Genomic DNA, 95,036 nt, shown 5'->3' on the forward strand with positions numbered 1-95,036 from the left:
ATGATGACGGCGCCGTCGACGATCAGACCGAAGTCCAAAGCCCCAAGGCTCATCAGATTGGCCGAGACCCCAGCGCGCAGCATACCAAAGCCTGTCAGCATCATGGTGATCGGGATGACCAACGCCGCGATCAGGGCCGCACGGAAGTTGCCGAGCAGCAGGAAGAGCACGACGATGACCAGCACCGCGCCTTCGGACAGGTTTTTCGCGACCGTCTTGATCGTCGAATTGACCAGCTCGGTGCGGTTAAGCACCGGCTGAATTACGACGTCAGGAGGCAGCGAAGCGTTGATCGTCTTCAGTTTCTCAGCGACCGCGGTCGACACGATGCGGCTGTTCTCGCCGATCCGCATGATCGCCGTGCCGACGACGACTTCGGTACCGTTCTCCGATGCCGAACCCATGCGGATCGCCTGACCCGTCTTCACAGTCGCAACTTGTTCGACCGTGATCGGCACGCCGTTACGTGTCGCGATCACGGTCCTGGCCAACTCGCTGGCATTGCGAACGAGCGCATCCGAGCGAACAGCCAGACCTTCGCCATTGCGATTGACGAAGCCACCGCCGACGCTGGTGTTATTGCGCTCCAGCGCATTTCCCAGGTCCGTCAGCGTGATGCCGAGCGAGGCCAGCTTCTGCACGTCGGGCACGACGAGGAACTGCTTGGCGTAACCGCCAATCGAGTCGACACCGGCGAGGCCCGGTGTGGTCTTCAGAAGCGGCGTCACGATCCAGTCCTGCGCGGTGCGCAGGTAGGTCGCCTTGTCCTCTTCGGTCGTCAGTCGCTCGCCCTCTGGCGTGATGTAGCTGCCATCGGGCTGTTGGCCCGGTTCACCGGGCTTGTGCTTGTCGTCCTCGCGATGATCGAGACGAACGGTGTACATGTACACCTCGCCCAGGCCTGTCGCGATCGGACCCATTTCAGGGTTCACGCCGTCGGGCAGATTCTCTTGCACGCCCCGCAGACGCTCGCCCACCTGCTGGCGGGCGAAATAGATGTCCGTCGCGTCCGAAAAGACCGCCGTGATCTGCGCGAAGCCGTTGCGGCTCAACGAGCGCGTATATTCCAGGCCGGGGGTGCCGGCGAGCGCGGTTTCGATTGGAAACGACACCTGCTTCTCGACCAGCTCGGGCGAGAGGGCAGGCGCGCGGACGTTGATCTGGACCTGATTGTTGGTGATGTCCGGCACCGCGTCGATCGGTAGCCGGTAGAGGGAAAAGGCGCCGATGGCGGCGACGATGACGGTGAGGAGCAGGACTAGCCAGCGCTTCTCGACCGCCCAGGTTACGATACGGGCGATCATGGCTTAATCCTCGTGGCTCGCTTCGCCCTTGCCGATCTCGGCCTTGAGCGTGAAACTTCCGGTGGTGGCGATCTGTTCGTTGCCGGTCAGGCCCGACCGGACGATCACCGTGTCGCCCGACGCATCGCCGAGCTGGACCGGGGTCGCCTTGAAGCCGGTGGGCGTGCGCACGAACACGACCGACTTGCCCTCGAAACTCTGGACCGCCGTCGTCGGCACGCGGACCGCCCCGCTCCCGCCGCTGCCCGTGAGCTGCACGGCTGCCGTCACAGGCTCGCCGACCCGCCATTCGCCACCGCGATTGTCGAGGGTGGCGAGCGCAGGCACGAGCCGCGTCTGCGGATCAAGCGCCGGCGACACGAAGGTCACGCGGGCGGTCGCCTGACGGCCTGCCGCCTTCACCAGCACCGTATTGCCGGGACGCACCCGGCCCGCATCCTCGGGCTTGAGATTAAGCGCGATCGACACCTGGCTCAGGTTGGCGATGCGATAGAGTTCGGCATCCGCCGCGACCGTTTGTCCCAGCGTCACGGGGCGCGCAATGATCTGGCCCGAGATCGGCGCGGCAATGCCGAGCCGGTTGAGCCCGCCGCCGCCGACACCCGCCGCCGAAACCATGCTCTGCGCCTGCGTCAGGGCGATCCGCGCCTCCGTCGCCGCTGTGCGGGCGGCGATCAGATCCTGTTCAGGGGAGACTCTCTGCGCGAACAGCCGCTGTTCGCGCGCGAGGTTCGAATTAGCGAGCTGAAGCCGCGCCCGCGCCGCCTCGACCTCGCCCTTGATCTGCGCCGCCTCGCGGCTTTCGATGACCGCAATGGTCTGGCCGCGTCCGACCGATTGGCCGAGGTTACGGGTGAGCGCGACCACGCGTCCCGCAATTGCGGCCGAGACGACCTGCGTTCCCTGTGGGTCGCCCTCGATGATCGCGGGCAGCTCGATCGTCCCGGCCCCGCCGATGATCGGCCGTCCGACCTGGACGCCCGCTGTGGCGATCTGGTCGGCACCCAATGTGACGACGCCTTCACCGGCATGACCGCCTTCAGCACCGCCCTTTTCCGTGCCCGCTGCCGTCTCATTGGCAGCTGCGCCTTCGGCAGTTGCCTCGTTTCCGCCATCCTTGCCGCCGCAGGCAGCCAAGAGCAGGGCGAGCGACGCCGCGCCCGCGAGATAAAAGCTCTTCATCACTGATTCCCCCCATTGGGCGCACGAGCGGTCAGTCGCTCCACTTGCGCGCGGGCATTCTGGTAATTGGCAAGCGCGTCGATCGCGGCGACCCGCGTTTCGGCGAGCGTGCGTTCAGCATCGAGCAATTCGAGCTGGCCGAACTTGCCCTCGCGATAGCCGATCCGCGCGATGCGGGCGGCCTCCTGTGCAGCCGCCAGCGCCGGCCCCGACGCCGCACGAGCCGTCGTTGCGGCATTGGCCGCCTGCGCCTGCGCGTCCGTGATCGCCTGTTCGATGTCGAGCGCGGTCACGCGGCGCTGCGCATCCGCCTGGGTCCGCTGCGCGGTCGCCTGCGCAATCGCGGCGCGACCATTGTTGAACACCGGGATCGGGATCGACACGCTGAACACCGCCGCCATGTCGTTGGTCGCTTCCAGGCGGCGGATCGACGGCCCGACGTTCAGGTCAGGCACGCGATTGGCGCGCGCGAGCCGCACGCCGGCTTCGGCAATGGAGAAATCCGCGTTGGCTGCCGCCAGCGCGAGTGTGCCGGTCGTGTTGACCGGTGCCAACGGCCCATAGACGTTCACACCGGGAAGGCGATCGAGCAGCGTGTCATCGAGCAGGCCGTCGATCGGCCGTCCGATCCGACGCGCCAGATTGGCGCGGGCCGCCTCGGCCAAGCGAAGCTGCCGCTCCACATTGGCGTCGGCATTGATACGCGCGACATCCGCGCGCTGTTGCTCGAGTGGCGATGCCCGCCCTGCCTGCACGCGAACGCTCGCGGCCCGCAGCGCATCGCTGGCGATCCGGGCCTGATCGCGGGCTGTCATTACCCGGCGATCGGCCGCGACCGCTTCGACATAGAGCTGCGTTACCTGAAGCCGGACATCCGCCGCGATGATCGCGGCCTGGATCTCGGCCCGGGACAATTGCGCATTGGCGACCGCGACGCGGGCGCCGCGCTTGCCGCCTAGCTCGATCGGGATCGCAAAGCCGACCGTGGTTTCCGCGCTGCGGACCCCCCGATACGGCCCGGAGCCGATGACATTCTCGACTTGGCCTTGAACCACCGGATTGGGCCGCAAGCCGGCGACTGTGCGACCTGCACGGGCCGCGTCGATTCCAGCTGTCGCCGCTTCCGCAGCAGGGGCCGAACCGCCCGCTGCACTGACCGCTTGGTCAAGCGTGTAGACCGGCGCATCCTGCGCAACAGGCGCGGACGGTCCGACCTGCGCCTGCGCCATCGTGGCGCAAGACGCTGCGGCCAGCATGGCCGCGAGGATACGATTCATGAAAATAGGACTCCTGACGATGATCGACAGGGGCGCGCCAACGCACGCCCAAATCGGACGTCAGGCTTGGGGGGGCCTCAAATGGACCATGCCGGTGCGGCCGTCGAGCGACGCAGAGGCGGAGATTGTCGGCTTGGGCACTGTGAGGACGGGGGTATATTCCATCGTCGTGCGCGCAGGCGCGCCGACGTCGTGTCCGTGACAATAATTGTGATGATGCGGGACATTCTTGTCCGAGTCCGATGGCACCTGATCGATGTCACCGGCGGTATGGACCGTGAACTCAACGCCCGCGATGCTTCCCCCCGCCAGATCGGCGGCATGGGCCATGCCGGAGAAGCTGGTCAGGACCAGCATCAGGCATGTCAGGAAAGGCAAAAAGGCTCGCACTAGCTTGCCTCTATCACGGAAGGGTTTTCATGTCATTGCACTAATTCGAACCAAGGGTCACTGAGCCGGAACCCGAGCGGGATCGGTCGCGCCCGTTCCAGGCGAACCCGACCGCAATGGCGACCGCCATCAGGAGTTGCGCCAGCACCGATTGCCAAGTGGGAAACACGCCGAGCATCGACAGCCGTGGCACGTCCGCGAGCGGTGCGATGTTGATAAGGCCGGCTTCCTGGAGCGCGGCGACGCCTTTACCCGCCAGCACGACGGTCAGGACCGCCATGAGCCAGGAGCTATAGCGGAAGAACTGCGCGATCGGCAGCTTGCGACTGTAGCGAAGCATGGCCCAAGCGATCAGGCTGAGCAGTCCAATCGCCGACCCGGCCCCCGCGAGAAGCATCCCGTTGTCACCTTGCGCCGAAAGCGCGGCATAGAACAGGATCGTCTCGAAGACCTCGCGATAAACTACGACGAACGCCAGCCCGAACAGGAACCAGCCCGACCCGCCCGAGAGCGCCCGCGACATCTTCTCGCGAATATAGCGCTGCCACTGATCGGCCTGCGCCTTGCCGTGCATCCAAATCCCGACCGAGAGCAGCACGACCGCGGCGAACAGCGAGCCAAACCCTTCCGTCAGCTCCCGGCTCGCACCGCTGATCCCGATCGCATAGGTGGCGACCGCCCAGGTGATCCCGCCCGCGATGATCGCGCTGACCCAGCCGCCATGCACGTACCGCAGCGCCTCGCCGCGCTCGGCTTTACGCAGGAACGCGATCATGGCGACAACGATGAGCAGGGCTTCGAGCCCTTCACGCAGCAGGATCGTGAACGCGCCCAGGAACGTGGACGCTTCGGTGGCGGCATCAGGCGCGAGCGCCGCTTCCGCATCGTCGAAAAGGCCGCCCAGTACTGCGACCTTCTCCGCGAGATCATCGGGCGACGCGCCCCGGTCGATCGAGGCGCGGAACTCCCCCATCGCGCCCTCGATTCGACCCATCAGCGTCGCGTCGCGCGCGGTGAGTGTTGGCTCGATCGGCTCGAACCCATCGAGATAGGCCGACAGCGCCAGCTCTTTCGCCATGCGCGCATCGCCGCGCCGCGCAGCCGCCACGCTTTCGGCGAGTTTGGCGCGGGCGACCGCGAGCGAGCCGGGAGCCTGTTGTATCACCTGTTCGGGATGACGACGCAGGAACGCGAGCACTGGGTCAGCCTTGGCGTCGCCGATCGCCGCGCCGAGCGCGGCCGGGGTGAGCGCGACCAGGGTTTTCAGGTCCGGAATGCGCCGGCGAAGGGTCGGGTCGGATTTCCAAAGCCGCTCGCCTTCGCGCGCCTGCGCATCCGTGAAGGCGAAGCTCCCGGCTCGGAATGCTAACGCCCAGCGCTGATCGTTGGGCAGATCGGCGAAGCTCTGCATCGCGGTCCCGTCGATGCCTTGCGTCACCACCTGATAGAGCGCGAACACGCTGCGCTGGCGCGCGCGCTCGGCATCGGTGAAAGCAATCGGGGGCGTAGCGAGCTTGGCGGCGTCAGGGCCACGGCCGTTGCCCGTCATCCCGTGGCAGGACGCGCAGGATTGTCGGAACAGGGCATCGCTGGAGACGAGGTTCGGAGCCTTATCGGGCGCGAGCGGCACCGGGTAGGCGCGCAACAGATCGGCCGCGAGCCCGTGCGCCAATGTTGCCACCTGTTCAGTCGGTCCCTTTTCCGCGATCACCGCCTGGAGGTTGGCAGCCCGCTGGATGAGGGCTTGACGCTCCGGCTTCGCCGGCAGGCCCTGAAGCCGTGTCGAGACCGACGCGGCGAACTCCGTCATCTCGGCATATTCCGACGTGCTCTTGATCCGACCGTTGGCGACCGCGCCGCCATAATCGACGGCCATATAGTCGAGCAGCCGCCATGCGGTTTGCACGTCGCCGGGTTCGGCGATTGCCGCAGCAGGGATCAGCAGCGCCGCGAGCGCGGAGAGCAGCCGCAACGAGAGCATTGCCCGGATCAACGCGAGCAGACGCACTACCGCTCTCCCAATTCGCGCCGAGCGCCAGTGACGATTTCATAAGCGGAGTGGAGGAACAGGAGGGCGATGAGGCCGGCGACGGCGAGGTCCGGCCAGGCGCTTCCTGTCCACGCCACCAGACCGGCTGCGGCGATCACCGCCACGTTGGCGAGCGCGTCGTTGCGGCTGAACAGCCAGATCGCGCGAACATTGGCGTCCCCTTCCCGGAAACGCGCAAGCACCAAGGCGGACACGACATTGATCGCGAGCGCGACAACGCCGATTGTGCCCATCAGTTCGGCATCGGGCGCGGTTGCGTTCAGGGCGCGCCAAATCGCGAAACCGATTACGCCCACGCCAAGCGCACCGAGAAACAACCCCTGCGTCAGCGCGACCTTTGCCCTCGCCCGTGCGGACCAGGCAAGCGCGAGAAGACCGATAAGGCTGATCGACCCGTCCCCGAGAAAATCGAGGGAATCCGCTTTCAGCGCTTGGCTATCGGCGATGAACCCGCCGAACAGCTCGGCGACTCCGAAGCCGAGGTTGAGCACCACGACGGTCAGCAGCGCACGGCGATAGGCCGGATCGGTTTGCGCGCGCGCGGGCTCCCCGTGGCACCCGCAGCTTTCGGTAGAAGCATTCATGCGGCCTTCCTTACCACCTCCAGTCGCTGTAGAAGCAAGCGAAATGTGCGACACGTTCGCATAAGCAAGGATGGCATGATGAAGCCGGTGATGATTGGGCAGCTCGCCAGCGAGACCTCGACGAAGGTGACGACGATCCGCTTTTATGAGTCGATCGGGTTGCTCCGATCCGCCCCTCGCACGGCGTCGGGTCGCAGAACCTACGATGCCAGTGACATTGAGCGTTTGCACTTCATCCGCAACGGTCGCCGGCTTGGCTTCTCCGTCGACGAGATCCGTTCGTTGATGGGGCTGGCGCAGAACCCGGACCAGGATTGTGGTGCCGCCTCAGCTATCGCTGCTCAGCACCTCAAGGATGTGGAGGAGAGACTGGCGCAACTCGCGGTGTTGCGGGATGAGTTGGCAATGCTCAGCCAGAGCTGCACCAAGGCGCGCATGGCCGATTGTCGGATCATGAAGGCGATCGGCAAAGGCCACCCTCAAGCCGATCAATAATAATCGGCCAGCCTGAGCTCGCGCACATCACCCGAGGCCATCGTCAGCTTTACGAGGGTGCCAGCAGGCCGGGAGCGCACTTGCCAGAGCTCCCCACGCGTATAGTTCGCATCGATCGAATGGCCGTTCACCGCCACGATCCGGTCGCCGACCGCCCAGCCAGCCTTTTCCGCGGGACTGTTCGCCGCCACATGAACAACGGTGAGCGCCGTTGGTGAGGCTGCGAGGCCAAGGCCGCTACGGTCCTTCAGCATCGGCAGGCGACGACGAGGACCGAGTGGCCGGAGCCACACGAATCCGGCGGTCACGTCGAACACCACGTCGAATTGAGCGATCAGCGGTAGGCCGACATTGCCAACCGTGCTGGTGGAGAGCCAAGCTCTCATCCCGAGTGTGGGGACGTTCGAGACGCCAAGCCCTTCGATGTTGATGTTCTGGATCGTGAAAGCATCGTTGATACGCACACCATCGACGCCGCCGATCGCCGCGGTCGAGACGAGCTTCCCGTTCAACAGCCCTTGATCGCGGGCATAGGCCGACGAGAGCATCAGCGCGGCCGAGCTGCCAAGATCGATCATCAAGGGCACGGGAGGCAAACCCGAGACGGAAGCTCGAATGAACAGCTCCTGCTTGGCACCGCGCCCGAGCGCGACAGCGCGCCAGTCGGGACCGGCGAGAAACGTGCCTGACTTGACGACCGCCATACGCCTTTTCGCGAAATCGAGCGCGATGCAGCTACCCGTGAACATATCGGCACCGAGGAGGATATCGATCGGTCGTCCGAAGGCCGCCGACACTGAACTCAGATCACCAACGACGGCAAAGGGTAAGCGACGGGTTTCGCGGGCGAGCTGTACGTCGATGTCGCGGACCAGCAGCACCGGGGCCTTGGCGCTCAGCCCGCTAATCATGCGCCGCTCACCATCGTTCAAGCCGAGCTTCGCCGCGAGCGCCGTGCTCATGATCGACGCGCCGCTGCCACTGTCGAGCACCGCCCGCACCGGCACTCCGCGCACTTGTGCCGAAACAAGGAGGGTATCACCCGTGCCGACTTCCAGCGGCTCCCATTCGAGGTGAGCCGCACCGAAGTTCCACGAGCCCGCAGACCGGGAAGTCTGTCGCGCGAGCGTTGGAGAACCGAGCACCAAGCCGGTTCCACAGGCCACCAGCCGCGCCACTAATGAGCGTCGAGACATACCGATTGCTTCAACACGGGCCGTCAAAAAGCCACCTCCAGCCCCCCGTCCGCAGGAGAGCAAATTGCGGTTACATGCTCCAGCCACTGGAGGAGCAAGTGCTTTTGGTGCGCCCGAAAATCCTCAGAAGCGCTTGGAGAACTTTAGATGAAGGATGGTGCAGACCGCTTAGATGCCTTCCCGATAACGAACGGTTCCGGGGGACGCTGGGCCGATCGGGACCGCAAACGGTGTAAACGCTCGCGCTAAGTGGCGGCATTCTGATCGCGCTATTTGTCGGCGAGCGTCGCTACGCGGCTACCGGCTTGGTCTCGGCCGATCGCACATAGGCGTAGAGTTTTGGCTTGGAGATGCCGAGCATCGAGCAAATCTTGGCGATCGGCATCGTGTTCTCGTGGTAGAGCCTGACGGGCAGGTCGCGCTTTTCCTTGCCGAGTGCGGCCGGCCGGCCACCCTTCTTGCCGCGAGCGCGGGCTGCGGTGAGACCGGCCTGGGTCCGCTCGCGGATCAGGTTGCGCTCGAACTCCGCCAATGCCCCGAACAGGTGGAAGGTAAGCTTGCCCGACGTGGTGGTCGTGTCGATCGCCTCGTGCAGGCTCAGCAGCCCGACCTTTTCCTCGTCGAGGTAGGTCATCCATCCGATCAGATCACGGAGCGAGCGGCCGAGCCTGTCGAGGCGCCAGACCACCAGTGTGTCGCCGGCGCGAAGCAGCTCCTTCACCTTTTCCAATCCAGGGCGAGCGGCAGTCGCCCCGGAGGCCTTGTCGGTGATGACCTTCTCGCAGCCGGCAGCCTTCAGCGCATCACGCTGGAGGTCCAGGTTCTGCTCGGCGGTCGATACGCGGGCGTAACCGATTTTCATGCGTAGGGCCGGTGGCGCCCCGATCGGGCGCGGTTTGGGAAGAAAGTCGTCATCGGCAGGTCTATGTTGCCCTAGTTTTCTTTACCGGGTAGATTTACGTCGAACAGGCCGGTTTGGCAACGCGAGCGGACTCGCATGGCGATGGGCAGGCAAATCTCCGTTTTCCTTACCTGCGACACGGACCGTCGGCGGTGACGCATCCGGCGCTTGTCCCGCCGCTGGCGATCGAGCGCTACCGCGTCCTTGAACCGCACCTCGCCGATGGCATCCCGCTCGCGGACCTCGCCCGCACCGGCACGCTGAGCGAGCGGACGTTGCAGCGCTGGCTCGGGCGCTACCGTGCCGAAGGACTTGCCGGTCTCGCGCGTCTGCCGCGCAACGATCGGGGCAGGCTGCACCTGCCGGAACATCTGGTCGAACTGACCCGCACTCTCGCCACCAAGCGCCCGCGACCCCCGGTCGCCGCCATTCACCGAAAGGTGCAGGAACTCGCCATCGCGCATGGACACCGAACCCCCAGCTATGCGGCCGTCGCGCGTGTCGTCAGGGCGATACCGGCAAGCCAGATCGCCGCAGCCTCCGATCCGGCCGTCTACCGCGACCAGCACGAGCTAGTGCATCGGCGCGAAGCCGCGACCTCGAACGAGATGTGGCAGGCCGATCATACCGTTCTCGACATTCTCGTGCTCGATGATGCCGGAACCCGGTGCGTCCTTGGCTGACCGTCATCGTTGACGATCACAGCCGAGCCATCGCCGGTTACTTCCTCAGCCTCGATGCCCCCAGTGCCCTCAACACGGCGCTCGCCTTGCGGCAGGCGATCTGGCGCAAGCCCAATCCCGAATGGATCGTCAGCGGCATTCCCGAACAGCTTTACGTCGACAACGGCTCGGATTTCATCTCCGAGCATATCGAGCAGGCGTGCATCGCCCTCAAAATCCGCCTCATCCATTCGCTGCCGGGGCGTCCTCGCGGGCGCGGCAAGATCGAGCGGCTGTTCCGCACCATCAACGACATGTTCCTGCCCGACCTGCCCGGCCACCTGATCGCGGGCAAGCCGCTGTCGGCGCCAGTGCTCACGCTCGACGAGCTGCGCGCCCGCTTCGAGGCGTTCGTGTGCGGCGTCTATCATCGTCGCCCGCATGGCAGCACCGGCGAACCGCCGATCACGCGCTGGCAGAAGGGCGGGTTCCTGCCCGCAATGCCCGACAGCCTTGAACAGCTCGACATGCTGCTCGTGCACGTGCCCAAGCCCCGTAAAGTGCTGCGCGACGGCATCCGTCTGATGGGCAGGCGCTATGTCGAACCCACGCTCGCGGCCTTCGTCGGCGAGCAGGTCGAGGCGGTCTATGACCCCCGCGACCTGACCGAGATCCACGTCTACCACCAGGGCCGGTTCGTCTGCCGTGCGCTCAGCTCCGAGCACGCTGGGCACCCGTCGTTGCGCGCGATCCAGCGCGCCCGGCGCGGCGCGAAGGAGCGCGACAAGCAGGTGCCTGCCCCCACGGAGACCTTCGATGGCGACCAAGAGGATACGGCTTCCCGGCCCACCACCTACCGAGGGCTCCGGCTCTACGCCGCTGACGATTGAGTTCCTGGTCGAGCAGCCGTTCCTGGCGACCCGCGAACATGCCCGGTTCGTCGAGTTTGCCGAAGCCTGCGCGCACTACCGCTATATCGGCGTGTGTCATGGCCGGCCGGGCGTCGGAAAGACGCGATCGGCGCGCGAGTTTTCCAGCTTCCCCGACCTGGGGGAATATGCCGCGCTCCGTCCCATTGCCGCGCTCCTTGGCGAAAAGGTCGCTCGCTGCCGCGCCGTCTTCTACACCGTGTCGGTCAGCAACACGCCCAAGACGATCGACGCGGTGTTGGGCCTCAACCTCATTAAGCTGGGCTATGCCCGGCTGACGGTCGCGGGCGGCTCGCAGGACGAAATCACCCATGACGCCGCCCGCATCGCCTGCCCCCTCGTCATCGTCGACGAGGCCGACCGCCTGACCATAAAGTCGCTCGAACATCTCCGCGACATGGCCGATCGCCACGGCTTCGGGCTGATCCTGATGGGTATGCCGGGCTTGGAGAAGCGCCTCGCCCGCTATGCCCAGCTCTACTCGCGGATCGGCTTCGTCCACGAGTTCAAACCGCTTACCGAGACCGAAATGCGGCTGCTGCTCGCGACCCACGCCGGCGATTTCGGGATCAGCTTCGACCCGGCCCAACTCGACGCGATCGAAGCGCAGGCAGCCGTGATCCGCATCACGCGCGGCAACTTCCGGCTCATGGAGCGCCTGTTCGCGCAGATGCGGCGGATCATGACCCTCAACCGCGTCGAGGAGGTCACCGCTGACATCGTTCAGGCCGCGCGCGATTGCCTCGTCATCGGACCCGGCAACTGACAAATAGCGCGATCAGAACGCCGCCATTTAGCGCGAGCGTTTACACAGGATAAGATCCATACCGTTTCCGGAACCACTTTCTTGTTTCCTCTTCGAAATTGGACTGTGCTGATGAGTTTGAGCGATGGTGGCTTCGCTCATACACTACGCGCTACCAGGCCCCTGCCCGTTTCTTAGGCTTAACGTTGTAGCTCAAGACCCCGGGGGCTCAGCCTCCCTTCTCCGGTTCTTGCCGCTGCGCAAATCCCTCGATCTACCTGCCGCCGTCGTGTGGTCGCACGGCATCATCCAAAGACCTATTTAGGCCGTCATGACTAGCCAATCTTCGCCATAAGGCGCCCCGCCGCCCCCTGCTCTGCCGCGAGATTGCGATTATAAGCGAGCGGCATCCGCGGCGACTTCCACCGCAGCGCGTCCATGATGCCGGCCAAATCCTCCCCGCTGGCGAACAGGTCCTGATTGAGCCCGATCCGCGTCGAGTGCGCACTGATCCCCTTCAGCAACCGCGCCAGATCGTCCGCCGTCAAATCGGGCAGCGCGCCACGGTCGAACGCGCGGCCGATGATCGACCGAAAGATTGGTCCGATCGAGCCCGGGTGCAGCGCCACGGCGCCGATGTCATACTCGACCCGCGCCTTCACAGCGGGCTTGGACAGCGTCTTGCGCAGATCCCAGGTCTCCCGGCCCGAGATGCTGTCGATCGAACGACCCTTCACAGCCGCCCGCGCTTTGTAGCGCCGTACCTGCACCCGCCGGAACAACGGCCCCGCGTCGATCCCAGCGGCCTCTCTCCACGCCGCGACAGCCCGCACAGAGCGGGGCGACAAATAGGCTGTGGCTCCCTCGCCCTCCTGATCGCCTTTGCTTCGCGCGATGGCGAGGAGGCGCGCTTCGGGATCAAGCGCCTCGAGAATGTCATTGATGCTGATTGCGACGAGCTCCGATGCACGGAGCCCCGTGTCATAGGCCACCGACAACAGGGCTCGGTCCCGCAAGCCTGGCAGATCGCCCGCGCACGCCTCCAGCAAAGCTCGCACATTCAGTCCGCGAGGACTGTCGCGCTCCACGTCTCGCACTGGCCCCTTGAAGCGCAAGGGACGCGCCTGAGCCTGCGCGGTGCCCTTCTCGCGCCGGATCGCGCGTAGCCGCAGCTTCACGAGATCAGCCTGGGTGGGATCCTTGAGATCAAGCAGCTGATGGATCTTGGCGATCGACGCCTTGTAGCGGCCAAGCGAGGCGGGCTTGGCCCCCTGCCCTGCCCGCGCGTCGAGATAGTCGGCGACGATCTCGGGCGTGGCCGGCAGTGCAATCCGGTTGTTGCGCCGACACCACGCATCGAACGCCTCGACGTCGGACTTGAGCGCACGGATGCTGTGGGGCGATGAAGCGGCCTGATAGGCGGCGATCAGGCCCTCGTTGACGGTGATGCGCTCGCCGGCGCGCATCTGCACGATCGTCCACGCAAGGTCGGCCGGCGCCCTGATGTCGGCTGCCAAAATTGACGTCATCGACGCCTTCCGTGACAGGGTTCGCGTGCCATAATTGATGGCAATGCGGCACGCGCATTTACACGCCGCTGAATTGAACTACCTTCCCTGTCATGTCCGCGGTCCCTTCCTGGCGTGCTGGCTTCGAATTGGAGGTCATCCTCGGTGACCTAGGCGATCCCCGTTTCGAACGAGAACTACGTGAGGGTGAGGCCATGGACGAGGCTTCGCCGACCTTCTGCCGGGCCTTCGCGTCAAAATTGCGCGAGCTGACAGGACGATCTTGGTCAGCCCCCTCCAAATCCCCGAAGCGCCCCGGCTTCTACGTTGTCCCGGAATATGGGCTGGACCCATTGAATTGGCCGGAATGCCGCCTCGCCGGCGTGGAACTGTTGACTCCTCCGTTGCCCCTCGACGAAGCTGAGGCGGTCAGAACCGAACTCTACGAGGCAATCTACGAGATCGACGGCGATTTCAATTTCTTCGCCAGTGAACACACCGATGGCTGCGGTTGGCACATCAACATTGATGCCGGTGATGGCTACCGGCTCGATCCGGACCGCTTCATCCTCGGCGTCGATGAACTGCTGCTGCTCGCGAACAACGATCGGCTGTTCAGCCGCTACACTGGCCTGCAACGCCATGCTGTAGGCGTTCCGCTGCTGCGCCATCTGGCGCAAGATCCGGAAGGCAAGTTCCTACTCGGAACGGCCCTCGGCAATCTGCTCGATGCGAGTGCCGGACGCGACAAAGGCTACGCCGCCAACTTCGGCAAGCTCTTGAAGGGCTATCTCGAATTGCGCCATTTCAGCGCAGAGTCGTTCTTCAACGGCCCCCATCTCATCGAGCAACTCGAGCGCATACCCGCGGCCTTCGAGGTTTGGCCCGCCCACAGCCATCCCTTCGAGCAGGCCTTCCGCCACAAGTTCCTGCTGCTTTCGCGCTGGCTTGCCCGCATTCGCGCCAAGCTGGAGTGGAATCTGACCCACGGCCTGGTCGCCGCCGCGGGTCGCGTCCATTTCGCCGGCGAGCCGCTCGGCCACCTGATGGCCAATGGCCTGGTCGAGCTCAATCTCTACGGGCGCGGCGAACATGAGTATGTCGCCACCATCCGCGACATCGTCCTCGCCGATATTCCCGAAGCGGTCGCCTTGCTCGCGCTCGATCTTGCCGAGCTCTACAATCTCGGCGTCCGGCAGCGTGCCAGCAGCAACAAAGCGTTTCAGCGGGCAGTGCTCCAGCTGGCCGGACAACTGAGAAAGGCGCCTGGCCTTTCGAGTTCAGCGCAGCTGGACGAGCTGGCGAAGGTCGAGACGCTGCGACGGGCGATGCATCCGCAATTCTATGCGGCAACCAAGCCATAGAGCTACCCGCCCTCCCCTGTAGGCAAGTGTCCTACGCGGCCGTTCCTCCGTCGCTGTCGCGCAAGCGTCCCAGCACCCGTGCCGCCGCATTGTTACCCACGGCCAGTTCGCGCGCATAGCGTAGCGCGGTGGTTGGCGACGACCAGCGCAGGGCGAGGGCAATTCCAGACCCATCCTCACCCGCCGCGAACAGATCCTGGGTCAGCCCGACCCGGAACGAATGGGCGCTCAAGGCCCGAACGGTGTCGCCTTCCATCCCGGGCTCAAGCTCGACATGGCCGAGATCGATCGCCTCGAGCACCCGGCGGCGCAGGATCGCGACCACACCCTGGCGGGTGAGCGGCTTGGCGCCAATGTAGTGCCGCACGACCCGCTGTCCGGCAGGATCTGGCGGACTGGTCAGCACATTGATCCGACGAAACACCGGGCCTTCGCTGAGGCCACTTGCCAGCAACCAGGCCGACAGACGCGCCATGGTGTCACCCGACAGCCAGGCCAGAGCCCCCTCCCCCAGCTGGTCTGTCTTGGAATGCCCGATCTCGAGCCGGCCGCTGCTGTCACCCGCCTGCCGCAGATCGGCAACCTCGGTGCCCACCAATTCCGAGACCCTGAGACCCGCGTCATAGGCCAGGCTGATCAGCGCCGCATCCCGCAGACCAATGATGTCGGTGCCGCAGGACGCGAGCAGCGCTTTTACCGTCACCCCCTCGGGAGCCCCCTGCCCTTCGGCCATGGCTTCGCCAAGCCGCAGCGGCGCGGCCTGACGCTGGCGTTGCCGCTTGTCACGGCGGATCCCTTTCAGGGTATCGCGCACCATCCCGGCCTGCGTTGCCAGCGGCTCTTTCTCGCCAAACCCCAGCATGCGATGAACTCGGGCAATGCTGGCGATCCGCCGCGCGAGCGTCGCGGGCCTGGCAGGAGCGCGCGTGTCCGAACCCTTCGCCAGCCAGCGCAGGTAGTGGACGAGCGTTTCCGGCTCGGCGGGAACCGCAGTGGCAACCGGCCGGCGCGACTTGCACCAGGCGAGGAAGCACTTGAGGTCTGCGGTGATCGCGGCCTTGGTCGCTGGCGCCATCGCCGTGACCGCCGCCTCGAAGGCGACCGAACGGGCGCCGCGTGCGTCGATCAGCGGCGCGTAGCGGCGCAAGACCAGCTCGACCGAAGACGGGAACGGTTGATCAGCTGCGGCGAGCATCGTTGTTTCCGGCGGATTTCACCGAACCTTTTTGGGCAAAATCGGTCCTTTCGGCAACACCGATTTTACCATAATATCAGATTATGGAAATTCCGCGATTCTGACAGTCGGACAGATAGGATACCAAACTGCACATTAGGTAAACTTTGTGATTGACCCAGATTCCCGGCGCAGGTAGCCAGTTCGGAACAGCAGGCAGGAGGGTCATTCGCTTGAACAGCGCGATCGACGCCGGTCCCATCGCCTTCCGTATCGGCCAGATCGATGCGCTGGCCAAGTGCCTGCTCGCCTCGCATGCCTTCTATTCCCCGGAAATGCGCGCTTCGCTGGCGCTCCACTGGCTCTCGCGCGCCTGGGAGCAATACCGCCAGGACCGGGGGATCACCCTCGGGACCTCGCTGATCGGCGCCGAATGCGCCGCCGAGCGCAATGCATTCCTCACCCTGCTCGAACGCGCCCTGTGCCCCCGCGAAAAGCCGCTCACCCAAGCGATCCGGACGGTGCGCAAAATCGCCATCCGACCGATGGCCAGCGAGGCCGCCGACGCCGAGGCCATCGCCGCCGCGAGCACGGACGACCTCGATGCGGTGCTCGAAGCGCTCGGTCAAACCAAGCTGCCGCAGGCCCCGCTTGAACGGCTGCTCGCGCTCGTCGACCGGTTCCGCTATTCGAGCGGCGATGAGCGCGATGCCCTGTCGGCCACCGCCCGCACGCCGTGCTGGGCGATCAACCTGGCGGCTGTGGCGCTTGGGTCAGCCTTCCGGCTGAGCGAAAGCCCCCTGCCCTTCGTCGGCGTCGTCCAGCGCCGGCTGTTCCGCGCCGATCGTGACGCTGGCGAACGGCGCAGCGACGGCCGCGAAAGCCTGCTTGCCGCGCTCCACGGCACCGCCTGTGATGTGGCCCGCCCGCCGCGTGCGGCCGAGATTTTCGCGCGCGAGTTTCCGAGCCAGCGTTCGAACTCACGGCTTTACCTCGCCTGGATGCTGCTGTTCGGGCTTGGCGGACTGACCCCCGCGCAGCTCGCCCGTGCGCTCCCCGCCACCAAGGCGGGCGCCGCCAAGCTGCTGCGGCACCTCGAAGCCCGGCATCTGGCCCAAGCCCAGGGTCCCTTTGCGCCCTTTGTCTGCGCCATCACGATTCCCATGGCCCTGCCCGATTGGCGGCATGAGACGGTCTCCTAGGCGGCCTGGAGCACCTCTTCCCGACCTTGCCGGGCCCGCAGCGCACCATAGGCGCAGAGCAGGCTCAGCAAGTCAGGAGCGATCCAGTGCGAGCGCGGCGTGGCTTTGAAGGGGGCCTGCAGGCGATATGGCGGTTTCTGATCGGCCAGCCTGCCGCCGCCGGGCGTGGGCCGCTCGGGCAGAGCTTGCGACATCAGGGCCTCGAAACGCCGCGCGGCGGCATCGCGCCGACCATGCGCCAGGGCCAGCATGGCGATGCGAGCCGCTGAGAAATGGTACACATTCGCGGCGAACCGGTCCCGGTAGGCAGGGTCGATGGCCCGGTGCCTCTGCCATTCCGACTGCCGGACCAACTGGGCAAGAGCCGCGGAATTGCGCCGGATTGTCTTCTGCGATGGCCTCGCCACCGCAAGCGAGCGTTCGGCCAGAACCACCAAGCGCACCAATTGCGCCAACGCTAGCCGACCGCCCGGTTCGCCTGGCACTTTGCCCATATCGCTCAGTGGCAGGCCGTGCTCCTGGCACCGCCAGCTCGCCCGCAGGATCCATTCGCGCCGGATGAATTCGGGCTTTCCCGCCCGCCGCGCCTCGTACCAGCACCGTGCACAGGCATAGTGGCGCAATCCGCGCGGCAGCAGAGCGCTTGCCTCGCAAGCCAGAAATGTCGCCGAAATCCGCTCCTTCTCGCATTGCACCGCCCAAGCAAGCCGCTCGACCAGGCCATCAAAGGCCTCGTGCCACGCCGCGTCGAGGCCGCGGCTGCCGCGTGCCAGGTCCTGTCCGGCCAGCGCCGGTTCAATGCCGAGATGGCGGAAAAGCACGCTTCGGCTCAATTCATGCGCACTTCCGACCCGATCGATCCACGAATCGAAGCACTCGTCCGCGAGCGGGCGCACGCGGAATGCGAGCGGTTCCGGCTCGAGCCCGAGGGCGATCACCGCGACGGATGGTTCGGCAGCAGACCCGCCGCCTCGCGGATATCGGCGAACTCCACGCGTTCGCGGCCATGGCGGCGGGCGACCTTCTGCCCCCAATGCAGCAACCGCTTGAAATTGCCGGTAACCCCGAGGCTGTGACGCCAGAGAAATTCGGCGATTTCGGGCTCGGCGAGCCGCTCAGGCTCGATCAGCTGCATCCCCTGCCCCAGAACCCGGATCAGGCGCTGCGACGGCTCTCCCGGCGGCCAGGGATTGAGCCGCACGATGATCGAGCGATAAGCCAGTTCGACATCCTCGGCAAAGATGTCCGCCGCGACGTCGAGCCCCGCCACCACCATCGGCACATTGCCTTCGCTCATCAGGAAGCGGAAGGCGTCGAGCGTATCGCGCCGCGCCCTTCCGCCAGCGGTGAGGATCGCATGGACATTGTCGATCCCCACAAGCCGCGTCCTTTGGCGGCGCAACAGCTCGACGACCTTGAGATCGGCGATCCGGTGCGTCTTGCCGGTAATCGGCCAGCCCTGCTTCCACAGCAGCGTCAGGTTGATCTTGAGCGCGGTCGAACCCGAAGGGATCACCGTGCGCAGCATCGGTTCGTAACGCGCCTCGCCCCATTCCTCGGGTTCGGGAAAGTCGAGCGCAATCCGGCGCTGGGTCTCACGCAGGATCGAGGTCTTGCCCATACCCGACTGGCCGACCAGCAGGACGCAGGGTGGCCGCTCGTCGGGCTCGTCATGCGCCAGCTCGACAAGCGTCTCGACCGCGCGGCGCGCTTCCTCGAAATCGATCCAGAAGGCCGAATGTACGCTCATTTGCGCCACTTGAGCCAGTCATCCTGCGGCAGATCGGCTGCCGGGACCCAGCGAACCTCGGACCACTCGATCCGGCCTTTCGCTTGGGGCGAGTGCGATACCCCTTCCCGCTCCCGGCGCTTGCGTTCCTGCCGACTGCTGGCCGTGCGATGGCGGGCCGCGAGAACTTCGCGCCGCGCAGCCTCGATATAGCGCGCGGTCGCCGCCTGCGCGCCGTCAGCCTGGAACGCTGCCCCTTCGCGCCGCAGGCGTTGTCGTTCGGCTTCCCATTCGGGCTCGCTGACGTCGGGATAGTGGCCAACTGCCGGAAGGGTGACGAACTGGCCGTCGATCTCAGCGTAGACCTCCTGCAAGGTGCGCTCGTCGTGGTGCACGGCGATCTGCTGACCGATCCAGGGCGCAAGCACCGGATGCCAATAGCGGCGATGTAGGATCTGCACGCCATAAGCCTGCACTGTCCGCTGCCGCGCAGGCAGGAATTGACGGGTGAGATGCTCGACATCGAGGCAGGCCGGAAGTAGCGGAAGATGGCCCGAAACCGCCATTTTCCAGGCCTGCGCGGGGCATTGTCCCCCCAGCCCCTTGTGCGGCGCGTTGTGATAGATGGCGATCTGCAACAGCAGCCAGCGCTCGAACTCCGCCAGGGTCATCGCCGCCGCCATGCCGGCATCGTAGCCGTCACGCTGGGTCACATTTCCGCCGGTCGCACCCGGCAGCAGCCGCATCCTGCCAACCAATGTGCCGATCAGCCGCTCGATGTGCCCGCCAAAGTGCGCCGGACCACGCGGCCGGATATCGGGATCGATGCCATTGGCTAGGCAGGCACGCCTGAAGCTATCCGCCCGGTGCGGAGCGGCATGGTCGGCATGTAGACGGCGAAATTGCCCGTGCATCGGGTAGGAAACATCGACGCCCAGTTCCTCAAGCAGCGGTTCCTTGGGTAACAAGGCATTGGCCACCGCCCGGCCGCAGCGGAAGATTGAAGGGTCCCCAAAACTCACATAAAAGCCCAGAATACTGCGGGTCCAGACCTCCACCAACAGCGTAATCCACGGGCGGGCGAGTTCCTCGCGATGCGTGCTATCGACCAGAATCACGTCGGCGCGGGTGTGATCCATCTGGACCAGATCGAGCAGGCCGTCGCTGCGGTATTCTCCCGGATGCGGTTCGTGGGCGCTGCGTTGCTTCGAGCCCATGCTCGATTTTGCCCGCTGCGGCTCCGAAATCTCCCCGATCAGGCGGATCAGGGTGCGCTCGCTCGGGACCTCGTCCGGTGAGAAGCGGAACTCCCCATCCTCCGCAAGCAGCAATCCGTGGATTTCGCGGGCCGCCAAGGCCGCCGTTGGCGGCGGCTTTGCCAGGAATATCTCATGGGTGAGCCGCTCGATTGCCGCTTTTACCGGCGCGGCGATGCGGTGGCTGCCAATCTGGGGGCCGCGCGGTGTCGGAGCGAGGCTAGCGGCCACCGGGTTTGCGCGGAATCTTGCCGCCAACCGGCGTACCTGGCGCGCGCTGAGGCCTGTCGCAGCTGAAACTTCGGCTATGACCCGTGCGGATATCGATCCATCGAGTGGAACATGGTGCCTGAAGATCGGATATAGCTCGGCACCGGTCGCCAGCGCCTCGGTTGAGATGGCCTTCGCCGGCTGCGGCTTCCGCTCGATCACCCGCCCTCCCCTGGCCGGAAATCGACCCGTTCGATGACATCAATTCTGGCAGAGCGCCCGACATGGTTTTCCGGCCTGCCAGAATTAATGCTCCCGGAGTCGCACTAATGCATTGATATTGAGTGCATAAATTCGGTTGCCAGAAACTTTGGCAGCCGACATTCGCCGGCCTGCTCCCGCTGGTCGATCCCGCCGATCGCCCGACCGCGGACTTGCGCCCACCCCGCGCCATGGTCGCCGCTCTGCTCCGCGCACTCGGCCACAGCAGCTGGGCACCGCTGGCCTCGCTGGCCGTTGAAATGGGGCCGGCCCTTATGGCCTGGGCCGATGAGCAGGGAGAGGAGGATCACGGTTCACCCGGTCTCCTGTTGGAGGACGCCCGGGATCTTCTGGCAGCCTTGCCTGCACCAGCGAGCGCCCTCCCCTTCGACCTCTTGAGCGCTGTCCACCGCGCTGTCGCGTCAAGCCCGCTGTTCGCGCCCGGGGAGTTTGTGCCGACGCCGCTGCGCATCGGCGACTGGCGCGTGACCGTCGAACGGCCACCCTCCCCTTCCCCGCGCTGGGCGGTCGAAGTCCTGCTCGGCGAGCCCTTCCGCCGGGCTGGCTATTTGCCGCACGCGCTCCCGCTGACCGGGCTGCTGCGCCTCGACGCCCTGGACGGTGACAGCGAGGAATCGCGCGCAGGTCGGGCTGAAGCGCTCCTGCGCCTCGCCGAGGGGCTGGGAAAGGACGTTGGCGAGGCGCGGGCGCTGGCGGAGGACGCGATGCGGCTCGGCACCGACCGGCGCAGCACCTCGCGGGTGCCAGCGCTGTATGCGCTTCTGGCCGGGTTCGGGGCGATGCGCTCGGCGCAGGTGGAACGGCTGCTCGGCGTCTCCCGCCTCGGCCTGCGCAAGATGCTGTCCACGCTGGAGGAGGACGGGTGTGTCTCACGCACCACGATCGGTGGGGTTCACCTTTACAGTGCCGCGAGGCCGAGGTCCGGAATCGAGGCCCCTCCCCTGCCCGCCTCCCCGTTCACGCCCGACGCGCTGGTGGAATTTGATGCGGCCATGGATGAGGTGGATGCCTTACTCTCACGACTGAGGCCGAACGATCCATGAGAACTGCCCCAATTGGCGTTAGCGTACCATGTCCAGCGTATCCCAGTCATTGAGCGTCTGCCTGATGTATCGCCTCAGGTTGCCACGAAAATTGCGTTGCGAAACGGGGATCCAAAGCAAGTCTACTTTGGTGGAGGTGCGGGTCGAGGTTGAATGGACAGCGCCCTCCCTTTCTCTCTCATAAAATAGACATTTTCAGAATCCGCCGCAGGCGCATGCGTTAGAGGGGTTAAGCCTTATAGTTAGAATGTTACTGGGTTTGAGGCTCGCAGAAACTGCCGGAATTTGGGCGATTCGCTGCCTGTGGATAGAATCCAATAACACGACGATTAAAGCCTGATAACACGATGGCGAGATTCTAATAACACGACGCTGGGGATCTGATAACACGACGGGTAGATCGGGAGGTGTGGATAAGTCTCTGCCGGTGAGTGTGAGAACTACCCCATAGCGCAGAGGTTAGTGTTCCGATTCGCTTTTGGCCTGCAGACCCCAAACCTATAACTACCTCCGCCGGGCCGGTTGTCGGTTCGAGCGTGTTATCGGGAATGTGACGTACCCGGTCCATCGTGTTATCGGGAATGGATATTCTCCTTCGCCACTCTGCTGTCAATTTTGCAGGCTGATCTATAGAATATCGAGGGGCCTTCTGTCCTTGCTCTGGTTTGAAGTTGTTTGCTTGGCGAGTGTGGAAATTGGCCAGGTTGGGGTAGTTTTCCGGATTGATTGCCTGGCTATCGGACGTGTTTTTAGAATCGTGGAGCCGACGTTCTGAAGCGTTCAGGTCGTCAGATTGTGGGGGATTCCCGTAGGCGTTGGCCTTCGTGCTGGTCCGTCTGAGCGATTCCCGAAAACACGATGCGGTGCACGCCGATGGCGGTACAGTGCAGACGATGCCAATCGACATCTGGCACCGGGACCGCATGGTAGTTTGTGTTGTAGTCCCTGCCCTGCTCGTAGCTGATACCGACAGAGACCTGATGCTTTGACCTATCTCGAGCGGTGGGTGGAAGAGGTGTCAGAACCCAGGCAGTGTGTGCTTGTTACGCTCGTGGTGTTTCTTCATGAAGCCGTAGAACCGCTTGGAATAGTTCCGCGGCATCTCGTTAGGATTGCTGTTCAGGAACGCGTCGAACTGCTTGATTAGGACGTCCAGATCCCAGCCAGGGCATTCGGTTTTGATCGCGATATAGGTCTCGGGGTCGAGCACCTCATGCGCCCGTCCACCGCGCCGGCGTGGCGTGGTAGCGGCTTTTGCCGCGTAGGCTGGGTCATGCGGGTCTTGGCTCGGGTTCGGATCGGCGACTTTGAGGTTCGAGATGGCGCGTTGCACCAAGGCATGCGTGAGGCTCGGGTCAACGAGGTCGTCTGCCGCTTGGATGGCTGACGGCTGAAGCGGTTTGTCCGCGTCGGGATGCTTTGGATTGGTCGTGCGACGGGCAGGGGAGGGGGTATCTCCACGCTTCACCGATGACACTTCGCGATGCCCATCCATGTACCGGCGCATCACCATCTTGAGTTTCGGGCGTGGCGTCTCTGCGCCGATCACTTCCAGGTTGATCTCAGGCAGGCTGTTCGCGCGCGCCAACTCGAGGATTTTGTTCTTGAACGAAGGAAGGGAGCTCTCGCTTCCGCTCTTCTGGTGCAGCGTCTCGAAGCCGATGGTGAAGCCTTCGGCACCATTGCCGCCCGCATGTTTGCGGCTCGCGCGATAAAGCCATTTGCCGAGACCGCTCGTGATCTCGAAATAGAGCGGCGAGATCGCAAGGACATTGCGCTTGTCCATCACACCGTCGAAGAACCACTTCGACAACGTAATCTCCATGCCGAGTGAACGCTGCGTGCGCTCGTCTACTAGATGAGTGTAACTGTCGATCCATGAGAACGTGGTCTCACGGGTTTTGGAGTTGGCCCGGATGTTCGTTTTTATCGTTGTGGCCTGAAGTCGATCTAGCGCTCCAATAAGGCGCTCGTAAGCGCGCCCGCTAACACCCCAGCAAATCCGTTTCAGCAGATCCCCGGGCTGAAGACGAATTGTCGGCGACAGGTCATTCTCACCCCGTTCACGCAGCTCGTTCAGATGAGATGCGAGATAGATCATGATATCAGCATCCCAGATCGTCGCCATGCCGTATTCCGGGTTTGCCGACACATGGACGGTGACCTGCTTGTCTGGACTCACGTACTCAATGGGTTTGATCCGCTTCTTCTTCGATAGGCTGAAGAAGGGGCGTTGCATCGTCTCCTGATAATCGCGCAGCGAAACATCGCTGAAGTCAGGCAGCGTGAAGAACATTTCGAATTGGACGCGCCGACCACCCGGTACTGCGGCCTGGGTCTTCGCCTTCCGGTCGCTCATGGCTTGTCCCACGCGTGGGACAAGGAGGGTAAAGCTTTGAAAATAGGGAGAAAAACCCCATTTCTTAGAGTGGGAAATCTCGTGCTATTCCTGACGGCAACAAGTCCCATCAGCGACCGGCTCTTTTCAAGATCTTGGCCCTCTCTATGAGTGGGCGAATAGCCTCAAGGATATCATCCGCGGACAGATCAGTCGGGTTGATGGTGATGGTCAGGCCTCGCGCTCGGTCACGGTCGACCTGACCAATCGTGGAGCCTTTGGCTTCGATGGTAGCCTTCTGGTGGCGAGTTCCCCGGCTTGTCGTAGTCGACTTGATCAGTCGCGCAACGACCTCGGCGCCGCCAATAGGCTCCTCATCCCCCGATTGCCGAAAGCTCTGTTCCGCAGCGATGTCTTTGGCCGCTGCCTCCATCTTCTCCCGCATTGCCGGAGTGCGAATGAGTGGAAGAAGCTTATCGCCATGGCGCACTTGGAGGTCCATTGGCGAATTGAACGCGCTGACAATCGATTGCGGGATTTCCGTGAGGCCGATGTATCTCGACAACATGGATCTCGACAGCTTCACCCGATCGGCCAAACGGGCCTGCACGCCATCATAATAGGCGTCGACCGCAGCTTTGTAATTCGCCCCACGTTCAAGATCGGAAATGTCTTCACGCTCCCGGTTCTCGATGTCCGCAAGCCTGAAGGCCGCCTCGTCGTCGAGATCCTCGATGATCGCGACAAGCTCGATATCAGGGTAGTGGTTCGCGTTGAGCCAGGAGATGGCCCAATGGCGACGCGTCCCGATTACAAGCTCATATTCGAGCGCAGCATTCTTCACGCGCCGAACGACGACCGGTATCCGGTTGCCATTCTCGGCCTGGATCGAATCGATTAGGCTTCGGACGCGATCTTCAGTCAGCAGGGCATAGTCCCGGGCATTTCCCGGCCAGATTGAACATTCTGATGGCTTCAGCCGGATGGTGGGGCGTTTCACCATCCGGGCAGCTTCGGTGAACCCCTCCAACCGCCGCGCGGTGAAATTGCGGGCTGCTCCACTGTGGCCGGCATCCGTCTGCTCGACTGTAGGCTCGGTTGTGGGCGCTGGCGCTGCCAGAGCTTCGCTGATCGCTGAACGCCGGCTCATGCTGCTGCGCTCGTGACAGTGTCGCTCGCACGTCCGGAGATACTCTGCGACGGCCACTGCTCGCGAATCTGCTGGAGAACTTCTCCGAACACGGAGTCGAGATTATCACGGCACCGTTGATAGGTGGCGTGCGCAGCCGATGGCTTGCTCTCGTAAATCGACCTGAAAGCCTGGGTCGCGTTCTTGATCTCTTCCGATGCCAGAATAGGCTGGCTCAGTAGGAAGTTCGCATAAGTTGCCTGCATCATCTTCCACATGTCGGCTTCACCAGGCTTGCTTGGCGTGTAGGCAGAACAAACTACACGAATAAAGCCATAATCCACGGGCGTACCATTCTCTTCAAGGATCTCGATATTGTCAGCGATTGTATCCATGAAGTGAATGGTCGATAAATAATCGAGCTGCCGAGCTGGGACGGGGACAAGAAGCCCTGTCGCAGCGGCCATCACGTTCAGCCCCAGAAAGCCCATCGCTGGCGGTGGATCCAGCACGATGACATCGAAATCTTTGATGATATCCTGAATGCCGATGCGAAGTCTCTGCAAACCCTCGCGGACTGCCTGACCGCCCTCGCGCAACGTCGCTGTCAGATCCCATTCCGCGTCCTGAAGCCCAAGACTTGAAGGCACGATTTTGATCGTCGGCCAAGCCGTGTCGTGAATGGCTTGACGGAAATCGTCAAAGGTGCTGCGCGGCGAGAGGAAATTGCCGAGCGTCTTGTCTTCATCGAAAAGGGTTTCGGGCTGAATATCGAACATCGTCGTGGTCGAAGCCTGCGGGTCGCAGTCGATGACCAACACGCTATATCCATGAAGAGCCAAATAATCTGCGAAGTGCTTGGTTATCGTGCTCTTACCCACACCACCTTTGAAATTTTGCACGGCCACCACGACAGCATCTTCATCAGTGGCTTTGCCTGGATGAATGTGGAGAGCCTCGCGGATCTTAGTCAGATCCTCAAGCGTGTAATAGCGCCGGCCATTACCCAATTGCTTTGGCGGCGAGAGCCGACCTTCCTTCTCAGCCTTCGCCAAGGCTTCGGGGGTACGCCCGACCAGCTCCGCTGCTGCCGTAGGGCCGAATGTGAGGTCGAGAACCTTGCGGTCTTCCGGTTTGAACACGACCGATTTTACGCGGTCGCGCATCATCTCACACGAACGGGTCATCGTCCGAAGCGTGTTCACGGTATATGACATCTTCGGGTGCCTCCCTTCGAATCAAGACAATTTGATCCAGTTTGTGTTTCATGAGCAAAAATAAGCGCAAAAGTCAAACCAGCGCTTGGAGTGACGCATGATCCCCTAATCGGGACGAGTGGAGCTCGTCGATCGGGAACCGGCTATCCATTCAGATTGTACGACCCAATGACTGATGGAGCGCTTTTGGAGGTACTCTTGGGGCGAACCACTCAGGAGGCGAGGCCGGGAGGGACGCAGCGAACGTGAGGGGCAACGTTGCCGTTGTTCATTACTCATGATATCTGTACCTAGATAGCTACCTAGGAGTCGACGGTGACCGCAATCTTTAGCTCGCAGGAATTCAACCAAAATCCGGGTCGCATCAAAAAGGCAGCTGAAGATGGGCCGGTCATTGTCACCGAACGCGGCCAGCGCAAGCTTGTTATACTGAACTGGGCGGAATACGAGGCGCTGTCAGCCAGCGCGCCGAATATCGTCGATTTGTTCTACGATCCCGAAACCGCAGACATAGACTTCGAAGCCGTTCGCTTTAGTGGCTTCAGCAAGGCTTAAGTGTGGGATGAATAAATGTATCTGCTTGATACCAATGTGATTACCGAACTCCGCCGCGCTGGTAACGGAAAAGCTGATCCTAACGTAACATCTTGGCTACAAAAGCAAAACGCCGTCGAACTCCACATCTCCGTCATTAACCTCTTTGAGATGGAAATGGGTGTCTGTCGCCTTGAAAGGAAAGATCCTGTCCAAGCGGGTGCGTTGCGCCGCAGCCTCTCGAAGGTATTCTTACGAGCCTTTGGTAACCGCATCCTCGATATTACGCCGGATATCGCAACCAAAGCTGCGTCGCTACATGTTCCGGATCCGCGGGCCGAACGCGATACGTGGATAGCAGCGACGGCAATTATTCACGAGTTGACAGTGGTCACACGCAATGTCGCCGATTTTTCCCATGCCCCGGTCCAGATTCTCAACCCTTGGGATCAAGGGAAGGGGTGATTGTTCGTTAGGGAGGCGAGCCGGAACCCAGCGCCGCTTAGAGGGGAACCCAGCTCCGGCTGCTTGACGACTTCCAACTTTGGTTCTCCCGCAATCAAAGCTCGCCGCCGCATGCCAGGCCCTGCACGTATGAAACGAACGCAGTTCGCTTCAATGAGCGACTGGCGATCCACCATTTGGCGCTGGTTTGCGCGGTAAGGTGTTGCAGGAAATCCCTGCCGACCCCGGCCTTGTGCAATTCTATGAGCCGCTTCGTCCGAATTGTGGTGGCCCAGGCTATCTGCCGGAAACTCCCCGACAGATCAGGTAGCTGGCATCCGCCAAGTTCCGCGACCGCGGCTTGGAGTCTCTCCTCCCGGACCCGAGCTTCACATTCCGCGCATCTCTGTCGGGATAGTCTTGCGGCTTCCTGGTCAAGATCCGCGGCAAAATGGCCAAGCACGTCATGAACCTGTGCATGGCCGCAAGAATGTCTGACGCTTACACCCATATGGCATTTCCCCTGTCGAAGACCCGGGGCATGCTGAAAGGAGCCGGTCGTGTGAAACAAATACTTTGAATCAATGGCGCCTTATTGATTCAAATTCCCTCACTGTGACTTAGCTGGCGCAGTACGTACCCATGTCAAACGGGACGCTGCCACAATCAAGCAGCAATCTTTTGGAGGTCCGGCGGCAGACGGCCTTCCGCCAGATGAAGTTGCAACGACGGCCAATCGGAAAAGCCCCATAAATCCGGTTCCTCGACACCCATAATCTTGTCGCCATCGAGACTGTCCTTGATGGTGACGATTTCGGGCGGACAGTAGCATTTGTCGCGCGTGGAATAGAAAGCGCAAGCCCGCGGCCGCGAATTGCGGCGTGCGTTGTCGAGCACCATGCCAAGCCGGTTGCTGCGCAATCGGACCAGCATGCCGACAGGGAACACACCGATGCTTTGCATGAAGACGAACAGCAGCTCCCGGTCAAAATGACCTTCCCAGCTCCACATGGCGGCGAGCGCTTCGGCAGGCGACCACGCCTTCTTGTACGCCCGATCCGACGTCAACGCGTCATAGACGTCGCAGATCGCGCCCAGTCTCGCCGCAAGGCTGATTTCGTCGCAGGACAGACCGAAGGGGTAGCCCTTTCCGTTGACCTTCTCGTGATGGTGCAGACAGACGTCGAGGGCGGCTTCCGACATCTCCGTAACCGCGGCTAGAAGCTGATGGCCCTGCCGGGGGTGGTCCTTGACCAGCGCGAATTCCTCGTCGGTCAGCCCGCCTTCCTTGTTCAACACCGGTTCGGGCACGCACATTTTCCCGATGTCGTGCAGCAGGCCCGCAAGGCCGAGATCGCGCGCGGTGTCGGCATCAAGGCCCAGCTGATGCGCGGCGTTGACCATGAGGGTGCATACCGCGACCGAATGCAGGTAGGTGTATTCGTCCTTGTTCTTCAGGCGAATGACATTGAGCAGGGCGTTCCTGTTGCTGGTCACGGACCGACTGATGTCGTCGACGATATCGACGACCTGCGTCACGTGCGGCGCCCGACCCAGCCTCGCGGCATGGAACACGCCTACCATGACCTGCTTCGAGCGCGATACAAGGCGTTCCGCCTTCTTGCGATCGGAAGCTCTCGTGTCGCTCCGGGGAGTATCCCAGTCGGGCAGGGGGGCACTCCAGGCGACAGCGCGCGGGGTGGCGCGATTTTGCCTGGCGGGCGCCTTTGTCGTCACGCTCTGATCGCTATCCCCGCTTTCCGGCGAAACACCGCGTTCGTCATCGATCAGGACATGGGAAACGCCCGAAGCGTGGATCTTCTCCACGTCCGAGCCGGTCTCGATCAGGAATTTCGAGCGCCAGAACGGGTGGAGGAACCATGACCCCCCGAAACCACATATAAACATGCCGATACGAACCTGGTCTCGTTCGATACGACGGATCATGGCGTCTGATGTCCCCGGATATGGCTGCGTCCTTGAGGCGCTCCGTAATGGAGGAATTTACCGGGACAGGGATTAAGTGAATCTTACCTCCTGAACGGGAACGGGGTTCTCGTCCGGGCGCGCTCCGACACAGGGAAGCAGGAAAGGAAAGAGGGGAAGGAGATCGGCGGCCGAGAGAGGCCGCACAGAAAGGTCCGCATCCCATGCTTCACGCACTTTCGTCCCCATCACAGCACTCCATTCGCCTCATTGCTGCAGCCAGGCAGCTTGCCGATCGCCTTTGTCCATCCTCGCGCATCGGGCGGGATGACCTCAACGCCGCGATGGTCGATGCCTTCGGCTGCTCGGCCGCCAGCGGTGCATGGACACAACGCGACAGCTTTGTTGCCGCCGAGATCGCGACGATCCTACGTTCACGCGAAACGGCCCTGCCGGAAGAAGGCGCGGCGTGCCTGATGGCACTGGATGCATTGGCAAGCCTGCTGCCGATCCAGACCGTCCGCAGCGAAGAGCAGATCGCTCACCAGCATTTCTCGACCCCGCTCTCGCTGGCATGGCTCGCCGCGCGGATGGCAATGATCGGGCCAGACGATAGCGTCCTCGAACCCAGCGCCGGGACCGGCATGCTCGCGCATTGGGCAGGGGAGGGGAGGGCGCTCCACCTCAACGAGCTTGATCCGGTCCGTGCAGAGATCCTGCGCCAACTGTTCCTGACCGCTTCCGTCACAACCCATGATGCCGCCGCGATCCGGCAACTTGGCATTCGCCCAAGCGTCGTCCTGATGAACCCACCGTTCGCACGCAACGCCGCCGGCAAGGACGACCCGCTTGCCGCCGCGCGCCACATCGCTGCGGCGCTTGCCGCGCTGCGCCCCGGCGGGCGGCTCGTCGCGATCATGCCCGATGGCTTTTCCGGACAAGGGCGCAAGGCCGAAGTCTTTGCCCGCGCCCTGCAGGGCTCCACTGTCGCGGCGCATTTCCGTATCGAGGATGCCTTCCGCAGCCATGGCACGCGCGTTGCCATCCGCCTGCTGGCGATCGACAAGGTTCCGGGCAACCTCAACACGACTGTCGTCCAGCGTCCAAAACTCGGTGACCTGCTTGCCTTCGTGACCGCTATGCCGCCGCGCGCGGTTTGTCCCGCTGACGACGTTTGCGCGACAGCGTCTGTACCGATCCCTGAGCGCGGGGGGCAGGGCAAAAGCCTCTTCAAGGCCTTCGGCAGGCGGGCCTCGGCACCCGTTTCGGTGCCGGTGGCCGACCGCTGCCCATCGGCGGATGCGCCGAACTGGGTCGACGTACAATGGAAACCCGTGGCGGCCCATGGCCCTGACGTCGCCACGACGGATGTCTATGCCGCCTGGCGGCCCCAGCGGATCGCGTTCGAAGGCGCCGCAGACCATCCCGCCGCTCTTGTCGAAAGCGCGGCCATGGCCTCGGTCCTGCCGCCGCTGCCTGCCTATGTGCCCCGGCTTCCCCGGTCGGTCATGGAGAACCAGGTTCTTTCCGCGGCCCAGCTCGAGACGGTCACCCATGCGCTCGATGCCACGTCGCGCGATTTGCCCGGCCGCTATGCCGTGCCGGAAAAGGGGCTCGAACTTGTCCCGCATGCCGAAGGCCAGATCTACCGGCAGGGCTTCTTCCTCGGTGACGGCACCGGGGCGGGGAAGGGGCGTCAGCTTGCCGGTATCCTGATGGATCAATGGCTGCGCGGGAACCGCCGCCACATCTGGCTGTCCGAGAACGCCAGCCTGCAGGTCGATGCGATACGCGACTGGGAAGCGCTGGGAGGCATGGCCCTCGACATCCAGTCCATGGCGAAGTTCCGGCCCGACGCCCGGATCACGCTCAGCGAGGGTATCCTGTTCCTGAGCTATGCCACGCTGCGCAATGCATCGGGTGGCAAGACCCGGTTGCAGCAGCTGCTCGAATGGTGCGGACCCGACTTCGAGGGATGCATCCTGTTCGACGAGGCGCATGCCATGGGCGGCGTCGCCGGCGGGGAAGGGCGGTTTGGCGCCACCAAGGGATCGCTGCAGGGCCTCGCCGGCGTCGAACTGCAGAACCGCCTGCCCCGCGCCCGCGTGGTCTATGCCTCGGCGACCGGCGCCACGGACATCAACAACCTCGCCTACGCCGTCCGTCTCGGCCTGTGGGGGGAGGGGACGCAGTTTCCCGACCGGACATCGTTTACCGCGCGGATCCGCGAAGGCGGCATTGCCGCCATGGAACTGGTCGCACGAGAGCTGAAAGCGATGGGCGTCTATACCGCCCGCTCGTTGTCCTACGCCGGCGTCGAATACGATATCCTCGAACACGCGCTCACGCCCGTCCAGATCGCGGACTTCGATGCCTGGAGCGAAGCCTGGTCGGTGATCCACCGGAACATGGAATCGGCGCTCGCCGCCTCCGGCGTCACCGATCCGCTCGAGGGCAGGACGCTCAATGGCCCGGCGCTCGCCGCCGCGCGCAGCCGGTTCCAGTCCTCGGTCCAGCGCTTCTTCGGCCAGCTGCTGCTCGCCATGAAGCTGCCCACCCTGTTGCCGGCGATCCAGTCCGCGCTGGACAATGGCATGTCCGCGGTCGTCCAGTTGGTCTCGACCTCCGAAGCCCTGCTCGACCGGCGGCTTGCCGATCTCGATGCGCAAGAGCGGGCGGAGCTTGCCATCGATCTCAGTCCCAGGGAACTTTGCCTTTCCTACCTGCAGAACGCGTTCCCGACGCGGGCGATGGAAAGCTATGTTGACGAAGACGGCAATATGTTCTCGCGCCCCATATCGGATGCCGATGGCCATCCCGTTCATTGTGCCGATGCGCTGCGCCTGCGCGACGACATGATCGAGATGCTCGGCGCGCTCCCGCCGATCGCGCCGGCGCTCGACGCCATCATCACCCGCTTCGGCGCCGACGCTGTGGCCGAGGTGACCGGGCGGACCCGGCGCCTGCTGACGCTGCCCGACGGTTCCCAGAAGCTGCAGTCACGCTCGGCAGCCGCCGGCGTTGCCGATGCCAACCTGTTCATGGCCGGCAGCAAGCGCATCCTGGTCTTTTCCGATGCGGGCGGGACCGGGCGATCCTACCACGCGAGCCTGGCGGCGGCCAACCAGCAGCGCCGCGTCCATTTCCTGCTCGAGCCCGGATGGCGCGCCGACAAGGCGATCCAGGGCCTTGGCCGCACCAATCGCACCCACCAGGCCTCGGCGCCGATCTTCCGTCCGGTCACCACCGATTGCCGGGGCGAACGCCGCTTCATCTCGACGATCGCCCGCCGGCTCGACGCGCTCGGCGCCCTGACCCGCGGGCAGCGCCAGACCGGTGGGCAGAACCTGTTCGACCCGGCGGACAACCTCGAATCCGAGTACGCGAGGGAAGCCCTGCTGCAGTGGTATCGGCTGCTGCATGCCGGCAAGCTGACCTCCTGCCAGTTCGCGTCGTTCTGCGAGCGCACCGGGCTGCGTCTCGAACACGAAGGCAGCCTGGTCGACAACCTTCCTCCCATCCAGCGCTGGCTCAACCGCATCCTGGCGCTGCCGATCGCCCTGCAGAACGCCATCTTCGACGAGTTCCTCGGCCTGGTCGAAGCGCGGATCGAGGCGGCCCGCAAGGCGGGCACGTTCGATGCCGGCGTCGAGACGGTCGTGGCCGACCGGCTGACCGTCGCCGAGCGGCGCACGCTGCTCGAACGCGATGGCGCCGCGATCACCGAGCTGCTCACCATCGAGGCGCAATGGGCGGTGCGTTGTCCGGACATTGCCGGGATCATGGAGCGGGCAAGGAGGGCAGGGGGCTCGGCCCGCTTCCTGCGCAACGGCCGCTCGGGCAAGGTCGCCCTGCTGGTGCGAACCCGTTCCCGTCTTACGGATGACGGCCTCTCGATTAGCTGCTACGCGCTCCATCGTCCCGGTGGCCGCAGCGTGATCACCGATCCCGATCTTGCCGAAAGCCACTGGGACGACCTGTCGGCGGAGAGCTTCGCCCGGCTCTGGCAGGCCGAGTGTGCGGATCTCGAGGCCCGGCCCCAGACCGAGCGGTTCTTCCTCGCCACCGGTCGCCTGCTGCCGATCTGGAACCTGCTGGGCGACGAAGCGCAGGTGCGACGCCTGGTGACGCAGGACGGGCGCTCGCTGCTTGGCCGCATCGTTCCGGCCGGGACCGTCAATGCCTTGCTCGACAAGCTGGGCCTGGGCGGCGCCGTCCAGCTCACCACCCAGGAAATCGTCGAGGCCGCGCTGTCCGGAAAGGTCGTGCCGATCGATGCGCGGCAGGGCCTGTCGCTCAGGCGTTCGCGGGTCAACGGCGAGGCCCGTCTCGAGATCCTGGGCTTCGAGGCCCGGGCGCTCCCCGCCTTGAAGGCGAAAGGGTGCTTCACCGAGATCATTCAGTTCCGCACGCGCCTCTTCCTGCCGGTCAACGATGCCGACCGTATTGTCGGGGAGATCGCTGCATGAGTGGCTTTCGCTGCCAGGTCTGCGGCCGGCGCAAAGCCCTGCGCAAGGACGGCACCGTCGTGCATCATTGTGCCAGAGGACCGCGCTGTCCCGGCAGCGGCTATCCGCCGATCGAGCACGATGACGCGCGGCTCATCGCCTATGCCGCCGCAATCGAACGGGCGTTTCGCAAAGCCTGCGAGGCCGTGCGGCGTCTCGAGGAGCAGCGCGCCAACCGGATCGATCCCGCGCTCATCATCCGGCGCGGGCTGCTCGCCGGCCAGAGCGTGCGGATCGGCCGACGCCTGCGCCGGCATCGCGACTGGCCCGAACGCTACCGCCGCTCCATCGCCCGGCAGATGGAGCGCCATGGTTATGCCTGGGCCGATCCGCCGCCGGTGTACCTGGTGGAGCGGGGCGAGGCACTATGAGCGCCTGCTTGTACGCATCCGAGCCATGGTCGGAACCATTTGCATCGTGCATCGTTACGCGATACAGTTGCTCATGATCCTCAGCTTCCGCCACAAGGGAATCGAAGCCTTCTATCATTCGGGAACAACGCGGGGAATTCAGGCGGCGCATGCAAAGAAGCTCCGGAATATCCTGGCGATGCTCGATGTGGCGGCAAGACCCGAAGACATGAATCTGCCGTCTTTCAGGTTACACCCCCTGAAGGGGGATATGAAGGGCTTCTGGTCGATCTGGGTCAACGGCAACTGGCGCGTGACGTTTCGATTTGTGGGCGCCGATACGGAATTGGTCGATTATCAGGATTACCATTGAGGCAATGACGATGATGCACAATCCCCCGCACCCCGGCGAACTGTTGCGCGATGAAGTCATCGGAGCGCTGGATCTTTCGGTCACCGAGGCGGCAAGCCGTCTCGCCATGTCGCGCGTTGCACTATCGCGTGTTCTGAACGGCAAGGCCGGGATCAGCCCCGATCTTGCGGTCAGGCTCGAGCAGGCAGGCGCCAGCACCGCACGGGCATGGCTTGCCATGCAGGCGAATTATGACCTGTGGTGCGCGATGCAGCACAAGCAGCCGCCGGTACGCCGCCTGCAGGATACCACAGACGAAACAGGAACCGCCGACGCGTATGGACATGCATGACGATGTCGGCAGAGCCTATGTGCATGACTTCGTCACGCAGCTGCATCGCGTGCCGGCGGATGCCGATGCACTCTATGTCCTGATGCACCTGATGGAGGTTCTCCATAAGGCCGGCGATATTCTTCCCGACGATGCGCGCGATCACCTTCTGATTGCAGGCGCTGCGGCGATCGCGATCGCCAAGGACCTTGATTGAGGCAGTAGGGTAGGGCTGTTGCCGGCATATCCCGCGCCCGCCTGTGGCGGCCGCGACCAAGAGGAGGGGGAAGGCGAGGGGGGAGGCCCCCTGGGAGCGGAAAGAGCCCCTTGATCCGGGCCTCGCGAAGAAACGCGAGTACCTGCCATGATCACGACCACGATTCCCTTCGCCAAGCTGCGCGGCTCGGATGCCAATGTCCGCAAGAGCAGCACCTATGCCGCCGCCGGGATTGCAGCACTGGCCGCCTCGATCGAGGGCCACGGGTTGCTGCAGCCACTGATCGTCGCGCCGTCGCGCGGGCGCAAAGCCCTGTTCGACGTCCATGCCGGCGGCCGCCGCCTGGCGGCGCTCGCCCTGCTGGTCGAGGCCGGCAAGCTCGGGAAGGACCATCCCGTCGAGGTCCGGCTGTGCGAGGACGAGGACGCCGCCGCGCGCGAACTGAGCCTTGCCGAAAACCTGCTGCACGAGCCGATGACCGCGGCCGAGGAATGCACCGCCTATCGCGACATCATTGCCGAGGGCGCCAGCGCCGAGGATGTCGCGCGCCGCTTCGGCGTCACCGTGCGCCATGTCCACGGCCGGATGCGGCTTGCCGATCTCGCCGAGCCGATCTTCGCGGCGCTCGCCGAAGGGAGGATCACGCTCGATGTCGCCAAGGCCTATGGCGCCACCAGCGATCGTGTCGCGCAGTTGTCCGCGTGGGAGCGCTGTTCGGACAGCTGGGCCGCGGACAATCCGCAGGCGATCCGCCGCGCTATCGCGGAGACTGGCCTGTCGGGACGCGATCCGCTGGCGCTGCTGGTTGGAGAGAGCGAGTACCAGGCCGCTGGTGGGCGCATCGAGCGCGATCTCTTCGCGGCCGAAGGCGAGGGCACCTGGATCGATGCCGACATTGCCCGTGACCTCGCCATGAAGAAGCTGACCTTCGAGGCCGAGGTGGCGCGGCTCGCCACGAAACTCGCCTGGGTGAAGCCCGTCGTCGCGACCCGCGTGCCCTATGACGACACCCGCGACCTGCAGGGCTACTTCCCGGACCATGCCGAACCGTCGCCCGACGCGCAGGAGCGCATGGCGGAGATTCAGCGTCGGTTCGATGCGATCGGAGAGGGACTCGAACAGACCGAGGACGAAGACGCGGCGCAGACGCTGTACGACGAACAGGAGCGCCTCTCTGCGGAATACGATGCCCTGTGCAAGACCGAGGCCATCATCCCGGACGAGGATCGGGAGCATGTGGGCACCTTCCTCATCATCGGCGCTGACGGCACGCCGGAACTGGTGGACCGGTACTACACGGCCACCAAGCCTGCCCGGTCCGACAGCGCGCCGGCGGACACCGGGGAAGAGGACGGTGACAGCGCGAGCGATGCGATCGATCCCGACGAGGAACAGGCCGGCCTCCTCGACGCGTTGCCGCGCGGTCTCGAGGAACAGCTCGCTAAGGATCGCCGCGACATCCTCGCGCTCCACATCGCCCACGACCCCGCGCTGGCGCTCGACCTGGCGATCTTCAGCCTCGCGCGCGACCGGGCTGGGCATTTCGGGTACAGCGACACCGGCTGCTCGATCCGGATCACCGACCGGTTCGAGCCGGCGGGCCTCAAGGACATACCGCCGAGTGGCGCGCGCGAGCAGCTTGAGCAGGTCCGGGTCGGCCTGCCCAACGACTGGGCGCTGATCGAGGACAGCTTCGCCTCGTTCCTCGCCTTCCGCGCGCTCGACGAGGACACCCGCGCCAGTTGGCTCGCCTATGCGGTCAGCCAGAGCCTGCAGGCGAGCCTTGCGAGCGGCGAGCGGAACAAGCCCTTCCAGTCCGGTCTCGGCGCCCTGCTGGGCATCGATGTCGCGCAGCACTGGCGTCCGGGTGCGGAGAGCTTCTTCGACCGGCTGAAGAAGAGCCAGATCCTCGGCGTCCTCGGCGAGATCGATCCGGCGATGCCCGGGCGCTACGCCCTGGCGAAGAAGGGTGAACTCGCCAGCGCCGCCACCAAGCTCTGCTCAGGCGAAGCCATTATCGAGCCGGTGATCCGCGAGCGGGCGTTGCGCTGGGTGCCGGAGCAGCTCGCGTTCTCGCCGACGGTGTCCGAGGACGATACGATCGTCGGGGACGGCGAGGGATCATCTGCCGACATCGCTGGTGAGGAGGCAAAGCCTGCCGGTGAAGACGAACAGGAGGACGACGAAGCGGAAGACGTCGTCGCGGACTTCGCCCGGGCCGCCTGATCGCTGCCATCATCCGTCCCACTGGAGCCCGGCTCTCGCTTCGGCGCGACGCCGGGCTTCGATCTTTCAGGAACGATGCCATGATCGATACGATGACCGATGCGCGCGCGGGCGCGCTTGTTGCGCTTGCACGCAGCGCCGGTGACGACGGCCTGTCGCCTGCAGACGAAATCCGCATCGACGCCCGCCGATGCCCTCTCCAGCTGCGATCGTGCCGAAGTTCTGTTTGTCCTGTCGCCCAAGGGCAAGCATCCGCTGGACGCGAGCATCACCAGCCACCGGCCATGGCCCGAATTTGCAGAACTCACTGTCACCGAAGATCTCGTCCATGCCCTGGCCGCGCTTGGCTACACCCTCGGAGACTATCGCAAGGCGAGCGGCAATGCTCATGCATCGGAGCGGCCCCGCGGCAAGACCCGTATCAGCAGGCCCGACTTCCCGCGCCGCCCGACACCGTTGTGCAGTCTCGAGGCCGTTCGCGAAATGGTCGACAATGCCTGCTCCACGAACTTTCTTTTCGTGCTCTACGCCATGGTTCCGATCGCGCAGCTGATCGATCTCGATCCCGCCAGGCCGGTCACCTTCAGCCGGGCGGCGATCGCGAGCTGGGATCCGTGGAACGGTACGTTCCACGACGCTGTCAGCGTGCCCGCGGTCACCGTCACGCCGGCCATGGGTACGCTGATGTCTCCGGCGCGCTGGTATTCACCGGACCACATCTGCGGGTTCGTGCATAGCTACTACACCGCCGATATCGGGCAGGGTGGGGGAGGGGGGGAGGGCAGAGCCTGACGGGAACGAACGCTGCATCGTGGTCGGCACAAGCCCCTCCCCTCGGCGGCGCGACAACGCTCGTGGGGGGCGCTTCGGGCTGGACGTCAGCGTTGCGATCCCAATTGGCAATGATAGCCCGCGCGATCGGCTTGCTAGGTTCAGCTGGCGACGGCGACGGCGCCAATAGGATCGGCAGCTCCCAGAATGGGCCGGCATGGGCGACAGCGTCAGAGTGCCTTTTTATAACCTTGATCGAAGAAGTCCGCATTGCTGGCCAGCGCCTTCAGCAGGGCAGTTTTCCAGTGGTTGGCGCCGAAGGTGCGTTGCTCGCTCGCTGAGTCGCCTTCGATGGAGAGCTGACGGGCCTCGGCGGTACATTCGTCCCGCTCCATGTCGCGCAGCTTCTCCGCTTGCTCGAAGATGACGTCGACGGCAGCGAGTTGGTATCGCGGGGCTAGCCGGAAGATGGACATCTGATAGACAAGCCGCTGGTACAGCGAGTCGTCGAGTGCCACGGAGAAGTCTATGATGAAGTTCGTCGCGATGTGCTTGGCTCCAACCGCGACCTGAGCGATCAGGAACGGGACGTCCCATGGCAGATCGTCGAGGTAAGCGTGCGTGAAGAACTGCTGCGCCACTGCTGAGCCCTTGGTACCCTTGTGTGTATTACAAACCCGGCACATCGGCGCGAGGTTCGGCGCGTAGCAGGCGAATACCCCGTTCGTGCTCTTGGGCAGAAAGTGATCGAGCGTGGTCGCGGTTTCAAGCCGACAGTAAGGGCAGATCCCATCGGCCATGCCAAGAATGTCTTTGCGCAGGCCCGCCAGCGGACGCCCCTTGTACGTTAGTGGATAGGACAGCCGGGCTGCATCGCGGACGGCGGCAGGGATGTCCGAGACGTCATACGGTGTGTTGGGATCCCACCCGCGATGCTGCAAGTATGCGTCGAAGGCCGCGAGGATGCCGGGGCGGGCGCCCGTGAACTGCGGCCTGATCGTCGGCAGCGAATTGTCGATGCAGGTCTGGAGGTCGGCTTCGGCATCGCGCCCCGGCGTAGGCAGAGTCCTCATCTGCGGACGGCCTTGCGCTGGCCGATCAACCTCAGGACCTGAGCCCTCGCGGGGCTACTGAGCCTTCGCTTGCCGAACAGCTGCTCTATCTCTTCAAAGCTACGGTCGTCATTCACCAATCTCGAGAGCACCCCGACGAAGTCGGCACGCTCCGCCGGCAACCCGAAGGCGTCGCGCGACAGCGCGGCGAGGTTCTCGCCGAAGCTCTGGCTTTCCAGGGCGTGCCAGACGGTCCGATTGTCGATCCGGCGGAAACGAAGGACATGGTCCCCGAGCGTCTCTTGGACAACTACGGGGGAGTGCGTGGCGGTTATGGCATTCGCTTCGAACGTGTCGAGGAGATCCCTCACGACACGCAGGAGTGTCGAGACGAGTGGTGGGTGCAGGTGCGCCTCGGGTTCGTCAAGAAGTACAAGGCCGTTCCTCCTCAGCCTAGCGCAGAGCGCCGCGACCACGTTCATCGCGGCCTTGTGGCCGGTGCTCAAGCCGGGGAAGACTTGCCTCAGGCGCTGGAATCGGTTTGCCTGCCTCATTCTTCGGGTCGTGCGTGTGATCGTCTCGAACGAAGGGTCTCCGAGAAGGACATCCATCGCACTGAGGAAGATGGACGCCCTCGTCTTGGCGACGGTACCGAATTCCAAAAGGTCGTCGCTGCGCTCGATGTCCCTGAGCGCGGCCACGAACTCATCGTCTATGCGCTCCGGCGACTTCAACTGGTAAGTGGAGCTTCCAGCGCTGAGTTCCCGCAGGCCTACATAAACGTAGCCGCGTTCGGCGAGGTCGGCGCGTGCATCGGCAGACGTCTCCTGTCCCGCTGGTATCTCGAAGTTGTCGTAGGCGGAGTAAGAGATGAACAGCACCTGGCTTGCGGAGCCCGATGTCGTTCGGATGGTGCCGCGGTCTCCGACCTCTGTCGCGCCGAAGAAGATCGCGAGCGCCAGTTCCGAGAGGAGAGTCGTCTTGCCGGTCCCGTTCGGTCCGACCAGGACTATCATCCGGCGCGGCAGTTCGGATGGTCCCTCGAAGTTGAACACCACGGGCGAAGGCGACATCTCCCGATTGCGCGAGGTCGGTGGCGTGAACTCCATCCGAAGCGCGCCATCGACCTCCGTGGCCGAGGAGACCGAGCGCAGATCGCCGATCGGATCGGACTCCATGGTAATCGGTTCGATCCCGGCTTCGACAACGACAGGTTGGACGACATCAGGGTCGGCCTCACTCGCTACCCGCGAGGTGGACAGAAGCGCGGACCTACGTCGGAAGGCGTCTCTTGCGGGCGCGAGCCTTAGGAGCGATGTCTTGAAAGAATCTTCATCCTCGAAGGCCTTCAGGCGGTCTCCATCGGTGGTGAGATCACGCATGGCGGTTAGGATCTGCTGTTCAAGCTCAGGACCGAGCAATCCCAGCTTGGTGTAGTAGCCGAGGTCCGCCCCCAGCGATCCGAACTCTTCCGGGAGTTGAGCACCGATCGGATCAGGGAGCCGCGGCGCTCCCCCTCGGAGACCAATCTCAGCTATCTTCACTTGGTGAAGCGTTTCCGAGTCGTCCTCGGTCCGCCAGAATGCTGCGTAGAACGTCGTTTTGAACCCGAAGTCGTCCCAGGCATCGTGCATAAGCGTTATGGCCGGAAAGGTTGGCGGCGGCGCGTTGCCGTCTTCAACGACGTAGATTTCCAACGGAGGACTCCTGCGCGACCGGCCCACGCGGGCGCCGGGAAGTTGAACGAGTTATACTATCGACAGTCACCGGAATGATAAAGATGACCTGTCGTCAGAAGAGGCCGCGATGTCGCCGATAGTCTCGGCCTCCAACTGCCTGCATCGCCAACTGCAATGAACGAGCGGCCGCTTTAGCGATCGGTGCAGGTGTCATCGAGTGACGATAGTGGATCCTTGCAGCCGGGCTTGTTCGCCGAACGTAAGTGCGCTTCCTTAGATCGCCAGCCGAAACTTGACTGCCAGCAACCGGCCCATCTCCGGTCACACTTCAAGGGCGATTGGGAAAGCGCTGGATGTCTGCTCCGGTCGTGTCCCGAAATAATGCGCCTCCCGACTATCGGCGAGCTTCCCGGCCGTGAACGGCCGAAGCCGGGACCCAGAGAGGGAAGGAGGGATGGGGAGGGCGAGCCTGCGGGCTCGCTTGCAGAGGAGAATCCCCATGGCATCGTCCCACCGCGCGCCGGCGCGTTCCGATATCTACGCCACCGTCACCGCCCAGCTTGTCGCCGCTATCGAGGCTGGCGCCGGGGAATGGCGAATGCCCTGGCACCATTCAGGCGCGCCCACCATGCGCCCCGCCAATGTGTCGGGAAGGCGCTACGCCGGGATCAACCGCCTGGTGCTGTGGGCCACGGCCGAGGCGCACGGCTATACTTCGGGTACGTTCGGCACCTACCAGCAGTGGAAAGGTATCGGTGGGCAAGTCCGCAAGGGTGAGAGCGGCGCCCATGTCGTGCTGTGGAAGCGGATCGAGTCCCGGAACGGCGATGTGCATGCCGGTTCCGATGCCGACACGGATACGGGCGACGAAGGCCGCGCCCGCGCCCGCTGCTTCGCCCGCTCGTTCGTGGTCTTCAACCGCGACCAGGTCGACCTCGAGGATGCAGGCGCGGTTCGCGAAGCGCCGCCGGTCGATACCAGCATCACCGAAGCCCTGGCCTTTCTGTCCCGCGCCGGCATTTCGATCGAATACGGCCTCCATGACGCCCACTACCGTGCCGATGTCGACAAGGTGTTCATGCCCGAACGCACCGCGTTCGGCAGCGACCTCGACCTGGTGTCGACGCTGGCGCACGAGATAGCCCACGGTTCGGGCCATGCCTCCCGTCTCGCCCGCGAAACCTTGCGCGACTACCACAAGGAACGCAGCATCCGCGCGCGAGAAGAACTCGTGGCGGAGATCTGCAGTGCCATGATCATGGCGGACCTCGGCTTTGCCTGTACGCCCAGGCCCGACCATGCCGCGTACCTCACCTCGTGGTTATCGATCCTTCGCCATGATGCCCGTGCGATCTTCACCGCCGCCGCGCAGGCGCAGGCCGCCGCCGACTGGATCCATGCCGCGGCCAGCGCCCGGCAGGGTGACGAGCTGGGTGGCGGGCACGACGATGTCCCACCTCTCGCCATCGCGGCCTGAGGAGACACCATCATGGGTTCGTCCCTTCGCTATCCCGCCGGTGCGTCTGTCGCCTATCATGCTCTCGATGCGGCCGACGCGGTCACATGGATGAGCGATCATGCCCGGCTCGTCGAGGACGTGCGTGTCAGCGCCCGCGCGGCATTCCCCTCGTTTGATCCGATCGATTGCTGGCGCGATTGCAACGCGCGGGTGATCCTGCGCAACGCCTTCGCCGATATCGGCGTGACCACCGACGATGGGCTTGTCGCCATCTGGATGGCGCGGCGCACCGATCGCGAATTCCGGCTCCGCTGCGAATGGGGCGATACGGGGGAGACGGCACGCGCCTGGCTCGCTCGGTCCGCCGTGACGTTCGCGACGATATTCGGTGCGCGTGATGCCGTCGATCCCGCCTCGCCCGCTTTGCCACTGGCGGCCTGACGCACCCCGTTCCCCGGAGACATCCCGATGACCATGATCACCCGCGGCGCGTGGCGCGCCGGCCCCATGCGTCCCGGTTCCGCCTCCTGGCCGTTCGACTGGGAGGCGGACATCACCACGACCGAGCCGGTATGCCGGCGACACCAGTATGTCGGTCGCTTCGTCCAGGCCGGCGGCCGCCCGATCGGCGAGGCGCAGGCCAACCTCAGCGCGGTTGCGCTGATCCCCGAGATGGTCCGCCTGCTGCAGGCCGTCGCCGGCGTGATCGCGATGAGCGATCCCGACGACGAGGCCTTCGCGGACAGCGCGGCCGACTGCCTCGACTCCCTGCTGGAGCATACCGAGGCCCTGCGGTCCGTGCTTCAGACGCTTGGGGGAGGGGCAGGACGGTGACCGCCGTAGTCTGGCTCCATCTCTGCCGCCATGAAGAGGGTCGCCGGACTTTACTATGCGGTTTGGGGCGGTCGAGCCGCACGCCGCGATTCCCCTCATTCTGAACACGAAACCGGATCGCCACCGATCCAGCACGAGGTATTGTCATGAACGGGATGTATCTGGCCTATCGCTGCCCGCATTGTGGCAGCGAGGAATGCGGCAACGACGCCAATGCCGGTTGGGATGTGGTCACGCAAGGCAGCGTGCTGCTCAGCGAGTTTGATCACCAATGGTGCAACGCCTGTGGAGACGTAAGGCTGGAAGAATTCACTATCACCGATCCCGTGCGGATCGCCGTCATCGACCAGCAGCGCGCCCGCCTTGTGGTCGAGGGGGCGGCTCACGATCTGCTTGCCGCGGCGCGTGACGCCCTTGCCGCGCTCTGCGACCAGAGCACTGCGCGGCGCAAGGGCTACGACGTCCTCGCTTACGACCGGCTGCTTGCCGCGATCGCGCTGGCCGAAGGCCGGAGCGCGTCATGATCGAGACCATGCTGGCGCTCTCCACCGCGCACTTGCGCGAGGAGACCTGCAACGACTGGCTGCATCGCGCGCCCTTCGCCGTCTTCGAGAAGGGGGCCTACGGGTGGTTCGTTTCCATATCTGAAGATGATCCTGCCGATCCGCCTGCGGACCTTGCCGAATGTATCGCCCAGGCACGGGGGCTTGGCTGTGACTGGCTGATGTTCGATCGCGACGCCGACACGCTCACCATCCTGCCAACCCACGATTGGTGAGGACGCCCGGCACCATGGTGCGGATAAAGCATTGGGGGAAGGGGAGTGACGAGCAATTCCGCTCGCCAGAAAGGTCCACCTCCCATGCTCAGCGACAGCGAACGCTTTGCCTTCATTCCCCGGCGCATCCACAGCTTCGCCAGTAACGGGAACGCCTATGACGCGACCCAGACCGACGAACGGATTGCCAGCGGCGACACCCTGCTAATCCTGCCCGAGGGCGTGGTCGGCATTGCCCATTGCTGGCCCTTTGCGGTTACGCAGGCGACAGGCAATCTCCACGGCGTTCAGCCCAGGGCGCACGAGACGCTGGGTGAATTCGCCGCCGCCTTCAACCTGACCGCTGACGATGTCGCGGCCGCCATCGCGCTCGCCCATGCGCTCGGGTTCGTCCTCGATCCGGCGCTGGCCGCGCTTGGCGTTCCCGCCGTCTGAAACCCTCTACCCGGAGAACCATCATGCTTGCCACCGTCCCGCCGGCGGGCGCGCCCACGCGCGTCGAACAGATCGCCAGGCTCAACGACCGCGCCCGGCTTGGCCTCGACCCCTCGGCGCGTATCGCCGTCACCCGCAATTGCCTCGCCACGCTGGGACCGATCGAGGGACCACTCGCAATCCTCAACCAGGCTCGCATCCTCGCCGCCATGCGCCGCTGCACCTTCAGCGCCGACAGTCCCGAGCGCGATCTCGGCGTGTTCGAGCTCGATGGGCACACCATCTGGGTGAAGGTGGATTATTTCGACAAGGCGCTCGCATACGGATCGGACGATCCCGCTGACGCCACCGTGACCACGCGGGTGGTCACGATCCTCCTGCCGGCGGACTGGTGATGGCCACCGCCGAAACCATGGGGCCTTTCGATCCGGGGAAGGCCGCGGCGTGGATCGCCCGGGGCAGACCGCCGGCGGAGGCGGCGCAGCTCGCCGCGATCTGGCGGCGGTATCCAGACTTGCCCGCTGGCGCCAGCGCCGACGCCAGGATGCGGCGCCTTCGGGAACGCGTCGGCGCGATGCGACCCTTGAACGATGCCATCGCGCGTCGGAACGCGCAGGACCGGGAGCACCGCAACTTCGCCTTCACCGCCACCAGGCTCGCCGCAGGGCAGGGTGACGATCGCGATCGGGCCATCCTCGCCGGGCGGGACATCCATGGCTTCGCCTGGATGGCGGCGGTCCGTTATGCCGATGGGCTCCAGGCCGCGCGGTCGGGATGGCCCTATGCTCCGCACGCGGTGGGGACAGAGCGCGACGCCTACGATCGCGGTTTCCGCGAAGGCGGTGGCGATCGCGACGACCTCTTCGACACTGCCCGGCGTGCGCTGCGCGTTGCCGAGCCGCAGAGGGAACCGGTGCCAGCCCTGTCGTCTCGCCCCTTGCCGAGCACATGGCCAAAGCCCGATGATGCGCGCCGGCCGGCGCCCTGGTCGCGTCGTCTCGTGATCTTCGGCGCGGCCGAAGCCGGGCTTGCCGCACGCACCAGCAACAGCGCTGTACTGCTACCGCCGTTGCTGGTGCGCGAGGGAGCAGACGCGGCGGCTGTCCTGGTCGTCGTCGGCGATGCCCTTTGCGCATTGGATGACGCGCGCGCAGCAGCAACCTGCCCACCGCCGCCGGCGGACCTGAATACCCTGTTTGCTGGCCGTGACTTCTCCGACATCCTTGTCGCGGCCCAGGGCGAGGACTTGGCGGTCATCGATGCCCACGCGCTTTTCCTCCCGCTTGCGCGCCATCAGGAGCGATTGCGCCATACCCTGCCGCTGCAGCGGGCGCAGTTCGCGCTCTGGCTCGAGCGGGGTCTCTGTCCCGGAGAGACCCGCGCCGCGGGACACATCCGCTGGGGGAAGACCATCCATGGGCTGGTGGCCCGCCTTGGCGAATTGACCGCCACCTGGTCCGGCAAGGATGCCCAAGGGCATCGGATCGTCATCACGGTGACCGCGACCGGTGAACCGGCACGGGGCTATGTCGCCGGCGACGGCGCCGCGCTCGAGCCCGTGTTCCATGTCAGCAACCGCAAGGCTGTTCGTGGCGCCATGACGCACGCGCTGCGACGCTTTGCGGGAGGCATTCGGCTTGCCCCCCATCACTCATACAAACGGGAGGAAGCTGATATGGAACTCAATTCGTCCACGCCGGCGCCGATCGGGCGGGTCCATCACCGACCCTTGGCCGGGGCAGGGGCAAATTCTCTTGCCAGCCAGGCGCGTGCGCGGCACGCAACGCCAAACGGGACGCGAACATGACAGGCAATCTTGCGACATTCAACAACGCCTGGCGCGTGGCCGCTTCCATGGCCGACGATCATGATCGCGATTACGCGCTGGTCCACACCGGCAATCCCGGCAGGCCCTATCTGGTCGAGGAACTGGCGGGGCAACCCGGCGTCGTGGCGATCCTCTGTTCCGATCCTGCCACAGCCCTGCGCTGGGTCAGCGAGGTGGAACAGACATGAAGCCCGCCCGGGACTCCGTGCTTGTGGTGCTGGTCCTGCTGACCGGCGGCTGTCACCGCGCTTCCATTGCCGGGGGCGAGCCTTGTGTGATCGTCATCGATCTGGCGAAACGCTCCGAGACACAGCAGTCTGGCCAACGACCGGGCTCCATGACTGTAGCCCGGCGATGCCAGCCATCCGGTTCCGGGACGAAAGAGTCAGGTTCTCATGCCGATCGGACGGGGGTGGCGATGGCGTGATCAGGGCTGGCGCGCGTGATTGGTGAAGGGCTGATTTCGGCGAGGTTGGCGGACTGACCGGAAGGGCCGCTCCAGGCGCGCAGATCAGCCTAAGCGGACCTTTATTAACGGAAGGTACGTCCGCCCGGGGAACGCAAGCAATCTGGCCTCTAATGCGCATCGGCGCCAGCGATGCTGGCAGGTGCAAGCAGGGTGCGCCCCCGCTGGATAACACGGTTTTGTTCAGCCAGGCGGTGGAGTACGCGGTTGACGTGCACCGGAGTCAGTCCGACGATATCGGCAATTTCCTGCTGGGTGAGGGGGATTTCCAACGGGCCGTCCGATTCCCCCAGCCGCATGCGCAGATCGATGAGCAACTCCACAATGCGCTCTGTGGCGTTTTTGCGACCGAGGCCCACGATCCACTGTGCCTGCCGTTCCAGCGTCTGCATCATGGCGCCAAGAACGTCCTTCACCCCGTTCTCGCGCCTGTGAATTTCCGAAAGCGGGAGCGGCGTTATGCTGAGCCGGGTCAGCGCCATGACCGGAAGTTCGGCGCGGCCTGAAAGCAGCCAGTGCGGCTCGCACAGTTCACCCGGCAGATAGAGCGCGGTGATCTGGCGCCGGCCATCGCGCAACGTTTTATAGCGGCAGCCCCAGCCTTGGTTCACGCGATAGATGCAATCGCATTTCTCGCCGGCTCTGACCACATGATCATACCGCCGCAATAGTCTGGGGCACGCGATTGTCTTGTGCATAGCCTTGCATCCGCATCCTGGCTGCCTCCGTCCCGCCTCCGCGAGTCCGGCTCGAAGCCTTGCAAATGTTTCATTCGAATAAAGTTTTCCGGATTGAGACGTACGGTGGATGCAGCGGGTCAATCGGTTCGGCGCACGGCGTCGCCATTTCGCCGGATCTCGATCAACTAGGTTAGACAGAAGGATCGAACGTCCGCGATCGACGCTTCCCTTCCTGCAGCCCGGCACATGACGCCGGCCGCGACGACAGGAGGAAAGCATCATGGCATCACAAAGTGGCACCAGGCCCAAAGGCGAGAGCTCGGGCAAGGGGCAGGCCAATGAGCAGAAATCCGGCGAGCAGACAGGGGTCACCGGTGCGGCGGACAAGGAAAGCAACGCCGGGGCCGGCGGCGGCGGGATTGCCAGCCTCAAGGCGGACCATCGCAAGGCCGAACAACTCTTCGCCCAGTTCGAGAAGGCGAAAGATGACGAGAAGCAAGCCCTGATTGAACAGGTTTGCAACGCGCTGACGCTGCACACCATGCTGGAAGAGGAGATCTTCTACCCGGTGTGCCGCGAGAAAATCCCGGAAGACGATTCCCTGAACGAGGCCCAGGTCGAGCATGACAGCGCCAAGCTGCTTATCGCCGATCTTCTGCTGCTGAGACAGGACGATCCCTTCCGCGATGCAAAGGTCAAGGTGCTGGCCGAACAGATCAAGCACCATGTCAGGGAGGAAGAGAGCGGCAAGGACGGCATTTTCGCCAAGGCCGAAGCAAAGGGGCTGGATACCCCCGAACTGGCACAGCGGCTGAAGCAGCGCCGTACCGAGCTTGAACAGTGCGATCGTCTGCCCGGTGGCGAGCCGGTGGCGATCAACCTTCAATCCATGAACAAGCAGAGAGAGGAATACGAGATGGCCAGCTATCAACACGGGCAGGAACGCGATGATCAGGGCCGCTTTACCGGCGGTGGCGCGGGTGGTCGCGGCAGGGGCGATTACGATGATGATCGCGGCTCCCGCCGCGGTGGAAGCGCGGGACGGGATCGCGACGAGGACGGCCGCTTTACCAGTTCGCGCGGCGGCGGCTCCGGACGCGGCCAGGACGACGACGACCGTGGCGGGCGCAACGGTCGCGGGCGCGATGACGACGACGGCCGGGGCTGGTACGGCGATTCGCGTGGGCATTCGGAAGCCTCCCGCCGCGGCTGGGAAGATCGGGGTTCCTCGCGCGGCAGCAGCGGCCGTTATGACGACGATGACGATCGCGGCGGACGGCGCGGCGGCGGCGACGGCCGGGGCTGGTACGGCGATTCACGCGGCCATTCCGAGGCGTCGCGCCGGGGCTGGGACAATCCCGACCATGGCGATAGCGGTTGGTATGGAGACTCGCGCGGCCATTCCGAAGCCTCGCGCCGGGGTTGGGACAATCCCGATCACGGACGCAGCGGATGGTTCGGCGATCCGGAAGGGCACTCCGAAGCCTCGCGCAAGGGCTGGGAAGATCGCGGTTCCTCACGCTCTTCTCAGGGGCGCTACGATGATGACGACGATCGTCGTGGCAGTTCGCGTTCCTCGCGCGGCCGCGATGACGATGACAATCGCGGCGGCGGACGTGGCTGGTCCGGGGATTCTCGCGGCCATGCCGAAGCGGCAAGGAGGGGTTGGGAAAACCGACACTAACCGAAATGCCGCCTGACGACTTCCAAGTATCAGTGATGGAGCTGGGCACGAAACCCAGCTCCATCCGCAATGGCCATCCCGCCGATCCCGATGCGCTTTGAGGAGTTCTATGATGACGAGGCATGACATGCCATCGCACGCCGGCCGCGCCATCGCCGGGCTGGCGACCGTTCTCGCCGTGGGAACCTGGCTCTATACCGGGTCTCGTCGGCGTGTGTCCCGCGCGGCGCAGGATTCCGCACCCGGCTTCACAACGCGGCGCGGATCAAGGGAGTTCGGCAAGTACGCCGTAAGCGGGCGCTGCGTCACGATCGGAAAGCCGCGGGCAGAACTGTTCGCCTTCTGGCGCGATTTCGCCAACCTGGCCCGGTTCATGGAGAACGTCGAGGCCGTCCGGCCGGCCGGCGATGATGGCCATTGCGTGTGGACGATCCGCGCGCCCGCCGGAAGAACTGTCGACGTTGAAACGGTGATAGCACGTGAGGAGCCGGGCGAACTGATCGCGTGGCGCTCTGTGGAAGGATCGGATATCGACACCGAAGGGCGAGTAACGTTTGAAGACGCACCGGGCGACCGAGGCACGCGCGTAAGCGTGCGGATTGCCTACAAGCCCCCTGCGGGCGAACTCGGGCGCCTTTTTGCCAAGCTGCAGGGGCGTGAGCCGGAGATCCAGGCCCGTCGTGACCTGCGCCGCTTCAAGATGCTGATGGAAACCGGCGAAATCGCCACCTCCGCGCGCCGCAAGGATCAGACGCGTGCAGCAAGGCAGGCACGCAAGCACGACACTTCCCCCAAGCAGCAGGAGAACGCGTAATGCGCGCGCTGACATTCCACGGCACACAGGATGTGCGCGTCGATACGGTCGACGATCCTGAGATCGTCAATCCGCGTGATGCGATCATCCGCGTCACCTCCACAGCCATCTGCGGATCGGACCTACACCTGTACGATGGCGTCATCCCGGGAGTGATGCCAGGAGACGTTCTGGGGCACGAATTCATGGGCGAGGTAGTGGAAACCGGACCGCTCAGCACGCTGCGTAAGGGCCAACGTGTGGTGGTACCCTTCACCATCAGCTGCGGACAGTGCTTCCATTGCAGTCGGCAGGCATTTTCCGCCTGCGACAATTCGAATCCGACGGAAAAGCAGGACATAGCCGAAAAAGTCTACGGACACGCCACATCGGGGATGTTCGGCTACTCGCATATGACCGGGGGCTATTCAGGGGGGCAGGCGGAATTTGTCCGCGTGCCATTTTCCGACGTCGGCCCGATCGCGGTGCCCGATCACCTTGACGACGAGCAGGTGCTGTTCCTTTCCGACATTCTTCCCACGGGGTGGATGGCGGCGGAAAACGCCCGCATCGAACAGGACGATACCGTGGCGGTCTGGGGTTGCGGTCCGGTAGGTTTGTTCGCCGTGCAATCAGCGCTGGCCATGGGCGCGGCACGAGTAATCGCGATCGACCACTATCCCCACCGGCTGGAACTGGCGCGCGGCCTTGGCGCGGAGGTGATCAATTTCCGCGAGTCCGATGTGCTAGACGCACTCATGGAAATGTCTGGCGGCCTTGGCGTCGACGCCGTGATCGATGCGGTGGGAATGGAAGCCCACGGCTACGCGATTGACAACTTGCTCGACATTGCAAAGCAGAAGATTGGTTTCGGCGCGGATCGGGCCAGCGCGCTCCGGCAGGCGCTGCTGGCCGTCCGCAAGGGCGGGCGCGTTTCGGTGCCAGGTGTCTATGGCGGGTTTGCCGATACGTTTCCGCTGGGCGCGTTGATGGAAAAGGGCCTGGAACTGCGCACCGGGCAGACCCATGTTCAGCGCTACATGAAGGATCTGCTCGCCCGGATCGAAGGCGGAACGCTCGATACGACGTTCCTGATCAGCCATCGCCTTCCGCTGGAGGAAGCCGCCACCGGCTATCGCAATTTCAAGGAGCAGCAGGACACCTGGACCAAGGTCGTGCTCCGGCCCGGGCAGATTGCCTCTCGCACTTGATCGTTGGCCGATCCGGCCTTTTTTGCCCGCCTGCAATCGGATCAGGGGATCAGCCCCGACTGCATTTGGAACGCACACCCGTCCGCCACCTTGTTCTGCAATACAGGAGAGCACCATGCCGAAAACCTCTGCGCACGAGCCGCTGGACCCAGACAGCCCCGATCGTGTCGAGAACGACAGGCTTCATGCGGCCACGTCCATCCAGAGCCCGGTGAAGCCGGAGCAGTATCCCCTCAAGGATCGTGAACTGCAGACCGCAGCGGCCACGGACGGCAAAACAGGCAAACGCAAGTCTGAGAAGCGGTGAGGAATGGCTCCGCAGGGCGGCCCTGCGGCTGGTCCCGGACGATGTTGTCGAGCCGGAATGCCGTCCGTCCGCGTTTACCGCGGCTGTCCGTTTCTTTCGTTGGCAATGGCCTTGGCACGGGCGAGGTCATGAATGAAAGAAGCACGCTCCTGCGCGTAGTCGCTCCGGCGGCGTCGCAGCAGCAAGGCGGGATGTATGGTCGGCAGGACCGGTATGCCTTGCACGTCGAGAATTTCGCCGCGAACCGGGCCAAGGGTGGCACGTCCGGCGACGACCCGAAGCGCCGTTGCCCCCAGCGTCACGACCACCGCCGGTGAGACCAGCGCGATTTCGCGGCCAACCCACCAGCGAGCATGGTGGATCTCGCCCGCATTGGGAGCTTCGTGCAGGCGGCGCTTGCCTGCCACCGAAAAGCGGAAGCGCTTGACGGCGTTCGTGAGAAATACGCAGGAACGGTCGAGGCCCGCTTCCTTCAGGCAGGCGTCAAGCATTTTCCCCGCGGGACCGACAAACGGATGCCCCTGTCGATCTTCCTGGTCACCCGGACGTTCGCCGATCAGCATGATGGGCGCGTGAAGAGGGCCTTCTCCGCGAACGAACGTCTTCGCGGATGTAAGCGGATTGCGGTCGTCCCCTTCCATCGCCTTGTACAACGCGGCGAGGGATTGTGTCGGCTCTGATTCAGGGGAGGTCATCGTCGTGCTCCACATGTGACCGGAATGCGTGGCGGTCGGAAAGCGGGATGCATCATGCCTGATCTGAACGATCCGGAACGGGTTGCGATCCTTTCTCCGCGTTGATGCTGGGGAACTTCCTTATTCTTCTCGTTTTGAGACCAGCATGAAACGGAATCTTGCCGATCGCGCCCCTCTTGCGCCGGCGCGGGATCAGTCCGGGAATGGGACGGCCCTGCTGCTCATCGATGTGGTCAACCCCTTTGAGTTCGAAGGAGGGGCAGACGCGCGCCGGCGTGTCGAGGCCATTGCCCGCCCATTGGCAAACCTGCGGGCCGGTGCTTATCGGCTCGGCGTCCCGGTCATCTACGTCAATGACAACTTCGGCGAATGGCATTCGGAACGCTCCCAACTGCTTGACCGCGCGCGCCCCATGCCAGGCGACGGACTGCTAGATCCGCGCCACGACGACTACTTTATCATCAAGCCCCAGTTCTCGGGGTTTTACGCGACAAATCTCGGGGTTCTCTTGCCCAAGCTTGGTATTCGGCGCCTCATTCTCACCGGGATCGCGACCGAGATATGCGTTCTGTTCACGGCCGCGGATGCGCATATGCGGGATTACGGCTTGTGGGTTCCCAGCGATGCGGTGGCGCCGCTGGACATGGCGCAAGGCGAAGGTGCCCTGGCGGTCATGCGCTCCGCCATGCAGGCCGAAACCGCGCCATGCTCCAGGCTTTCGCTGGCGGATTGGTTAGACCGATGATGCCTCGGCGAGATATTGATCTTTTACCATTGCCCCCGCGCCACGCATAAGACGGCTTTCTACCCGTTGGGTACGTTGCAGCGAGATGGTCGATCAATCCTCACCGGAGGCGAGCGAAAGAATATAGCGCGCGGGCATCGAAGAGGCCCACAATGGGACTATTGCAGGGGCGGATAGAATTTGCAGAGAGCGCCGAAAGGGCGTTTCGATATCAGGTATTGCTATTCTCTTCGCGAGGGGTGTCCGGAGCCGCACCGGCTCCCCCGGTGCCGGCCGTGTCCGCTCCAGGTTCCCGGAGCTCACGGTCAAGGTCATCCTGGAACGCGTGGTCATGCACACCGGACTGGCCCACCCGGTTCTTCATCGCTTTATCGGACCGTTGGGGCGACATGCCGGTTTTCTTCATGGCGTCGGCTTGACCTGAACAGCGGTTGGCCTCCTCGGGATGGTTATGGACGACGATCGGGCGGCTTTGCTGATCTTCGTCAGGCTGCCGGTCCTGACGCCTTCGGACGCTTTTCGCTTCTTCCATCATTGGTGGTCTCCAACGGAAACGGATGTGGTCACCGGGGATGCGTCGCTTGTACAAGCCATCCTCAGGGCGGAACGATCCGCGATCCATCCGGCTAGCCATCGCTAACGCATGTGTGTGTTCCTTTTCCGCGGCATCGGCGGATGGTGCGTTCTTCGCTTTTCCCGCATGGAGAATAGGGAACCGGTAGTGGCCGGGAGCATCGACGAAGCGGGCTTGGTCTACAGTGCCGATAGCGACGCCGGCCTTCCGCGCGAGAAGGTTCTTGCCACGGTGGTTTACCTGCTTGAAAAGACCATGATCCGGGTCGGCAATGCCGAATACGCCCGCGCCAACCGCAGTTTCGGGCTGACCGCGCTGGGCAGGCGTCATGTCCGGATCGACGGCGGGGAACTGCGGTTCCGCTTCCGGGGCAAGAGCGGCAGGCAGTGGAACCTGCGCCTGCAGGACCGGCGCGTCGCACGCATCGTCTGGCAGTGTCAGGACCTGCCGGGGCAGCACCTGTTCGAATACGAGGATGGAGAAGGGCAAATCCGCGCGGTAACGTCGGAGGACGTCAATCTTTACCTGCGGGAAATCGCCCGCATCGATGCACGCCACGCTCCTGTTCACATCACGAGAAAACCAGAAGCATATCTCCACCCGAGCCACCACGGGCTTTTCAAAAATGTCCAGCTTGCGGCGGGGCAGCTCGTTTCTTTCCTGCGGTTATTGTGGCGCCGCGACTGCCGTGGAGCTCGCTTCGACGTCCGCTGATCCCGCGTCGTCCGATTTTTGCTGTGATGCATGTTAGTGAACGGCGCTCACGCGCAACCCATCCCAGGTTGAGTGGTTCATGGGTGGTGCGCGATCCCGAACCGCATACCCGCGGCTGGCGCGACGCCGGAGGTCAACTGGCCTGCGTCTGCGGGCTCGCGATTGACACGTCTGCAAGGAGACATCGTATGCCGGACCAAACCTATACTGACGCTATCGCCTTGCTGAAGGCAGACCATCGCACGGTCGAAGACCTGTTCGCACAATATGAAGGGGCGAGCGGGGAAAGTGCGAAGAAGAAGCTTGCTCACCGGATCTGTGTCGAGCTCAAGATACACACCGCGCTCGAGGAGGAGATTTTCTATCCCGCCTTCCGGGGGAAGATCGAGGACGACACACTCGATGAAGCCTATGTCGAGCATGACGGCGCCAAGGTGCTGATCAACGACATCGAGGCCGGAGCGCCGGGCGACGACTTCTACGACGCGAAGGTCAAGGTGCTGTCGGAGGAAATCAAGCACCACGTGCACGAGGAGGAGATGCCGTCCGAAGGCATGTTCGCCCAGTGCCGCCAGGCCGATGTCGATCTGATGGCGCTGCGCGACGCGATGCTGGCGCGCAAGCAGGAACTGATGGCACAGGCGGACAGTGCCGGCCTGCCGCCTGCCGAGCCTCACGCGATCAATCTGCAACCGGCCTGAGGCCGATGCACGCCGTTCGCGAGAAGCGGGTACCTTCGGTTACCCGCGAAGGCGTGGTCACGCCTGGCGTGGCGTTGCTGCGCGAGGAACTGGGGGAAGGGACGATGCGGCCCCTGGCAGGCCTTGCCCTGGGCAGTCGCAAGATCGGGCTTTGCGCGGGCCACGACGCGATCTGGATGATCGTCCGCCGGGGGAACCGTGGCGGGATCGCCATGCGGACGGCGTTCCTGCCCGCGGGTTATCGCCAGGCGCGCACGGTGCGCGCCAGGCCGGGCGAGGCTGCCCGGATCGAGGTGGAAAGCGCGATCGGCACGCATCGTATTGCCATCAGCCTTCATGAAGGCGCTCTTCCGATCCTGCGGGTCACGACGACCGTCGAACCCGCCGCGGCGCTGCTCACGTCCTTTGTGCCGCGCGACCTCTATCTGCTTGACGCGCACGATGACCCGCTGGGCGCGCACGGCACGGTGGAAGCGGCCCAGCGCGGGCTCAACACCGGCGCGATCTATTTCCGCCTGACGGAGCCCGCGTTCGGCAGTGTCCTCTATTTTCAGGATCTCACGCGCCTCAACCCCTATTTTCTGGCGACCGGCACCAAGCCCGATGGTGCAGTCGGCGGTGTCTGGCCCGAGATCGGCTATCTGCTGCCGACCCCGCCGCAACAGGGAACACCTCCGGTCGCCCCGCTGCCCGCCGGCGAGGAAACGGTGCTGTCCGACGCGCTGATCGCGTTCCATGACGAGAGCGAGGGCGACGAACGTGCGGTTGCGAGGCGCTATCTCGCCCTTATGGGCGCGGTGCTGCCGCATCTGGCAACACCGGAGAGCGACTATCGCGACTGGGTGGCGCGCGCTGAACGGTCGCTCGACGACCTTTCGCACTCGTCCAAGGCGACGGTTCGGCATTACGGCCACCGGTATGTCCATCCCTACACGGCCGCCGAATATCCGGATTCGATGGTGCAGCTGAGCGTGCTGTCCTCACTTCGCGATTTCGAGACCTGGAGCGGAACCAAGGCCCCCATCGGCGCCGACCTCGCCGCGGGTCTTGGCAAGTTCTACGACCCCAGGCTCAAGGCGCTGCGGCGCTACCTTCCCAATGTGGGCAAGGACAAGAACAAGCACGCGGTCGACAGCTGGTATCTCTATCATCCGCTGTCGAAGCTCGGCCGGCTCGCGATCGACGGCGACAAGCAGGCCATGCGCCTCTTCCGGAAATCGATAGGCTACGGGATCAAGGCTGCCCGCCACTTCCACTATCGCTGGCCCATCCAGTTTGATGTGCGCGATTTCCACGTGCTGCAGGAAGCGCGCGACGATCAGGGGCTGGGCCAGACCGACGTCGGCGGCATGTATGCCTATGTGATGCTCCAGGCTTTCGAACTGACCGACGACAAGGCCTATCTCGATGAGGCGCGCATTGCGATCGACGCCGCCCGGGGTATGCGCTTCGAACTTAATTACCAGGCCAATCTGACCGCGTGGGGCGCGGCGGCGTGCCTGCGATTGTGGCGGATCACCGAGGAGGAGAAGTACCTCGAGCAAAGCTATGTCTATCTGGCGAACTTCTTCCACAACACGGCGATCTGGGAATCCGAGATCGGACACGCGCGCTATTATCGCAACTTCCTGGGCGTGACGGCCCTGCACGATGCGCCCTACATGGCGCTCTACGAATGCTTCGACAGCTTCGCCGCGTTCGAACGCTATCTGAAGGACAGCGGCCCGGACGTCGATGCGGCGGTGCGATTGCTGCTCACGGAATATTGCCGTTACGCGCTCGACCGCGCCTGGTTCTATTATCCCGACGCCTTGCCCGAAGAGGCGCTCTCGCCCCAGCAGCGCCCGACCAACGGTCATATCGATCGCGAACTCTCCTTCCCGGTCGAGGATCTCTATATCGACGGGCAGCAGGCGGGGCAGGTCGGCCAGGAAATATACGGCGCGGGTGCGGCCTTCGTGTTCGCCAGCCGCTGTTTCCACCATGTCCGCGACGCGCCATTCCGCCTGTTTTGCGATCATTTCCTGGTGAGCAGCGAACGCCCCGCCGAACGCGCGCTCAGCGTCCAGTTGCTGGGATGCGAGGAGCGCGAGGCGAAGCTCAGCATGATCCGCACGGGCCGCGCCCCGTTGCCGCGCTTTACGGTGACCACCGCCGGCGGGGATCGCATCAGCCCGCGCGCGCAGGCGCCGGACCGCATCGATTTCCGCTTACCCGCAAGCAGCCGGGTGAGCGTGATCTGGTAACCCGATTGAAAGGAGCGATCATGCCCGAACTTGCCACACGACCTGCCACCAACGTTGCCGATGCGCATACGGCCATGCCAGAGTTGCGCGGCCGCAAGGCGATTGTAACCGGCGGCACCACCGGCATCGGCCGTGCGATCGCCGTGCTGCTTGCCTCCGAGGGCGTCGACGTCTTCGTCTGCGGGCGCGATCCAGATTATCTGGCGGATGCGCTCGCACGTATCGGCGAGGTCGGCAGGGGCGACGGGATCGCGCTCGATTTGGCCGAGCGCACCAACGTCGGCCGCTTTTTTGAAGCGGCGGAGCGCTATCTCGGTGGGATCGACATTGCCGTCATCAATGCCGCCGTGCCGGCCGACGCGCTCGCCGACGCTGAGGAGGACGAACTGCGCTACCAGATCGCCGTCGATTTTACCGCCTATCTCGCCACCAGCCATGCCGCGATCAAGCGGATGGGCGCGGGGAGCGACCTTGTCCTGATCGGATCGATGGCGGCGGTTTCGCGCCGGCCGGGCTCCTCCATCTATGTCGCCGCGAAGGCGGGGATTGAAGCGTTCGCCCAGTCGCTGCGCAGGGAACTTGCCGAACGCGACATCAAGGTGGGGCTGATCGAGCCGGGCTTCACCGGCGCGGACTTCCAGTATCCGGAGTTCCCGCCGGAGAAGCAGGTCGAGCTCATCAACGCGCACAAGATGCTGCGCGCCGAGGACATCGCCGTCGCGGTCCAGGTGATGCTGACCCAGCCGCGCCGAACCGCGCTCTCGCTGATGCGGGTGGAAACGCGGCTCGACCACCCATGAGCCGTTACGCCATCGACCGCCTCGTCCTCACGCCGGGCGATATCGATCTGCGGCACTCGCCGCTTGCGGGACATCTGGAGGCTGAAACCTATGTGCTGGGCGCGTTCAATCCGGGTCTGACCCGCCTGCCCAACGGCAACCTGCTGATGATGGTCCGCATCGCCGAAGCGTTACGGCAGCCGATCCGCGATGGCCATGTCCACGCCATTCGCTGGGAAGCGGACGGCGACCTTGCCCCCGGCACGATCGTGCCGAGGGGCACCGGCCGCTACATCCTCGATGCCTGGCCCCTCGAACTCGTCGATACCGCCGATCCGCGCAAGTTCCTGCTGCGGGGCGGCGGCTGGCGCGTGCTGGCGCTGACCTCGCTGTCCTGGCTGCTCCCGGTGGAGCTGACGCCGGACGGCCTCGCGATCCACGCGATCCACTATGACCGCGCGATCGCGCCGCGTGCCAGCTTCCAGTGCTACGGGGTCGAGGATGCCCGGATCAGCCGGGTCGGCCAGACCTGGCTGATGACGAGCTGCTCGGTCAGCCCGGAACGCCATTCGACCACCCTGTACCGATCGGACAACGGGCTCGACTGGGAGTTTTCCGACATCGTGCTCGATCACCAGAACAAGGACATGCTGATCTTCCAGGGTCTGATCGATGGGCAATACTGGGCGCAGACGCGCCCGCTCGGTGACCTCTATTTCGCCTATCCGCCCGGCAGCGAATGGCGTGCCGGGCCTTCGATCAATCTCGCGACTTCCCCGGACGCGCGCCACTGGAAGCCCTATCCCGCGCCCGGCATCCGGCCCCACAGCGCCACCGTCGCCACCGCGCGCATGGGTGGCGGGGCGCCGCCTGTCCTCACCGACCGGGGCTGGCTCACCCTTTGGCACGGCGTCGAGCCCAAGGAGATCGTCGGCATCTATCGGACCTACTGGTCGATCCTGGATCGCGACGATCCTTCCCAGGTGGTTGCTGCCGAGCATCGCCCGCTGCTCGAGGCCGATGACGAACTGACGAGGCCGATCGAGGACATGCTCTATATCCGCGACGTGGTCTTCACGACCGGCGTGATCGATGGCGACGAGGACGAGAGCAGCCCGGGCCATTATATCGTGGCGTCCGGCGAGGCGGACCTAGCCTGCCGCATTACGCATATTCCCAAGGACATGTTCGCCTGAGTCGTTGAACGATGCAGTGTTAACGTAGGATCACGTACCGAACGGCGTCTGTGGACGCCCCTAAAGAAGCAAGCGGTAAATGAGGTTCGGCACGTAGTCAGGTGCTCTCGTCTGTCCGGCCTCTGATGCAGCCTATGGCTGCGGGCCAGTATGGGAGTTCGCGGACCGGATCCACATCGGCTTTGCGCGCTTGGTTAGCGCTACGCCATTCTCTGGTTTTCCGACCCCGTCTTACCGACTGTTGTGCCATACCCTCCTTCGACCGCCTACGTCTCCCGACGACCTCTGGCCTTCGTCGCAGCCCTACGCTGCAACGACGACCGGAGCTTTGTAATCTTCTTTCCTGGTCATCAGCGCCCAAGCGATGCGCGCCATCTTGTTCGCGAGCGCCACCGAGACGAGCATCCGAGGCTTACGCGCTAGCATCCCTTCCAGCCACGAGCCTGGCCCCGCGCCATGTATCGTAGCCTGCCTCACGACCGCGCTACCGCCGATGATGAGAAGCCGCCTGATCGTTCGCTCCCCCATTTTCGAGATGCGGCCGAGCTTCTGCTTGCCTCCCGTCGAGTGTTGGAGCGGAGCGAGGCCCAGCCACGCGGCAAAGTCGCGACCCTTGCTGAACGTGGCAGCATGAGGCGCCAGCGCCACGATCGCGGTAGCAGCGATCGGCCCGATGCCAGGGATCGTCATCAGCCGGCGGGCAACCTCATCCTCGCGGGCGCGACGTGCGATTTCCTTGTCCAGGTCGGCGATCCGATCGCTAAGTTCGGCCAGCATATCGGTCATGATCCGGAACATGGCGCGTGCCGCCTCGGGCAATGACGAAGCCATTTCATCCTCGTCGAGCAAGTCCGCCAAAATCGTCATCTGAGCCTTGCCGCGCGGAGCTACCCAGCCATATTCGGCAAGATGACCCCACAATGCATTGATGAGCTGAGTGCGCTGCCGGACCAGTAGGTCGCGGGTCCGGAAGACCATACCGGCAGCCTGCTGCTCCTCCGTCTTTATCGCAACGAAGCGCATGCCCGGTCGCCGCGCTGCCTCGCAAATAGCCTCTGCATCGACCGCATCGTTCTTATGTCGCTTCACGAACGGTTTGACGTAGGCGGGCGGGATAAGTCGCACCTCATGGCCGAACTGCGTCAACTCGCGCGCCCAGTGATGCGCGCCGCCGCATGCCTCCATCGCGACGAGGCAGGCCGGTTGCGTGGCGAAGAAGTCGAGCAGCTTGCCCCGGCTCAGCTTGCGGCTGAAGACCGCCTCACCGCGTTCATCGGCCCCATGCGCGTGGAACGAACTCTTGGCGATATCCAACCCGATTGTGATAACCTGCGACACGGACGCCTCCCTCAAGTGGTGTTCAACACCTCCACTTTGGCACATCGATGCCGTCGGGGGGCGTCCACCCCATCAGCTTTTGCGGCGGCTGCCGGCCAATTCACGGCATTCCAGAGCGAGGCTGAAAAGCCCTATTGTCGGGGAAATCTCAATCTCGGGGAGCAGCACTCCCGAGCGGAATGACGATCTTGCTGTGCAAACCGTCGTCGGCGTAATCCAGTTCCAGTTGTCCTCGTAGGCCGTACTCCACCGTCGTCTGGATCAGCCTTGTCCCAAAGCCTTTTGCCGAGGGCTGGGCCACGGGCGGTCCGCCACTTTCCGACCAGGTGATTGTCAGATTGTCGCCTCCATCGTTCAGGCGCCAGCCGATCCGAACCCGGCCATCCACGACCGATAACGCCCCGTATTTGGCCGCGTTTGTCGCCAACTCATGCAAGACCATCGAGAGCGCCGTGACCTGCCGGGGCATAAGTTCGACAGCATGCCCGGCATCTATCGTCACTGCTCTCATTTCGGTGCAATATGGAGCCAGAAGATGCTCTATCAGTTCCTTTAGGTCGGTGCTCTGTTGCTCGTCAAAAGCATGGTTTTCCGCTGCGAGGAGTGCGCTCAATCGCCCGATAAGGTCATCGCGATACTGTTCTGCGGTCCGGCCTTGGGTTGTAGTTTGCCGCGCCAATGCCTGGATTACGCCTAACAGGTTCTTCATGCGATGCCGCAGTTCACCGAATAGCAAGTCCTTGGCAGCATCGCGCTCTTGCAACTCTGTAACATCGACGATCGTGAGTAGGATCGAGTGCCCCCCACCATCAGGCTGGTACAACTTCCGCGCCGTCAGCATCATGGTTCGGGGGCCAAGGTGGGGGAAATCGTGCTGTACCTCGAAATTGACGATTGCAACGGCCTTGGGCACCACCTCCAAAAGCAAGCGCCGGAGTTCCGGTATGTCCCATTGACCATTGCCAAGGTCGAACACCATCTTTCCGATGGTGTCGAAACGATCGACGCGGAACCTGGCGAAAAATGAACGGCTGGCCGCCTGCACACAGAGCGCTTGATCGAGCACAAGCAACGGGTCGGCAATAGTATCGACAATGCCCTGCGCCTGCGCATGGCCCGTTCGCAGAATTCGATAAAGATCGTCTGTATTCACGTTCCCCGCCTGACATTCACGCACCACCCTTTCAACTTTAGAGCGAAATGCGGGTTCCCGCTTTCCTCAGCTTTAATAGGCGATTGAGTCGGTCTGCCCGCGAAAACGACTGGCAGCACGCACTCGGCCTTCTGTCCGACGCGCTGGTTCTCACTTGCCGCTGATGCATCTCTTCGTGCACGGCGGGCATCACGGGCGCGGCGGCGGAGCGGGAACCGGGAACTCCGAGCGAGCAAAATCCGCTTGACCCTGACATTGTGTCAAGGTCCACAGACGGGGGCTTCATAGAGCAAACAGGTGAAGCATGGCGCATTGCGAGCACAATCATCAGCATGGCGAAGCAGCGCCGGCACAGGTCAAGGATCCCGTTTGCGGGATGACGGTCGATCCGGCGAAGACCCCGCACCATGCGATGCACGCCGGCCATGAGTGGCACTTTTGCAGCGACAAGTGCCGGGTGAAGTTCGTGGCCGATCCCGAGCTCTGTCTGAAACCTGCGGCACCGGTCGATGCCCCGGAAGGGACGATCTGGACCTGCCCGATGCACCCCGAAGTCCGGCAGGACCATCCAGGCGCCTGCCCGATCTGCGGGATGGCACTGGAGCCGGAGACGGTATCGCTCGATCATGGGCCAAGCCCCGAACTGGCGGACATGGGCCGGCGGTTCTGGATCGGTCTCTTGCTTGCCCTGCCGGTTTTCCTGTTGGAAATGGGAGGACACCTGTTCCCGGCGATCCACCACCTTCTGCCGATGCGGCTATCGGCATGGATCCAGCTGGTATTGGCAACGCCGGTCGTGCTTTGGGCGGGCTGGCCGTTCTTCGAGCGCGGGTGGGCTTCGCTGAAGTCCCGCCACCTCAATATGTTCACGCTGATCGCGATGGGCACCGGCGTGGCTTGGGCTTACAGCATGGTGGGCGCGCTCGCTCCCGCGCTGTTCCCACCCGCCTTCCGCAATGCCGATGGCAGCGTCGCGGTCTACTTCGAGGCCGCGGCAGTCATCACTGTTCTGGTTCTGCTCGGCCAGGTACTCGAACTGCGCGCCCGCGAACGTACATCGGGCGCCATCAAGGCGCTGCTCGGTCTGGCGCCGAAAACCGCTCGCCGTCTGCTGGCCAACGGCGCCGAGGAAGAAATCGGCCTGGAAGCCGTGAACGTCGGCGACCGGCTGCGCGTACGCCCTGGCGAGAAGGTGCCGGTCGATGGCAGCGTCGAGGACGGGCGGTCGTCGCTCGACGAGTCGATGGTCACCGGCGAGTCCATGCCGGTCACCAAGGCACGGGGCGATGCGGTGATCGGCGGCACGCTCAACCAGACCGGCGCGCTCGTCATCACCGCCACCAAGGTCGGGCGCGACACGATGCTCGCCCGTATCGTCCAGATGGTGGCCGAAGCTCAGCGGACGCGCGCGCCGATCCAGCGCATGGCAGACCAGGTTTCCGGCTGGTTCGTCCCCGTGGTGATCGCCGTCGCTGTCCTGGCCTTCGCCGGGTGGAGCATCTGGGGTCCGGAACCGCGCTTCGCCTATGGCCTCGTCGCAGGCGTGGCAGTGCTGATCATTGCCTGCCCCTGTGCGCTTGGGCTCGCCACGCCGATGTCGATCATGGTCGGCGTCGGACGCGGCGCGCGGCTCGGTGTGCTGATCAAGAACGCCGAGGCGCTCGAGTACATGGAAAAGGTCGACACTCTCGTTGTGGACAAGACCGGGACCCTCACCGAGGGCCATCCGGCAGTCACCGCGATCGTGCCGGCGGCAGGGTCCGGCGAAGACGATGTGCTTCGCCTGGCTGCGGCCGTAGAGCAGTCCTCGGAGCACCCTCTGGCGCTCGCGATCGTCGAGGCCGCCAAGGCTCGCAACATAGCACTGTCCGCCGTAAACGGGTTTGACTCGCCCACCGGCCGTGGCGCGTTGGGCATCGTCGAGGGGAAGAAGATCGTCCTTGGCAATGCCCGGTTCCTGACGGAACAAGGCATCGATACGGCGCAACTTTCAGCGGCTGCCGATGACCTGCGACGCGAAGGCGCGACCGCGATCTTCGTCGAAATCGATGGGCAGGCCGGCGGCGCCATCGCCATCGCCGATCCGGTCAAGCCGACCACCCCCGAAGCGCTCGAAGGCCTGCGTCGCGAAGGCATCCGTGTCGTCATGCTGACAGGCGACAATCGCACGACCGCCGAAGCCGTCGCCCGCAGGCTGGGCATCGAAGAAGTGGAGGCCGATGTCCTGCCAGATCAGAAAAGTGCTGTGGTCGCGCGGCTCAAGGCGGAAGGCCGCGTCGTCGCCATGGCCGGCGACGGGGTCAACGATGCCCCGGCGCTCGCCGCTGCAGACGTTGGCATCGCCATGGGATCGGGCACCGACGTCGCTATCGAAAGCGCAGGTGTAACCCTGCTCAAGGGCGATCTGACCGGCATCGTGCGCGCCCGGCGCCTGAGCCAGGCAACGATGTCGAACATCCGCCAGAACCTGCTGTTCGCCTTCATCTACAACGCGGCCGGCGTGCCGGTTGCGGCAGGCCTGCTCTATCCGCTGTTCGGCATCCTGCTCTCGCCGATGATAGCCGCCGCCGCGATGGCTCTGTCTTCGGTCAGCGTCGTCACCAATGCCCTGCGGCTGAACCGGCAGGCGCTATGAACATCGGTGCCGCAGCACGCGCCAGCGGGGTGTCGGAACGCATGATCCGCCATTACGAAATGATCGGCCTGATTCCGCCGGCGGCGCGGCGGGACAGCGGCTACCGCGATTATAGCGATGCCGACGTTCACCGGTTGCACTTCATCGCCAACGCGCGCGATCTCGGTTTTGGCATCGAGGAGATCGGTTCGCTATTGGCGCTTTGGTCCGACCGCAACCGCGCCAGCGGCGAGGTCAAGGCACTGGCCATGGCCCGCGCCGAGGAACTGGGACGCAAGGCTCGCGCACTGGAAGACATGCGCAGGACCCTGCTTGATCTTGCCAGGGAATGCGCCGGCGGCGAACGACCCGACTGCCCGATCCTCGACAGGCTTGAGGATTGAAGGCCAAGGCGGATCGCCGATCTGTGTTGTCCGTCCGAAACTTATCGCTGCCGGTCGGGTTCTATCGTTGTGCCCGCAACAATGTGAAAGGACCGGCGATGGATGACCAGCAGGGCGGCATGAAAATGGGCTTCGGCCGGTGCGCCGCGATGATCGCGACTTCGACTGTTGTCATGTTCGGCCTGATGTACCTCAACACCTATGCGTTGAGCCACGTCGAGTTCAGTCAGACCCGGACCTGGATGGCGGTCGTGATGGGCGCGGCAATGACCGTGATCATGCTTGGCTTCATGTGGAGCATGTACCCCGACGTCCGGGTCAAGACCGGCATCCTAATCGGCAGCGCCGTGGTATTCGCACTCGCGCTCTGGCTGGTCCGGAGCCAGGAAACCGTCGACGACGTATCCTACATGAAGGCCATGATCCCTCACCATTCCATCGCGATCATGACCAGCGAGCGGGCTCACATCAAGGATCGCGAAGTCCGCAAGCTTGCCGATGGCATCATCGACGCGCAGGTGCGCGAGATCACCCGGATGAAGCGGATAATTGCCCGGCTCGAAGCTGCGCCGACGCCTGCGAACGCGCCCGATCTGCCGTCCTACCGCGACTTGAAGAAGGCGCCGCCTGAACCAGAAACAGACAAGAGCACCGGAATCGATACGCTGCGGCCCGTGTCGTAAGGCGGAACTTTGCGGGCGCCATATCGGCGCCTAACCATGCATTGGCGTTCCGAGCTACCGCGTCAGACCACCTGAAATCGTTGTCAATCGGTGCGACGTGCTGAAGGTCGCTTTCTGCCGAAACTTGCCGTTCGACACCGGGGGCGTGAATGGCGGTGTGTACCTGCCCAAGTCTTTCAGCAGTACAGCAGCTAGATGAATGTATGGCCGGTTCCGATGCCTTGGCCAAGGGGCCCGGACGTCCGGAACAGAGGCGGGCCGGATGACGATGTTGACGAAGTTGGAGCGGTGTAACGCTGCGTTCGTGCCCTACCTGAACGGACGACAAGTTCCGACGTCAATCTTAGAACTGTTAAACGACCGCTATTAAGGCGACAATTCCCGGCCCGGCGAACCGGAAGCACCCGACCACGTATCGCCGTTCCCCTTTGGTGACGCGAACAACGGGATCCGACAAAACCCGCCGTTCGATCCTCTCGACCCGCCGGACAGCAGCCGCTCCACATTGCCGTTAAGTCGATCACCACGGATTCTTTAAGCCGGCCCCTCAAGGATAGCAAACCGTCCCGTTTCTTCATCTCCGATGCGCTATTTCGGGAAAACACAATTGAGAACAGGTTTTGGGAAAGCCCCTGCGGGGATATTGCGCATTGTTGTATCGATCCTGGTCGCCCCGTTGGAGGTTCCCAATCGGGAAGCAGCCCATGAGCTATCTGCCGGCGGCGTCCCGCTGTTCGAAAGCCGTCGCGGTGCGGTGCCCGTAACTGAGGACGTTGGCCGATCAGGTCGGCGCGGCAACGTTCGCGCTGATGCCGCTCTACCGGCTGATCGAGGCCCATGTGCTGGCCGCCGAGCGATTGCACGGCGACGATACGACGGTGCCAGTCATGGCCAAGGGGAAGATCGATACGGCACGGCTGTGGACCTACGTCCGCGATGATCGGCCCTTCGCCGGATCCGATCCGCCGGCGGCGCTGTTCCACTACTCGCGTGACCGAAGATCTTAGCCATCCCTAGGCAGCTACGACCAAGCTGATGGGGTGGACGCCCCCCGACGGCCTTTATGGCAAAGTGGAGGTGTTGAAGCACCACTGAGGAGGCGTCCGTGTCACAGGTTACCACAATCGGTCTGGATATCGCCAAGAACGTTTTTCATGCGCATGGCGCCGATGAGTGCGGCGCGTTGGTGTTCAGTCGCAAGTTGACGAGAGCCAAGTTACTCGAGTTTTTCGCCGGTCAGCCGGCCTGCGTGGTGGCACTCGAGGCGTGCGGTGGTGCCCATCACTGGGCGCGCCAGCTTATGGCCCTGGGGCATGATGTGCGGCTGATCCCGCCTGCCTATGTGAAACCGTTCGTGAAACGGAACAAGAATGATGCGATCGACGCTGAGGCGATCTGCGAAGCCGCGCAACGACCTGGCATGCGCTTTGTGGCAGTGAAGAGCGAAGATCAGCAGGCTGCGGGGCTCGTGTTCCGCACGCGCGATCTGGCGGTTCGTCAGCGCACCCAGTTGATCAACGCGATCCGCGGGCACCTGGCGGAATATGGCTGGGTCGCACCGCGCGGCACTGCACACATGACGATGCTGGCTGATCTTCTCGAGGAAGAGGAGATGGCGGCGACTTTGCCGGAGGCGGCGAGGCCTATCTTCAAGCTGATGGTCGATATGCTAGGCGAGCTCGATCAGCAGATCTCTGTGCTCGACCGTGAGATCGCACGACGCGCCAAGGAGGATGAGGCCGCACGCCGTCTGATGACCATCCCGGGGATTGGTCCCATCGCCGCGACAGCCATTATCGCGCTGGCGCCGCCGATCGAAACCTTCCGCAAAGGCCGGGACTTTGCCGCTTGGCTTGGCCTCGCCCCACGGCAACACTCGACCGGGGGCAAACAGCGGCTCGGGAGCATCTCGAAGATGGGTGAGCGCACGATCAGACGATTGCTCATCATCGGCGGCAGTTCGATGGTGAGACAGGCAAGCCGGTATGGTGCGGCGGCAGGCTCATGGATGGAACGGATGCTCGCACGCAAGCCGCGCATGCTGGTCTCGGTCGCGCTAGCCAACAAGATGGCGCGCATGGTCTGGGCGCTGCTCACTAATAACGAAGATTACAGGGCTCCGGCGGCGGTCGCGGCGTAAGCCGCGGCAGCAACCAGAGGCGTCGGGGACGTAGGCGGTCGAAGGAGGGTATGGCACAACGGTCGGCGAGACGGGGCCGGGAGAACCAGGGAATGGCAGAGCGCTAGCCAAGCGCGCAAAGCTGTAATGGATCCGGTCCGCGAACTCCCATACTGGCCCGCAGCATATGGCGCTGCTCATCGAGGCCGGACAGATGACAGCATCCGACTACGTGCCAACATGCCCCAATTTACTGCTTGCATCCGAAGGGGCGTCCACAGATGCCATTCAAGGAATGACGGCAAACGCCCGGTTGTGGACATGCGTCAAGGCAGCCATGATGCAGAGATGGATGGCAACTATTGGACCTATGCCGAGTGGGAAGCGAACACGATCGATAAGATTGTGAAGGGTAGCCTGTCAGCGCCCGAAGAGCATCGCGAAGATTATCTGCGTTGCCAGATCGAGGCAGCGGTTCGCCAGGCGCTACGCCATGGCCAGGCTGGTCTATCTGAGAACTACCCCGTCAGCCCATGACCGTCCGTGAGCGATCAATGGCTAACCGGCGGCTCGCCCGAGATTCCCACTATGGCGTGTTCCGGTAGACTGAGGGTCATGAGGCAGTTTACAGCTTCTGTGTTACTCGGATTTCTGTCTGCCTGTGGCAGCGCACCCTACCGACCGCTGCCGCCAATTGCGGATAAGCTGCCGTCGGATGTTCGTAATGCAGAACCTGAGTTCGATCGTCGGGTTGAGACAGCCTTCCCCCTCGGCTCCTCCGAGGAGAAAGCCATAACTGAGCTGGACCGTCTTGGTTTCGAGGTCAGTCCGCAGGGGGCTGATGGCTATCGGTCCGCAGATATCAAGCGAGGGGGAATGATCTGCCAAACGCTCTGGTCGGTGCGATGGAAGGCCGAAGCAGGCCAATTGCGCGATATCTTTGGCGTCTATGGCTTCCGTTGCCCATAGGGCACGATCGGGATTCACCGAGATCAACCTTCGTAACAGCTAGTGAGTACCGACGCGGTATTCACCGGACGACTACTTTGGACCTCGCGTGCGCAGACGATCTATTCTGAGGATGCGCTTGAGTTGAGCGAACAGCATTTCGACCTTCTTGCGCTGACGGCGCGAAACCAGATAGGCGTCGGTTGCGACAATCTCGTGAGCAAGATCACGGGCGCCCTCGTGGACAGAGCGTAGGATCTTGCGCGCTGGCTGGGTCGGGCAACAGCTCGGCTTGATGGCGCAAGCGTCACATTCGAGCGTGCTGGCGCGGAAACACGTTTCGTACGCCGGAGGCGTCTTGCTGCATCATCTGAATAGCGGGAGCCAGAGCGAAACCTGTGTCCCGTCCTCCTTTGCGTTTACGATGGTTAACTGAGCACCCAGGGCCTTTGCCCTTACCATCATGTTATGGTGACCTTTCCCGCGCGGTCGGGCTACATCAGCACCAAGGGACCGATCAAGACCCGCACCGTTATCAGCGAGAATGATTTCGACACCGGGTCTCCCTTCACGGAATGACAGACGCGAGGTGAAGGTAATGACATTGCCCCCGGAATGGGTGAGTGCATTGCTCAGCGCCTCCTGAAGAATGCGCAGGACGTGCAGGGCGTTGGCCGAATCCAGCCATTCAAGGGCAGGCACGTTCTCGACCCGCCAGTCAAAACGCCAGCCCGCAGCGCGCAGTTCCGGCTCCATGCGATAGCGGAAACTGGCCAGCAGCAGGGTGATATCGCCATCGACCTGTTCGAGCGAATCGACCGCGATCCTGAGGTCGGTGAGTGAACGCTTGAGCGTGGCGACTGTGCGGCGGGATGCATCGCCATGTTCGGCAACAGCAAGTGCGGAGATCAGGTTGGCGCCGACGCTGTCATGCATCTCGCGCATGATCCGCTCGCGCTCCTGTTCCAGCGCCACGGCGACTTCGAGTTCGCGGATCTGTTTTTGATTGCGCTCCAGTTCGGCGCTGGCGACGGCCACCCGCTCTTCGAGGATGACGTTGAGGTTCTCGACCGTGCCCAGTGCATCGATCAGACGTCGGCCCAGCGCAAAGGCAAAGACCAGGAAGATCATCACGCCCGCATAGGGAAGCAGCGCGAAATGCACGCCCTGCCACGCCTTCATGCCGAGACCGAAATCGTGGATCGCCGAGGCAATGCCCATCGCCGCAGCGGTGAACATCGCGATATTCTCGGGCTTGCGATTCACCAGAGCGGCCCGACCGAACACGACGAGGATGGCGATCGACAGCGGAATGACGAGCAGGTGGCTGAAGACATCGCCCACGCCCAGGCTGGTCAGTACCAGCTGGCTGACGATCGCGGTCGCCGCGATGCCAAGCGACACGATGGTCCACAGCTGCCGGTTGCGGATGTCCAGAAAGCGGGCTGCAAAGCAGTAGAATACCGCCATCATCGCGAAGATGATGTTGATCTGCACATGCCAGTATAGGTCGATCGGAACCGGCGGCGCTTCATAGTAGTAGCGCAGGTTACGGATGAACCAAAGACTGCCGAGCAGCGCCAGCCAGCCCAGCGTGGTGTCCTGCCGACGCCGCAACCACAGCAGGATCGCAAAGAGGGCGAGGATACCCAGCATGGAATTGGAGACGAGCACACCCTGGAACTGGGTGATGTAGCGCCAGTTGTAAATTTTGCGGATCGCTGTTTCCGGGCCGATTTCCATGCGGCTGACACCGAGCGTGTAGATCTTTGCGGATTCGAGCCGGATCGCGATTTCATTGCGGCCAGGGCGGATCAAGGCCGCCGGCAGCCCTACCAGTTGCGGCTTGAAGGTCGACATCGGAAGGTCCGCCGGGTCGGCGTAGTTGCGGAAAACCTCCCTCCCGTTGATGAAGAAGCGGAAGCGCTCGCTCATGTAGGCGGCGGTCCAGGCGATCGGGACGGCACTGGCCGACGCGGCGCGAGATGGGCCCGGCAAGTCTGTGTCCAGATAAAAGCGCACCCACATAACGCGTGGTTGGGGGTTGCGCGGCGCGGCATAGAGATCGAGCAAGGGCACGCTGGCGCGCTGCCAGCCTTCCGTGGGAGGCTGCTGCGCATCGCTGTAGAGGTAATCACCTGCCGGCACGGATACGGCGGCTCTGTCTGACAGATGCACCACCGTGCTCTCCGGCTGCGCGGCCTGCACGGCAGGAGGCAGGACGGCGGTGGCGACGATCCAGAAGCCAATGGCCACGAGAAACGCCGACAATCGCGCCAGTAGCCGTGGCATGGCGGTGGCCGAAGGGAATGCGGGCGGCAAGAGAGTCAACGCGGCGATACCGGATCAGTAGAGCGAAATTATGCCACGCGAACTGGCTTCGAACACGGCTTCGGACCGGGATCGTACCTCAAGCTTGCGGTACAGGTTCTTGACGTGGGTGGCGATGGTCTGCGCCGAGAGATGCAGCATGTCGGCGATCTCGCCATAGGAAAAGCCACGGGCCAGCATGTTGAGCACTTCCGTCTCGCGCGGAGTCAGGGCAACCTCGGGTCCGTCGGACGCTGTGGCCGGGGCCAGCTGGCGCAGCAATTGCCGGGCGATGATCGGGCTGATGGGAGAGCCACCAGCGCGCACTTCACGGATTCGCTCGGAACAGCCATCGAGATTTTCGTCCTTGAGCAGGTAGCCGCGCGCGCCTGCCTTGATGCTGTTCAGCACTTTGGCCTGTTCGGCAAATACGGTGATGACGATGATGTCTGCTTCAGGATTGACGGTGCTGCTGGCGCGGATCACATCGATGCCGCTGCCATCGGGAAGGCCAAGGTCGCACAGCAACACGTCATAGCCGCCTGCCGCGATCAGCGGGTGGCTCTGCGCAACATTGGCGGCAGTGCCGACGACGGTCATGTCCTCCAGACCGACAAGACTGTGTTCAATGCGTCCCAAAGTCACAGGATCATCTTCCACAATGGTGATTCGGATCATGCTGTGCCCCTGTTTGCACGAACCTGTGGCTTATAGTGTGGTTTGTCACAAATCACGCTACCCAGTTCGGGTGAGATACACCCTACCGGAACTGTTTTAGCAAACGTCATGCAGCACCCAAAAGAGGCGACAAGCATGACTTTCCGATCCTGCCTGATGGCAACCTGCGTGATGCTGGCGACGGCGTGCGGCTCCGCCCCGGAACCTGAGCAAACCAAGGCGGACAGCGCGAGTCCCGCCGCGGCAATGGCCGGTGGCACCACGCGGCCAAGACTGAACCCCGGCCTGTGGCAGACGACATCGGACCGGGCAAAGGTGGCAGGCCCGCAGGAAAGCCGCTGCATCTCGAAGGAAGAGGCCGATCGCACTGTCAACGGCAGCGACGAACAGATCCGCAAGGCGCTTGAGGAACAGGCGGCGAAAGATTCCTGCACGCTGAACGATGTCAGGATCAACGGTTCGACCATAGCCTTCGGCATGACCTGCAGCGGCATAAAGATGTCTGTTTCGACCGATTATCGCGGCGACAGTTCGACCACGACCATGACCAGCGGCGCGATGGGAACGATGACCACCGAAGGCGTGCGTAAAGGCGACTGCTGACCTTCGCGAGAGCAGCGCCTCTGCGCTGATCCTTTCCTGAAAACTGCGGACCCCGGCGCAACGAGCGGGGCCGCTCCGGGCCGACCGCCAAGGGCGGGCTGGCCTTCGCCGGGTCGCGTCCAAACCGAACTTCAATTGATCGAGGATTGTACGATGACACACGAGTCTCTTTTGCGCGGCGCAAGCAAGGCAGCCCTGGTTGCTGCGCTGTCGCTTGGCGCTGCCACCGCCGCCTACGCCGATGCCACGCCACAGTGCAATGATGGCGCCGTTGTGCAAGCGGCTACCGAATGCGGTAGCAGTTCCACCGCGTTGGCGGAGGGCGCAACCGCCGTTGGCGTTGGTGCGATTATCGATCCCAATTCGACGCAGGGCACGGCAGTCGGCTCGTTCTCCGTTATACAGAATCGGCATGGGGTCGCACTGGGCACTGGCACTTTTGCGATGGGCTCGACGCCGGGCAGCGTCGCACTGGGCGCGTTCTCCGTTGCAAGCTCTACCATGGCAGCCGGACCGGTCATCATACAGCCGGCCGCCGGTCCGATCGGCAGCGTATCCGTCGGCTATCTGGCCCGCGCATCGGGCCTCAGCAATGTGGCGCTGGGCGGCGGTGCGCTTGTGGGTGTGCCCGACCTGTTCAACACCTTCCAGAACAGCACGGCGATCGGCGCCTTTGCGCTGGTCAGCGCCAATAATGCCGTCGCGCTGGGCCGCGGTGCCACCGTTGCCGCCGATGGTGGCCTTGCCATCGGCAATGGCGTGATTGTCCGTGGCGCAGGGACCACGCTTATCAACAGCAGGGGCACCAATTCCGCGTTGGCGACCGGGCTTAACAGTGCCTTCACCGCGGATCGCAGCGTAACCATCGGGTCAGAAAGCTTCACCGCCAAGGCGAACTCGATTGCCATCGGCGTTTCGGCCGCCGTCAACGCGGGCGATGGAACGGGACAGTTGCCTGTCCGCCTGCCCGAAAATGAGCCGGCCGGGAATGTCGTGATCGGTGCATCGTCCACCTCCAATGGCGACAACAATCTCGTGCTCGGCAATTATGCCGCTGCATCTGGCCGCTATGACGCTGCCGGGAACACGCTCCCGATCGTGAACTATGCAACGGCGGTCGGCACCGGCGCGACTGTCGAGGCCACGCGCGGCACGGCGCTAGGGCATGGCGCGCTGGTCACTACCGCCAATTCGGTCGCCATTGGGGCCGGTTCGGTGGCCAACGAGGAAGGCACCGTCTCCTTCGGCACCATCGGCAACGAGCGCCGCCTGACGAACGTGTCCGCCGGGCTTGCCGAAACCGATGCCGTCAATCTGGGCCAGCTCAATGCCCTGCAGGCGAATTTCTATATCACCGCCATCGCCGCCCAGCAGCAGATCAACAATGCGCTTTCGCGCACGGATTACATCGCGGTCAACTCGGGCGAAGGGTCGGTCCGGCCCCGCGCAACCGGGCGCAATGCCTTGGCGATCGGATCGGGTGCAGTGGCCGACAGCGACGCCGCAGTGGCCATAGGCGAAGGCGCGCAGGCAACCGAGGGCAAGGCCGTGTCGATCGGCGCGGGCAATGTCGCCGCGGGCAATGGTGCAGTCGCGATCGGCGATCCGAACCTTGCCACGGGAACCGGCGCGGTCGCCATTGGCAAGGACAATACCGCGACCGGCGATGGAGCCGTGGCGCTTGGCAATGCTTCCACTGCAAGCGGCGCTGGCGGGGTCGCCATCGGCAACCAGGCCAATGCCGGAGATTCATCCATCGCCATCGGCAACGGTGCCGAGGCAGGCCTGGCGGGCAGCGTGGCGATCGGCAATGGCGCGCAGGCAAGCCGTGAAAACGAGGTGGCGCTGGGCAATTCCCGTTCGACCTACACGTTCGCCGGGCTCGCCCGTGGTGGCGAAGGCCCGCCTGCGCCGCCAAAGTTCACCGAGGTGGATGCGCAGGGGCGCGTTACCCGATCGTCGGTCGGCCCGCAGGACATCGTCAACCTTCAGGGCCAGCTGGCCACGCTGGCTGCGCAGACGACGGGCATCTCTAACCGGGTCGATGCTCTGGCGGGCCGTGTCGACGGCATCGATTCGCGCACGACCGCTCTCGAACGCCAAGCCCGCCAAGCCAATGGCGGGATCGCCGCCGCCATGGCCATCGGCAACGCGTTCCTGCCCGAAGGGCAAAGCGTCGCCATCTCGTTCAATCTCGCTACCTATCGCGGCGAACAGGGCTTTTCCGGTGCCGTGGTCGCGCGGGTGAACGACCATGTCTGGGTCAGCGGAGGCTTTGCCGGATCGACAATCCGGGGATCGGCGGGCGGGCGCGCCGGGATCACCTTCGGCTGGTAACGGGATGGCCCGGGGCAGCGCACACTGTCCCGGGCCATGCCGATCCTGAAAGAGGCAAGAGACATGGCTTCTTCAATCTCCCTTGCGGCGATCTGCCTGATCCTGACCAATGCTGTCGGGGCCGTCACTGCGGCGCGCCTGCTACCACCGGATACATCGCAACCAATCACCATCCGCGCATCGTGCACGGGCGGGCTGGTTCCGCTCGAACGTGATATCACCGTGTCCACTGCGGGAACTGTCGTGGCGCGCGTGGCCGGGCGCGTTTCGACGGGCCGGATCGAACCGCAGGAGGTGCGAGCGCTTTCTGCGCGGATGGATGCGAGCGGGTTCGATGCGGTCACGGCTCCGGTGCGACCCTCCATGCCACGGGCCGATGCCCGCCTTTGCGCCCTGGTCCGAACTTCAAGGACCGGAACGCACGGCATTGCGATGTCGCGCAACACACGGGTTGGACTGCGCCGGGTGCTGGACGATCTGCTGCGCATCAAGGTGAAGCCGGACCCCGCAGGTGCCGGACGATGAGCGGAACCACGCACCTGCCTACACGGCGATTGCGCCTTGCCCTTGACACCGTGATTGCGGGCGCGCTCGGCTTGACTGCTCTCACGGCGGGGCAGCCAGCGCTGGCCGCGCCCCGCTTTCCCACCGCGGCGCAGGTGAACCGGGCGATGGCGCGCAGCGACGACTATCGGGGGACGTCTGTCGGCCGCTTGGCCGGATGCTTCCCGTTGATCTCCGAAGAGGGCGCGCAAGGCCCTGCCGGGCGCTCATGGTACTGTGCAGCTCAAGGGGCGCCATTGCCAGCAGGCGCAGCATTCCTCGAATTCGCCATTCGCCGGGAAGCGCGGTCTAGCACGTGGGTCATGGTGGTGGGCGAACTGGGCGCGGCCTGCCCATCAGGGGCATCGATCAGACAGGATGGCCTGCGCGCGCTTACCCGACGCGGGGTGACTGGCCTGTTCACCGACAAGGGGCCGTTCCTGGGTGACCTTGGCCTGGAACCTTCCGGGCAGGCCATAGTCGCGTGCCCCTATCTGGGCAGGCTGGGGGCAAACCACTTCCAGATCACGCTGCGCTTCACCTTCGATGGCACAGGCTACCACCGCGTGGGCGCGGTCACCGAAGAGGTATTCGACAGCAACGGAAACCCCGTCCCATGACGGGCAGTTTCCTGCGGTCCTCGCGCCCGAACCTGCCATGCAGCCATCCAGCTTTCCGTCAGAAGGAAACCCCCATGAGACGACCAACCACCCTCAGCCTCGTCCTTGCCAGCCTCGCCCTGGTCGAACCGCTCACCGCCGCCGCGCAGGTAGGGCCGCTTGCCAGGCGCGCACCCGCTACCTCCACCGCGATCCCGCCAAGCCTTGCCCCAAGCGTCCGCCGGGTGCGCCCGGATCGGCCCGACAGTCGCCAGCCGCTGCGCGAAGAAGCTGCCGCCCTGCGCGGCATGGGGCCGGTGCCGGGGCCGATCTGCGAGGATTGCGTCACCACGATCAATGGCCGGACCATCGCCAAGGTGACTTTCACCCCCAGCACGGCCGACATCCCGGCCTTCTACACTATCACCGGCAACGGCTTTGGCGATGTGCCCGGCGGTGTATTTCTGACCGGGCCGTTCAAGACCCGCCCGGAACTGCGTGTCGAAAGCTGGAACAACCGCCAGATCAAGGTCTACTTTCCCCAGGGCCTGCGCGGCGAACCTGATCTTCAGGGCGTGGGCCTTACGGTTCGCCTGAAGAGCGGCAAGCTTATCTCCACGCCGATGACCGCGCGCTTCCTGGCCGCGCGCGAGGAACAGGTGATCGACTTTGCCGGCATCCCTCAAAAATCTGTCCGCTGGCAAAGCAACACTTCGCTGACGATGACGATTGAAGATGGTGGCCTCAGGTTTTCGGGCGTGAATGTCGGGGATTCGGTGAAGACCGGCTACACCGACCGGATCGTGCTGAACTTCCTGGCCAGTGGCTTTGCCGCGACGTCCTTCTCGGTCGGCTTCTGTCGGCAGGATACTGGCGATGGCGCTGCCTATGGAGGCGCGGGAGGCCGTTACCTCTATGGCCGCTACGATGCGCGCTGGGATGGCGACGATATCGTGATCGACCGCGCCATGTGGCACACCCATCGGTCACGCAATCTGCTGATTCCCGAGGACGACGCTTTCCTGTCCTGCTTCCGCGATCTGCGCATCACCGTCGAAGGCCCTGCCGGGCTGAAGCCGGTTCGCTGAGGGAGACGATCCATGCGCTATCCAGCCGCTTCCACCGCTCGCCTTGCCGGTCTGGCATTTCTGGCCATGACCGCGTCCAACACTGCATCTGCCCAGCCTGCCCCCGACGCGCGTTGGAAAGACCCCCCGTCCAGACCGCTCCGGCGCTCGATCAGGGCAGCCAGCAAGACTTGAAGGGGCTGCTCATCAACAACGGAACTTTCCCAGAGTACCGCACCGGCATCAATCTCGACATTCGCCACGAAGCCATCAGGGAGAGCGGCCCGCGTGTACGCGTGCAGCTCTATCTGCCGCTGGATAACCTGAGGGTCCTGATCGCGCCGCAGGCGCAGCTTGACGGCAGGCTGATCGCGCATCTGCCAGCCGATCTCTACGCCCGTTCGGGAAAAGCCGAACTGACCGTGATCGTCGGCGACACGACATTGCGCAACACCACCGGGCGGTTCGTCGCCGAGATCGTGCCTGTGCCCGCCGACAAGATCCTCCCGTTCACCACGGTCCGCTGCACAGTGATGTGCGTCAGCTGGCCCGCGTCGAAGGATCTTCCAGCCAAGTGGGTGAGCACGACGAAGATCCACGACAAGTTCGAACATACCGCGCCAACCGGCGAGGAAGTGGGCGGCAAATGGTCGGTCGGGCAGACAACCTATCACCTCACCTCGCGGCGCCTGAAGGATCAGTTCCGGTTCACGCGGGTTCGCATGTTCTCGCCCACAATGTCGGGCGGGTGCCCGGCCAACATCAGGGAGAATGTCTGGGTCTATCCGGGCCAGCCCCTGCCGCAAGCTGATGATTACAGCGGTCTGCACGAACTCGATGTCTACGCCCGCGCCAATGTCGTCCACTGTCGCGCGCGCGGCAAGAACAACTTCGATGCGACCCATTTCGTGTTTGCGGACATGGTTGTCGAAGTCGATGTCGAAGGTCCGAAAGGGGTGGACCCGTGGGAATAGCCCGCTGGCCACTGCTCGCCCTCTTCGCCGCTTGCGCCTGCACGGCGAAGGGTCGGCACGCTGAAAACGGCCACGATGAGGTGCCGGTGCGGCCCGGCCTGTGGAGTGTCGTTGCTCTGAACGATGACGGGGAAGATCCGGCAAGCCGCACCGAAGCCTGCCTTGCCGAACAGACCTGGTTCGCGATGGCTGCGCTGACCTCCGGCTCGCGCGAGATGGGTTGCGAACCGCTCGAACCGATTGCGCCGCGCGGACCGTCCGCAGCCGTGACGGGCGCCCGCGAAGTATGCCGACAGGGCAGCAAGACCGTGATCCGCACCGTGTCGCTCGATGGCGGCAGGCGGGTGAGTGAGCCGCTCGTGGCCTATGGCGAAGTTACCCGCCTGCATGTCGTGGGCCAGTCGGGCGAGGAAATCAGCCGCACACGCCATGTCTGGCTTGGCGCCTGTCCGGGGCCGGACGGCAAGCTGCTTGGGCTTGCGGCGGAGTAATGAAGCCCAGCCTTGAGCGCACTTTCACACCAGGAAAGGCCAATGGAATGACGAACGGAGATGGCTTCAACCCACATGATGCGCAGCAGGTTCGCCTGAAACTGCGCAGGCTCTTGAAGCCTTTAACTGCATTCGCCCTTGTCGTTGCGGCTGGCCACATCGTGTCATTCGGCCTCGCAGAGCGCTATCTTCGCCCAGCCTGCGCCGCAGCCGCCGAAGTCAGGCATTGGCAAAGCGACGACTATCGCCTCCCGGGCCTTACCAGGACGCGCGGCCCGCGGCGCAGTTATTGCATCATGCGCGATGCCCAAGGCAGCGAGCACCTGCTTTCCGCAAACCGTGTGGTGGTTTTCGCAATTGTGTTCGATCCTTGGTTGGTGAGCGTCGTCGTCGGCGTGCTCGCTGCTGTCATTCTTGTTCGAAGAGATCGGCAGTCACCCAGTTGAGCAAAAATCGCGCTCACATACTCGACTCAGGCTGGAACGGCAGCGTTTGCAGTATAGTTTTGCTTGCGGCGTGGTCATTGCATCCGAGTATCGGTCAGACTTTTTGGCCAGTAAGACACTGACAGCAAAGTGTGAAGGATGGACAACAATCAAGGGGCCATCCTTTGTGGATTGAAAGCATGCCGCCGGTGATCAGAACTCCCCAGCCACCCCGACACGGCCGGTAAACATGCTTCCGCTTGCGTAGGGCGCGCTTGCTGTCACAACGGAGGGATCGTCCGTGTCCATGCGACGCGCCAGCGATACGCCCCAGCCCACCTGCCCGCGATAGACCGATGTGTTTGCCGTATGCACTGCGCCCCACAAATGGCAGGTCCCGGCGTAACTTGGCGTTCATACGCGGGTTGGCAAACGACGGCTTTATCCCACCCCTCTTCATTCAGGCGCCCCGCCACGACGGTGAATGAACGACTGGTTCCGACGCTCCAGCCTGGTTCCCTGAACGGCCGCTATTAAGGCGGCAATCACCGGTTCGAGCACCGGCGTGCAGGCGTCGGCTATCGCCATCGCCTCGCAAAAACCCGTCTTTCAGGACACGACTTTGAAGCGCGCGTTCATCCATGACCGTGACGGTGATGAAGATCGGGATAGTGCGGATGGGCATGGACTAGGCGCACATGGACGTGAGCATGGCTGTGCGGTTCGCCAGGTGGGGCGTCGGAGGCGTGCTCATGGCGATGGTGCTCGTCATGCACATGGGCATGGGCGTGCTCGAGAGGTTCATGGACATGGCTGTGGTCGTGGCTTTCCGCGAGATGCAGGTAAAGGCCGATGATCATCAGCATGGCGGCCGCGATCAGGCGCAAGGTTACGGGGTCTCCCAGCAGCCCAATGGCGATCAACGCCCCGATGAAGGGCGCTGAGGAGAAATAGGCCCCGGTGCGCGCCGAACCCAAATGGCGCAGGGCCAGCACGAAAAGCACGAGGCTGACCCCATAGCCCAGAAAGCCGACCAGTCCCGCGCAGGCTAGCGTCGTCAGCCCCGGCAGATGCGCGCCGCTGGCAAGGCCCAGCGTCAGGTTGCCGCTGCCTGCAGCAAGCCCCTTAACCATGGCGATCTGCACCGGATCCGATCCCGAAAGTTTGCGGGTGAGGTTGTTGTCGATACCCCACGCGATGCAGGCGCCCACAATGGCGAGGGAGCTCCAGCCAATGCTTCCGGCACCGCCCCTCCACGATAAGATGAGCGCCCCCGTCAGAATCGCCAGCGCGCCGACCAGCAACCGCCGGTCGACATGCTCGCGCAGCACCAGCCAGGCGATGCCCATCGTGGCCAGCCCTTCCACATTGAGCAGCAGCGCCGCCGTTGAGGCAGGCGTGGATGCAAGCCCGATCATCAACAGCACCGGCCCGGCGACTCCGCCCGCCAGTACGACCAGCCCCATCCAGCCCCAATCCTTGCGCACCAGACGGACTTCGTCCTGCCTGTCCTTGCGGAGCATCCAGACAGCAGCCAGTCCCAACCCGGAGCCGAGATAGAGCAACCCCGCCAACATCCATGCATCCAGCCCGTCGCCGAGCATCAGCTTGGCAAAGGGCGTGCTGGCGCCAAACAGCGCAGCAGACGTCAAGGCAATGGCGGGAGCGGAGGAGAGCTTGAAACGGGACATGGCGTCGATGTAGCACAGCGCCGGGGCCATGTCGGCAATACTGATGCTGCGATCTTGCCATCAAATCTATCAAGATACTTGCCGTGATCTGTTTGCTGCACTAGAGGAGGAAGCACCGGGATAAAGCAACCTCCCGGCCAGGCGTCAGCCCAAGTGTTGCCTTCTCCGGCCTGCATTGTGCGGGCGGAAAGGTGATAGGCGTATAGATGACGACCTCTTCTTCCCATCCTGATTTTGCCGAACTGGTGCGCGTATCCGCCCGCATTGGCTGCCTCAGCTTTGGCGGGCCGGCAGGGCAGATCGCCTTGATGTATCGCGAACTGGTCGAGGAACGCGGCTGGATCAGCGAGGAGCAATATCTCCACGCTTTGAATTTCTGCCACCTGTTGCCCGGGCCAGAAGCGCAGCAACTGGCGATCTGGATTGGCTGGAAACTCCACGGTATTCGCGGCGGACTGGCGGCGGGGCTGCTGTTTGTCATTCCGGGCGCGGCTGTCATTCTGGCGCTTTCAATGCTCTATGGTGCGGCGGCGCATCTGGCGTGGTTTGCTGCGCTGTTCCTCGGCATCAAGGCGGCGGTTCTGGCCATCGTGGTGCAGGCGGTGCTGCGTTTGGCAGCGCGGGCGCTGGGCACAGACTTCCGCAAAGGCGCGGCGGTCGTTTCGTTTCTGGCGCTGTTCCTGTTCAACGTGCCCTTTCCGCTGGTGGTGATCGGCGCGGGACTGGTGGGCTGGCTGGTGGCACACTGGCGCCCGGCGCTGCTGGGGTTGAAGGCAGGCGGCGAGCCCCTGCCAACCTCGCCGCGCCCCTGGGGCCACAGCGTGAAGGCTGTGTTGATCGGCATGGCAGTGTGGGCCGCGCCGATGGTGGCGGTGTTTGCCCTGCTAGGGCGTGATCATGTGCTGTGGCGCGTGGGCGTGTTTTTCTCCAAGCTGGCGGTGGTCACCTTCGGCGGGGCCTATGCCGTGCTGGCCTATATGGCGCAGCAGGCGGTCAGTGCGCAGCACTGGCTTTCCGCCGCCGAGATGGCCGATGGTCTGGGGCTGGCCGAAACCACGCCGGGGCCGCTGATCATGGTTACGCAGTTCGTGGGCTATCTGGCAGCATTCCGCGCACCGGCGCCTTTCACGCCGCTGGTGGCGGGTCTGCTGGGTGCCGGGTTGACCACATGGGTGACCTTTGCGCCCTGCTTCCTGTGGGTTTTCGCGTTGGCGCCATGGATCGAGCGACTTGAGCGCGCGCAGGCCTTGAAAGGCGCGCTGGCGCTGGTCACCTCAGCCATTGTCGGGGTGATCGCCAACCTGTCGGCCTGGTTCGCGCTACAGGTGTTGTTCCATGACCTGCGCCCGGTCTGGGGTAGCCTCAGCCTTCCGGTGCTGTCCAGTTTCGACTGGCGCGCGGGGGCTATTGCGGCCGCTTCTGCTTGGCTGATCATCTCGCGCAAATGGAACGTCATACGCGTTCTGGGCCTGGCCGCGATCAGTGGCTGGCTGCTGTCTTTCCTTCCTTGACGCATCCCCCCGAACAGGAGTGCACACATGTCCGATATTTCCCGCCGCAATGCATTGAGCGCAATCGCCCTTGGTGCCGCTGCCGCCGTAGTGCCGATCGAGGCCGGCGCGCAAACTGCAGCGCCTGCCGCTGCAGCACCTGCCTTCTCTGGCAGCCACACGCCCAAGCCGCTGGGTTTTGACGCCACCAAGCTCACCGGCCTTTCGGAAAAGCTGATCCGCTCGCATTGGGAAAACAACTATCAGGGCTCGGTCAAGGCGCTCAACATGGTCGAGAGCCGCCTTGCCGCCGCGATGGCTGACAAGGATCTGCCGCCGGTCATCTATGGCGATCTCAAACGCGAGGAATTGCACCGCACCGGCTCGGTCATCCTCCACGAACTCTACTTCGAACAGCTCGGCGGAGATGGCGTGGCCAAGGGCGCTGTCCGCGAGGCTGTGGCCAAAAGCCACGGCAGTTTCGAGGCTTGGGAGGCCGAGTTCCGTCGTACCGCCATGGCGCTGGCGGGTGGATCAGGCTGGTGCATTCTGGCGTGGAACCAGTACACGAAGTCGCTGCACAATTACTGGGCTTGGGATCACACCAATGGCCCGGTGACCGGCACGCCGCTGCTGGTGCTCGACATGTATGAACATGCCTTCGCCATCGATTATGGCGCGGCGGCGGCCAAATATGTCGAGGCTTTCATGCACAACATCGATTGGGCCGTGGTCGATGCTCGCTACAAGGCTGCCACGCGAGGCTGAAACGGGAACAGGGGAGCGCGATGAGAGGCATCACATTTGGCGGTTTCAGGAGCGGCAATCACCAACCCGTTGCACCGGCGTGCAGGAGGCGGCTATCGCCATCCCTGCGTCATAATCGGCCTATCCGGTCACGCCAACTTTGCGGACTTTCCAGCACAACAACGTGGTGCGCGTCAGGGCAAAGGCGGCGGCGGAACGGGGCATCGACTTGCATTCGTCAGATGAAAATTGCTTGGCCTGAGCGCTACCTCGCGCCCATGCCAGTCTCCAAACCGCTCGCGACTTCCAATCTGAACCCAACCACTGAACGAAGCAGGACGCCCGTTATTCCGGCTCCGCTCCTGATAATCATATACATCGACAAGATACATTCTGGTGAACCGGAGACGGCTCGCGTGCAGATCTGCTTTGCCTGATATGTATCCTTCTTGACCTTCGTATTTTTCGGACCTGAGTTCCCAGCCCATTGGAACACTACATACGGCTACAAACTGGACGCCAAATGTATCGATGTGAAAAGCGTAGATGTCCTTGTCATGGGGCAGGGTCAGTCCGTTCACGGACAGCAATACTCGCCTGACGGCAGCGGCCGAGGGTTGCGCGACGCTGACAAACGCGACCACCAAAACGCCCAAGATAGCTGACCGTATCATACTCATCGCCTGAACCAATTCTTGGGGTCGCACTGATGATTGCCGCTTCGGCGAATGTCTGCAAGCCCCGCCATTGCCACCGATCGGCGATGCATAGGGCCGCACTGTCGGCCGCCGTTGGCCGCCTATCACCAGAAGATGTACGAAGGAGCGGTTTCGTGGTCAGCCTCCAGTCGCTGCAACGTCTCCTATAGAGGCGGTTAAGGATAGGCCGCTGGTGTGGAGACGAGGGGCTTGATGCCCCGGCTTCTGGCGTAAGTGACACTGGCAAAAAAACCAGCGCAGTCATTCCGAACTTCACACGTCGCACACACTGGCAGATAGGTTTGCTTCCAGTCGCTGATTGACCGACGTGCAAACGGGCGTACGCTGGCGGGTAATACGCAGAGCTGGCTGTTATAGACTGAGGTCCGAATTCCGGCGTTTGAAAGGACGCGGACCGCTTCTTCAAGCTGGTCTGCATAGTCAATTGGATCTGCCCAAATGCTGGCCATGTTCGCTCGAGCAAAGCCGGTCGGCTCCAAACCCATCAGAGCCACGTGGTCTACGAAAAGAAGATTGCGCGCGATGAACCGCGCCAGTTCGGGCAACCGCTTGACCGTTTGTGCCAGGAGCACCACACGGATTTCGACACGGACCCGGCTCGCCTTGAGCGCCAGGATACCCCTGATGGTTTCGTCGAAGGCGCCGTCAGCCTGGACCACGTGGTCATGCACGTGCGCAAGATCCGCATATACCGGGATGCCCATCATCAGGTCGTGATGGCCAATGGCACCCAGGCGCGCCGCCAATCGGCCATCTGCAAAACGGCGGCCGTTGGAAAGAATGTGCAAGGCGGTGCGAGGAAGGTGTGCGGCCGCAGCCTGTACCAGCTCCAGAAAGCGTTCCCCGAGCAAGGTCGGCTCTCCACCGGTGAAACCGATCTCGGCAGCGTCCCGATCGACGAGCGGGATCGCTCGCAATACCTCCTGCGCAACCCAGGCATCATCCACGTCTCGCGGAGGTTGCGAGCACATCAGGCAATAGTTGTTGCAACGCTCCGTCAGGAGAAAGTGATTGTAGGGCGAACTGCGCCGGTAATGCACACGGACGGCTTTGCGGCGCGGATCGACGGCAATAACATCACCTTGGCCAAGAAATTTGGCCTGGTCAGGTGCCGCGACGCTCGCCGCACCAGCTGGAAGTCGGTCAAAGTCGGCCGCAGAATGCACGATGTACCAGGCAAAGCCGTCCGGAATATCGCCGTCACCAGCCACGTAAACTTCCTGCGCCTTGATCGAAGCGGGTCTATGCGGGATGCGCGAAACACGCAGTACGCCTACGTCCAGTGCCAGGCCTGCGCCATTGAATTCCAAAGCACGGGCACGCAGGGGGATCATACGCGGTTGGCCCACTTTTCAAACAAGGCCCGGATCTCTTCACTTCCCTCCATGCGAATAATGAGGCCACGAAAGAGCGCCATATTTCGGGTGCAAAAGGCTGAGAGCGGCTTCTTGCCGATGACATCGCCTTGCGTAGCGTGATGGAACACGGGATCCGCTCCACACCACGGTTCGAATGCGCATGATGAGCAGCCCGGCACCGATCCCGCAAATGATTGAGTCAATGGCTCGAGCAGGGCATCGCCAAGCATGATGTCCTCGAAGGAATCCTTGTGGACGTTGCCCAAAGCAAATGTCTGGTCGCCCATTTCGGCGAGCATGCGGCTCTCGTCCGAGGCATATACGGTTCCATCGTAGTTGTAGACGATGGCCGCGATGCCAATTCCAGCGGGACTCATCAGATCGACATAGCTTGTCTGCAGCGGAGTCAGCATCTTCTTGAGCACCATCGCCGCATAATGCTCAATGAAATCAAAACCCTGCCGGTTCAACTCGATAATGTAGTCGAGCCCTTCAAAATAGAATTGCAGCCAGCGTTCGCGACTGTAGGCAGCGTAGGACCTGGTCTTGATGGCAAAGCCATAAGGTGACAGGGGGCGGAGGAAGATTCCTCCGAAGTCAAGCCGCAGGTACTCGTCGATGATCTCCTTTACCCGGCCCAGGCTGGCGGAGGTCGTGGTCATCAAGGCACCGACATTGTAGTGCCCGAGAACGCCCCTTACTTTCTGGATACCGTCAACCGCGCGCTGATGCGAGTCGCGCCCCGGCCGCGGTCGGTTTGCATTGTGAAGATCGGCCGGTCCATCCAGCGAGGTGGAGACGAGAATGCCTTCCTCCTTGAAGAAGGCCAGGGCCTCCTCCGTCAGGACCGCCAAATTGGTGGCGACAACGAACGCGAGTTCTCTCTGTGCGATTTCATTGCGGCGCTTTGCCTCGGCAACGATATACTGAATTAAAGACAGGTTGAGCAGCGACTCTCCGCCCTGAAATTCGATCTTCAATGCCGGAGATGGAGAACGGAAGACAAGATCGAGGGCTTTGAATGCCGTCTCCCGGGACATATCAAACTCGCCGCGGTCGTTGTTCGCCCGTGAAACTTGGCAGTAGGGACAACTGTGCTCGCAGCGCAACGTGACGACGAAAATATGGAGCGCCGTGAAATTGGCGAGCGGAGCCAGCTTCGTCCGAAGTTTGAGCGCCAATAGATCGACCCCGATATTGGTGTCGCTGTCGATAAGGAAATGGCGGGCTTTCAGTTCGTTATAGGCAGGATTAGCAGGGGCAAGTTGCTGGCGTGCAAAAGCGCGAACCGTATCTCGGTCGAGAACAAGATGTTCGCCTGCGAGGTTGGTCGCAACGTAGCGTCCATTATCCGCCAGTGCCGTGAAACGCCAAGGCAGCATGGTATAAGCAGAATTGGAAGACCTGTCGAAAGCGGAAATTTCCTTGAACTTAGTCACCCTGCAAGCCCGTCTTTGAAAAGGCAAGGCCGAGGATCAAATCACGGTAGCTTCCCGTCTTCTGCTCAATCACGATACGCAGTTCCTGATCTGTAACTTCCCGCGAGAACGCGAGCTCAGCAGCGCCAGGACCGAGGTCACTTTTCAGAACGCGCAGTTCGCAAATGATTGCCGGATCAACGGCAACAATGCGAACATCGACGGAGGCCATCAGCGCATAAGCAGCCCGATGCACAGCCTCAATAGAGTAGGCGGTAGCACAGAGCTCAACGACAATAATCGCCTCAGTCGGAGACGCCGCTACATCCCCAGTAGGCATGCTCAGTAAGAGCTGGACGAATGCGAACTGTGGCTTGCGTGACTTGCATGGCTGGAATGGCTTGCATGCGACGAATGGCTGGAGTGCTGAGCTTGGGCTGTCATCGCCTCAGTGGACAATGCCAAAGTCAGATCGGTCGTGCCAGCAATGGTGGCTGCGTTCGCGACATGCTCGATAGCTGAAGAAATCTGCGGATCTGCAGCTTTTGCCGTCTGAGTCGAGACGAGCAAAGTGCCGACGGTCAGCGCGAACGGCTTGAGAAAATTCCTGCTGGACATCTGTTCCCCCGAACGTGGTCTGAAGAAATTCTCGTTTACCAATAGCGCGGCGTCAAGTGGCAATCTTTCTACCAATTTGGCGGAAAAAGAAATTGAGGTGTTTCCCCGACGATATTTGGCTTTTTATAGACATCGCCTGCGCCACTGCGATAGCAAGGTCGCGGGATTGCCCTGATTACATTGCGCGATTGTAATCCGCGCGACACCACGCGCTCACGCTCACGCGTGCAGCACGAGCATGCCTTTACAAAGGAGGATCGTCATGAAGCTCAAGTTCACTGCCGCCATGTTCGTCGCTGCGCTGGCCCTGCCGGCGGCCGCCCATGCTGCGCCTTGCAAGGATGCCAAGGGCAAGTTCATCAAGTGTCCGCCCGCCGCGCCGGCCGCCGCTGCCAGCCATGCGGCAGCAGCGCCCGCAGCTGCCGCGACACACGCAGCGGCCACCACGCGTCGCGGCCCCTGTCGCGATGCCAAGACCGGCCGCTTCAAGAAATGCTGATGCACCCGATAGCCTGATACATCGCGCGGGTCGTGAGCCCCGGATTGTTCGAAAATACAGAACCCGCCCGGCCTCAACCGGGCGGGTTTTCTATGGAAATCAGCATGCCACCAAATTCGACCGGTTTTGCGGCGCAATGAGCGCAGGGGGAAAATTGTATTCTAATCAACAGACTATCGGGAGGGGCATATACGGTGGTACGCTGATCCCTCCGGATCCGAACGATTTTCAGTTACATTCGGATCGGACATTTCGTTTTCTTTGGGCGGAACACCCGGTCCGTGGCTGGCCTTGGTTGCAACGGGTGCATGGACAGGAGGGGGTACACCACCATGCACCAGCCTACCGCTCCCTGCCAAAAGCCGAGAAGTGGCAGATCCCACGACCTCTCCGGACAGTTCCAGCAAGAGGGACGGGCCTCAACATCGGGCGCTTGAGGCCCCGCCCTTCGACCGAGCTAGCGAACCCGGCCGCGTTTCACGAGATTGTAGATCGCCAGCAGCACGACCGCGCCAAGAAAGGCGACGAGGATGGTCATCGGATCGAACGGGCTGCTGGTGAGATGGGCATGTCCCGAAAGTGAGCCGAACAGAAGACGGCCTACGATCGAGCCGACGCAGCCCACGAGAATATTCCAGATATACCCCCCCTCGGTCCGCATCACCATGCCAGCGATCCAGCCGATAAAGCCACCAATGATGAGCGCGATGATGAAATGCATGGCGACGGTATCCTTCCCAATGGTTTGTCTTCGTCCCCACCGCTGAAGATGACACCTTCATGTAAGCGGCGCTATCGGCCGTTCCACCAGAATGGAGCATATTTGTTCTCGGAATGGCGGGGCTCTGCCCAACGCACGAATGGAACTCTCGCGGGGCCAATTTACAGGATGCAAATATCGGCAGTTCCGGTGGAGATGGCGGTCTCGTTGCTCCGATTGCGAGATGAAATGGTTCGTGCAATGACTGATGACTCAATCTCGCCATGGACTGCGGCCGAGGTTGAACAGGGGTGGTGACATGGAGGTTCGGGGTAATGGTCGATAACAAGCCAGCTGGTGACGTCGATGTTACGAAGGCGTGGCGCGCCTCGCAGGATCAGAAGGCGGGTGCCAGGCGTCTGCGTCTGTTCGCCGCGCTCGCTTGGGTCGTTGCTATCGGTGGTGAGATCGCGGGGATCGTCCTGCTGCGCCAGCATAAGTTCGACCACGGTAACCTCGCACTCCTGATCGGGATTCTCATTGGTATCGCCGTCTTCGCGATCGCCGGCAGCCTGATGTGGAAAGCGGCCAACAAGCAGGATCCGGCGCGCGAGTCTGAACCCTTCAAGTTCTTCGTTCAGAACCAGCTCGGCGCGATCATCACGGTCATCGCCTTTCTGCCGTTGCTGGCTCTGATCTTCCTCGACAAGGACATGGATCCCAAAAACAAGAAGATCGCCGGCGGTGTTGGCGTCGTGCTGGCTCTGCTGGCGACAGTGTTAGGGATCGACTTCAATCCACCATCGGTGGAAAAGTACACGCAGGACATGAATCAGTGCGCGGCGCAGATCAAGGCTGGCCAGCCCACAACCGCCTGCTCGCCCGAAGTCGCCGAACAGGCCAAGCAGATCGCCGCGGATTCCGAGACGGTCGCGGACGCAACCAAGGATGACGCTCATCCCGCGGGCCAGGACGTCGTTTACTGGATCGCGCCGGAAAATGGAGCCAAGACCTCGGCTACGCCGCATGTCTTCCACCTATGCGAGGCGGTGAGCCCGCTGCGCGGCAAGACAGTAAACCATGGCTCGGTAGCCGAAGCCTACGCGCAGAACGCGAACCGCATCACCAAGCAGATTGCCATGGAACAGTCCCAATGCGGGTTCAAAAAGTCGGAAGCAGCCCCAAGCGCTTCCGCAACCTGACACAGTTGGTTGAAAATCCGTTGGTGTCCGATGCGGGGGCCGAGTTGGATCGTAAGGCTCGACGATCCTGCAATGGCTCCCGCCCATAGCTGGCTGCGCTATTTGACATATCGAGGGAATACCAACGCCCGACTGGGCTAGAGCCAGCTCGCGACACCACCGTGCCGCGAGCACGTACCGCGATGGTTTTCGCTGAAGCTCCATGTACCATCGCGACATCGGGCGGTAGCGCCTCTGGGTTGGGATTGGGACCGCATCGGCCGGTGAACCGAGTGTCCATTCACGTTCGTATAATAGTCGGAACCATGCGAGATTCGCGAAGCGGAACTGTGATGGTTTGGCGTCTTGGCGACGGAGGCTGACGGGACAGCCACCAGGGCGATGCAAGCAAGGATCAGCGCTTTCTTCATGGTTCCCCCAACCGTTTCGAATGCTTCCGTCAGGTGCTGCGCTGCAGAGGTAAGCAAATCCGGTCAGCCACCATCATGCCTCTATGCCTGCCCATGTCTATCGCCTTTCCGGATCTCCCGGAGTTGGGTGATGATGCCGGTCCAGACAGTCTCGTTGCCTTCATGCTCCTCGGCGATGGCGATCGCCAGATTTTCCTCGGCGGTGCGCTCGGCATCTTCGCCATAGGTGGCAATCAGCATGGTCGCGACGCTATGCAATTCCCATTTGGCGACAACGGGCTCGACATCGAACTGTTTCATCATGGTTTGCCTGTCCGCAGGGTCTCAATCGCAAGAACTACACCACATTGCCCGCTCCAAATCATCGCCAATTTGTCATTCTCTCGCGATCGGGGCCGGTGTGAATGTATGGCTGCTTCCGATGCCCTGACCAAGGGGCCCGAACGGCCGTTATTGGGGCGATCGCGGCAAAATGCCCAGATGGGCGGTTCGCGTCCAGTTTAGGACATCAATCGGCACCCGTCAGGTCGGTGCCGCAGCGGGGACATTGCTTCGGCGGTAATGAGCGAACGAAGGGCTTGCCAAAAGTTATAATGCGCCATCGACATGTGGGACATCGTGCAAAAAATCGCGTGTAGATAACCGACGCTACGCAAAGAGTGAACGACACGTAAGCCAAAGGTTGGGCAAATCGCTCGCTGAAGCTGGCTACGTAGATAGTCAGCGGCACGAACGGTAGCCAGCCAAAGGAAGCTATGTAGAAGCGGGTCAAAGGGCTCATGTCATGGCTATACGGGCTAAAGGTCAAAGCTCGCAACGACCGCTTCCCACCAACCCAGGCCATTCCCGGTGCCAGCGACATCGATAAACAAACGACCGCTTCCGGCGTACGAGTTTAGGCGCATGAACGGCCGCTTTTAAGGCGAATTCTCCAGTTGGATGAGGCGGAAACGGTGACCTGGACGCGGGTTCAGATTTGCCTCTGCTGATAATCGCCTCGGCAAGCGCGCATGGCTTTGGCGATAGCCTTGTTGGTCTTATCGAGGTCGAAGCGCTCTGGATCGAATTTCGTACCCGCCCAGCGGCGCATCGCCTTGTACTCTTCGTGCCCGGAGTCGAGCCACGCTTCCAGGAAATCGGCATAGCCTGGGTATCCGCCGACGTCTTCTGGCGGGCATGCACGCTGACCGGCTACGCAGCGCGGATATTTGACATCATCCTCGATCCCGGCGCGGCGCAAAACCAACTCGTGCTGCCAGTCATCGCCAAAATCATATTGATACGAGATCGTGAGCGTTGGGTCGGCCTCATAGGGAAACGTCAGATCCTTGAGCTGGACTTCGGTCGCCTCAAACACCCGTGGGCCATAGGGTGTATCCTCGATAGCCTCCGGCGCGCCGATCGTCAGGCCCCCGACGTGAAACTGGTGCAAATGGCTGTCGGTCCACCCGAAGGCCGCCTGCAGCACTTCATGCAGCTGAGCGAAGTTGAGGTCGCTGGGTAGTTCCAGCGTGCGGGTGATCGCCGGCTCGACGCCGAGGATCCGGGCTTCAAGACGGACGATATAGGCGTAAGGATTGTAGGGTTTCGGCATGGCGCGACCATGCCCGCGAAGACAAAGAGCCACAAGCGTGAGGCCAGCATTTTGCGGCGAGCAATCCCCGTCGCAACCTAATGCATCCAGCCCCGCGTCGGCGGCGTTGACGGTGCAGGGGAGGGCGAGCGGTGCGCCGGTGGCGGCAGCGGATCGCCGAGACGCCACGTCGCATGATCGACGCCCGGCGTCCGCATCAGCAAGGCCAACGCTTCGTCATAGGCGGGATCGGGAAGGGCGCGCGCGAGATGGATCGCGCTCGCCTGCGATCCCGTATCGGTCAATGCGAGGCTCGCGATCGGCGTGTCCGTCCCGAGGTTGAAACGCAGCCCTTTCACGAAACGACGCCGCTCCTCCACCGCCTTCGTGACCAGGGCGCGATCGTCGAGGCCCTCGTAGGGCAGCCATTCGCGCGTCACCGGCATGACGGTGATCTCGATCAGCTGCGGCAGCCCCGAGCGGCCGATCGAGAAGCTCCCGGCGATGACCAGATGACCCTCGTGGTCGTCCGAGCGCCACAGCTCCTCCTCCAACGCGAAGCGCTTGTGGAACCGCCGCGCCATGTCCTCGTCCATCAGGAACGGCCAGTCCGGCAGATGCCGCACCAGGATCTTCTCCCCGAGCCGCGCGGGCTCGATCGATTTCACCTCGCCGATGAGGATCATGATCGCGTCCTGCGAGGCGCGGGCCAGCTGCAGCTCGCCGTGCCGGCGCCCGGCGATCGCGTCCCGGTCGTCGAGGCGGTACGTCTCGGGTACGAACAGGACACTGCCGAGACCGTCACCGCGCGCCTTGCAGCCATGGGCCGCCTGCAGCAGTTGTCGGCGCACCACGTACCAGTTGCGCTTGCCCGCCATGCGCGGGTGCCAGTGCGTCAGTTCGGCCCGGTCCCACAGGTAGTGGAGCAAGCCCCGGATCGTCAGGCGCTGGTTGGTCGCCTTCACTTCGGGCTTGTCATTGGTGAACGAGGCGGGCGCGGCGCGGGCCGGCCCGCGCGACAGCGGGAAGCCGAGCTTCAGCAGGGTCTCTCCCGTCTTCGCATCGTCCACGATCGCGCCGCCGCGCACCTGGGCAAGACCCGTCAGGAAATCCGGCGCCTCGTAGTGGTCGCAATGCGGCGCATGGAGCGCACCGGTCCCCGGCCAGCGCGCGACGATGTGCTGGCCATGCCGGTGCGTGATGTAGAGATCGAGATCGGCATCGCGCCGGCACAGGCAGCGGATGCGCTCCTTCTGCGCATAGGCATGGACGAGCAGGGCCTCGAACCCCGGCTCGTCCGCACCCATTTCCCGGTCGATGATGTGGTAGCGCTGCGTCACAGGCCCTGCGCGATCCCGTCCTCGACAATTCCCTGCCACTGCGGCCCCAGCACGAAATCCCTGCCGAACACCCCGACCGGACCATCGGCGGCATCGGTCATGTAGGGGTCCGGTTCCTTCGTCACCGTGCGCCCGGCCTTGCGCGCGTCCATCCACTGCGCATCGCGGGCGCGCAGCAGGCCGGTGAGCCAGCGCACGTCCGTCGCGATCGCAAAGGGATGCCGGCCCGCCAGCGTGTACCACAGGCACCGCTGGTAATCGTTGCGCGCGTCGCCGAGGATTTCGGCAAGCTCACGCTTGCCATCGGGATCGCCGGCCACGATCCGATCGATCGTGCAGGCTAGGTTATGGGCCTCTGCAATGGCGATACCCGGATCGGTGCCCACGCTGGCGCCGGCGAGCGCGCGGCGCTCCCAGCAGGTGTCGGGATCGTCGCGGACCTCGATCAGGCCGAGGTCGATATGGAGGTCATGAAGCCAGTCGTGTGTCATCGTTTGCCGTCCTTGCCACAGGTTGAAACACCCGAGAGAGCGCACGGACAAGCCTCCGGCGCGCACCAAAATACGGGGGTCGTTATGCTCTGGGTATGCTGGCGAGGCGTCGCTCGCCGATGGCTGGCCGGAGGCCCTGGTCTAAAATAGCACCCGAAAGGGACAGCTGCCTTCCGGCGGACCGGTGGCTCTTCTGTTCCCTACCCGTTCCGTTCGGTTGCGGCAAGAACAGGTATCCGCCGAAGGCGTTCCAGTCCATCCCATGCCGCAAACCCGTCCCAGCGAGGCTCCACTGGCAAACTCAATGGATTGAGCAGGCATGCCTCTGCCAGCGTCGTCTCCATTCTACCAAAATTGCAGGGCGCGCACGTAACGACCACGTTTTCAAGGCTGCTCTCGCCGCCACGGCTGTTGGGCAAGACATGGTCATATTGCAGCCACATGCACTGGAACGCCGCATGTTGCCCGGCATTGCGGTTCGTCCAGGTCACCGTATCCGGATATTCCCTGTTCAACAGCGTTCGGATTGCGGGGTCCACAACTGGTATCCCGCAGAAGCGGCAATGATAGCCATCACGTTCCACCACTGCTTTCTTCGTCGCCGGCGTCGGCATCCTGGGAACCGGACGAGCGTCCTTTGCAAGGTATGGTGGACCATCAGGTATGGAAATGAACCCGTGCCGTACCCGGCAGCCGGCACCCCAGGCAGCGTCGGTATATTGCCACACGACCGGACTATTCGCTTCGGCGAAGCAGCGGTCCGCTGTTTTCCGATCACCTGCCAGATGTGCGTCGACGCCGCTCGAGAGCAGTCTCGCCACTTCAAAGATCTCCGGAATGGGCTGCATGAGGCTGCGGCGAAGAGAGCGTGTCATTCGTCAACTGTGTGATCACCGCCGTCGAGTGGCAAGATACGATATAGAGCTATGGTCCAGAGGCTTGGCCCCGCTCCGGCCCTGCGGTCCGCAGCGGAACCTGCCCTACTCGCCGGAGCGCGCTCCGGCTCCCCGAGCCCCGCTCGCGGGTCTCGGCTCATCCGAGTGACGGTCAGGGGCAGGGGAAAGGGGGAGGGACCGGCTTCGTCCCCGCCGTCGCCGCGCTGATGGACGCAGGGTGACGGGAAGTGGAGCGCGACCGTTGGTCCCGCGCGCCCTTGCGGCGATCGGCCGCTCGCGTTGCCGCTCACCGGCCCATCGCCCATGCCATCGCCGCCCGGGGACGGACGGCGATGCGTCCCCCACGCACAGGTCCTGTCCATCCTCTCCTACGCCACCTTGCAGGCTCCCGGCGTTGCAGCGTGGTTTCGGCAGGCAAGGAGTTGCGTCGAGGCCAGGCGCCTCTAGCCGGATCGGGGCCGCCGGCGTCTGTTTCTCCTCTCGAGAAGCGCCGGCCCCGATCCGCCAAGCTCTGCCAGTCCTCTCCCGTGCCTCTTGCCCGCCAAGTGCCCACGCCGCGCCTTGGGGCCTGCGACGGCGGCTCCGGAGATGATGGACAGGAAAGGCCGAACCCTTGCGCGCGGGTGACCGGGAAGGAACCGGCCCCTGGTCGGGGCCGGGCGTGGTTCGTGCCCCGCGCTGCCGCGCGGCGTTTTCGATGCTCCGGCTCACCAGAGACGATAGGATTTGTGTCAAGAAATCAATCAGATAGACCAGATTTACCGCGCCCTGTAATAAGTAAAGGCCAAGGCGGGAACAGTCCTTGGCAAGTCAACAGGGGCCTTGCCCGAATAGTCTGGAGTATATCATGGCAACTATCGGTTATCTCGCACGCAGCGAACGTGGCGCATTTATCGGCAAGATCGACACGCTCGCCTTCAGCAATGTTGTCGGTCTGCGTCCCTTCCATTCCAGCAAGCCTAACGCACCCACTTTTGAAATGGTCGCGCGCACCGCGTCGCGTTCCTGGGTGGCGATCGGGGGCCTGTGGGAACAGACCATGAAAAGCACCGGCGAGAGCTTCCTTCAGGGGCGGATTGACGAACCGAGCATGGCGCGGCCGATGGACATCGCGCTCTTTCCCAACGAGGAAGGCGGCTTCAACATCGCATGGACCCGCCGCCGCACCCGGCAGGACCTGCCCACCGGGGAGGAGGGCATGGACATGCCGCCCGCCAGCGAAGCGCAGGACGATGGGCTGGGCAGCAGCACCGCAGGCGACGACACGTTCCTTGCCGGCATGACTGGTTCTGACATGACCGGACCCGCAAAGGCGAAGGGCCGCAAGGCCGCCGACGAGAACCCGGCCTGAACCAAGTGGAGCCGGGAAGGGGGCTTCACCCTTTCCGGCTCCATGGCTGAACATCGGTTATGTTCGCCCCGACGCTTACAGAACATCCGGGGCGATGCACAAGGGCAATTCCCATGGCACGCTTTGATACCTTCCGCGACTTCGCCACGCATTATGCAGACCTCACCAGCGCCGAAGCCTTCCCCGCCGCGTTCACCGCCGAAATCGCCAGCGCGCAGCTTTCTATTGTAGAAGAACCGACCAGCGCCGACATGCCCGACGAGCAACAGGCCCGCGCCTGCGTCGAGCAGATGACCGGCGACCTGTTCACGCTCCTTGCCGATACCCGTCTGGCCCCGCTTGCCCCCCGGATCGCATGGGGCATGGTCCATTCGTTCCACAAGGTTGCGCACTATCTGGCGGCGCAGGAGGATGACGCCGCGCGCGAGTTGGGCGAGCTTGCCCGTATCAGCGACCCTTCGGAAATCCACGCCGCGCAGATCGAGGACAGGCAGCGCCTGTGTCAGTCGCTCCATGAAGCCATGGCCGCCATCGAATGCATGCGCGACCATGCCGCCGAGGTCTA

Annotated in this window: 92 protein-coding genes and 3 pseudogenes; 56 read left to right on the plus strand and 39 right to left on the minus strand. The window is 63.4% G+C overall.

Annotation, left to right across the window (positions count from 1 at the left end):
* The 6 genes from B3547_RS10305 to B3547_RS10330 form a co-directional block, all read right to left on the minus strand.
* On the minus strand, window positions 1-1,304 hold a 1,304-nt coding region (locus tag B3547_RS10305), incomplete at its 3' end, for an efflux RND transporter permease subunit (protein WP_042469577.1).
* Window positions 1,305-1,307: 3 nt separating this feature from the next.
* The gene (locus B3547_RS10310) at window positions 1,308-2,486 is read right to left on the minus strand and encodes an efflux RND transporter periplasmic adaptor subunit (RefSeq protein WP_004212877.1); all 1,179 of its coding nucleotides are present in this window, start codon (window positions 2,484-2,486) and stop codon (window positions 1,308-1,310) included.
* Window positions 2,486-3,763 carry a TolC family protein gene (locus B3547_RS10315; RefSeq protein WP_004212875.1) on the minus strand — a complete coding sequence of 426 codons (1,278 nt, stop codon included), beginning with the start codon at window positions 3,761-3,763 and terminating at the stop codon, window positions 2,486-2,488. Before B3547_RS10315 ends, B3547_RS10310 begins: the two co-directional genes overlap by 1 nt.
* A gap of 60 nt (window positions 3,764-3,823) precedes the next feature.
* The gene (locus tag B3547_RS10320) at window positions 3,824-4,120 is read right to left on the minus strand and encodes a hypothetical protein (RefSeq protein WP_007406840.1); all 297 of its coding nucleotides are present in this window, start codon (window positions 4,118-4,120) and stop codon (window positions 3,824-3,826) included.
* 73 nt (window positions 4,121-4,193) lie between these two features.
* Complete coding sequence (locus B3547_RS10325; protein ID WP_004212871.1) at window positions 4,194-6,161, minus strand: cytochrome c/FTR1 family iron permease; 1,968 nt, start codon at window positions 6,159-6,161, stop codon at window positions 4,194-4,196.
* Window positions 6,161-6,787 carry a cation transporter gene (locus B3547_RS10330; protein WP_004212870.1) on the minus strand — a complete coding sequence of 209 codons (627 nt, stop codon included), beginning with the start codon at window positions 6,785-6,787 and terminating at the stop codon, window positions 6,161-6,163. The genes B3547_RS10325 and B3547_RS10330 overlap by 1 nt, the downstream gene beginning before the upstream one ends.
* A 75-nt stretch (window positions 6,788-6,862) precedes the next feature.
* Between B3547_RS10330 and B3547_RS10335 the strand changes: the two genes are divergently transcribed.
* On the plus strand, window positions 6,863-7,282 hold the full coding sequence (locus B3547_RS10335; protein ID WP_007406847.1) for a MerR family transcriptional regulator: 420 nt from the start codon (window positions 6,863-6,865) through the stop codon (window positions 7,280-7,282).
* On the opposite strand, the gene B3547_RS10340 is transcribed toward B3547_RS10335, so the two are convergent.
* Both B3547_RS10340 and B3547_RS10345 read right to left on the minus strand, forming a co-directional pair.
* Entirely contained in the window at window positions 7,276-8,478 is a 1,203-nt protein-coding gene (locus B3547_RS10340; RefSeq protein ID WP_013039112.1) for an aspartyl protease family protein, read from the minus strand. The genes B3547_RS10335 and B3547_RS10340 overlap by 7 nt on opposite strands.
* 289 nt (window positions 8,479-8,767) lie before the next feature.
* Window positions 8,768-9,340 (minus strand): recombinase family protein, encoded by a 573-nt coding sequence (locus B3547_RS10345; RefSeq protein ID WP_021224432.1) that lies wholly within the window; start codon window positions 9,338-9,340, stop codon window positions 8,768-8,770.
* Between the two features lie 191 nt (window positions 9,341-9,531).
* Between B3547_RS10345 and B3547_RS10350 the strand changes: the two genes are divergently transcribed.
* Genes B3547_RS10350 through B3547_RS10360 form a run of 3 tightly spaced genes read left to right on the plus strand, consistent with a single transcriptional unit; the run spans window position 9,532 to window position 11,736 of the window.
* Window positions 9,532-10,062, plus strand: a complete 531-nt coding sequence (locus B3547_RS10350; protein WP_226018256.1) for a helix-turn-helix domain-containing protein — start codon at window positions 9,532-9,534, stop codon at window positions 10,060-10,062.
* The gene (locus B3547_RS10355; protein WP_226018257.1) at window positions 10,047-10,931 is read left to right on the plus strand and encodes a Mu transposase C-terminal domain-containing protein; all 885 of its coding nucleotides are present in this window, start codon (window positions 10,047-10,049) and stop codon (window positions 10,929-10,931) included. Before B3547_RS10350 ends, B3547_RS10355 begins: the two co-directional genes overlap by 16 nt.
* Complete coding sequence (locus tag B3547_RS10360) at window positions 10,858-11,736, plus strand: AAA family ATPase (RefSeq protein WP_009824028.1); 879 nt, start codon at window positions 10,858-10,860, stop codon at window positions 11,734-11,736. The genes B3547_RS10355 and B3547_RS10360 overlap by 74 nt, the downstream gene beginning before the upstream one ends.
* 314 nt (window positions 11,737-12,050) lie before the next feature.
* On the opposite strand, the gene B3547_RS10365 is transcribed toward B3547_RS10360, so the two are convergent.
* Window positions 12,051-13,244 (minus strand): tyrosine-type recombinase/integrase, encoded by a 1,194-nt coding sequence (locus B3547_RS10365; protein WP_136958160.1) that lies wholly within the window; start codon window positions 13,242-13,244, stop codon window positions 12,051-12,053.
* 194 nt (window positions 13,245-13,438) lie between these two features.
* On the opposite strand from B3547_RS10365, the gene B3547_RS10370 reads away from it, so the two are divergent.
* Window positions 13,439-14,587 (plus strand): hypothetical protein, encoded by a 1,149-nt coding sequence (locus B3547_RS10370; protein WP_136958161.1) that lies wholly within the window; start codon window positions 13,439-13,441, stop codon window positions 14,585-14,587.
* A 31-nt stretch (window positions 14,588-14,618) separates the two neighbouring features.
* On the opposite strand, the gene B3547_RS10375 is transcribed toward B3547_RS10370, so the two are convergent.
* Window positions 14,619-15,782, minus strand: a complete 1,164-nt coding sequence (locus tag B3547_RS10375; RefSeq protein ID WP_136958162.1) for a tyrosine-type recombinase/integrase — start codon at window positions 15,780-15,782, stop codon at window positions 14,619-14,621.
* A gap of 212 nt (window positions 15,783-15,994) precedes the next feature.
* Here B3547_RS10375 and B3547_RS10380 point away from each other — a divergent pair, with 212 nt between their 5' ends.
* On the plus strand, window positions 15,995-16,963 hold the full coding sequence (locus B3547_RS10380) for a hypothetical protein (RefSeq protein ID WP_136958163.1): 969 nt from the start codon (window positions 15,995-15,997) through the stop codon (window positions 16,961-16,963).
* Here B3547_RS10380 and B3547_RS10385 read toward each other — a convergent pair.
* From B3547_RS10385 to B3547_RS10395, 3 genes are read right to left on the minus strand one after another with little or no spacing between them, the layout of a single operon-like run.
* The gene (locus tag B3547_RS10385) at window positions 16,960-17,901 is read right to left on the minus strand and encodes a TniQ family protein (protein WP_255504938.1); all 942 of its coding nucleotides are present in this window, start codon (window positions 17,899-17,901) and stop codon (window positions 16,960-16,962) included. The two genes, B3547_RS10380 and B3547_RS10385, sit on opposite strands and share 4 nt — an antisense overlap.
* Window positions 17,898-18,713 carry a TniB family NTP-binding protein gene (locus B3547_RS10390; RefSeq protein ID WP_136958164.1) on the minus strand — a complete coding sequence of 272 codons (816 nt, stop codon included), beginning with the start codon at window positions 18,711-18,713 and terminating at the stop codon, window positions 17,898-17,900. The genes B3547_RS10385 and B3547_RS10390 overlap by 4 nt, the downstream gene beginning before the upstream one ends.
* Window positions 18,710-20,380: a Mu transposase C-terminal domain-containing protein gene (locus B3547_RS10395; RefSeq protein ID WP_136958165.1), complete on the minus strand. Its 1,671-nt coding sequence runs from the start codon at window positions 20,378-20,380 to the stop codon at window positions 18,710-18,712. Before B3547_RS10395 ends, B3547_RS10390 begins: the two co-directional genes overlap by 4 nt.
* A gap of 230 nt (window positions 20,381-20,610) precedes the next feature.
* On the opposite strand from B3547_RS10395, the gene B3547_RS10400 reads away from it, so the two are divergent.
* Window positions 20,611-21,483, plus strand: coding sequence for a hypothetical protein (locus B3547_RS10400; RefSeq protein WP_292962795.1), 873 nt, complete (start codon window positions 20,611-20,613; stop codon window positions 21,481-21,483).
* Window positions 21,484-22,501: 1,018 nt separating this feature from the next.
* Here the strand turns inward: B3547_RS10400 and B3547_RS10405 are convergent.
* From B3547_RS10405 to B3547_RS10415, 3 genes are all read right to left on the minus strand, one after another.
* Window positions 22,502-23,842 (minus strand): replication initiator protein A, encoded by a 1,341-nt coding sequence (locus B3547_RS10405; RefSeq protein ID WP_136958167.1) that lies wholly within the window; start codon window positions 23,840-23,842, stop codon window positions 22,502-22,504.
* 109 nt (window positions 23,843-23,951) lie between these two features.
* On the minus strand, window positions 23,952-24,971 hold the full coding sequence (locus B3547_RS10410; protein ID WP_136958168.1) for a ParB/RepB/Spo0J family partition protein: 1,020 nt from the start codon (window positions 24,969-24,971) through the stop codon (window positions 23,952-23,954).
* Window positions 24,968-26,167: an AAA family ATPase gene (locus B3547_RS10415; protein WP_168196193.1), complete on the minus strand. Its 1,200-nt coding sequence runs from the start codon at window positions 26,165-26,167 to the stop codon at window positions 24,968-24,970. The genes B3547_RS10410 and B3547_RS10415 overlap by 4 nt, the downstream gene beginning before the upstream one ends.
* A 315-nt stretch (window positions 26,168-26,482) precedes the next feature.
* Here B3547_RS10415 and B3547_RS10420 point away from each other — a divergent pair, with 315 nt between their 5' ends.
* Entirely contained in the window at window positions 26,483-26,722 is a 240-nt protein-coding gene (locus B3547_RS10420; RefSeq protein ID WP_136958169.1) for a type II toxin-antitoxin system prevent-host-death family antitoxin, read from the plus strand.
* 15 nt (window positions 26,723-26,737) lie between these two features.
* Window positions 26,738-27,166: a type II toxin-antitoxin system VapC family toxin gene (locus B3547_RS10425; protein ID WP_136958170.1), complete on the plus strand. Its 429-nt coding sequence runs from the start codon at window positions 26,738-26,740 to the stop codon at window positions 27,164-27,166.
* Window positions 27,167-27,811: 645 nt separating this feature from the next.
* Here the strand turns inward: B3547_RS10425 and B3547_RS10430 are convergent.
* On the minus strand, window positions 27,812-29,092 hold the full coding sequence (locus B3547_RS10430; RefSeq protein WP_136958171.1) for an HD-GYP domain-containing protein: 1,281 nt from the start codon (window positions 29,090-29,092) through the stop codon (window positions 27,812-27,814).
* A 203-nt stretch (window positions 29,093-29,295) separates the two neighbouring features.
* Here B3547_RS10430 and B3547_RS10435 point away from each other — a divergent pair, with 203 nt between their 5' ends.
* The 7 genes from B3547_RS10435 to B3547_RS10465 all read left to right on the plus strand — a co-directional run bounded on the left by B3547_RS10435 (window position 29,296) and on the right by B3547_RS10465 (window position 37,847).
* Window positions 29,296-33,540 (plus strand): strawberry notch-like NTP hydrolase domain-containing protein, encoded by a 4,245-nt coding sequence (locus B3547_RS10435; protein WP_292962808.1) that lies wholly within the window; start codon window positions 29,296-29,298, stop codon window positions 33,538-33,540.
* A complete protein-coding gene (locus tag B3547_RS10440; RefSeq protein WP_136958174.1) occupies window positions 33,537-33,950 on the plus strand; it encodes a hypothetical protein in 414 nt (137 codons plus the stop codon). The genes B3547_RS10435 and B3547_RS10440 overlap by 4 nt, the downstream gene beginning before the upstream one ends.
* Window positions 33,951-34,023: 73 nt before the next feature.
* Window positions 34,024-34,302, plus strand: a complete 279-nt coding sequence (locus tag B3547_RS10445; protein WP_136958231.1) for a type II toxin-antitoxin system RelE/ParE family toxin — start codon at window positions 34,024-34,026, stop codon at window positions 34,300-34,302.
* Window positions 34,303-34,306: 4 nt separating this feature from the next.
* Complete coding sequence (locus B3547_RS10450; protein WP_292962814.1) at window positions 34,307-34,633, plus strand: HigA family addiction module antitoxin; 327 nt, start codon at window positions 34,307-34,309, stop codon at window positions 34,631-34,633.
* The gene (locus B3547_RS10455; RefSeq protein ID WP_292962817.1) at window positions 34,620-34,829 is read left to right on the plus strand and encodes a hypothetical protein; all 210 of its coding nucleotides are present in this window, start codon (window positions 34,620-34,622) and stop codon (window positions 34,827-34,829) included. The genes B3547_RS10450 and B3547_RS10455 overlap by 14 nt, the downstream gene beginning before the upstream one ends.
* Before the next feature lie 147 nt (window positions 34,830-34,976).
* Complete coding sequence (locus B3547_RS10460; RefSeq protein WP_292962819.1) at window positions 34,977-37,055, plus strand: ParB/RepB/Spo0J family partition protein; 2,079 nt, start codon at window positions 34,977-34,979, stop codon at window positions 37,053-37,055.
* A gap of 99 nt (window positions 37,056-37,154) precedes the next feature.
* Window positions 37,155-37,847, plus strand: coding sequence for a hypothetical protein (locus B3547_RS10465; protein WP_292962822.1), 693 nt, complete (start codon window positions 37,155-37,157; stop codon window positions 37,845-37,847).
* Between the two features lie 209 nt (window positions 37,848-38,056).
* Here B3547_RS10465 and B3547_RS10470 read toward each other — a convergent pair whose 3' ends face one another.
* Both B3547_RS10470 and B3547_RS10475 read right to left on the minus strand, forming a co-directional pair.
* Window positions 38,057-38,899 carry an HNH endonuclease gene (locus tag B3547_RS10470; protein WP_292962825.1) on the minus strand — a complete coding sequence of 281 codons (843 nt, stop codon included), beginning with the start codon at window positions 38,897-38,899 and terminating at the stop codon, window positions 38,057-38,059.
* Entirely contained in the window at window positions 38,896-40,575 is a 1,680-nt protein-coding gene (locus B3547_RS10475; RefSeq protein WP_292962828.1) for an AAA family ATPase, read from the minus strand. The genes B3547_RS10470 and B3547_RS10475 overlap by 4 nt, the downstream gene beginning before the upstream one ends.
* 481 nt (window positions 40,576-41,056) lie before the next feature.
* Between B3547_RS10475 and B3547_RS10480 the strand changes: the two genes are divergently transcribed.
* From B3547_RS10480 to B3547_RS10520, 9 genes are all read left to right on the plus strand, one after another.
* On the plus strand, window positions 41,057-42,034 hold the full coding sequence (locus B3547_RS10480) for an ArdC family protein (RefSeq protein ID WP_292962830.1): 978 nt from the start codon (window positions 41,057-41,059) through the stop codon (window positions 42,032-42,034).
* 12 nt (window positions 42,035-42,046) lie between these two features.
* Entirely contained in the window at window positions 42,047-42,457 is a 411-nt protein-coding gene (locus B3547_RS10485; protein WP_292962832.1) for a hypothetical protein, read from the plus strand.
* Window positions 42,458-42,484: 27 nt separating this feature from the next.
* Window positions 42,485-42,850: a hypothetical protein gene (locus B3547_RS10490; RefSeq protein WP_292962834.1), complete on the plus strand. Its 366-nt coding sequence runs from the start codon at window positions 42,485-42,487 to the stop codon at window positions 42,848-42,850.
* 146 nt (window positions 42,851-42,996) lie between these two features.
* A complete protein-coding gene (locus B3547_RS10495) occupies window positions 42,997-43,374 on the plus strand; it encodes a hypothetical protein (RefSeq protein ID WP_292962837.1) in 378 nt (125 codons plus the stop codon).
* Window positions 43,371-43,628 carry a hypothetical protein gene (locus B3547_RS10500; protein ID WP_292962840.1) on the plus strand — a complete coding sequence of 86 codons (258 nt, stop codon included), beginning with the start codon at window positions 43,371-43,373 and terminating at the stop codon, window positions 43,626-43,628. Before B3547_RS10495 ends, B3547_RS10500 begins: the two co-directional genes overlap by 4 nt.
* Before the next feature lie 84 nt (window positions 43,629-43,712).
* The gene (locus tag B3547_RS10505; protein ID WP_292962842.1) at window positions 43,713-44,063 is read left to right on the plus strand and encodes a hypothetical protein; all 351 of its coding nucleotides are present in this window, start codon (window positions 43,713-43,715) and stop codon (window positions 44,061-44,063) included.
* 23 nt (window positions 44,064-44,086) lie between these two features.
* Window positions 44,087-44,458 (plus strand): DUF3768 domain-containing protein, encoded by a 372-nt coding sequence (locus tag B3547_RS10510; protein WP_292962845.1) that lies wholly within the window; start codon window positions 44,087-44,089, stop codon window positions 44,456-44,458.
* Window positions 44,458-45,870 (plus strand): hypothetical protein, encoded by a 1,413-nt coding sequence (locus B3547_RS10515; RefSeq protein WP_292962848.1) that lies wholly within the window; start codon window positions 44,458-44,460, stop codon window positions 45,868-45,870. Before B3547_RS10510 ends, B3547_RS10515 begins: the two co-directional genes overlap by 1 nt.
* Window positions 45,867-46,079: a hypothetical protein gene (locus B3547_RS10520; protein ID WP_292962851.1), complete on the plus strand. Its 213-nt coding sequence runs from the start codon at window positions 45,867-45,869 to the stop codon at window positions 46,077-46,079. Before B3547_RS10515 ends, B3547_RS10520 begins: the two co-directional genes overlap by 4 nt.
* Window positions 46,080-46,467: 388 nt before the next feature.
* Here the strand turns inward: B3547_RS10520 and B3547_RS10525 are convergent, their stop codons facing one another.
* Window positions 46,468-47,319: a Crp/Fnr family transcriptional regulator gene (locus B3547_RS10525; protein WP_349676485.1), complete on the minus strand. Its 852-nt coding sequence runs from the start codon at window positions 47,317-47,319 to the stop codon at window positions 46,468-46,470.
* Between B3547_RS10525 and B3547_RS10530 the strand changes: the two genes are divergently transcribed.
* The 4 genes from B3547_RS10530 to B3547_RS10545 all read left to right on the plus strand — a co-directional run bounded on the left by B3547_RS10530 (window position 47,318) and on the right by B3547_RS10545 (window position 51,032).
* A complete protein-coding gene (locus B3547_RS10530; RefSeq protein WP_292962857.1) occupies window positions 47,318-48,721 on the plus strand; it encodes a hemerythrin domain-containing protein in 1,404 nt (467 codons plus the stop codon). The genes B3547_RS10525 and B3547_RS10530 overlap by 2 nt on opposite strands.
* A 127-nt stretch (window positions 48,722-48,848) precedes the next feature.
* The gene (locus B3547_RS10535) at window positions 48,849-49,535 is read left to right on the plus strand and encodes an SRPBCC family protein (protein WP_292962860.1); all 687 of its coding nucleotides are present in this window, start codon (window positions 48,849-48,851) and stop codon (window positions 49,533-49,535) included.
* Window positions 49,535-50,725, plus strand: a complete 1,191-nt coding sequence (locus B3547_RS10540; protein ID WP_292962863.1) for a zinc-dependent alcohol dehydrogenase — start codon at window positions 49,535-49,537, stop codon at window positions 50,723-50,725. The genes B3547_RS10535 and B3547_RS10540 overlap by 1 nt, the downstream gene beginning before the upstream one ends.
* Before the next feature lie 115 nt (window positions 50,726-50,840).
* On the plus strand, window positions 50,841-51,032 hold the full coding sequence (locus B3547_RS10545; protein WP_292962866.1) for a hypothetical protein: 192 nt from the start codon (window positions 50,841-50,843) through the stop codon (window positions 51,030-51,032).
* Between the two features lie 74 nt (window positions 51,033-51,106).
* On the opposite strand, the gene B3547_RS10550 is transcribed toward B3547_RS10545, so the two are convergent.
* The gene (locus B3547_RS10550; RefSeq protein ID WP_292962869.1) at window positions 51,107-51,742 is read right to left on the minus strand and encodes a UdgX family uracil-DNA binding protein; all 636 of its coding nucleotides are present in this window, start codon (window positions 51,740-51,742) and stop codon (window positions 51,107-51,109) included.
* A 130-nt stretch (window positions 51,743-51,872) separates the two neighbouring features.
* On the opposite strand from B3547_RS10550, the gene B3547_RS10555 reads away from it, so the two are divergent.
* Window positions 51,873-52,472: an isochorismatase family cysteine hydrolase gene (locus tag B3547_RS10555; RefSeq protein WP_292962872.1), complete on the plus strand. Its 600-nt coding sequence runs from the start codon at window positions 51,873-51,875 to the stop codon at window positions 52,470-52,472.
* 211 nt (window positions 52,473-52,683) lie between these two features.
* Here B3547_RS10555 and B3547_RS10560 read toward each other — a convergent pair whose 3' ends face one another.
* A complete protein-coding gene (locus B3547_RS10560; protein WP_292962875.1) occupies window positions 52,684-53,007 on the minus strand; it encodes a hypothetical protein in 324 nt (107 codons plus the stop codon).
* A 186-nt stretch (window positions 53,008-53,193) separates the two neighbouring features.
* Here B3547_RS10560 and B3547_RS10565 point away from each other — a divergent pair, with 186 nt between their 5' ends.
* The 5 genes from B3547_RS10565 (at window position 53,194) to B3547_RS10585 (ending at window position 58,682) form a co-directional block, all read left to right on the plus strand.
* The gene (locus B3547_RS10565) at window positions 53,194-53,760 is read left to right on the plus strand and encodes a hypothetical protein (RefSeq protein WP_292962878.1); all 567 of its coding nucleotides are present in this window, start codon (window positions 53,194-53,196) and stop codon (window positions 53,758-53,760) included.
* Between the two features lie 188 nt (window positions 53,761-53,948).
* On the plus strand, window positions 53,949-54,461 hold the full coding sequence (locus tag B3547_RS10570; RefSeq protein WP_292962881.1) for a hemerythrin domain-containing protein: 513 nt from the start codon (window positions 53,949-53,951) through the stop codon (window positions 54,459-54,461).
* Window positions 54,462-54,466: 5 nt separating this feature from the next.
* On the plus strand, window positions 54,467-56,707 hold the full coding sequence (locus tag B3547_RS10575) for a hypothetical protein (RefSeq protein WP_292962884.1): 2,241 nt from the start codon (window positions 54,467-54,469) through the stop codon (window positions 56,705-56,707).
* A gap of 20 nt (window positions 56,708-56,727) precedes the next feature.
* The gene (locus B3547_RS10580) at window positions 56,728-57,507 is read left to right on the plus strand and encodes an SDR family oxidoreductase (RefSeq protein WP_292962887.1); all 780 of its coding nucleotides are present in this window, start codon (window positions 56,728-56,730) and stop codon (window positions 57,505-57,507) included.
* On the plus strand, window positions 57,504-58,682 hold the full coding sequence (locus B3547_RS10585) for a glycosidase (protein ID WP_292962890.1): 1,179 nt from the start codon (window positions 57,504-57,506) through the stop codon (window positions 58,680-58,682). The genes B3547_RS10580 and B3547_RS10585 overlap by 4 nt, the downstream gene beginning before the upstream one ends.
* A gap of 303 nt (window positions 58,683-58,985) precedes the next feature.
* Here B3547_RS10585 and B3547_RS10590 read toward each other — a convergent pair whose 3' ends face one another.
* Both B3547_RS10590 and B3547_RS10595 read right to left on the minus strand, forming a co-directional pair.
* Window positions 58,986-60,020: an IS110 family transposase gene (locus tag B3547_RS10590; protein ID WP_292962893.1), complete on the minus strand. Its 1,035-nt coding sequence runs from the start codon at window positions 60,018-60,020 to the stop codon at window positions 58,986-58,988.
* Between the two features lie 148 nt (window positions 60,021-60,168).
* A complete protein-coding gene (locus tag B3547_RS10595) occupies window positions 60,169-61,173 on the minus strand; it encodes an HWE histidine kinase domain-containing protein (RefSeq protein ID WP_292962896.1) in 1,005 nt (334 codons plus the stop codon).
* A 304-nt stretch (window positions 61,174-61,477) separates the two neighbouring features.
* Here B3547_RS10595 and B3547_RS10600 point away from each other — a divergent pair, with 304 nt between their 5' ends.
* The 7 genes and pseudogenes from B3547_RS10600 to B3547_RS10630 all read left to right on the plus strand — a co-directional run bounded on the left by B3547_RS10600 (window position 61,478) and on the right by B3547_RS10630 (window position 67,962).
* Window positions 61,478-63,808, plus strand: coding sequence for a heavy metal translocating P-type ATPase (locus B3547_RS10600; RefSeq protein WP_292962899.1), 2,331 nt, complete (start codon window positions 61,478-61,480; stop codon window positions 63,806-63,808).
* On the plus strand, window positions 63,805-64,191 hold the full coding sequence (cueR, locus tag B3547_RS10605; protein WP_292962902.1) for a Cu(I)-responsive transcriptional regulator: 387 nt from the start codon (window positions 63,805-63,807) through the stop codon (window positions 64,189-64,191). Before B3547_RS10600 ends, cueR begins: the two co-directional genes overlap by 4 nt.
* A 98-nt stretch (window positions 64,192-64,289) precedes the next feature.
* Window positions 64,290-64,874, plus strand: coding sequence for a DUF305 domain-containing protein (locus tag B3547_RS10610; RefSeq protein ID WP_292962905.1), 585 nt, complete (start codon window positions 64,290-64,292; stop codon window positions 64,872-64,874).
* A gap of 764 nt (window positions 64,875-65,638) precedes the next feature.
* Window positions 65,639-65,875: pseudogene (locus B3547_RS10615) on the plus strand (IS66 family transposase); the annotation flags it as partial.
* A gap of 104 nt (window positions 65,876-65,979) precedes the next feature.
* The gene (locus tag B3547_RS10620) at window positions 65,980-67,014 is read left to right on the plus strand and encodes an IS110 family transposase (RefSeq protein ID WP_292962908.1); all 1,035 of its coding nucleotides are present in this window, start codon (window positions 65,980-65,982) and stop codon (window positions 67,012-67,014) included.
* A gap of 300 nt (window positions 67,015-67,314) precedes the next feature.
* Window positions 67,315-67,530 carry a hypothetical protein gene (locus B3547_RS10625; protein ID WP_292962911.1) on the plus strand — a complete coding sequence of 72 codons (216 nt, stop codon included), beginning with the start codon at window positions 67,315-67,317 and terminating at the stop codon, window positions 67,528-67,530.
* Between the two features lie 78 nt (window positions 67,531-67,608).
* Window positions 67,609-67,962, plus strand: a complete 354-nt coding sequence (locus B3547_RS10630) for a hypothetical protein (RefSeq protein WP_292962914.1) — start codon at window positions 67,609-67,611, stop codon at window positions 67,960-67,962.
* 78 nt (window positions 67,963-68,040) lie between these two features.
* Here B3547_RS10630 and B3547_RS10635 read toward each other — a convergent pair.
* The 3 genes and pseudogenes from B3547_RS10635 to B3547_RS10645 form a co-directional block, all read right to left on the minus strand.
* Window positions 68,041-68,271 (minus strand): annotated as a pseudogene (locus tag B3547_RS10635) (transposase); the annotation flags it as partial.
* 36 nt (window positions 68,272-68,307) lie between these two features.
* A complete protein-coding gene (locus B3547_RS10640; protein ID WP_292962917.1) occupies window positions 68,308-70,197 on the minus strand; it encodes a sensor histidine kinase in 1,890 nt (629 codons plus the stop codon).
* A 90-nt stretch (window positions 70,198-70,287) separates the two neighbouring features.
* On the minus strand, window positions 70,288-70,929 hold the full coding sequence (locus B3547_RS10645) for a LuxR C-terminal-related transcriptional regulator (RefSeq protein WP_136954833.1): 642 nt from the start codon (window positions 70,927-70,929) through the stop codon (window positions 70,288-70,290).
* Window positions 70,930-71,064: 135 nt separating this feature from the next.
* Between B3547_RS10645 and B3547_RS10650 the strand changes: the two genes are divergently transcribed.
* The 8 genes from B3547_RS10650 (at window position 71,065) to B3547_RS10685 (ending at window position 77,989) form a co-directional block, all read left to right on the plus strand.
* Window positions 71,065-71,532: a DUF3617 domain-containing protein gene (locus tag B3547_RS10650; RefSeq protein WP_292962923.1), complete on the plus strand. Its 468-nt coding sequence runs from the start codon at window positions 71,065-71,067 to the stop codon at window positions 71,530-71,532.
* Between the two features lie 501 nt (window positions 71,533-72,033).
* Window positions 72,034-73,869, plus strand: coding sequence for a hypothetical protein (locus B3547_RS10655; RefSeq protein ID WP_292962924.1), 1,836 nt, complete (start codon window positions 72,034-72,036; stop codon window positions 73,867-73,869).
* 36 nt (window positions 73,870-73,905) lie between these two features.
* Window positions 73,906-74,394 carry a hypothetical protein gene (locus tag B3547_RS10660; protein WP_292962925.1) on the plus strand — a complete coding sequence of 163 codons (489 nt, stop codon included), beginning with the start codon at window positions 73,906-73,908 and terminating at the stop codon, window positions 74,392-74,394.
* Window positions 74,395-74,465: 71 nt separating this feature from the next.
* A complete protein-coding gene (locus tag B3547_RS10665; protein ID WP_292962926.1) occupies window positions 74,466-75,032 on the plus strand; it encodes a hypothetical protein in 567 nt (188 codons plus the stop codon).
* A 74-nt stretch (window positions 75,033-75,106) separates the two neighbouring features.
* On the plus strand, window positions 75,107-76,099 hold the full coding sequence (locus tag B3547_RS10670; protein ID WP_292962929.1) for a hypothetical protein: 993 nt from the start codon (window positions 75,107-75,109) through the stop codon (window positions 76,097-76,099).
* Between the two features lie 170 nt (window positions 76,100-76,269).
* Window positions 76,270-77,052 carry a hypothetical protein gene (locus tag B3547_RS10675; RefSeq protein WP_292962931.1) on the plus strand — a complete coding sequence of 261 codons (783 nt, stop codon included), beginning with the start codon at window positions 76,270-76,272 and terminating at the stop codon, window positions 77,050-77,052.
* Window positions 77,043-77,543, plus strand: a complete 501-nt coding sequence (locus tag B3547_RS10680; RefSeq protein ID WP_136958190.1) for a hypothetical protein — start codon at window positions 77,043-77,045, stop codon at window positions 77,541-77,543. Before B3547_RS10675 ends, B3547_RS10680 begins: the two co-directional genes overlap by 10 nt.
* Entirely contained in the window at window positions 77,543-77,989 is a 447-nt protein-coding gene (locus tag B3547_RS10685) for a hypothetical protein (RefSeq protein WP_136958191.1), read from the plus strand. The genes B3547_RS10680 and B3547_RS10685 overlap by 1 nt, the downstream gene beginning before the upstream one ends.
* A gap of 614 nt (window positions 77,990-78,603) precedes the next feature.
* On the opposite strand, the gene B3547_RS10690 is transcribed toward B3547_RS10685, so the two are convergent.
* Complete coding sequence (locus B3547_RS10690) at window positions 78,604-79,689, minus strand: DMT family transporter (protein WP_292962934.1); 1,086 nt, start codon at window positions 79,687-79,689, stop codon at window positions 78,604-78,606.
* 176 nt (window positions 79,690-79,865) lie between these two features.
* Here B3547_RS10690 and chrA point away from each other — a divergent pair, with 176 nt between their 5' ends.
* Window positions 79,866-81,170 carry a chromate efflux transporter gene (gene chrA / locus B3547_RS10695; RefSeq protein ID WP_136958192.1) on the plus strand — a complete coding sequence of 435 codons (1,305 nt, stop codon included), beginning with the start codon at window positions 79,866-79,868 and terminating at the stop codon, window positions 81,168-81,170.
* A gap of 27 nt (window positions 81,171-81,197) precedes the next feature.
* The gene (locus B3547_RS10700; RefSeq protein WP_136958193.1) at window positions 81,198-81,917 is read left to right on the plus strand and encodes a superoxide dismutase; all 720 of its coding nucleotides are present in this window, start codon (window positions 81,198-81,200) and stop codon (window positions 81,915-81,917) included.
* Window positions 81,918-82,770: 853 nt separating this feature from the next.
* On the opposite strand, the gene hxsC is transcribed toward B3547_RS10700, so the two are convergent.
* From hxsC to B3547_RS10720, 4 genes are all read right to left on the minus strand, one after another.
* On the minus strand, window positions 82,771-83,949 hold the full coding sequence (hxsC, locus tag B3547_RS10705) for a His-Xaa-Ser system radical SAM maturase HxsC (protein ID WP_136958194.1): 1,179 nt from the start codon (window positions 83,947-83,949) through the stop codon (window positions 82,771-82,773).
* Window positions 83,946-85,412, minus strand: a complete 1,467-nt coding sequence (gene hxsB / locus B3547_RS10710) for a His-Xaa-Ser system radical SAM maturase HxsB (RefSeq protein WP_136958195.1) — start codon at window positions 85,410-85,412, stop codon at window positions 83,946-83,948. The genes hxsC and hxsB overlap by 4 nt, the downstream gene beginning before the upstream one ends.
* Window positions 85,405-85,623 carry a hypothetical protein gene (locus B3547_RS10715; protein ID WP_136958196.1) on the minus strand — a complete coding sequence of 73 codons (219 nt, stop codon included), beginning with the start codon at window positions 85,621-85,623 and terminating at the stop codon, window positions 85,405-85,407. Before B3547_RS10715 ends, hxsB begins: the two co-directional genes overlap by 8 nt.
* A gap of 110 nt (window positions 85,624-85,733) precedes the next feature.
* On the minus strand, window positions 85,734-86,009 hold the full coding sequence (locus B3547_RS10720; protein WP_210417678.1) for a hypothetical protein: 276 nt from the start codon (window positions 86,007-86,009) through the stop codon (window positions 85,734-85,736).
* A gap of 262 nt (window positions 86,010-86,271) precedes the next feature.
* On the opposite strand from B3547_RS10720, the gene B3547_RS10725 reads away from it, so the two are divergent.
* Window positions 86,272-86,508 carry a hypothetical protein gene (locus B3547_RS10725; protein ID WP_136958197.1) on the plus strand — a complete coding sequence of 79 codons (237 nt, stop codon included), beginning with the start codon at window positions 86,272-86,274 and terminating at the stop codon, window positions 86,506-86,508.
* A gap of 457 nt (window positions 86,509-86,965) precedes the next feature.
* On the opposite strand, the gene B3547_RS10730 is transcribed toward B3547_RS10725, so the two are convergent.
* Window positions 86,966-87,229 (minus strand): GlsB/YeaQ/YmgE family stress response membrane protein, encoded by a 264-nt coding sequence (locus tag B3547_RS10730; RefSeq protein WP_136958198.1) that lies wholly within the window; start codon window positions 87,227-87,229, stop codon window positions 86,966-86,968.
* A 314-nt stretch (window positions 87,230-87,543) separates the two neighbouring features.
* On the opposite strand from B3547_RS10730, the gene B3547_RS10735 reads away from it, so the two are divergent.
* Window positions 87,544-88,410, plus strand: coding sequence for a hypothetical protein (locus tag B3547_RS10735; RefSeq protein ID WP_136958199.1), 867 nt, complete (start codon window positions 87,544-87,546; stop codon window positions 88,408-88,410).
* 137 nt (window positions 88,411-88,547) lie between these two features.
* Here the strand turns inward: B3547_RS10735 and B3547_RS21985 are convergent, their stop codons facing one another.
* From B3547_RS21985 to B3547_RS10760, 6 genes are all read right to left on the minus strand, one after another.
* Window positions 88,548-88,820, minus strand: a complete 273-nt coding sequence (locus tag B3547_RS21985) for a DUF3761 domain-containing protein (RefSeq protein ID WP_136958200.1) — start codon at window positions 88,818-88,820, stop codon at window positions 88,548-88,550.
* An 81-nt stretch (window positions 88,821-88,901) separates the two neighbouring features.
* Window positions 88,902-89,123 (minus strand): hypothetical protein, encoded by a 222-nt coding sequence (locus tag B3547_RS10740; RefSeq protein WP_136958201.1) that lies wholly within the window; start codon window positions 89,121-89,123, stop codon window positions 88,902-88,904.
* Between the two features lie 667 nt (window positions 89,124-89,790).
* The gene (locus B3547_RS10745) at window positions 89,791-90,414 is read right to left on the minus strand and encodes a plasmid pRiA4b ORF-3 family protein (RefSeq protein WP_292962949.1); all 624 of its coding nucleotides are present in this window, start codon (window positions 90,412-90,414) and stop codon (window positions 89,791-89,793) included.
* Window positions 90,415-90,491: 77 nt separating this feature from the next.
* Complete coding sequence (locus B3547_RS10750) at window positions 90,492-91,733, minus strand: DUF1173 domain-containing protein (RefSeq protein WP_136958203.1); 1,242 nt, start codon at window positions 91,731-91,733, stop codon at window positions 90,492-90,494.
* Window positions 91,730-92,224, minus strand: coding sequence for a hypothetical protein (locus tag B3547_RS10755; protein WP_136958204.1), 495 nt, complete (start codon window positions 92,222-92,224; stop codon window positions 91,730-91,732). The genes B3547_RS10750 and B3547_RS10755 overlap by 4 nt, the downstream gene beginning before the upstream one ends.
* Before the next feature lie 200 nt (window positions 92,225-92,424).
* Entirely contained in the window at window positions 92,425-93,072 is a 648-nt protein-coding gene (locus tag B3547_RS10760; protein WP_168196195.1) for an HNH endonuclease, read from the minus strand.
* A gap of 850 nt (window positions 93,073-93,922) precedes the next feature.
* Between B3547_RS10760 and B3547_RS10765 the strand changes: the two genes are divergently transcribed.
* Window positions 93,923-94,471, plus strand: a complete 549-nt coding sequence (locus B3547_RS10765) for a DUF736 domain-containing protein (RefSeq protein WP_136958206.1) — start codon at window positions 93,923-93,925, stop codon at window positions 94,469-94,471.
* A 113-nt stretch (window positions 94,472-94,584) separates the two neighbouring features.
* Window positions 94,585-95,036 (plus strand): annotated as a pseudogene (locus B3547_RS10770) (hypothetical protein); the annotation flags it as partial.

It is taken from the genome of Novosphingobium sp. UBA1939 (assembly GCF_002336885.1).
Lineage (GTDB): Bacteria > Pseudomonadota > Alphaproteobacteria > Sphingomonadales > Sphingomonadaceae > Novosphingobium.

Bases quoted from the DNA above. Each gene is read 5' to 3' on its own strand.
- B3547_RS10430 (WP_136958171.1), bottom strand. From the start codon at position 29,092: ATGATCCGTCGTATCGAACGAGACCAGGTTCGTATCGGCATGTTTATA.
- B3547_RS21985 (WP_136958200.1), bottom strand. From the start codon at position 88,820: ATGAAGAAAGCGCTGATCCTTGCTTGCATCGCCCTGGTGGCTGTCCCG.
- B3547_RS10735 (WP_136958199.1), top strand. From the start codon at position 87,544: ATGGTCGATAACAAGCCAGCTGGTGACGTCGATGTTACGAAGGCGTGG.
- B3547_RS10500 (WP_292962840.1), top strand. From the start codon at position 43,371: ATGATCGAGACCATGCTGGCGCTCTCCACCGCGCACTTGCGCGAGGAG.
- B3547_RS10650 (WP_292962923.1), top strand. From the start codon at position 71,065: ATGACTTTCCGATCCTGCCTGATGGCAACCTGCGTGATGCTGGCGACG.
- B3547_RS10505 (WP_292962842.1), top strand. From the start codon at position 43,713: ATGCTCAGCGACAGCGAACGCTTTGCCTTCATTCCCCGGCGCATCCAC.
- B3547_RS10370 (WP_136958161.1), top strand. From the start codon at position 13,439: ATGGACGAGGCTTCGCCGACCTTCTGCCGGGCCTTCGCGTCAAAATTG.
- B3547_RS10465 (WP_292962822.1), top strand. From the start codon at position 37,155: ATGCGCGCGCGGGCGCGCTTGTTGCGCTTGCACGCAGCGCCGGTGACG.
- B3547_RS10445 (WP_136958231.1), top strand. From the start codon at position 34,024: ATGATCCTCAGCTTCCGCCACAAGGGAATCGAAGCCTTCTATCATTCG.
- B3547_RS10405 (WP_136958167.1), bottom strand. From the start codon at position 23,842: ATGAGCGACCGGAAGGCGAAGACCCAGGCCGCAGTACCGGGTGGTCGG.
- B3547_RS10720 (WP_210417678.1), bottom strand. From the start codon at position 86,009: ATGTCCAGCAGGAATTTTCTCAAGCCGTTCGCGCTGACCGTCGGCACT.
- B3547_RS10760 (WP_168196195.1), bottom strand. From the start codon at position 93,072: ATGCAGCCCATTCCGGAGATCTTTGAAGTGGCGAGACTGCTCTCGAGC.
- B3547_RS10600 (WP_292962899.1), top strand. From the start codon at position 61,478: ATGGCGCATTGCGAGCACAATCATCAGCATGGCGAAGCAGCGCCGGCA.
- B3547_RS10685 (WP_136958191.1), top strand. From the start codon at position 77,543: ATGAAGCCCAGCCTTGAGCGCACTTTCACACCAGGAAAGGCCAATGGA.
- B3547_RS10540 (WP_292962863.1), top strand. From the start codon at position 49,535: ATGCGCGCGCTGACATTCCACGGCACACAGGATGTGCGCGTCGATACG.
- B3547_RS10545 (WP_292962866.1), top strand. From the start codon at position 50,841: ATGCCGAAAACCTCTGCGCACGAGCCGCTGGACCCAGACAGCCCCGAT.
- B3547_RS10425 (WP_136958170.1), top strand. From the start codon at position 26,738: ATGTATCTGCTTGATACCAATGTGATTACCGAACTCCGCCGCGCTGGT.
- B3547_RS10375 (WP_136958162.1), bottom strand. From the start codon at position 15,782: ATGCTCGCCGCAGCTGATCAACCGTTCCCGTCTTCGGTCGAGCTGGTC.
- B3547_RS10610 (WP_292962905.1), top strand. From the start codon at position 64,290: ATGGATGACCAGCAGGGCGGCATGAAAATGGGCTTCGGCCGGTGCGCC.
- B3547_RS10450 (WP_292962814.1), top strand. From the start codon at position 34,307: ATGACGATGATGCACAATCCCCCGCACCCCGGCGAACTGTTGCGCGAT.
- B3547_RS10480 (WP_292962830.1), top strand. From the start codon at position 41,057: ATGGCATCGTCCCACCGCGCGCCGGCGCGTTCCGATATCTACGCCACC.
- B3547_RS10570 (WP_292962881.1), top strand. From the start codon at position 53,949: ATGCCGGACCAAACCTATACTGACGCTATCGCCTTGCTGAAGGCAGAC.
- B3547_RS10485 (WP_292962832.1), top strand. From the start codon at position 42,047: ATGGGTTCGTCCCTTCGCTATCCCGCCGGTGCGTCTGTCGCCTATCAT.
- B3547_RS10310 (WP_004212877.1), bottom strand. From the start codon at position 2,486: ATGAAGAGCTTTTATCTCGCGGGCGCGGCGTCGCTCGCCCTGCTCTTG.
- B3547_RS10630 (WP_292962914.1), top strand. From the start codon at position 67,609: ATGAGGCAGTTTACAGCTTCTGTGTTACTCGGATTTCTGTCTGCCTGT.
- B3547_RS10585 (WP_292962890.1), top strand. From the start codon at position 57,504: ATGAGCCGTTACGCCATCGACCGCCTCGTCCTCACGCCGGGCGATATC.
- B3547_RS10575 (WP_292962884.1), top strand. From the start codon at position 54,467: ATGCACGCCGTTCGCGAGAAGCGGGTACCTTCGGTTACCCGCGAAGGC.
- B3547_RS10655 (WP_292962924.1), top strand. From the start codon at position 72,034: ATGGCAGCCGGACCGGTCATCATACAGCCGGCCGCCGGTCCGATCGGC.
- B3547_RS10580 (WP_292962887.1), top strand. From the start codon at position 56,728: ATGCCCGAACTTGCCACACGACCTGCCACCAACGTTGCCGATGCGCAT.
- B3547_RS10670 (WP_292962929.1), top strand. From the start codon at position 75,107: ATGAGACGACCAACCACCCTCAGCCTCGTCCTTGCCAGCCTCGCCCTG.
- B3547_RS10490 (WP_292962834.1), top strand. From the start codon at position 42,485: ATGACCATGATCACCCGCGGCGCGTGGCGCGCCGGCCCCATGCGTCCC.
- B3547_RS10410 (WP_136958168.1), bottom strand. From the start codon at position 24,971: ATGAGCCGGCGTTCAGCGATCAGCGAAGCTCTGGCAGCGCCAGCGCCC.
- B3547_RS10435 (WP_292962808.1), top strand. From the start codon at position 29,296: ATGCTTCACGCACTTTCGTCCCCATCACAGCACTCCATTCGCCTCATT.
- B3547_RS10345 (WP_021224432.1), bottom strand. From the start codon at position 9,340: ATGAAAATCGGTTACGCCCGCGTATCGACCGCCGAGCAGAACCTGGAC.
- B3547_RS10740 (WP_136958201.1), bottom strand. From the start codon at position 89,123: ATGATGAAACAGTTCGATGTCGAGCCCGTTGTCGCCAAATGGGAATTG.
- B3547_RS10535 (WP_292962860.1), top strand. From the start codon at position 48,849: ATGCCATCGCACGCCGGCCGCGCCATCGCCGGGCTGGCGACCGTTCTC.
- B3547_RS10495 (WP_292962837.1), top strand. From the start codon at position 42,997: ATGAACGGGATGTATCTGGCCTATCGCTGCCCGCATTGTGGCAGCGAG.
- B3547_RS10440 (WP_136958174.1), top strand. From the start codon at position 33,537: ATGAGTGGCTTTCGCTGCCAGGTCTGCGGCCGGCGCAAAGCCCTGCGC.
- B3547_RS10340 (WP_013039112.1), bottom strand. From the start codon at position 8,478: ATGTCTCGACGCTCATTAGTGGCGCGGCTGGTGGCCTGTGGAACCGGC.
- B3547_RS10455 (WP_292962817.1), top strand. From the start codon at position 34,620: ATGGACATGCATGACGATGTCGGCAGAGCCTATGTGCATGACTTCGTC.
- B3547_RS10645 (WP_136954833.1), bottom strand. From the start codon at position 70,929: ATGATCCGAATCACCATTGTGGAAGATGATCCTGTGACTTTGGGACGC.
- B3547_RS10730 (WP_136958198.1), bottom strand. From the start codon at position 87,229: ATGCATTTCATCATCGCGCTCATCATTGGTGGCTTTATCGGCTGGATC.
- B3547_RS10530 (WP_292962857.1), top strand. From the start codon at position 47,318: ATGGCATCACAAAGTGGCACCAGGCCCAAAGGCGAGAGCTCGGGCAAG.
- B3547_RS10715 (WP_136958196.1), bottom strand. From the start codon at position 85,623: ATGGCCTCCGTCGATGTTCGCATTGTTGCCGTTGATCCGGCAATCATT.
- chrA (WP_136958192.1), top strand. From the start codon at position 79,866: ATGACGACCTCTTCTTCCCATCCTGATTTTGCCGAACTGGTGCGCGTA.
- B3547_RS10550 (WP_292962869.1), bottom strand. From the start codon at position 51,742: ATGTGGAGCACGACGATGACCTCCCCTGAATCAGAGCCGACACAATCC.
- B3547_RS10660 (WP_292962925.1), top strand. From the start codon at position 73,906: ATGCCGATCCTGAAAGAGGCAAGAGACATGGCTTCTTCAATCTCCCTT.
- B3547_RS10390 (WP_136958164.1), bottom strand. From the start codon at position 18,713: ATGAGCGTACATTCGGCCTTCTGGATCGATTTCGAGGAAGCGCGCCGC.
- B3547_RS10515 (WP_292962848.1), top strand. From the start codon at position 44,458: ATGGCCACCGCCGAAACCATGGGGCCTTTCGATCCGGGGAAGGCCGCG.
- B3547_RS10755 (WP_136958204.1), bottom strand. From the start codon at position 92,224: ATGACACACGACTGGCTTCATGACCTCCATATCGACCTCGGCCTGATC.
- B3547_RS10360 (WP_009824028.1), top strand. From the start codon at position 10,858: ATGGCGACCAAGAGGATACGGCTTCCCGGCCCACCACCTACCGAGGGC.
- B3547_RS10690 (WP_292962934.1), bottom strand. From the start codon at position 79,689: ATGGCCCCGGCGCTGTGCTACATCGACGCCATGTCCCGTTTCAAGCTC.
- B3547_RS10625 (WP_292962911.1), top strand. From the start codon at position 67,315: ATGCGTCAAGGCAGCCATGATGCAGAGATGGATGGCAACTATTGGACC.
- B3547_RS10330 (WP_004212870.1), bottom strand. From the start codon at position 6,787: ATGAATGCTTCTACCGAAAGCTGCGGGTGCCACGGGGAGCCCGCGCGC.
- B3547_RS10745 (WP_292962949.1), bottom strand. From the start codon at position 90,414: ATGCCGAAACCCTACAATCCTTACGCCTATATCGTCCGTCTTGAAGCC.
- B3547_RS10320 (WP_007406840.1), bottom strand. From the start codon at position 4,120: ATGCTGGTCCTGACCAGCTTCTCCGGCATGGCCCATGCCGCCGATCTG.
- B3547_RS10415 (WP_168196193.1), bottom strand. From the start codon at position 26,167: ATGTCATATACCGTGAACACGCTTCGGACGATGACCCGTTCGTGTGAG.
- B3547_RS10555 (WP_292962872.1), top strand. From the start codon at position 51,873: ATGAAACGGAATCTTGCCGATCGCGCCCCTCTTGCGCCGGCGCGGGAT.
- B3547_RS10460 (WP_292962819.1), top strand. From the start codon at position 34,977: ATGATCACGACCACGATTCCCTTCGCCAAGCTGCGCGGCTCGGATGCC.
- B3547_RS10560 (WP_292962875.1), bottom strand. From the start codon at position 53,007: ATGATGGAAGAAGCGAAAAGCGTCCGAAGGCGTCAGGACCGGCAGCCT.
- B3547_RS10315 (WP_004212875.1), bottom strand. From the start codon at position 3,763: ATGAATCGTATCCTCGCGGCCATGCTGGCCGCAGCGTCTTGCGCCACG.
- hxsC (WP_136958194.1), bottom strand. From the start codon at position 83,949: ATGATCCCCCTGCGTGCCCGTGCTTTGGAATTCAATGGCGCAGGCCTG.
- B3547_RS10335 (WP_007406847.1), top strand. From the start codon at position 6,863: ATGATGAAGCCGGTGATGATTGGGCAGCTCGCCAGCGAGACCTCGACG.
- B3547_RS10510 (WP_292962845.1), top strand. From the start codon at position 44,087: ATGCTTGCCACCGTCCCGCCGGCGGGCGCGCCCACGCGCGTCGAACAG.
- B3547_RS10725 (WP_136958197.1), top strand. From the start codon at position 86,272: ATGAAGCTCAAGTTCACTGCCGCCATGTTCGTCGCTGCGCTGGCCCTG.
- B3547_RS10525 (WP_349676485.1), bottom strand. From the start codon at position 47,319: ATGATGCTTTCCTCCTGTCGTCGCGGCCGGCGTCATGTGCCGGGCTGC.
- B3547_RS10700 (WP_136958193.1), top strand. From the start codon at position 81,198: ATGTCCGATATTTCCCGCCGCAATGCATTGAGCGCAATCGCCCTTGGT.
- B3547_RS10400 (WP_292962795.1), top strand. From the start codon at position 20,611: ATGGTCGCCGCTCTGCTCCGCGCACTCGGCCACAGCAGCTGGGCACCG.
- B3547_RS10520 (WP_292962851.1), top strand. From the start codon at position 45,867: ATGACAGGCAATCTTGCGACATTCAACAACGCCTGGCGCGTGGCCGCT.
- cueR (WP_292962902.1), top strand. From the start codon at position 63,805: ATGAACATCGGTGCCGCAGCACGCGCCAGCGGGGTGTCGGAACGCATG.
- B3547_RS10470 (WP_292962825.1), bottom strand. From the start codon at position 38,899: ATGAGGACTCTGCCTACGCCGGGGCGCGATGCCGAAGCCGACCTCCAG.
- B3547_RS10365 (WP_136958160.1), bottom strand. From the start codon at position 13,244: ATGACGTCAATTTTGGCAGCCGACATCAGGGCGCCGGCCGACCTTGCG.